The organism is Parendozoicomonas verongulae (assembly GCF_009711465.1).
Classification (GTDB): domain Bacteria; phylum Pseudomonadota; class Gammaproteobacteria; order Pseudomonadales; family Endozoicomonadaceae; genus Sansalvadorimonas; species Sansalvadorimonas verongulae.
In genome coordinates this window covers 1,066-103,119 of sequence record NZ_SMME01000873.1, presented here as the reverse complement: position 1 = coordinate 103,119, position 102,054 = coordinate 1,066, and the positions used below count along the sequence as shown (strand labels likewise).

95 protein-coding genes, 1 tRNA gene and 1 pseudogene are annotated in these 102,054 nt (G+C 50.0%); 42 read left to right on the top strand and 55 right to left on the bottom strand.

Annotated features, from left to right (window positions below):
* Window positions 1-838: hypothetical protein (locus tag E1189_RS21775; RefSeq protein ID WP_196221564.1), on the bottom strand; the 838-nt coding region annotated here is incomplete at its 3' end.
* Window positions 839-1,505: 667 nt separating this feature from the next.
* Here E1189_RS21775 and E1189_RS21770 point away from each other — a divergent pair.
* The 4 genes from E1189_RS21770 (at window position 1,506) to pip (ending at window position 7,274) form a co-directional block, all read left to right on the top strand.
* The gene (locus tag E1189_RS21770; RefSeq protein WP_155163276.1) at window positions 1,506-3,506 is read left to right on the top strand and encodes a death domain-containing protein; all 2,001 of its coding nucleotides are present in this window, start codon (window positions 1,506-1,508) and stop codon (window positions 3,504-3,506) included.
* 133 nt (window positions 3,507-3,639) lie between these two features.
* Window positions 3,640-4,302: a lipopolysaccharide kinase InaA family protein gene (locus tag E1189_RS21765; protein WP_155163275.1), complete on the top strand. Its 663-nt coding sequence runs from the start codon at window positions 3,640-3,642 to the stop codon at window positions 4,300-4,302.
* A 35-nt stretch (window positions 4,303-4,337) separates the two neighbouring features.
* Window positions 4,338-6,164: a translational GTPase TypA gene (gene typA / locus E1189_RS21760; protein WP_329602169.1), complete on the top strand. Its 1,827-nt coding sequence runs from the start codon at window positions 4,338-4,340 to the stop codon at window positions 6,162-6,164.
* 129 nt (window positions 6,165-6,293) lie between these two features.
* A complete protein-coding gene (gene pip, locus E1189_RS21755; protein WP_155163273.1) occupies window positions 6,294-7,274 on the top strand; it encodes a prolyl aminopeptidase in 981 nt (326 codons plus the stop codon).
* A gap of 34 nt (window positions 7,275-7,308) precedes the next feature.
* On the opposite strand, the gene E1189_RS21750 is transcribed toward pip, so the two are convergent.
* Window positions 7,309-7,683, bottom strand: a complete 375-nt coding sequence (locus tag E1189_RS21750) for a Cif family virulence factor (protein ID WP_155163272.1) — start codon at window positions 7,681-7,683, stop codon at window positions 7,309-7,311.
* Between the two features lie 99 nt (window positions 7,684-7,782).
* Here E1189_RS21750 and dtd point away from each other — a divergent pair, with 99 nt between their 5' ends.
* The 4 genes from dtd to E1189_RS21730 all read left to right on the top strand — a co-directional run bounded on the left by dtd (window position 7,783) and on the right by E1189_RS21730 (window position 12,723).
* The gene (gene dtd / locus E1189_RS21745) at window positions 7,783-8,220 is read left to right on the top strand and encodes a D-aminoacyl-tRNA deacylase (protein WP_155163271.1); all 438 of its coding nucleotides are present in this window, start codon (window positions 7,783-7,785) and stop codon (window positions 8,218-8,220) included.
* A gap of 77 nt (window positions 8,221-8,297) precedes the next feature.
* A complete protein-coding gene (locus E1189_RS21740; RefSeq protein WP_155163270.1) occupies window positions 8,298-10,049 on the top strand; it encodes a hypothetical protein in 1,752 nt (583 codons plus the stop codon).
* 140 nt (window positions 10,050-10,189) lie between these two features.
* The gene (locus E1189_RS21735) at window positions 10,190-12,214 is read left to right on the top strand and encodes a transglycosylase SLT domain-containing protein (RefSeq protein WP_196221563.1); all 2,025 of its coding nucleotides are present in this window, start codon (window positions 10,190-10,192) and stop codon (window positions 12,212-12,214) included.
* A gap of 200 nt (window positions 12,215-12,414) precedes the next feature.
* Window positions 12,415-12,723, top strand: a complete 309-nt coding sequence (locus E1189_RS21730; protein WP_155163268.1) for a hypothetical protein — start codon at window positions 12,415-12,417, stop codon at window positions 12,721-12,723.
* Window positions 12,724-12,796: 73 nt separating this feature from the next.
* Here the strand turns inward: E1189_RS21730 and argS are convergent, their stop codons facing one another.
* Complete coding sequence (gene argS / locus E1189_RS21725) at window positions 12,797-14,539, bottom strand: arginine--tRNA ligase (RefSeq protein ID WP_155163267.1); 1,743 nt, start codon at window positions 14,537-14,539, stop codon at window positions 12,797-12,799.
* Between argS and E1189_RS21720 the strand changes: the two genes are divergently transcribed.
* The 3 genes from E1189_RS21720 to def all read left to right on the top strand — a co-directional run bounded on the left by E1189_RS21720 (window position 14,538) and on the right by def (window position 16,266).
* On the top strand, window positions 14,538-14,759 hold the full coding sequence (locus E1189_RS21720; RefSeq protein ID WP_155163266.1) for a hypothetical protein: 222 nt from the start codon (window positions 14,538-14,540) through the stop codon (window positions 14,757-14,759). The genes argS and E1189_RS21720 overlap by 2 nt on opposite strands.
* A gap of 215 nt (window positions 14,760-14,974) precedes the next feature.
* The gene (locus E1189_RS21715; RefSeq protein WP_155163265.1) at window positions 14,975-15,634 is read left to right on the top strand and encodes an SPOR domain-containing protein; all 660 of its coding nucleotides are present in this window, start codon (window positions 14,975-14,977) and stop codon (window positions 15,632-15,634) included.
* Window positions 15,635-15,768: 134 nt separating this feature from the next.
* The gene (def, locus tag E1189_RS21710; RefSeq protein ID WP_155163264.1) at window positions 15,769-16,266 is read left to right on the top strand and encodes a peptide deformylase; all 498 of its coding nucleotides are present in this window, start codon (window positions 15,769-15,771) and stop codon (window positions 16,264-16,266) included.
* 19 nt (window positions 16,267-16,285) lie between these two features.
* On the opposite strand, the gene E1189_RS21705 is transcribed toward def, so the two are convergent.
* Both E1189_RS21705 and E1189_RS21700 read right to left on the bottom strand, forming a co-directional pair.
* On the bottom strand, window positions 16,286-18,358 hold the full coding sequence (locus E1189_RS21705) for a S9 family peptidase (RefSeq protein ID WP_155163263.1): 2,073 nt from the start codon (window positions 18,356-18,358) through the stop codon (window positions 16,286-16,288).
* A 245-nt stretch (window positions 18,359-18,603) separates the two neighbouring features.
* Complete coding sequence (locus E1189_RS21700; protein ID WP_196221562.1) at window positions 18,604-19,389, bottom strand: TatD family hydrolase; 786 nt, start codon at window positions 19,387-19,389, stop codon at window positions 18,604-18,606.
* A 164-nt stretch (window positions 19,390-19,553) separates the two neighbouring features.
* On the opposite strand from E1189_RS21700, the gene E1189_RS21695 reads away from it, so the two are divergent.
* Both E1189_RS21695 and E1189_RS21690 read left to right on the top strand, forming a co-directional pair.
* Complete coding sequence (locus tag E1189_RS21695) at window positions 19,554-20,036, top strand: copper chaperone PCu(A)C (protein WP_155163261.1); 483 nt, start codon at window positions 19,554-19,556, stop codon at window positions 20,034-20,036.
* Between the two features lie 135 nt (window positions 20,037-20,171).
* Entirely contained in the window at window positions 20,172-21,272 is a 1,101-nt protein-coding gene (locus E1189_RS21690; RefSeq protein WP_155163260.1) for a protein kinase family protein, read from the top strand.
* 53 nt (window positions 21,273-21,325) lie between these two features.
* Here the strand turns inward: E1189_RS21690 and E1189_RS21685 are convergent, their stop codons facing one another.
* Both E1189_RS21685 and E1189_RS21680 read right to left on the bottom strand, forming a co-directional pair.
* Window positions 21,326-22,906, bottom strand: coding sequence for a peptide chain release factor 3 (locus tag E1189_RS21685; protein ID WP_155163259.1), 1,581 nt, complete (start codon window positions 22,904-22,906; stop codon window positions 21,326-21,328).
* Between the two features lie 86 nt (window positions 22,907-22,992).
* Window positions 22,993-24,507: an anthrax toxin-like adenylyl cyclase domain-containing protein gene (locus tag E1189_RS21680; protein ID WP_155163258.1), complete on the bottom strand. Its 1,515-nt coding sequence runs from the start codon at window positions 24,505-24,507 to the stop codon at window positions 22,993-22,995.
* A gap of 278 nt (window positions 24,508-24,785) precedes the next feature.
* Between E1189_RS21680 and E1189_RS21675 the strand changes: the two genes are divergently transcribed.
* From E1189_RS21675 to E1189_RS21635, 9 genes are all read left to right on the top strand, one after another.
* Window positions 24,786-25,835: a TRAP transporter substrate-binding protein gene (locus E1189_RS21675; RefSeq protein ID WP_230460589.1), complete on the top strand. Its 1,050-nt coding sequence runs from the start codon at window positions 24,786-24,788 to the stop codon at window positions 25,833-25,835.
* 77 nt (window positions 25,836-25,912) lie between these two features.
* Entirely contained in the window at window positions 25,913-26,431 is a 519-nt protein-coding gene (locus E1189_RS21670) for a TRAP transporter small permease subunit (RefSeq protein WP_329602172.1), read from the top strand.
* Window positions 26,428-27,717, top strand: a complete 1,290-nt coding sequence (locus tag E1189_RS21665; RefSeq protein WP_155163255.1) for a TRAP transporter large permease — start codon at window positions 26,428-26,430, stop codon at window positions 27,715-27,717. Before E1189_RS21670 ends, E1189_RS21665 begins: the two co-directional genes overlap by 4 nt.
* A 118-nt stretch (window positions 27,718-27,835) precedes the next feature.
* The gene (locus tag E1189_RS25985; RefSeq protein ID WP_329602168.1) at window positions 27,836-28,669 is read left to right on the top strand and encodes an HNH endonuclease; all 834 of its coding nucleotides are present in this window, start codon (window positions 27,836-27,838) and stop codon (window positions 28,667-28,669) included.
* Window positions 28,670-28,937: 268 nt separating this feature from the next.
* Window positions 28,938-29,186: a thioredoxin domain-containing protein gene (locus E1189_RS25980; protein ID WP_155163254.1), complete on the top strand. Its 249-nt coding sequence runs from the start codon at window positions 28,938-28,940 to the stop codon at window positions 29,184-29,186.
* Window positions 29,187-29,195: 9 nt separating this feature from the next.
* On the top strand, window positions 29,196-29,591 hold the full coding sequence (locus tag E1189_RS21650; protein ID WP_329602171.1) for a redoxin domain-containing protein: 396 nt from the start codon (window positions 29,196-29,198) through the stop codon (window positions 29,589-29,591).
* 121 nt (window positions 29,592-29,712) lie between these two features.
* The gene (locus E1189_RS21645; protein WP_155163252.1) at window positions 29,713-31,119 is read left to right on the top strand and encodes a cache domain-containing protein; all 1,407 of its coding nucleotides are present in this window, start codon (window positions 29,713-29,715) and stop codon (window positions 31,117-31,119) included.
* Window positions 31,112-31,753: a response regulator transcription factor gene (locus tag E1189_RS21640; RefSeq protein ID WP_155163251.1), complete on the top strand. Its 642-nt coding sequence runs from the start codon at window positions 31,112-31,114 to the stop codon at window positions 31,751-31,753. The genes E1189_RS21645 and E1189_RS21640 overlap by 8 nt, the downstream gene beginning before the upstream one ends.
* Before the next feature lie 170 nt (window positions 31,754-31,923).
* Complete coding sequence (locus tag E1189_RS21635) at window positions 31,924-33,111, top strand: MFS transporter (protein ID WP_329602167.1); 1,188 nt, start codon at window positions 31,924-31,926, stop codon at window positions 33,109-33,111.
* A 26-nt stretch (window positions 33,112-33,137) separates the two neighbouring features.
* On the opposite strand, the gene E1189_RS21630 is transcribed toward E1189_RS21635, so the two are convergent.
* The 14 genes and pseudogenes from E1189_RS21630 to E1189_RS26365 form a co-directional block, all read right to left on the bottom strand.
* Entirely contained in the window at window positions 33,138-34,328 is a 1,191-nt protein-coding gene (locus E1189_RS21630; RefSeq protein ID WP_155163250.1) for a vWA domain-containing protein, read from the bottom strand.
* Between the two features lies 1 nt (window position 34,329).
* Entirely contained in the window at window positions 34,330-34,875 is a 546-nt protein-coding gene (tadF, locus tag E1189_RS21625; protein WP_196221561.1) for a tight adherence pilus pseudopilin TadF, read from the bottom strand.
* On the bottom strand, window positions 34,868-35,356 hold the full coding sequence (locus E1189_RS21620) for a TadE/TadG family type IV pilus assembly protein (RefSeq protein WP_155163248.1): 489 nt from the start codon (window positions 35,354-35,356) through the stop codon (window positions 34,868-34,870). Before E1189_RS21620 ends, tadF begins: the two co-directional genes overlap by 8 nt.
* A gap of 7 nt (window positions 35,357-35,363) precedes the next feature.
* On the bottom strand, window positions 35,364-36,098 hold the full coding sequence (locus tag E1189_RS21615) for a tetratricopeptide repeat protein (protein ID WP_155163247.1): 735 nt from the start codon (window positions 36,096-36,098) through the stop codon (window positions 35,364-35,366).
* Window positions 36,099-36,159: 61 nt separating this feature from the next.
* Window positions 36,160-37,020: a type II secretion system F family protein gene (locus tag E1189_RS21610; protein WP_155163246.1), complete on the bottom strand. Its 861-nt coding sequence runs from the start codon at window positions 37,018-37,020 to the stop codon at window positions 36,160-36,162.
* 4 nt (window positions 37,021-37,024) lie between these two features.
* A complete protein-coding gene (locus E1189_RS21605) occupies window positions 37,025-37,891 on the bottom strand; it encodes a type II secretion system F family protein (protein ID WP_155163245.1) in 867 nt (288 codons plus the stop codon).
* Window positions 37,888-39,204, bottom strand: coding sequence for a TadA family conjugal transfer-associated ATPase (locus tag E1189_RS21600; protein WP_155163244.1), 1,317 nt, complete (start codon window positions 39,202-39,204; stop codon window positions 37,888-37,890). Before E1189_RS21600 ends, E1189_RS21605 begins: the two co-directional genes overlap by 4 nt.
* Window positions 39,201-40,445, bottom strand: coding sequence for a CpaE/TadZ family protein (locus tag E1189_RS21595; RefSeq protein WP_155163243.1), 1,245 nt, complete (start codon window positions 40,443-40,445; stop codon window positions 39,201-39,203). Before E1189_RS21595 ends, E1189_RS21600 begins: the two co-directional genes overlap by 4 nt.
* A 4-nt stretch (window positions 40,446-40,449) precedes the next feature.
* Entirely contained in the window at window positions 40,450-40,665 is a 216-nt protein-coding gene (locus tag E1189_RS21590) for a hypothetical protein (RefSeq protein WP_155163242.1), read from the bottom strand.
* Window positions 40,662-42,038: a type II and III secretion system protein family protein gene (locus tag E1189_RS21585; protein WP_155163241.1), complete on the bottom strand. Its 1,377-nt coding sequence runs from the start codon at window positions 42,036-42,038 to the stop codon at window positions 40,662-40,664. The genes E1189_RS21590 and E1189_RS21585 overlap by 4 nt, the downstream gene beginning before the upstream one ends.
* 32 nt (window positions 42,039-42,070) lie before the next feature.
* Window positions 42,071-42,856 (bottom strand): RcpC/CpaB family pilus assembly protein, encoded by a 786-nt coding sequence (locus E1189_RS21580; protein ID WP_155163240.1) that lies wholly within the window; start codon window positions 42,854-42,856, stop codon window positions 42,071-42,073.
* Window positions 42,857-42,871: 15 nt separating this feature from the next.
* Entirely contained in the window at window positions 42,872-43,330 is a 459-nt protein-coding gene (locus E1189_RS21575; protein ID WP_155163239.1) for an A24 family peptidase, read from the bottom strand.
* The gene (locus tag E1189_RS21570) at window positions 43,331-43,549 is read right to left on the bottom strand and encodes a Flp family type IVb pilin (protein ID WP_155163238.1); all 219 of its coding nucleotides are present in this window, start codon (window positions 43,547-43,549) and stop codon (window positions 43,331-43,333) included.
* Between the two features lie 69 nt (window positions 43,550-43,618).
* A pseudogene (locus E1189_RS26365) lies at window positions 43,619-43,833 on the bottom strand (IS30 family transposase); the annotation flags it as partial.
* A 480-nt stretch (window positions 43,834-44,313) separates the two neighbouring features.
* Here E1189_RS26365 and E1189_RS21565 point away from each other — a divergent pair.
* The 5 genes from E1189_RS21565 (at window position 44,314) to E1189_RS21545 (ending at window position 51,379) form a co-directional block, all read left to right on the top strand.
* Window positions 44,314-45,117 carry a hypothetical protein gene (locus E1189_RS21565; RefSeq protein ID WP_155163237.1) on the top strand — a complete coding sequence of 268 codons (804 nt, stop codon included), beginning with the start codon at window positions 44,314-44,316 and terminating at the stop codon, window positions 45,115-45,117.
* Entirely contained in the window at window positions 45,114-48,359 is a 3,246-nt protein-coding gene (locus E1189_RS21560) for a DEAD/DEAH box helicase (protein ID WP_155163236.1), read from the top strand. Before E1189_RS21565 ends, E1189_RS21560 begins: the two co-directional genes overlap by 4 nt.
* A 74-nt stretch (window positions 48,360-48,433) precedes the next feature.
* Entirely contained in the window at window positions 48,434-48,649 is a 216-nt protein-coding gene (locus tag E1189_RS21555; protein ID WP_155163235.1) for a hypothetical protein, read from the top strand.
* A 97-nt stretch (window positions 48,650-48,746) separates the two neighbouring features.
* Window positions 48,747-51,197, top strand: coding sequence for an inositol phosphate phosphatase SopB (locus E1189_RS25975; protein ID WP_155163234.1), 2,451 nt, complete (start codon window positions 48,747-48,749; stop codon window positions 51,195-51,197).
* Between the two features lie 29 nt (window positions 51,198-51,226).
* Window positions 51,227-51,379: a hypothetical protein gene (locus E1189_RS21545; protein WP_155163233.1), complete on the top strand. Its 153-nt coding sequence runs from the start codon at window positions 51,227-51,229 to the stop codon at window positions 51,377-51,379.
* On the opposite strand, the gene E1189_RS21540 is transcribed toward E1189_RS21545, so the two are convergent.
* The 9 genes from E1189_RS21540 to E1189_RS21500 all read right to left on the bottom strand — a co-directional run bounded on the left by E1189_RS21540 (window position 51,376) and on the right by E1189_RS21500 (window position 61,661).
* Window positions 51,376-52,272, bottom strand: a complete 897-nt coding sequence (locus E1189_RS21540) for a LysR family transcriptional regulator ArgP (protein WP_155163232.1) — start codon at window positions 52,270-52,272, stop codon at window positions 51,376-51,378. The genes E1189_RS21545 and E1189_RS21540 overlap by 4 nt on opposite strands.
* A gap of 159 nt (window positions 52,273-52,431) precedes the next feature.
* Window positions 52,432-52,926, bottom strand: coding sequence for a DUF2947 domain-containing protein (locus tag E1189_RS21535; RefSeq protein WP_155163231.1), 495 nt, complete (start codon window positions 52,924-52,926; stop codon window positions 52,432-52,434).
* 137 nt (window positions 52,927-53,063) lie between these two features.
* On the bottom strand, window positions 53,064-53,666 hold the full coding sequence (locus tag E1189_RS21530; protein ID WP_196221560.1) for a carbonic anhydrase: 603 nt from the start codon (window positions 53,664-53,666) through the stop codon (window positions 53,064-53,066).
* On the bottom strand, window positions 53,659-55,581 hold the full coding sequence (locus tag E1189_RS21525; protein WP_155163229.1) for a bifunctional metallophosphatase/5'-nucleotidase: 1,923 nt from the start codon (window positions 55,579-55,581) through the stop codon (window positions 53,659-53,661). Before E1189_RS21525 ends, E1189_RS21530 begins: the two co-directional genes overlap by 8 nt.
* Window positions 55,582-55,731: 150 nt before the next feature.
* Complete coding sequence (locus E1189_RS21520; RefSeq protein ID WP_155163228.1) at window positions 55,732-57,108, bottom strand: CoA-disulfide reductase; 1,377 nt, start codon at window positions 57,106-57,108, stop codon at window positions 55,732-55,734.
* Window positions 57,108-58,427 (bottom strand): L-cystine transporter, encoded by a 1,320-nt coding sequence (locus tag E1189_RS21515; protein WP_230460584.1) that lies wholly within the window; start codon window positions 58,425-58,427, stop codon window positions 57,108-57,110. Before E1189_RS21515 ends, E1189_RS21520 begins: the two co-directional genes overlap by 1 nt.
* 265 nt (window positions 58,428-58,692) lie before the next feature.
* Window positions 58,693-59,172: a ribosomal protein S18-alanine N-acetyltransferase gene (rimI, locus tag E1189_RS21510; protein WP_155163226.1), complete on the bottom strand. Its 480-nt coding sequence runs from the start codon at window positions 59,170-59,172 to the stop codon at window positions 58,693-58,695.
* Window positions 59,169-60,032: a hypothetical protein gene (locus E1189_RS21505; protein ID WP_155163225.1), complete on the bottom strand. Its 864-nt coding sequence runs from the start codon at window positions 60,030-60,032 to the stop codon at window positions 59,169-59,171. The genes rimI and E1189_RS21505 overlap by 4 nt, the downstream gene beginning before the upstream one ends.
* Window positions 60,033-60,101: 69 nt before the next feature.
* Window positions 60,102-61,661: a 2-isopropylmalate synthase gene (locus tag E1189_RS21500; protein WP_155163224.1), complete on the bottom strand. Its 1,560-nt coding sequence runs from the start codon at window positions 61,659-61,661 to the stop codon at window positions 60,102-60,104.
* 157 nt (window positions 61,662-61,818) lie between these two features.
* On the opposite strand from E1189_RS21500, the gene E1189_RS21495 reads away from it, so the two are divergent.
* Entirely contained in the window at window positions 61,819-62,406 is a 588-nt protein-coding gene (locus tag E1189_RS21495) for a YajG family lipoprotein (RefSeq protein WP_155163223.1), read from the top strand.
* On the opposite strand, the gene hemH is transcribed toward E1189_RS21495, so the two are convergent.
* The 7 genes from hemH to hemA form a co-directional block, all read right to left on the bottom strand.
* The gene (gene hemH, locus E1189_RS21490) at window positions 62,390-63,421 is read right to left on the bottom strand and encodes a ferrochelatase (RefSeq protein ID WP_329602166.1); all 1,032 of its coding nucleotides are present in this window, start codon (window positions 63,419-63,421) and stop codon (window positions 62,390-62,392) included. The genes E1189_RS21495 and hemH overlap by 17 nt on opposite strands.
* 104 nt (window positions 63,422-63,525) lie before the next feature.
* Entirely contained in the window at window positions 63,526-64,713 is a 1,188-nt protein-coding gene (gene nhaA, locus E1189_RS21485; RefSeq protein ID WP_155163222.1) for a Na+/H+ antiporter NhaA, read from the bottom strand.
* A 210-nt stretch (window positions 64,714-64,923) separates the two neighbouring features.
* Window positions 64,924-65,823, bottom strand: a complete 900-nt coding sequence (locus tag E1189_RS21480) for a polysaccharide deacetylase family protein (protein WP_155163221.1) — start codon at window positions 65,821-65,823, stop codon at window positions 64,924-64,926.
* A gap of 90 nt (window positions 65,824-65,913) precedes the next feature.
* Window positions 65,914-66,657 (bottom strand): HesA/MoeB/ThiF family protein, encoded by a 744-nt coding sequence (locus tag E1189_RS21475; RefSeq protein WP_230460583.1) that lies wholly within the window; start codon window positions 66,655-66,657, stop codon window positions 65,914-65,916.
* Between the two features lie 8 nt (window positions 66,658-66,665).
* Window positions 66,666-67,517 (bottom strand): peptide chain release factor N(5)-glutamine methyltransferase, encoded by an 852-nt coding sequence (gene prmC / locus E1189_RS21470; RefSeq protein WP_155163220.1) that lies wholly within the window; start codon window positions 67,515-67,517, stop codon window positions 66,666-66,668.
* Entirely contained in the window at window positions 67,517-68,605 is a 1,089-nt protein-coding gene (prfA, locus tag E1189_RS21465; RefSeq protein ID WP_155163219.1) for a peptide chain release factor 1, read from the bottom strand. The genes prmC and prfA overlap by 1 nt, the downstream gene beginning before the upstream one ends.
* Window positions 68,606-68,628: 23 nt before the next feature.
* A complete protein-coding gene (gene hemA, locus E1189_RS21460; RefSeq protein WP_155163218.1) occupies window positions 68,629-69,885 on the bottom strand; it encodes a glutamyl-tRNA reductase in 1,257 nt (418 codons plus the stop codon).
* 204 nt (window positions 69,886-70,089) lie between these two features.
* Here hemA and E1189_RS21455 point away from each other — a divergent pair, with 204 nt between their 5' ends.
* The 6 genes from E1189_RS21455 to pth all read left to right on the top strand — a co-directional run bounded on the left by E1189_RS21455 (window position 70,090) and on the right by pth (window position 75,521).
* Window positions 70,090-71,907 (top strand): tetratricopeptide repeat protein, encoded by a 1,818-nt coding sequence (locus tag E1189_RS21455; protein ID WP_196221559.1) that lies wholly within the window; start codon window positions 70,090-70,092, stop codon window positions 71,905-71,907.
* A gap of 2 nt (window positions 71,908-71,909) precedes the next feature.
* Window positions 71,910-72,563 carry a lipoprotein insertase outer membrane protein LolB gene (lolB, locus tag E1189_RS21450; protein WP_155163216.1) on the top strand — a complete coding sequence of 218 codons (654 nt, stop codon included), beginning with the start codon at window positions 71,910-71,912 and terminating at the stop codon, window positions 72,561-72,563.
* Window positions 72,564-72,844: 281 nt separating this feature from the next.
* Window positions 72,845-72,919, top strand: a tRNA-Gln gene (locus tag E1189_RS21445).
* 111 nt (window positions 72,920-73,030) lie between these two features.
* The gene (locus E1189_RS21440) at window positions 73,031-73,972 is read left to right on the top strand and encodes a ribose-phosphate pyrophosphokinase (protein ID WP_329602165.1); all 942 of its coding nucleotides are present in this window, start codon (window positions 73,031-73,033) and stop codon (window positions 73,970-73,972) included.
* Between the two features lie 234 nt (window positions 73,973-74,206).
* Window positions 74,207-74,824 (top strand): 50S ribosomal protein L25/general stress protein Ctc, encoded by a 618-nt coding sequence (locus E1189_RS21435; protein ID WP_155163215.1) that lies wholly within the window; start codon window positions 74,207-74,209, stop codon window positions 74,822-74,824.
* A gap of 97 nt (window positions 74,825-74,921) precedes the next feature.
* Window positions 74,922-75,521: an aminoacyl-tRNA hydrolase gene (gene pth / locus E1189_RS21430; protein WP_329602164.1), complete on the top strand. Its 600-nt coding sequence runs from the start codon at window positions 74,922-74,924 to the stop codon at window positions 75,519-75,521.
* Between the two features lie 83 nt (window positions 75,522-75,604).
* Here pth and focA read toward each other — a convergent pair whose 3' ends face one another.
* The 3 genes from focA to E1189_RS21415 all read right to left on the bottom strand — a co-directional run bounded on the left by focA (window position 75,605) and on the right by E1189_RS21415 (window position 79,571).
* A complete protein-coding gene (gene focA / locus E1189_RS21425) occupies window positions 75,605-76,498 on the bottom strand; it encodes a formate transporter FocA (RefSeq protein ID WP_155163214.1) in 894 nt (297 codons plus the stop codon).
* A gap of 391 nt (window positions 76,499-76,889) precedes the next feature.
* Window positions 76,890-78,431, bottom strand: a complete 1,542-nt coding sequence (locus E1189_RS21420; RefSeq protein WP_155163213.1) for a hypothetical protein — start codon at window positions 78,429-78,431, stop codon at window positions 76,890-76,892.
* A gap of 57 nt (window positions 78,432-78,488) precedes the next feature.
* Window positions 78,489-79,571 (bottom strand): hypothetical protein, encoded by a 1,083-nt coding sequence (locus E1189_RS21415; protein ID WP_155163212.1) that lies wholly within the window; start codon window positions 79,569-79,571, stop codon window positions 78,489-78,491.
* Window positions 79,572-79,715: 144 nt separating this feature from the next.
* Here E1189_RS21415 and ychF point away from each other — a divergent pair, with 144 nt between their 5' ends.
* Window positions 79,716-80,807, top strand: coding sequence for a redox-regulated ATPase YchF (ychF, locus tag E1189_RS21410; protein ID WP_155163211.1), 1,092 nt, complete (start codon window positions 79,716-79,718; stop codon window positions 80,805-80,807).
* Window positions 80,808-81,056: 249 nt separating this feature from the next.
* The gene (locus E1189_RS21405) at window positions 81,057-81,512 is read left to right on the top strand and encodes a c-type cytochrome (RefSeq protein WP_196221557.1); all 456 of its coding nucleotides are present in this window, start codon (window positions 81,057-81,059) and stop codon (window positions 81,510-81,512) included.
* A 20-nt stretch (window positions 81,513-81,532) separates the two neighbouring features.
* On the opposite strand, the gene E1189_RS21400 is transcribed toward E1189_RS21405, so the two are convergent.
* The 7 genes from E1189_RS21400 to E1189_RS21370 form a co-directional block, all read right to left on the bottom strand.
* Window positions 81,533-81,928 carry a hypothetical protein gene (locus E1189_RS21400; protein WP_155163209.1) on the bottom strand — a complete coding sequence of 132 codons (396 nt, stop codon included), beginning with the start codon at window positions 81,926-81,928 and terminating at the stop codon, window positions 81,533-81,535.
* A gap of 1 nt (window position 81,929) precedes the next feature.
* On the bottom strand, window positions 81,930-83,591 hold the full coding sequence (locus E1189_RS21395; protein WP_155163208.1) for a hypothetical protein: 1,662 nt from the start codon (window positions 83,589-83,591) through the stop codon (window positions 81,930-81,932).
* Window positions 83,536-83,895 (bottom strand): hypothetical protein, encoded by a 360-nt coding sequence (locus E1189_RS21390; protein WP_155163207.1) that lies wholly within the window; start codon window positions 83,893-83,895, stop codon window positions 83,536-83,538. Before E1189_RS21390 ends, E1189_RS21395 begins: the two co-directional genes overlap by 56 nt.
* A 115-nt stretch (window positions 83,896-84,010) precedes the next feature.
* Window positions 84,011-84,661 carry a cytochrome b/b6 domain-containing protein gene (locus E1189_RS21385; protein ID WP_155163206.1) on the bottom strand — a complete coding sequence of 217 codons (651 nt, stop codon included), beginning with the start codon at window positions 84,659-84,661 and terminating at the stop codon, window positions 84,011-84,013.
* An 88-nt stretch (window positions 84,662-84,749) separates the two neighbouring features.
* A complete protein-coding gene (locus E1189_RS21380; protein ID WP_155163205.1) occupies window positions 84,750-85,742 on the bottom strand; it encodes a nucleoid-associated protein in 993 nt (330 codons plus the stop codon).
* 55 nt (window positions 85,743-85,797) lie between these two features.
* Complete coding sequence (locus E1189_RS21375; RefSeq protein ID WP_155163204.1) at window positions 85,798-86,349, bottom strand: TetR/AcrR family transcriptional regulator; 552 nt, start codon at window positions 86,347-86,349, stop codon at window positions 85,798-85,800.
* A 77-nt stretch (window positions 86,350-86,426) separates the two neighbouring features.
* Window positions 86,427-87,191, bottom strand: a complete 765-nt coding sequence (locus tag E1189_RS21370; protein WP_155163203.1) for an enoyl-CoA hydratase — start codon at window positions 87,189-87,191, stop codon at window positions 86,427-86,429.
* A gap of 85 nt (window positions 87,192-87,276) precedes the next feature.
* Between E1189_RS21370 and E1189_RS21365 the strand changes: the two genes are divergently transcribed.
* Window positions 87,277-88,737, top strand: a complete 1,461-nt coding sequence (locus tag E1189_RS21365; RefSeq protein ID WP_196221554.1) for a PhoPQ-activated protein PqaA family protein — start codon at window positions 87,277-87,279, stop codon at window positions 88,735-88,737.
* Here E1189_RS21365 and E1189_RS21360 read toward each other — a convergent pair.
* The 3 genes from E1189_RS21360 to E1189_RS21350 form a co-directional block, all read right to left on the bottom strand.
* Window positions 88,729-89,655: a 2Fe-2S iron-sulfur cluster-binding protein gene (locus E1189_RS21360; protein WP_155163201.1), complete on the bottom strand. Its 927-nt coding sequence runs from the start codon at window positions 89,653-89,655 to the stop codon at window positions 88,729-88,731. The genes E1189_RS21365 and E1189_RS21360 overlap by 9 nt on opposite strands.
* 72 nt (window positions 89,656-89,727) lie before the next feature.
* Window positions 89,728-90,765: a glycine betaine ABC transporter substrate-binding protein gene (locus tag E1189_RS21355; protein ID WP_155163200.1), complete on the bottom strand. Its 1,038-nt coding sequence runs from the start codon at window positions 90,763-90,765 to the stop codon at window positions 89,728-89,730.
* Between the two features lie 64 nt (window positions 90,766-90,829).
* Complete coding sequence (locus E1189_RS21350) at window positions 90,830-92,191, bottom strand: substrate-binding domain-containing protein (RefSeq protein ID WP_155163199.1); 1,362 nt, start codon at window positions 92,189-92,191, stop codon at window positions 90,830-90,832.
* Window positions 92,192-92,429: 238 nt separating this feature from the next.
* On the opposite strand from E1189_RS21350, the gene E1189_RS21345 reads away from it, so the two are divergent.
* Window positions 92,430-93,956: a fumarate hydratase gene (locus E1189_RS21345; RefSeq protein WP_155163198.1), complete on the top strand. Its 1,527-nt coding sequence runs from the start codon at window positions 92,430-92,432 to the stop codon at window positions 93,954-93,956.
* A 45-nt stretch (window positions 93,957-94,001) separates the two neighbouring features.
* Here the strand turns inward: E1189_RS21345 and E1189_RS21340 are convergent, their stop codons facing one another.
* Both E1189_RS21340 and E1189_RS21335 read right to left on the bottom strand, forming a co-directional pair.
* Window positions 94,002-94,850: a lysophospholipid acyltransferase family protein gene (locus tag E1189_RS21340; RefSeq protein WP_155163197.1), complete on the bottom strand. Its 849-nt coding sequence runs from the start codon at window positions 94,848-94,850 to the stop codon at window positions 94,002-94,004.
* A gap of 12 nt (window positions 94,851-94,862) precedes the next feature.
* A complete protein-coding gene (locus E1189_RS21335) occupies window positions 94,863-95,627 on the bottom strand; it encodes a GNAT family N-acetyltransferase (RefSeq protein ID WP_155163196.1) in 765 nt (254 codons plus the stop codon).
* A gap of 516 nt (window positions 95,628-96,143) precedes the next feature.
* On the opposite strand from E1189_RS21335, the gene E1189_RS21330 reads away from it, so the two are divergent.
* Window positions 96,144-97,112, top strand: coding sequence for a hypothetical protein (locus E1189_RS21330; protein ID WP_155163195.1), 969 nt, complete (start codon window positions 96,144-96,146; stop codon window positions 97,110-97,112).
* Window positions 97,113-97,209: 97 nt separating this feature from the next.
* Window positions 97,210-97,839 carry a hypothetical protein gene (locus E1189_RS21325; protein WP_155163194.1) on the top strand — a complete coding sequence of 210 codons (630 nt, stop codon included), beginning with the start codon at window positions 97,210-97,212 and terminating at the stop codon, window positions 97,837-97,839.
* 5 nt (window positions 97,840-97,844) lie between these two features.
* On the opposite strand, the gene E1189_RS21320 is transcribed toward E1189_RS21325, so the two are convergent.
* Together E1189_RS21320 and E1189_RS21315 are read right to left on the bottom strand one after the other, a co-directional pair.
* On the bottom strand, window positions 97,845-98,687 hold the full coding sequence (locus E1189_RS21320) for a 23S rRNA (adenine(2030)-N(6))-methyltransferase RlmJ (protein WP_155163193.1): 843 nt from the start codon (window positions 98,685-98,687) through the stop codon (window positions 97,845-97,847).
* A 203-nt stretch (window positions 98,688-98,890) separates the two neighbouring features.
* Window positions 98,891-99,451 carry a chalcone isomerase family protein gene (locus tag E1189_RS21315; protein ID WP_155163192.1) on the bottom strand — a complete coding sequence of 187 codons (561 nt, stop codon included), beginning with the start codon at window positions 99,449-99,451 and terminating at the stop codon, window positions 98,891-98,893.
* 217 nt (window positions 99,452-99,668) lie between these two features.
* Here E1189_RS21315 and E1189_RS21310 point away from each other — a divergent pair, with 217 nt between their 5' ends.
* Together E1189_RS21310 and E1189_RS21305 are read left to right on the top strand one after the other, a co-directional pair.
* On the top strand, window positions 99,669-100,649 hold the full coding sequence (locus E1189_RS21310; RefSeq protein WP_155163191.1) for a dienelactone hydrolase family protein: 981 nt from the start codon (window positions 99,669-99,671) through the stop codon (window positions 100,647-100,649).
* Between the two features lie 262 nt (window positions 100,650-100,911).
* The gene (locus E1189_RS21305; protein ID WP_155163190.1) at window positions 100,912-101,424 is read left to right on the top strand and encodes a hypothetical protein; all 513 of its coding nucleotides are present in this window, start codon (window positions 100,912-100,914) and stop codon (window positions 101,422-101,424) included.
* A gap of 23 nt (window positions 101,425-101,447) precedes the next feature.
* Here the strand turns inward: E1189_RS21305 and E1189_RS24050 are convergent.
* Window positions 101,448-102,054 (bottom strand): hypothetical protein (locus tag E1189_RS24050; protein ID WP_230460582.1); only part of this gene is annotated, 607 nt, incomplete at its 5' end.

The window sequence follows — 102,054 nt, the reverse complement described above, 5'->3', positions numbered from 1 at the left end:
CGATGTTGAGGCAGGCTTTATACACATCATAGAGCTGGTTCATCCTACCTGCACGATCAAGCAATACGTAACCATGCATAGTTTCATTTTTTACCCTTTTGGTATCGTCTTCCCCCATCCCAATCTGCAGTGCAAGAGTGGTCGCATATTCATCCAAGTGTTTACCAAGGTAAACCATTTGTTGCTGAAGATCCTGATCGTCAACCGTGATTTCCAGTTGTTTGTTTCTGACTCTTTCCGCAATTTGAGGATGACCGGCCTCCTCGAGTTTTTGGGCTAAAACAGAAGCTTTGTTGCCATCTGTTACTGCATCTGCAACAAGTTTCAGGAGTTCGTAGGATTTGTCTGACGGATTAGGGTGCATGGGATTTGTTGTGACACTGGCTATATCCGGTTCGGATATATTGACATGACGTGCCAGAGCCACGAACGTTTCAGTTGGGGCAAGTCGTATAAGCTGAGATCTTTCCGCTGTGTCCAGTGTATAGTCTTCCCCTTCAGCCCCTGCAACATCAAGACCTTTGACTGTGTGGATAGTCACTCTGGACCGCTTATGGTCGTCTATCAGATGCATGATGACTATCAGGTCATTCGCAGGGCGTGTTTCGAGATCTTTTGTGCTGTTAAACGTATAACCCTGATGATCCAGCATAATTTCCGGGTGTTGCGAGAGAATGAAATCCCAGTGTGAATTCTTGCAGCTAAACGCCACCATGATTTCATGTTCAGGGGCAGTGACTCTGGCTGAGCCATCATCAAGGGATAGAAACGAAGGTGTGTCTTTTCTGGCTGGTAAGGTGACTCCCAGCTTTCCGGGCTGCCATTCAGTAATAGACATATTCTGCATGGCTGACGTTATATCTTCATAGGACGGAGGCGGTAATAATGAAGTGCCTGAAGAATCTGAAGAGTAGGTTATGGAGAGTGAGTTACTACGGCTTTCCTGGTCTCTGGGCCTCAATATTATGACATGAAGGGTACCTTGTGTTGGTGGATCAGAAGGGCTTAACTCAATAAATCCCTGGGGCTTTTTGCCAACAGAAACAATAGAAATACTTGTCCCCTCTCCGTTCCTCTCCCTTTTCTGGGTTAGCCCATTAAAGCCTCTCATCTTCAGTTCTTGCGAATCAAACTCGTACGCAACGTTTGTGGAGATATTGAGTTTTGTCTGCCCTGAATATGACTGAAGTGGGATACAACATAAAGATAAGGCTAATAACGCAATTTTGGGTGCAGCATAAAGTTTGGTGCTTCTAAGAGTCTTCTGCATTTCAATATGGCTCCGTAATCTGAATATGTGCTAAGAGTCCAAGAGCCGAAGGATAGAGTATAAGTTTCAGGCCTGAGTGATTTTTCGTTTTGGGTTACTCCTCCTGCGCTGATGGGGGAAAACTGTCGAAAAAAACACAGTAAATTCTGATTCTCTTTCTAGACTCAGTACCCTTCCACAATAAAAATGCGAGGTTCTGATGTTCATATCGAGAGGATATGCGCCGAGGTTGGGATTGGGAAAAATAGCGCTATTTGCTGTTGCTTTTTTATGGGGAACCTTAGCGACTAAGGCGACTGCAGCGTCTGGAGACATGGTGAATGGTGTTGAGATTGCTCAGCTGAAGACTTATTTGGACAACTTTGGAACAAAGGCCAAATTTGGTGATTGGGTGAGCGGTGTCGTCTTAACGGAAGCAGATTTCGGGAACCTTATTGGAAGTAGTACTGAATTAGAGAAAGCACTCGGTTCAAAAGCCAAAGCTAAAGTGGCTTTAATTGCTAAATCGGGCATGTGGGGATCATTTGATGCGAAAGAAACATTAAATAATATCATGCACACATCCATGAAAGAGGGGGAGGCATGCCTGGGTGAAGTTTTTAGCGCAATGTCCACGTCTTCCACTCCTGGAATGAAAGCATTGGCGGGAGTTATAGCTCAAGATTATCAGGCTTGGGTAAAGACTAAATCTGCTCCACAATCGGCTGGGCATCAATCTCTTTCTGGGAGTAATCAATCTGATGTGAGGGAAACCCATAGCGGGCCTGCCAAAATGTCCGAGAAGGAAACAGCTTCCACTTCAACGCCCAGGGTTCATGTAGAGGAGAGGTCATATGAGAGACAGCCAGGCTCCGAGTACGACGTCCGGAGTAAACTGCCTGCTTCAGAAAACGCCGGAGGGGCTGCCACTGTTAATGTACATATAAGTCATACGACAGTGGCTGCGGCCACTCCTGACGCAGCCCCTGCACCTGCCGCGCCTGCTCCTGGTCTTGGAGGAATGTTTGAGCAGGGAATGACTGCCATGGCGAATATGATAGCCCGTAAGAGAGGATTACAGGCACACCAGCAAAACGCTCTTGATGTCATACAGCAGAATGTTGAAGATGACTTGAGCTCCTACCGTCTCAAACTGAATGGGGTCACAAAAAGCTTTGTTCTCAAAATGGCACCGTCTACCAACTGGGCTCTTGTTGGAATAGCCTGGCGGCATGTCGGAGGGAAATTTGAACAGTTTTACGGATTGATGAAGAGCAAGCCGAATGAGCGCCGTCAATATCTGAAACAAAACAGCTCGGAAGAGATGCAAACCAATATTATGCTCAAGTATGTTGATCTGATGCCCAGGAGGGGAGTCAGTGCGGATGAGAGAGCAGTCGTGGCAGGGATTGAGCAACAGGGGATTGACTTGAACACCTTAAGAGAGATGGTCACAAAGGAGTTTAAAACCCAAACCGCTCTTGTGAGTGTTGATAGTCTTATAAAAAGCTTCTTTATGAAGCACGCCTCCCAGCTTGATGATGTTGCTATTACCGATACGGAAGCCCTGCTGGGCCGCCTTGGCCTTGTGCATAATCCGCGGGTCATCGATTTCAAGTCATTACTTAACTACATGGACTTCTCACAAAATGTTGATGCGACCACCTACGGAAAGCTCGTGGTCGTTTTATCTAACTCTGTCGAAGAACTTGATGAAGATAGTGAAATAACCTTCGATAAGATGCTCAGAAGCTCTGTGCCTTCTGACGATATCTATGAAAACGGTATGAGAGACGCTTTCCTGGATGTTCTTGGGCGCGTTGGAACCGACGAAGAAATGTATGCGGTCATGGTGAAAACAGCAGGTAAGCTGGTTCCTCAACGCCATTCCAGTACAGGGGGGGATATTGCCCTGGGTGGTGCCAGTAATGTGGGTCAGGCCTCCTCCTTTATAGGCTTGTCCAAAGGGTATCAATACGCTGGAATCTTCGATGAATTTAGTGTAAGGGAAAGTGCTGCGGGTAGAATTTATAGTAAATGGGTGACGCTGGCCAGAAGCTGTAACATTGAAGATTGTGAAATAGAGGCGTGGAAGGAGTTGTCAAAAGGAAATGGAAAGGAAGGTGCTCTGCAGTTTTTGACAAGACTCAAGAATAGAGAATCGAATCATGTACAGGCAGAAGACAAGCTCTTCAAGGCTCTGATGGACGCAGGCCAGCTGGGAATAGTTGGTACTATCTGGATAAAGAGTAAGTAAATGAAAAGCCACCGGAGCATGGAGGCTCCGGATTCCTCCCTCTGACGGATGCAAAGTCCCTTTCCCTACAGGGGCTGTACAGGTAGAATGCCCGCCTTTGCCAACCAGCACACACGAAAGCTGAAAATTTTCAATGCAGATTCTTACTGCTACAGACTATAACAGACTGCGGGAAGGCGGCAGAGTTATTGAAGCCGATGGCTTTGGCGATAAGGTAATCATTCTGCAGGACGGAACATTTCTGAAGTTGTTCCGCCGCAAGCGGTTACTGACGTCTGAGCTGATATGGCCTTATGCCATGCGTTTTGCCGAAAATGCCCATGCGCTGATTCAGCGAGGCATACCGACAGTTGAAATAAAGTCTGTTTATAAAATTCCATCCATTGAGCGAACAGGCGTTCATTACCGGCCACTGGCCGGTGACACTCTGCGCACATGGCTGGGAGAGTGTAACGACCTGGAGCGGCAACATCTGGTCCGTGATCTGGGTCGATTTATTGCCTGGCTGCACCGTTCCGGGGTGTATTTCCGTTCTCTGCACATGGGAAATATTCTCCGCATGCCGGATGAACGCTTCGGACTGATCGATATTTCTGATATGCGCTGCCATAACTACAGTCTCAGTGAGACGAGCAGGCTACGAAATTTCAGACATATGACCCGTTATCGGGACGATATCAAGCTGTTGGGTGATTCAACGGCTATTCTGGCAGAAAGCTATAACGATATGGCTGGTTCCTCAAAAGGGTTCCAGCAGAAACTGGACAAACTTCTGGCGGATGCCCTGGCCGAGTAAGGCTTGGGGAGCTGGATGAAAGAGGCAACTTCCTTGTGAGCGAGTCTGTAATTGAAAAACTGCGCAACGTAGCGATCATCGCCCACGTTGACCACGGTAAAACCACGCTGGTCGATAAGCTGTTGCAGCAGTCCGGAACCCTTGGCCGTAAGGATCAGGGCACCGAGCGCATCATGGACTCCAACGACCAGGAGAAAGAGCGCGGCATTACCATTCTGGCCAAGAACACGGCCATTAACTGGAATGATTACCATATCAACATTGTGGATACCCCAGGGCACGCTGACTTCGGTGGTGAAGTGGAACGTGTTCTGTCTATGGTGGATTCCGTGTTACTGCTGGTAGACGCAGTAGACGGCCCAATGCCACAAACCCGCTTCGTCACCTCCAAGGCGTTCGAGCAGGGTTTGCGCCCCATCGTAGTTATCAACAAGGTAGACCGCCCCGGCGCGCGGCCCGACTGGGTTATGGATCAGGTATTTGACCTGTTCGACAACCTGGGTGCTACCGACGAGCAGCTGGACTTCCCGGTGATCTACGCCTCTGCACTGAACGGTGTGGCCGGTCTGGAGCCAGACCAGCTGGCGGAAGACATGACTCCGCTGTTTGAGATGATCACCGAAAACGTACCCAGCCCGGACGTTGACGTAGAAGGCCCGTTCCAGATGCAAATCTCCGCTCTGGACTATAACAGCTACGTAGGCGTAATCGGTATCGGCCGTGTGAAACGTGGCCATATCCAGCCTGGTACGCCAGTGCGCCTGATCAACCGTGAAGGTGAAGAACGCAACGCCAAGATTCAGAAGGTGATGGGTCACCTTGGTCTGGAGCGTGTTGAGACAGAAGATGCCCGCGCTGGCGACATTATCTGTATCACCGGTATTGAAGGTCTGAACATCTCCGATACTCTGTGCGACGTGAACAATGTGGAAGCTCTGCCAGCACTGACTGTCGATGAGCCAACCGTATCCATGACTTTCCAGGTGAACGACTCTCCATTCTGTGGACAGGACGGTAAGTTTGTTACCTCCCGGAACATCAAGGATCGTCTGGAACGTGAACTTATCCATAACGTGGCACTGCGAGTTGAGCAGGGCGATGATGCTGACAAGTTCAAGGTGGCTGGTCGTGGTGAGCTGCACTTGTCTGTTCTGATCGAAACTATGCGTCGTGAAGGCTACGAGCTGGCGGTTTCCCGTCCTGAGGTTGTTGTTCGTGATAACAACGGTGTGAAGGAAGAACCTTACGAGCAGGTTGTTGTTGATGTTGAAGAGGAGCATCAGGGTTCCATCATGGAAGAGCTGGGGCTGCGTAAGGCCGAGCTGAAAAACATGGTTCCTGATGGCAAGGGACGCGTGCGCCTGGACTTTATCATGCCATCCCGTGGCCTGATCGGTTTCCGTTCCCTGTTCCTGACCCTGACCTCCGGCTCCGGCATTCTGACTTCCATCTTCGACCACTATGGTCCTGTGAAGGAAGGTGAAGTTGGCCGTCGTAATAATGGTGTACTGGTGTCCATGGTGAAGGGTAAGGTACTGGGTTACTCCCTGTTCAACCTGCAAAGCCGTGGTCGTATGTTTATCGATCCGAATATTGATGTGTACGAAGGTCAGATCATCGGTCTTCACATTCGTGACAACGATCTGATGGTGAACCCCACCAAGGGTAAGCAGCTGACTAACGTACGTGCTGCCGGTACTGATGAAAACATTATCCTGACTCCGCCTATCCGCCACACTCTGGAGCAGGCTCTGGAATTCATCGATGACGACGAACTGGTTGAAGTAACACCAAACCACATCCGCCTGCGTAAGAAGTACCTCACTGAGGTTGAGCGCAAGCGTATGAACAAGAAGAAGTAATACCCGGCCCCGTTGCAGAAATGCTTCGGGGCTTTTCATTTATAATGGCTTTAAGAAGGCGCGCCATAGGAGTAGTGTGGTAGTAGTCGCAGTGGCGCCCACATGTCAGGAACTTACAGGGATTTCTCAATGCTGACCCTCTACCCGCCCATTAAGCCTTATGCCCGTCATAACCTTCCGGTATCCGGAGGGCATAAAATCTATGTAGATGAGAGTGGTAACCCTGAAGGTATCCCGGTCATATTCCTCCACGGCGGCCCAGGGGGTGCCTGCGATAAGCACAGTCGCCGTTTTTTCGATCCGCAGATGTATCGAATCATCACCTGGGATCAGCGGGGTTGCGGTCGCTCTACACCCCATGCTGAGTTGAAAGACAACACCTCGGACGATCTGGTCTCTGATATGGAAACCATCCGTACTGAGCTCAAAATTGATCGCTGGCTGGTGTTGGGTGGCTCTTGGGGGGCTACACTCGCTCTGCTATACGCGGCCCGTCACACCGATAAGGTGTTGGGGCTGGTGCTCCGAGGTGTTTATCTCGGGCGGGAAAGTGACAGCCGCTGGTTATTTTCCAAAGAGGGGTCAGGACGCATATTTCCGGATTACTGGCAAACTTTTGCGGCACATTTTCCTGAGAATGAACGGGATGACTTGCTGCAGGCCTGCTACAAACGCCTGACGGGTGATGACGAGCTGGCTCGCATGGGAGCGGCAAAAGCGTTTTGCACGTGGGATGCTCACTGTTCCACATTGCGTCCCAGTCAGGAGGTGCTGGACAGTTTTTCTGACCCCCACAAAGCTATAGCGCTGGCGCGTATCTGCACACACTATCTCGCTAACAATATCTTTCTGGAAACCGATGGTGTGCTACCGGAATTATCAGCCATTGAGGATGTCCCCGGCATTATCGTTCATGGTCGCTACGATATAATCTGCCCACTGGAGAATGCCCTGACCCTTCAGGCTGCCTGGCCGAACAGTGAACTGCGTATCGTGAGAGATGCGGGACATTCAGCCAATGAGTCAGGGATTCGTGATGCCATGGTGCGAGCAACAGATGAGATGGCCCGTCGGTTTAAAGCGGAATTTAATCTGGACAGAAGCTCTTAATATTTAAGAACAGGCTATTCAAATAGTGTTCAGGCTACTGGAACTGCTCCTGTATTTCGAAGGCATCCATTGCAAGCTTCCAGGGGCCTGACTCCGTTTTCACCCACTCCTCCAGGGTAATAACCCCCCGCCCGACATTCATGCGCCAGTTGGCGCCCAAATGAACTTTGGTTTCATCAATCTGTTTGAGCCAGATATCGGTATATATCAAATCAGTGGCTCCAGATTGAATAAACGGGCGCCAGAAGTTATTAATCTCCTCACGGCCCGTGTATTCGCCCATGGGTTTGGCCTCCATCAGGGCATCTGGGATGTAAGCTGCGGTGCAGTAATCGCTGTCCCCCTTGTTAAAGTGTTTAATCCAGTTTTTACTGGCGTTCAGTACTGCTGTGAGACTGTCATGGTGCATAGCGGAAGATCTCACGGGGAAGGAACTGAAAGTTTAGTTCGCCCCTCTTTTAATGGAAGCATTGGAAGCTCAGGTTTAGAGAGCGCAGGAGTGTTTTGGATGAAAGGTCTGGTACAGAGGGTGAGTCATGCCAGTATTGTGGTCGATGGGGAGACCATTGGAGAAATTGATAACGGTATTCTGCTGCTGCTAGGTGTGGAGAAAGACGATACACCGGAAAAAGCCAGTAAATTGCTGGATAAGGTGCTCAAGTACCGCATGTTCTCGGACGAAGAGGGCAAGATGAACTGCAGCGTCACCGACATTGAAGGGGGGGTGCTGGTGGTATCCCAGTTCACACTGGTGGCCGAAACCCGTAAAGGACTGCGCCCCAGTTTTAGTTCCGGAGCCTCTCCTGCTCTGGGGAAAGAGCTTTATAACCAGTTTGTGAATATGGCGAAAGCCAGGCACCCTAAAGTGTCTACTGGCCGTTTTGGTGCCGACATGAAAGTCAGTTTGCTTAATGATGGGCCAGTGACGTTTATGCTGGAAGTTTAAAGCTCTATTTAAACGACACGGTACATGTTTTTTGTCTACTCTCTCCCCTTGCACAGAGCCTGAGAGATAGAGACGTTATGTCTGGCAACCTGAAACGTTTTCACGCCCATGCTGTTTATATTGTGGCCTTATTGCTTTCCTCCCTGAGTGCTTACTCGGCTGAAGAACATAGAATTGAAGTGGTTGTTCCCCATTTTCTTTTTAAACTGGAAGAGCAGCGTATAAATACACAACAAAACAGGCTGACCATCACATATCAAAGGAGTCACATACCCTCTATGGAACATGAGGCTTATATGCTTCAAAGTGTACCGGATGCTCACAGACCTGCTGCTGTATCTCAACTTGTATCTGATGGTACTTCTGACATTAGTATGAGCTTGCCAATCCATGAAGAGTTCTATGGATTCAGTATGAACTATCAGGATCAAGAGAGCAGAAGTAATAGAGTTATGCTGATTGTTAATAGTGATTTTGGTGATGGAAACAGTCCGCTCGCAGCAGTTAACCGCAGTTTGCTGCAGCAAGAGTCTGAAGCATCTGAGGGGGTAGTGCTTCCGTTTTCCCAATTGTATTTTGCATATCGGCTGGATGATGCCAGGCCCGGCTCCTCCGCTGATTCAAATGATATGACTGTGGTCGATATGCTGGGTGCGGAAAAACAAGACCTGGAACTGATTAGAAGACATTGGCTAACAAAACTGGTAGTTCATTTTGCTAAGCATTTTGAATTGAAAGAGGGGCTGGCACCGTCTAGTCATGACAGGTCGTTCAGCATTATTGCTACGGGGAAAATTGATAAAAGTAAAAATTGCTTTTTGAGCTTCCAGGCAGTGGAGAGCAGATGTGCACCTGACTCTTCTGATTTAATGCTGATATTTGAACCGAAGGAGGAAACAGTTTATGACAATACTATTGAAAGTTTTGAACCAAAGTTTTTGGTTTTAGGGAGAAACCCGGAAAAAGCTGATCAGGTCATGGTGAAGGTCAGGAAGTGGTCTTCAGGCAAGCTGGTAACTGACGACAGTGATGGGATGTTATCTCTAGATCAAAAAGTTCATGCTACCAGCCCATTTTTCGTAAAGGGGTGGCATGACCCTCACTTTGAAATACAGGATGGGCCTTTTGAGTTTACCTATTCTCCAAGCGACTTACCGTGGACAGTCGTTATAAATGACGCCGAAAGCATGGACATAGAGGCGCATGAGCATAGGAGGTGGCGTTCACCGGAATTGAATCCCAGCAGAGTAGAAAGAAAAAACAGCCCAGCAACACCTCCTTCCATATCTCCACCCTTTTTGCTGAGTTTATCAGGCTATGGAGTACAAGGGCCTGCCAGTGACACGCTATCGTTTCAGGAGACATGGAGTGACAAAAGTACTCCTCAACCACCAGGTTCACCTTTACACGGCCAGAATGTGCAGGTCTTATCTCTGCGTAGCGCTGTTGAGCATATAGTATTCCATACCGAGGAGAACCCTTTTGGTGACTGGACAACCGAGGATGATATCAAAACGGTGTTTAAACATATGGAAAAGGTAGTTGCCCAGAGGGCTGGGGAGCTAAGGCAATACAAGAGTGTGACAGGTGGGAGGATAAAAAGGGGGAACCCTATTCTCAGACTGGAGGAGATTACAGAAGAAGTCCGCAATGATATAAGCCAAAAGAAAGGGCTTCGACCCTTACTTTCGGCATTGAATACGCACCGCGAACAGATTCTGCATCTTGGAATGGTGAGATCTTCGCAGTGTTGCCTTCATTGTACCGGAGAGGCTTCGGGAGAGCTCCTGCCTTATCTGAAGCTTGATGACAAAGGAAGCTTGCGTTGAGCACTGGCTGAGAACTTTGTTTTTTTGTAAAGGGGAAGGGAATTTTATTGAGTACCTGCGCCATCCTGGCATAGGCTTAACGCATAATGAAAAAAAGGCTCGTTCACCGGGCTGCCAAAAGCTCAGGAGCCAAAAGCTCAATGAAAGCACCCTTTTGTTTTATTTCCCGTGTGGTTGGACTGTTTGTTTTAAGTACCAGCTTTTCCAGTGTGGCCAGTATTAACCTTCCCAGTTCTCCTTCCAATATTTCAGAGCAGCGGACGCTGTTTCAGCAAGTGGAACTTTCTCTGGAAAGTGGCAGCAATACGCTTTATCAACAGCATAAAGAAACACTGGACGAGTATCCTCTTGCCGGACATTTGGAATACCTGTTTCTTAAAAATCGCCTCAGCCATATTTCCCAACAGGATATTGATACCTTTGTAGCGGATAACCCCAGGCTGCCTCAATCTTCTCGCATTCAGTACAAATGGTTAGGCTGGCTGGCCCGCAAACAGCGCTGGCAAGCTTATCTGCAGGCTTATAACAGGCTGGAAAAGCAACCTGGAGTGCGGTATCAGTGCCTGCAGGGACGAGCATTGCTGGCAACAGGTAATCAATCTGCCGCCTGGCAACGTGCACAAAATCTATGGCTGGTTGGAAAGTCTCAGAATAAGGCTTGCGACCCCTTGTTTCACCAGTGGAAGAAGGCCGGACAACTCACCCAGAGTCTGGCATCCCAGCGCTTCTGGCTGGCCGTGGCTAACGGGAAAACGTCTCTGGCCCGTTATATCGATCGCAGCATTACCCAGCCGTTTTACAAAGATGATACCCAATTGTTCTGGCGTGTTTATCGCAATCCTGCATTGTTAAAGAAAGCTTCGTTGCTGGATGGAACTCAGGCAAAGCATCGTCAGATTATGGTGTATGGCGTGAAGCGACAGATTCCCCATAACCACGATAAAGCCCTTGATCTGTGGTTGACTCTACGGGACAAACATCCTTTTGCGCCTGACGTCAGAGGCAACCTGGATAAGCGTCTGGCACTGCGTTTTGCCAAACGTTTTACCGAGCATGCAGAGGAGCAGATTGCTCGTATCGACCCAGAGTATAAATATACGGACGTTACCAAGTGGCGTGTGCGTCTGGCATTAGAGCAGCAAGACTGGGAATCCGTTAAGCGCAATATTCAACAGCTCCCAGAGGCTGAACAACAACACGCAAGCTGGAGCTACTGGCAGGAAGTGGCGAATATTAAACTCAGCCCTTCTTCTCTTCTTGTGCCGCCTGAAAAAGAAGTGTCTGGTACGTTGGATCGCTTGCGTCAGGAGCGCAGCTTCTATGGTTTTCTGGTGGCAGATCTAACAGGTAAACCTTTCCAGCTTAATCACCAGTCTGCCCGTCATTCACAAGCAGAATTGAATCAGTTGATGGCACGCCACAATGGTTTTGCGCGCATAAAAGAGTGGCTGGCTCTGGATCGTATGGTTCAGGTGCAATCGGAGCTGAACCGCATAAAGCCTCGCTTAACCGTTCAGGAGCGCAGATTGCTGCCTTATCTGGCTCATCAACTGGGCTGGCATCATCAGGCAATTATGGCTGCAGCCCGTGAGGCGATGTGGAATGATCTGGATGTGCGCTTCCCCTCACCACAGGAACATCTGTTTTCCCACTATGCCCAAAAGCGTGGAATTGATTATTCCTGGGTCGTTTCTATCGCCCGACAGGAGAGTGCGTTCAACCCAGCGGCACACTCCCATGCAGGTGCGCGCGGGTTAATGCAGCTGATTCCCTCTACTGCCAGGCAAGCTGCCCGACAAAAACAGATTCCGTTCAAAAAAGCTTCAGAACTGTATAAACCGGAAACCAATATTGCATTGGGAACAGCTCATTTGGAGTGGCTGACCAGACAGTTTGAAGATAACCGGGTTTTTGCCACTGCTGCCTATAATGCGGGAGGCTCTGCTGTACGGCGATGGCTGCGTGCTCGCGGACATCTGCCACTGGATGTGTGGATTGAAACCATTCCCTACGATGAGACCCGCCGTTATGTGAAGAATGTTCTGGCATTTCGGGTTATCTACAGCCTTCGGGAGCAGGGAGAAGCCACGATGTTTTCACCGGATGAGAGCATGAGGCTGGCTTTAACGCCTGCTGAGAAAACACTGATAGCGTCTTATCCCTGAGGGGCCTTTATCGAGTATTCAATAAGGGCCCTTCGCTCATTTTTGTGTGGATAAGACCTCAACAGACCCTGGCATCGATTGGCTAAACTTCGATCTCGCAAGTCAGCTGATTGATATATTTTGCAAAGTTGACAGGAAGCATCTGGGAGATTGACTACACTACATTGCGTCCTTCATGGGTAAACAACAGGTGTTGTAAAATGAAAGCTGTAGGTGTTGCACTTCTGGCCGGATTATCTTTCTCCGGAATATGTTTTGGTTATGGAAACGCTAACTGCGGCGAAGCGTCAGATATAGACTCTCACTTTCTCTGTTGTGCTGAACCAGGGCATGCAGAAAGCAGTATTTGGGTATCAGGCCCAGCACACAGCTTTCATTGTGACGATGGTTGGCAGGATAGCTGTGGTTCCGACACGCCTCTGTGGAGTGATGAGTACGACAAGCTGACTACCGATACCATGGCTGACTATTGCGAGGAACATAATAAGCCTGCTCCGGTTTTCCAGTAACAACTCAAAACAACAACTAAAAACGCCAGCATAACGCTGGCGTTTTTAGTTTCACAAAGAGGAAACGAGTGATTTACATCTGCTCAACAGTCTCAATACCGATACAACCCAGGCCCAGCTTCAGGGTGCGGGCTGTCAGGGCACACAGCTGCAGACGGCTGGTTTTCACGTCGGCAGGTACGTCGACCTTATTGACTGGGCAGAACTCGTAGAATTTCATAAAACAGCCAGCCAGCTCGAACAGGTAAGCGCACAGAATGTGTGGCATACCTTCACGGGCAACGCCTTCTACGGCTTCACTGAACTGCATCAGCTTGATAGCCAGTTCGCGCTCTGCGTCTTCCTTGATAGCTATGTCGCCGCCCAGTGCTGCAACATCAACGCCAGCCTTGCGGAAGATGCTCTGTACACGGGTGTAGGCGTACATCATGTAAGGCGCGGTGTTGCCTTCGAAGGACAGCATGTTGTCCCACTCGAACACGTAGTCGCTGGTCCGGTTCTTGGAGAGGTCGGAGTACTTCACGGAACCCATGGCGATAGCGTTGATGACTTCCGCCTTCTGTTCTGCAGGCATGTCGCCGCTCTTCTCTTCGATCAGCCTGGTCGCACGGGCAGTGGCTTCGTCCAGCAGGCTGGCCAGTTTTACAACACCGCCAGCACGGGTCTTGAACGGCTTGTTGTCTTTGCCCAGCATCATGCCGAAGGCATGGTGCTCCAGAGTCACGTGCTCAGGTACGTAGCCAGCCTTGCGAACGATGGTCCAGGCCTGCTGCAGATGCTGCGCCTGACGGGCATCGATGTAGTACAGCACACGGTCTGCACCGAGGTTTTCGTAACGGTACCTGGCACAGGCGATGTCTGTGGTGGTGTACAGGAAGCCACCGTCGCGCTTCTGAACGATAACGCCCATTGGGTCGCCATCTTTGTTCTTGTACTCATCCAGGTAAACAACCATGGCGCCGTCGTCTTCTACCGCCAGACCTTTGCCTTTCATATCTTCTACTATGGCAGGCAGCATGTCGTTGTACATGCTCTCACCCATAGTGTCCCTGGCTGTGATGTTCACGCCCAGACGCTTGTAGGTGTTCAGGTTCTGCTCCATGGTCACGTCAACCAGCTTTTTCCACTGGGTCAGACACCACTCGTCGCCGCCCTGCAGCTTCACCACATAGTTACGTGCACGCTTGGCAAACTCTTCGTCACTGTCATAATGCTTTTTAGACTCGCGGTAGAAGTTTTCCAGATCACCCAGTTCTGAGTTCATAACATCCGGGTTATCTTTCTGCAGGTCTTCCAGGTGGGCAATCAACATGCCGAACTGGGTGCCCCAGTCGCCAATGTGGTTAGCGCGCACAACTTTGTGACCCAGAAATTCCAGAGTCTTGGAAACAGCATCACCAATAACTGTGGAACGCAGGTGTGCTACGTGCATTTCCTTAGCAACGTTGGGAGCAGACAGGTCAACGACGATGGTCTGCCTGGTCGCGGCTTCTTCAACGCCTGCACGATCGTCCTGAACATAACCAGACAGCTTCTCAGCCATCCACTCAGGCTTCAGAAAAATGTTAATAAAGCCGGGGCCAGCGATTTCAATTTTGTCAGCAGCTTCAGTCAGGTCCAGGTTGTCGATAACCTTCTGAGCCAGCTCGCGAGGGTTCATGCCCAGCTTCTTGGCCACTGGCATAACGCCATTGGACTGATAGTCGCCGAACTGTACGCGGGCGCTTTGGCGAACCATGGCCGGACTGTCGGCAGGAGCGCCAGCAGCCACGAGGGCGGCGGATATCTTTTGGTCAAGGAACTTGAGCACGTTCATGGAGCAATCCTTAATTCAGGCTGTGCAGATTTCAGTAAGTTTAGGTGTTTGGCCGGTTTTGGTGGCAGCGATGAGAACATCGCGCCAACAACGAATTTATCTGATGAAATCAGTTGTTTCGTCGTCGGAGAAAATTCAGGCGGGTGCTGTTTTCAGCAATAAAATGATCAACTACAGTAACCCCGGCAGGTACAATGCCGGTTCTCTGCGCCGGCGTTGAATACGCGTGTGCAAAAAATATTGTAAAACTGGGGTCTTTGGCTGTCATCATGCCCTGCATGCTAGCGGAATTCCATAACGCTCACAAGACGGTCAGGCCTCATATTCATGACTATTATCCTGAACTGCTCTTCATGAGCTCTTTTGGCTTATGGCTGTTTATGGCACGATGGGTAATCATTTCATCAAGGTTATTATTTGTCCTCTGAGGGAGATATGGCGGGCGCTAAAAGAAGGACTGGTAAACAGGCTGGCAGCGGCAAAAAGCAAAAAAAGGCCGACTCATCCTCATTAAGAGTGCCAGGGTGGCTTTGGCTGATAGCCGGCATTGCCATTGGTGGTTTTAGCATGATGCTGTTGGAACTCTCGCCGAATGTGGGAGTGATGCCAGAGCTTAACCCCTCCTCGACAGCCAAGAGCAAAGAGCCTGAGAACAAAGGGCCGGTATTTGATTTTTATACATTGCTGCCGGAATCCGAAGTGGTTGTTCCTTCCAAGAATACTGCAGCCGGGACCTCTCAGGCAGAGCCTGCCAAGAAGCCTGTAGTAGCAGCCAGGCCTGCAGTAAAAGAGGTTAAACCTGTACCTGAAACGGTAAGCTCCAGGCCATCTGCTGTCACGGCAAACCCTGCCGCTGGAAGTGTCAAGTTCCTGTTGCAGGCCGGTTCATTCCGTAACTCCGGAGATGCTGAGCGTCTGCACGCACAACTGCTGCTGACAGGCTTCCAGTCACGGGTTGAGGCGGTTACTGTTCGCGGCGGTGAGAGATGGTACCGGGTTCAGCTGGGCCCGTTCCATAGTGAGCCAGAGGTGAACAGCACCCGCCAGAAACTTGCTTCCCAAGGTCTGGAAACCATGCTTTTACGGCAGAAGTAAAGCTCTCTGTAAGCTGGGTTACCTTCGCTAACCCAGCTTATAAATACCAACTCCCCGCCTCGGCCTTTTCATCGATGGTCCGGGTACTTAGGTGTCTATGCTTGGGGCGCATCGACGATTCAGCGGGAGAATGTATGGCAATCAGATTCATGGTGTATGAGCCAGATCCGGTATTGCGTACTCGAGCTCAGAGCGTGAATGATTTTGGGGCAGAATTTCAGACTCTTGTGGATGATATGTTTGAGACCATGTACGCCAATAACGGCTGTGGGCTGGCCGCTCCGCAGATTGGTGTGTCTCTGAGGGTTTCGGTAATAGACCTCGCCCAGAACCCTTTTGTGATTGTCAATCCGGACATTGTCGAAAGGGAAGGGCAGCAAAAGATGGATGCGGGTTGCCTGTCTGTTCCTGGTGCTTATGCCTCTGTTCTCCGGTCACAGTGGGTGAAAGTGAGGGCGCAGGATCGTTACGGGACGTTATTTAATGTGGAGGGACGCGGCCTGCTGGCCGAGTGCCTGCAGCACGAAATTGATCATCTGGATGGCAAGCTGTTTATTGATCACCTGCAGCCACTTAAGAAGAAAATGGTGCAGGGAAAATCCCGTAAGTTCCGGAAGAAAAATAAGCTTTGATATTTTTCGCGTAACGCCCCTAATCCTGCAAATGCTTCTGCAAAAAGGCCAGTGTCCGGCGACCGGCTTTCAGCCAGGATTCATGGAGCAGAAACTGGTGGCCTTCATCGGGAAGGGCCAGAGTTTCCACTTCCACGCACTGGCAGCGCAGGGCATGGGCCAGGTACTGGCTTTCTGAAAAACTGACGGTGCGATCATCATCCCCATGAACCAGTAGCACCGGACTCATCCAGTGTTCCAACCAGCCCCAGGGTGAGGAGTCTTCTGCGATTTTTGCACGTGCAATAGCTTCGGTGGCTATTTCTCCCTGATCACTGTTGAACAGGCGGGAGGCCCAGTGGGGTTTGCGCAGCTCTCGAGGGAAACTGTGACAGCCATTAATCACAACGCCAGCTCGGAACAGACTACTGTCTTTCGCCAGCGCCATGGCGCTGAGGTAGCCGCCCCAGGATTCTCCCAGAATGCCGATGCGGGTACGATCCACATCTGGCTGGCGGCTCAACCAGTGGCCGGCAGCCTGTACGTCCTGGTAGTCGCTGGCGCCATCCCATCCCCGTTCCGCAGCCTGACGGAACAGTTTACCGTAACCGCTGGCTCCCCGATAATTGATATCCAGAACCATAAAGCCGCAGTGTGCCAGAAGTTGGCAAAAGGCGTATTGGAAACTCAGATCCAGCTTTGGGTGGAAGCCAGGCAAACTCTGCAACCAGGGGCCACCGTGAATATTCAGCACCGCAGGGAAGGGGCCTTTCCCTCTGGGTTTGAATAGTTGACCGTGACAGGTGTTGCGATCCTGTGAACGAATGACTTCGTTGGTGGCCGGAAGGAACTCTTCGGCCATTACCTGTTTGTAGTCCCCGGTGTCCGGAAGGTGGGTGTACTGGCTGGTTTCCATATTCAGTACACCAACCTGACAGGGCTTACTGGCGTTACCGGTGAGATAAATCAGATAGCGGCCATCTGCTGTTGGGCTGGGTTGCCAGTATTGTTTGTCATCAGCGAGATGCAGCTTTTTGTGCCGAGAGAGGGCGTCCTCTTCTAAAGCTGTGATATCAAGAACATCTAAAGCGTACTGGTGGCGGCGCTTACGGTTGTGGCTGAAGGCAAGAAGAGCTGTGTTCCGGTTGGTTGTCGGGTTAGTGGAATAATCCTGAACCAGCCATGAACCTTCAGTGACTGGCGAACAGTGGTCATCGGAAAGGTTGTGCTGATAGATATGATCCCAGCCTGTGCTGTCATGGGAGAACAGCAGCCGCTGGTTCCCCAGCCAGGCCAGTGAGCGCTGGCCGTACTGCAAAGACAATCCTGCCGGTTTCTCAAGGCTGCTCTCCCATACCGGTTTCACCTTGCCAGTGTCCACGTTCAAGAGCATCACGGAGAAACTATCAGCCTGCTCAGAGAATAACTTCTCGGCGATGTCCATATCCGGCCCCAGAAAACGGATAAAGGCAAGGTGGCGGGAATCTGGCGACCAGCATGGATGCAGATCTCGATCAAAGGCTGGGGATATCCAGCGAATATGTTTTTCTCCACGGGTATAAATGCCGAGCAGGGAGTGTTCATCACGCTGACAGACAAAAGCCAGGTGCCGGCTGTTGGCCGACCAACTGATTTCCTGAATCTGCCCCCGCAGGGAAAACAGTTTAGATATTGCAGGCTGGGTAATAGCGCGAAGATAAACAGTGCCATCAATCACCCAGGTAATGGCCGAATCATCCGGCACCACCCGCGCTTTCATTGCGCCTGCAATAATTTCCGGTTCCCTGTGATTGTCCAGATCCAGCAGTTTGAGCTGACCAGTTGGCGGAATAGTTTGTTGTCTCGGGTTTGGGCAGGGTAAACCATCATCAGAAAATGCACCCTGGGTAAGGAGTAGATAGTGTCCGGATGGTGAGAAGTCGATCAAGCGCAGTGGCTGGCCATCGTCGCCATCACTGCAGAGCACTCTTTGCCGTTTTCCATCGGGAAGATCCTGAATAAATAATTCATGCTGACCTTTGTGGTAATCAATCCAGGCAATCCGGTTGCGCATTACTGCCACACGATATTCCAAAGTGTGACGGAAAGAAAAGTACGCCTTGAGTTCCGGCATTCTTGTACCCGCCTAATTGCAATTGTCATCTCCGGTTTTCACCCGTGTTGTGAGTGCCGGTATTGTGCTAAGTACCCGGGTCATTGTATGTGAAAACAATGCTCTGGGTGCTTAAGCGTTGGTGGTTGGAACAAGGGGTTGGAATAAAGTTTCCCCATTGTCAGAAGAGCAGGCAGGCGCGTTGGTGGTGTTGGTTTTATTAATGCAGAGTTCTTACAAGAATGAAGTCTGGGTAACGGTGAGTGTCAGGTCGTAATATTCAGCACTTGATGTGTGTTTTTCATGAGAGCAGGTGCAAGAGTATGAACCGGTTCTTGTCGCAGCTCTGACATAATGTTCAGAACTGACACCGACGTTAATGGAGTGTTGCGCTCGCCTTTTTCCAAACCAGCAGGTGGAATATCCGGCGCATCAGTTTCCAAAACAAATGCGTTAAGGGGAAGATCGGTCACTTGCCTTCTTAATCGTTTTGCACGCTCGTAAGTCAGGCTGCCACCAATGCCGAGTTTGAAACCGAGATCAAGAAAGGCTTTTGCCTGCTGCTCACTTCCAGACCATGCGTGAACAATTCCCCCTTCCTGAAACCTGAGTTTGCGCAGCAGGCTGGCGGTCTGATCATGAGCTTTGCGTACATGGAGAATCAGCGGCAGGTTGTGGTGTGCGGCGATAATAATCTGAGCAGCGAATAGCTCTTCCTGCCTTGGCAGGTCAGGGTTCTCGATAAACAGGTCGAGGCCGGTTTCTCCTACGGCAACAACAGATTCAGGTTTATTCGACAGCAGCTGATCCAGCTCTTCAAGATAGCTGTCTTTATGGGAATGCAGAAAGAAAGGATGCAACCCTAAAGCACCGTAAAGGGTCACGCCACTTTTATGAGCTCCCAGCATGTTGATCAACCGTGACCAGTGGGGTTGCTCGGTTGCTGGCAGGCAGATATGGGTAATGCCCTGCCTGTAACATTGGGCGAGCAGCTCATCCCGGTCTTTATCAAAGGCTGGAAAGTCGAGGTGGCAGTGGCTGTCGAAAACCATAGGCGGTATAGTTTTGGTGTGTGAAAAAAGTGTCTCGTAGAAGACATTATTACACAGCTCTGGATTGAGCTGCCTACAATAAACACCGGTGTCTAGGGTCTGCCTAGTATTAGAGCCGAATTTGAACTGCATTACAGCAGTATCGGGATAACAGGGGTGAGTCAATGATCAAGAAGTGGTTGTCAGGCGTGTATTTACCATTTATGGCATTCGCCTACGTGATTATTCTTGCGGGAGGAGCTAATGCAGCACCGGTGGATAATATTCTGGTAACGGAGCCTCGTGTGCGTGCCATGCCTCCGGGCAGCCCTAACACTGCTGCATACCTGACTATCAAGAATCTGGGCAGGACCGATATCGCCCTTGAGAAGGTGGTTTCTCCCATCTCCCATCACACCATGCTCCACGATACCGTAAAGAAAGACGGGAAAATGAGCATGGTACACCAGATGTCTATCACCATTCCTGCAGGTAAGCGAGTGAAGTTCAAACCCGGCGGGCTCCATATTATGGTAATGGGGCTGAGCAAGAGCCTGACCATTGGCGATATGGTGCCTTTTGAGCTGCATTTCAGCAATGGAACGGTTTTAAATATTAAGGCTGCGGTCAAAAAGCAGGTGTCCGAGAAAGGAAACCTCTCCGGCTAAAAGCCTCAGGCCTGTGAACTCTCGCAGGCCTGACCGTTCCGTCCTTCCTTAATTAATTCTCAGAGCAACACTGAACTTTTTCTGAAGTTGTAACTCTAAAGTTACAGTGCTCACCTCTTAAAGGAAAGGAATCCTATGGAAGGTATAACGCAAAGTACGCAGCGCCTGAATAGGCCATCTATTGGCGGAATGAAACTGGGTTTGAACGGGCCCCAGAAAAAACTATCACTGTGGGCTCCTGCTACCCCTGTCAAAGAAATCATTACCCGCCCGGGTATGGATGCTTCATTTATAGGGCAAGCTATTACAGGCCGTTTTTGCCGTGATGCCGGTTCCGGTGCTTATGGTACAGTTGAAATTCGTAAAGCGCCTGCAGGTTGTGGGCATGAAACACTGGCCATCAAGAGCAGCTGCACTGAAAGCTATGACAGCGTAAAAGAGGAAGCGGCTGTTGGTATTACACTGGATCATAAACACTTGATGAAGTATTACGGCTATCAGTTGGAAACAGTACCAGCAGGTGCCGGTATCAAGAAAACAGCCTCCATTGTTATGCCGGCTATGGCCAGTACCCTCGAAAAGCGTTTTGAAGATGGTGCAGATAATACTTCTGAAAAAGAGATCGCCGGGCTTCTCTGTGAGTTGGCATCTGCTCTTGAGTACCTTCACGGGCGGGGGATGATTCACAGTGATCTGAAATGGGATAACGCCTTTCTTGATAAAGAGGGGAGAGTGATTCTCGGTGACTTTGGGCGCACCGGAACCAGCACGCGATTCCTTGATTGCTTTAACCCTTCTTACCCTCCTGAAATGGTGCCTTTTGCCAGAGGGGGGGACTGCTTATCGACAGGTTCGGAATCTTCACCATCCTCCTCCCATAATGGTTCAGGGGACTCGGGATATAGTGACCATAACGTTTTAGATGCGAATGAACCTGGTGCTGTGAAAACGGGTATAAACTATTCCAGCGATATCTACTGCCTGGGTGTGATTGCTTCGAAAATGGTGCTGGGGAAAAATGCCCCTTATGCCTGGTCAATGGACAAGGATGCGGAAACCGGATTTAGCTCTAAAGATGAAAGTTATAAGGTGGTGGACGCCATGGGTGCAAAACTGCCAGCGACTCTGGCAAGTAAGCAGCTTATTGAACTGGTGGGGGACTGCCTTAAGTTTGATCCCCAAAGCCGACCTGATATTCGTGAAGTGAGCAGGCGTCTGGAAGATATAACCGGCTAAGCAATCTGTCAGCCCCCTCACAGATAAAGTTGGGGGCTGACAAGCTCGAGTGATCAGTGCTCTCGGGTATTACGGAACTTCACATCCGGCCAGCGTTCCTCTGCCAAAGACAGGTTTACGCGGGTGGGGGCCAGATAGGTGAGGTGACCGCCACCATCAATAGCAAGGTTGTCGCTGTTCTTACGCTTGAAATCATCCAGCATCTTCGGATCGTCGCACTCAACCCAGCGGGCCGTGTTCACGTTTACAGCTTCGTAAATCGCATCCACCTTGTACTCATCCTTCAGACGTTGCAGAACCACGTCAAACTGCAGCACACCCACCGCACCCAGAATCAGATCGTTGTTGCGTTGTGGCATAAAAAGCTGGGTGGCACCTTCTTCAGACAGCTGCTGCAGACCTTTTTGCAGCTGTTTCACCTTCAGAGGATCTTTCAGGCGTACACGCTTGAACAGTTCCGGAGCAAAGTGAGGGATACCGGTGAACTTGAGCTTTTCACCCTGAGTGAAGGTATCACCAATCTGGATGGTGCCATGATTGTGCAGACCGATGATGTCGCCGGACACCGCCTCTTCCACCTGTGAGCGGTCACCGGCGAGGAAAGTTACGGCATCTGCCACTTTCACGTCCTTCCCCAGGCGTACGTGTTTCATCTTCATATTGCGGGTGTATTTGCCGGAGCACACGCGCATGAAGGCGATACGGTCCCGGTGTTTTGGGTCCATGTTTGCCTGAATCTTGAAGATAAAGCCGGAGAACTTCTCTTCTGTGGGTGGCACTTCACGGGCATCAGTGCTTCGGGGCAGAGGCGCTGGTGCCCACTCGGTGAAGTAGTAGAGCATTTCACGCACGCCGAAGTTTGCCAGAGCTGTACCGAAGAACACTGGGGTCTGCTGACCAGCCATGAACTCTTCCATATCGAACTCATGGCTGGCACCGCGCACCAGTTCGATCTCGTCCACAAACTCTTCGTGGATGTCACCCAGCAGCTCTTTAGCCTCGTCGGATTCCAGACCTTTGATTTTCACATCATCGGGAATGGTGTGCCCCATCCCGGGCTGGAACACGTGGATGGTGTCGGTATACAGGTTGTACACGCCCTTGAAGTTCTTACCCATGCTGATGGGCCAGGTGATAGGGGCGCAGTCGATTTTCAGGATAGATTCGATTTCGTCCATCACTTCAATCTGGTCACGCACTTCGCGGTCCATCTTGTTCACGAAGGTGAAGATAGGTGTTTCACGCATGCGGCATACGTTCATCAGTTTGATGGTACGATCTTCAACACCCTTGGCGCCGTCAATGACCATCAGGCAGCTGTCCACGGCTGTCAGGGTGCGGTAGGTGTCTTCGGAGAAATCCTCGTGCCCTGGTGTATCCAGCAGGTTGACCATGCGGTTGTTGTAGGGAAACTGCATCACAGAGGTAGTGATAGATATGCCACGATCCTGTTCCATGGTCATCCAGTCAGATGTTGCCATCCGGCCGGACTTCTTGCCCTTTACGGTTCCCGCCATCTGAATGGCGTTTCCGAACAGCAGCAGCTTTTCGGTAATAGTAGTCTTACCGGCATCCGGGTGAGAGATGATGGCGAAAGTGCGGCGTTTGCTCACTTCCTGAATAAAATCTGACATGGCTCCTCGCGAGCAGGAATGTTCTAACCAAAAATTGTGGCGGATTATACTCTGCTGGGCGTTCAGGGGAATGGGATTCTTCTAAGTTAGATGGGGGCGCTTGGTCTTCTGGATGGATTTGAGCCCTTGACCTTGCTTTCGTATAGGGCAAGCTTGGCGCTGAATGGCTCTTTCACGACTTCTTTCATTTCTTCCCAAAGAGGGTTGGATTCCACCTTCATACCCGCATCACGCATGGTACGGAACAGCCTGACCAACTCATCGTAGGTTTTGATCAGAACAGGTGATTCGTTATATACCCCCATTCTGGAAAACAGACTTTCCGGGATAAAAACGGTAGCCGGGATATTGGCCTTCATGTCAGTGACGGGGTTTTTGGTGTCGTCCCCATGGTGCACCATATTTTTGCCGGGCCCGCGGTCGAATTTGGCATTGAGAGCATCAATCAACGTTTCGTTACGGGTCGAGAGAATACCCAGCTCGGGGTGGAAATCGTGTAGTCTGTCAGCACCGCCAAGATCCACCTGGTCGTAAGGGGAGAAAGCAAAAAGTAAATCGAAATCGGCGGTTTTAGGGATAACCATGAGTTTCTCACGTTCGTCTCCGGAACCAGAGAATATGTCCCACTTTCCTTCAGCATTCCTATGGGCTTCAAAGGTCTGAGGGGGGAGTCCTTTGGGGTTCGACATTAAGGTTACGGCTTTGGTATACCCCTGAGCGGGTGGAATGTCCTGAAAATCATGGAGAATGTTAAGTTCTGTGAGTTCGTCCATGCGGCGCTGAGTGAGACTGAGGTGCTCTACAGTAGCATGTCCATCTTCCACTGATTTCACGTTTTTTGCGTTATATTTGGCAACTTCCGTATCCTGCTTATCAGGATCTTTGATACTGGCCAGTTTGCTGAACTTCTGATCAAAGGGAATAAAGCCTGCCATTGGGCCCCAGTTCGAGCTTTTACCCTTGATATTCAGCCCCTTGGATTCTGCCCCTTCTTCAATCAATGTGCGGCAAATCAGTTCTACGGGACGGTAGGACACGATGGTTTCGGTTTCGTTGGCGACCTGTTGGCTTCTTTCAAGATAGCTCCGGGGAATACCCTGATTCTCGTAGCCTGCCACTTTATCCATACCCATGACCACATGATCCGACATGCGTATGCCATTGGGCGCAAGAGCAACAAATGCACTCGCATTTTTAAGGGCTTTGGCAATACTCTCGAAGCTGCGTCTGTGTTTTGGGCTAGGAGGCTGCTCAAGTGATGTGCGGCGCAGTTGTGAAATTTTTCCATCATTGACTAAAAAAACATTGTCGTCTCTCTCCATTGACAAAGTGGGTGGGGCAGACCATGCCTTCACAGGTACTTCAGAAACCCGGCGAGAGAGGCCGGTTGCTGTTGTAGCGTCTTCTTTACGTTCGCTGAAAAAGGATTGCGGATGGCCCACATCCTGAGAGGGTTGAGGTATCTGCTTTTCGACAGAAACCACTTCAATGGCGCGGCCGAACCCTTGCCCTTGAGTAGGCTGCTCTTTCTGTTGAAGACTCGATGTATTGGGTTGTGTGCTGATATTCCCTGCAGTCTGAATATCATTCGAGCCACGCATTTCGCTGCTCCGTCCTGAAAACCTGTATTCCCTAAATATAGAAGGCAGATAGTTTTGGTAGGAGACTACGTATTAGCACGTAGTGCGGTTTAAGTGTTTTTTGTGATTGGAGCCGAAAATCTGCTAATAGTGATCCTCTCTATCAGCCGTCATTATCAGTAGCGTCATACAAATAACACTGATACCTGACAGCCTGCATTCACAACATCCCACCAGAGGATGAAGAGGTAACAATAATAATGAAACCCCTGCTGAAATTCCCACTCACCAAAGCCCTGATGGCTGCCGCAATGTGCGTAACGGCATTTTCTGGCTCTGCCCAGGCTGCGGATAAGGTGTATCGCCTGAAACTGGCAGAAACCTGGCCGTCTAACTTCCCCATTTTTGGAGAAGCCACCCGTAATATGGCTGAAATGGCGGAAAAGATGTCGAATGGCCGCCTGAAAATCACTATTGATTCCAGGAACAAGCACAAAGCACCCTTTGGGGTTTTCGATATGGTGCGCTCTGGCCAGTACGATATGGGTCACTCTGCATCCTACTACTGGAAAGGCAAGGTACCCAATACTCTGTATTTCACCACCATGCCTTTCGGTATGACAGCCCCTGAGCAGTACGCCTGGTTCTATCAGGGCGGCGGACAGGAGCTGATGGACAAGGTGTACAGCCAGTACAACCTGAAAAGCTTCCCCGGCGGGAACACCGGTAACCAGATGGGCGGCTGGTTCCAGAAAGAGATTAACTCTCTGGAGGACCTGCAGGGCCTGAAGATGCGTATTCCCGGATTCGCCGGTGAGGTTCTCGCCAAGCTGGGTGCCAAACCCACCAATATTCCTGCCGGTGAGCTTTACACCGCTCTGGAGCGTCGAACCATCGACGCACTGGAATGGGTTGGCCCGTCCCTCGATCTGCGCATGGGCTTCCACAAAATCGCTCCTTACTACTACACCGGCTGGCATGAGCCAGGTGCAGAGCTGCAGTTCCTCGTCAATAAGCGTAAGTGGAACAGATTGCCTGCTGATCTGCAGGAAATCCTGCGGGTAGCTATGCGTACCGCAGCTTACGACATGTACATTCAGTCTTACGACGCTTCCGGTGAAAACCTTGAGAAGATGCTGACGGAATACCCGAATATCAAGATCAAGAGCTTCCCCAAGTCGGTGACCACAGCCATGCGAAAGGCCAACGATGAGCTGCTGGCTCAAAAAGCTGCGGAGGATCCGCTGGCGAAAGAAATTCTGGAATCACAGGCGAAGTACATGAAGAAAGTACGTCGCTGGACAGATATTTCCGATCAGGCCTACCTGAATAACCTCTCCACGCAGTAATGCTGTTACTGAGGCTGGCTCCAGTTTATGTGGCCAGTCTCAACTCTATCCACTCATCGCTATCTGAGAGGTAAATGATAATGCTGGTGCAGCTGGAAAATCTGGTTAACCGCTTCTCTGACCTTTTGGGAAAAATAGCCGCCGTGCTGTTTATCCTGTTGTTGTTTAACGTTTTTTACGATGTTGTTGCCCGCTATGTGTTTAACAACGTGTCTATTGGTATGCAGGAGATGGAGTGGCACCTGTATGCCGCTATGTTCCTCCTTGGCGTGCCTTACACCCTGCGAGCCGGTGGCCATGTGCGGGTGGATTTGATTTACGAACGTTTAGAAGAACGCCATAAAGCTGTTATCGATTTTTGTGGTGCACTCTTTCTGCTAATGCCCTTCGCGCTACTGGTGGGCTATTACGGAATCGGCTTCGCCTATGAAGCCTACGAACTGGGGGAAACATCAGGCGACCCCGGTGGTTTACCTTATCGCTGGATTATCAAGGCGGTGATTCCTTTTGCCTTTTTCTCTATTGCCATCAGTGGCTTCGGAATGATGCTGCGCAGCATCAATGTGTTGACCGGACAGCAGGAGCGTAGCCAATGATTGGTATTGTTATGTTTTTTGTGGCGCTGGTGATGCTGTTGTTTGGCTTCCCGGTAGCTTTCACTTTTGGCGGTGTGGCGCTGATTTTTGGCGTATGGGCGGAAGGCGCAGATATGTTCGCGTTTATGCCGTTCCGCATTCAAAGCATTATGGAAAACGTAGTGCTGATGGCGGTGCCACTGTTTATCTTTATGGGCATCGTGCTCCAGAAAACCAAGCTTGCGGAACAGTTGCTGGAATCCATGGGCAAACTGTTTGGTGGCGTTCGTGGTGGTCTGGCGATTTCTACCGTGCTGGTGGGCGCATTGTTGGCGGCGTCTACCGGTGTGGTGGGTGCATCGGTAGTGGCGATGGGGTTGATCTCTCTGCCGGTGATGCTCAAGTACAACTACGACAAATCTTTGGCCTGCGGAACCATATGTGCATCCGGAACCCTCGGGCAGATTATCCCTCCCTCCATCATTCTTATCATTCTCGGTGATGTGCTGGGCATTCCTGTGGGGGATTTGTTTCAGGCTGCGGTTGGCCCCGGCTTTATTCTGATTGGCGTGTATGTGGCTTATATCCTTGGTTATGCCTGGTTAAAGCCAGAGTCTGCCCCTGCTCTGCCAATGGATGCGGATGTTGAGAATAGGCGTGAGCAGTATGTGAAAGCGCTGAAAGCTATTATCCCGCCACTGGCACTGATTCTGATTGTGCTGGGTTCCATCTTTGCGGGTATTGCTACACCGACAGAGTCGTCTGCTTTGGGAGGCATTGGCGCGCTGGTGCTGGCGGCACTTTACAAGCAGTTCAGCTGGAAGATGGTATACGACTCTGCACTGGAAACAGTAAAAGTCACCGCTATGGTATTTGCCATTCTGCTGGGTGCGACAGCTTTCTCCATGGCCTTCACCTACACCGGTGGCGATTATATTGTGGAAGAGGTTCTCTCCCAGCTGCCCGGCGGCGCAACGGGCTTCCTGCTGCTCTCCATGCTGGCCATTCTGGTGCTTGGGTTCTTTATCGACTTTGTGGAAATCAGCTTCATCATCGTACCGATTCTGGCACCGGTGGCAGATGCTTTGGGTATTGCACCTTTGTGGTTTGCCATTTTGATTGCCATGAATCTGCAAACCTCCTTCCTGACACCGCCGTTTGGGTTTAGCTTGTTCTACCTGAAGGGTGTGGCCCCGGACTCTGTGCGGACTGTGGAAATTTATAAGGGTGTAGTGCCGTTTATTTTGATGCAGGTTGCTGTGGTGATTTCTATTTTGTTGTTTCCTGGGTTTTATGGGTTGTTGTGATTGGGTAATATCGGGCCGTGTATGCGGCCTGTTACATGGTTTATTCAGAGTGTTCTCGGTAATCCGAAATACAAACAAGTACGCGCTTGTATTTTAATAATTAATTTAGAGATGGGTCGTGTTTGAAGTAGGAAAAGAATATCATCGGAGAAGTGAAATTCATGGTATTTATCGAGGGCAAGCTCAAGGGGGTATTTCAACACCCAAAGAGCATCCCGTAGTCTTTGTTTTTACATCTGATGAAGGTGCAAAGCATGGCTATAAAGATGAGTATCGTGAAGATGGAATATTCTGGTATACCGGAGAAGGTCAAAAAGGCCCCATGAGAATGGAGTCTGGGAATAAAGCAATTCGAGACCACAAAAAGAATAACAAAACACTTCATATTTTCGAGTATACAAAGAGAGCTTATGTACGGTATGTGGGAGTTGCAGAGTGTATTGGCTTCCACGAAGAGCAACGACCAGACAACGATGGCATGATGCGATCTGTATTTATCTTCCATTTGGATATTGATTCGACTGTTGGAATATCCAAACCAGAAGTGGTTAAAAACTACATCCCTAAATCGGAAAAAGAGCTCAGAAAGAAATCTCTTAGTGATCTTAGAGTATCTGCACTAGAAAAAGCAGATAATGTGCCCTCGGTTAAAGAGAAGTTAGCTCAAACATATTATCGTTCACAAGCAATAAAGCTTTACTCAATAAAGAGGTCAAATGGGTTTTGTGAAGCTTGTAATGACCCGGCACCATTCCTTACCAGATCGGGCCCCTTTTTGGAGTGTCATCACTTACATAGAATTTCTGATGGTGGGCCTGACCATCCAGAGAACGTTATAGCTTTATGCCCCAACTGCCACAGAAAAGCTCACTACTCGATTGACTCAAAAGAATTTAGCAAAAAGTTAAAGTCAATTGTAATGGAGGCAGAGACCAGAGTGTCAGCCATGTAATTTAAGTAAGGACTGACTTTTCTCAGCCCTCCCGGTATTCCTATGAGAAAACCGATAGGGATTGCACGGAGTTGACCCGTCTACAAGTGCAGGGTTGTGACGTAGCAAGGGCGGAAAAATACGCAGTCAGACTATGCGAAAGCAATGGTTTAGGTACTTACATATTTGATACATAAGTCTTTGAGTCTTAAACTGCGTATTCCATGAGTGACTCTCTTTTATTGGGAGTCGTTGTCGATTGTACAGATAGTGAGATGAGTAAAAGATAGTGAAACTGAATGATCAACTTAGCGCAATGAAGGCTAGGTTTGAGAGTAATATGCCTGCCAATATCTTAAAGGTTATGCATAATGCGAACGACCACCTTCGAAACTCTGGCGCTCTCGACAGGGCTTTGTCTGTTGGTGATAAAGCGCCTGAGTTCGAACTGACCGATTCAAAGGGTACTGCTGTAAATGTTGCATCTATTTTGGAAAAAGGTCCTCTAGTCCTCACCTTTTTCCGGGGTCACTGGTGACCATATTGCATTACAGAGCTGGAGGCTCTGAACGAAGTTTTACCTCAACTGCAAGAAATGAATGCAACCGTACTGGCAGTATCTCCGCAAAGGCAGCCATTTAGCCGTCAGGTTGTGCGGGATGCAGGGCTTGGATTCGAGATTCTTACCGACGCTGGCAATAAAGTTGCTGAAAAGTTTGGTATCGCATTTCCCATTACCGGTGAACTCAAAGAGGTTTATCAAGGGTTTAGTCTGGATTTGAAGCGCATTAATGGCGATGACTCCTGGACTCTCGCTATGCCTGCACGGTTTGTTATCGGTCAGGATGGTGTTGTTCACTCTGCGGATGTTGATCCAGATTACACACGTAGAACGGAACCAGAAGAGACTGTAATGGCAGTTAAACGACTGCTGTCGAACTGATATTCAGGTATTCTGTCGACCTCAGAATGCACTGATAAGGCTTCTGGGGTCGATTTGGAATTGCCTTAACCTTTCTGTGTCGTTAGTCTGCCAGCTGAGTCAGCCATAAAACGACACAATAATGACTCTAAAAACAAAAATACTCCTGCTGGCACTGCTACCGCTGATCATCATGTCGGTAGCGATAACCATTGTGAACCACAGCCAGGCACGGAGGCTTTCTGAGCAGGAAATTGCCACCTTCGAGCGTAATCTGGTGGCCTCGAAAAAAGAGCAGCTGCGACACTATGTCGACTTGGCTGAAGCTTCTATTGCCCACAGCTTGAGTTTGCTGGAAAAGGGCATCCCTCGAGAGCAGGTTGAAACCGATGTTAAACGCAAACTGAGCACATTGTCATTTGGTGACGATGGCTATTTTTTTGTGTACACCATGGGCGGTATCAACATTGTGCATCCGGTGCAATCCGAGCTGGTAGGCCGTAACCTGATCGACTTTCAGGATGATGATGGAAAATTCCTGATTCAGGATTTGCTGTACAAGGCCTCTACTGGGGGAGGTTTTGAACGCTATAAGTGGCGTAAGCCTTCAAAAGAGGGAGGTTCTGAAGATAAGCTCAGTTATGTGGTACATATTCCCGAGCTGAACTGGATGATGGGAACCGGGCTTTATGTGGATGATATAACTCAGGAAATCGCCTCTATTCGCTCAGATGTGCGCCATAACATCAACGATACCTTTTTTGTCGTGCTGATGATTATTGTCGTAACGGTCATTCTGATTGTTCTTCTTGGTCTGGCGATCAATATTCACGAATCCCAGCTTGCAGATAAACGGCTGCAGGAGCTGGCTCACAGGTCCTTGAAACTACAGGTCAATCAACGCCGTAACTTTGCTCGTGAACTGCATGATGGCATTAACCAGCTGCTGGTATCCACCAAACTGCGCACCAATCTTGTCGATAAAAAATGGGGGAAGGTGGAAGCCCGTGAGCATTTGAATAAAGCCTCCGATATGCTGGATTTGGCGATACAGGAGGTGCGCCGTGTATCCCATGATCTTCGCCCCATCGTTCTTGATGACCTCGGCCTGGAAGCTGCTCTGCGCAATATGCTTGATGATTTAGCTGAACGAACGGATCTGCAGGTTTTCATTGATATTCAACTGCCAAAGCAGCGGCTTCCTGATCTGGTGGAAATTACCCTTTACCGGGTGATTCAGGAAGCTCTCACCAATATCGAGAAACATGCTCATGCCAGTGAGGTAAAGGTATGTGTACACTTTGAAAACGACGAGGTGAGCCTGAAGGTGGAAGACAATGGCTGCGGTTTTTATGAGCAACAGCAAGAAGGTATTGGCTTAATTAATATGCGGGAACGTGTCGCTATTATCGGTGGGAAGTTCACGATTTACAGTTATCCATTACCGGCGAATGTAAGGCATGCCAGTGTGACCGGCGGCACAATTATAAAAGCCACCTTCTACCTGAATACTTATGATCCTGAAGGGCAGGAGATTCTCTATGGGTAATACTATTCGCATACTGCTGGCAGATGATCACCCCATGGTGCGGGAAGGGCTGAAGGCCAGTCTGGATGGCGAGGACGGTATTGAGGTGGTTGCCGATGTTTGCAATGGCCGTGATGCTCTGGATAAAGCTATGGCATTGAAGCCGGATGTTGTGCTGTTGGATGTGTCCATGCCGGTGATGGGCGGGCTGGAGGCTGCAACAGAATTTCGTAAAACACAGCCAAATATCAAAGTGTTGATTCTCAGCATGCACGAAGACCGGGAGTACATTCTCAAAATGGTACAAAACGGTGTAACCGGTTATGTGCTGAAGGATGTAGCGGCAGAAGAAATTGTGATGGCTATTCAAACCGTACACCGTGGCGGTACCTATTTTAGCTCTGGTGCTTCTCAGCAGTTATTTGGGCAGTTTCACCCGGACGATATCAGACCCCAGGCGAAACTCACTCCGCGAGAAGAACGGGTTCTGCAGCTTTTAGCGGAAGGCTGCTGCAATAAGGATATTGCCAGGAAACTGGATATCTCCGTGCGCACAGCGGAAGCTCACCGACACAACATGAAGCAGAAACTGAAGATTAAGACCTCCGCAGGGTTGATTCGCTACGCTGTGGAGCGACGAATGGTGCACGTATGACAGGAAGCTCGGCACCCTGGACGAACCGTTAAACGGCAGGTAACAGGATATTGCCCTGTAGAATCAGAGTATTTACCAATAGTTGAAAAACAATAATTTCCTCACACTCCTGATAAGTACCGGGACAATGGTCCGGGTACTCACAAACCAATTTAAGTCAGGAAGAATGAGTGACGAAAAGAAGAGAGCTTTCCCCTGAAAGCCTTTTATTGGCTTTTGCCTTTATGATGCCGCTGGTATTTTCCGTATGGCAGGTACTCCTGAATAACTTTGCTGTAGAAATGGCCTCGTTTACCGGTAGGGAAATTGGCATTCTGCAGAGCGTACGAGAAATTCCAGGATTTTTGGCTTTCACAGTTATTTTTGTGTTGATGGTGTTGAGTGAGCAAACGCTGGCCATTCTGTCCCTTGGCATTATGAGTGCTGGCGTAGCTATTACGGGGTTCTGGCCTTCTGCCATGCCGCTTTATCTCACAACTGTTTTGATGTCGGTGGGCTTTCATTATCTGGAAACGGTAAACCAGTCTCTAACCCTCCAATGGCTGGACAAAAAAAAGAGTGCCCAGTTTATGGGTAAGGTGATTTCGGTAAAGGCTGTATCTGCTCTATTGGCCTATGGCGTTGTATGGGTGCTGATGGAAAAGTTCGCTGTTCAATATAAGCAGATGTATTTACTGGCCGGTAGCTTTGGTGTTCTGGCGACACTGGTGATCTGGTTTACTTTCCCCAGATTTAAGAAAGGTGAAACCCAGCATAAGAAAATCGTACTGAAGTCTCGCTACTGGCTCTACTATGCACTGGTATTTTGCAGTGGTGCCCGTCGCCAGATTTTTATGGTGTTCGCAGGCTTTATGATGGTACAGAAGTTTGGCTACTCTGTAGGCGACATTAGCCTTCTGTTTATCGTTAACTATGTGATAAATATGGCATTTGGCAAGAAGATTGGCCATTTTGTCAGCAAGGTAGGTGAGCGTAAGGCGCTTACTGTTGAATATATAGGGCTGATTCTGGTGTTTGGTGGTTATGCAGTTGTGACCAATGCCCATGTGGCGGCAGGGCTTTACGTTGTTGATCATCTGCTCTTTGCAATGGCTATTGCCAGAAAAACCTATTTCCAGAAAATTGCCGACCCTAAAGACCTTGCCGCCAGCTCAGGTATCAGCTTCACTATCGGCCATATAGCTGCCGTATTTATCCCGTTCATCCTGGGCATTGTATGGCTGAAGTCGCCTTTCGCGGTGTTTATGATCGGCGTGGGTTTTGCGGTAACATCCTTAATGCTTGCGCGGTTGATTCCTGATAATCCCGCTCCGGGCCGTGAAACGACACTTGTTGTTCCCCACCTGCAAGTGGCTTAGGCTGCATTCATTGACAGCCCGCTCAATCAGCGGGCTGTGCTGTATATGTGCCCCACCTCTTCTGCAAACAATGCAGAGATGATATCGGATATTGCGTCGGGGTCTTCTGCTGAGAAAACCTTATTTTTCCCTACGCATCCAACAAGGCCAGTGTTGCCTGCTACATCGTAACTGAAACTTATCACAGCCATATCCAGCTTTACGCGTTCTCCGGAAGGTGTCCTTTGTTGTTCCACAGCTGATGTCAGCGTTTTGCAGTAACCATGCTCCACGAGTTGCTGATGTATATCCTTGTAGCTGTCTTCACCGTCTGTAAGAACAATAATGAGCCGTTTGGCATTGTTTGTTTTCAGAGCCAGTTGAGCGGCGCGGATAATGCCTTCAAATGATGCTGTTGCGCCATGGGGCTTCATCGCTTTCAGCTTATCTTCAATTTTCTGTGCACTGGTGGTGGGGTGAATGGTATGAAATGAGCCAGGGTCACTGGTGTCTGGCTCTTTTTCTACGAGAAGGTCGGGAAGCGATCTCAGTGGCCAAAGAGTATGAATATTGTTGACGGCAAACGACTCGTTCATCCCGGGGACGTACTCATATGTTGACAGGGAAAAGGGAATAAGAGCGATGGTATTCTTTTTTTGTGGATCTGTTTCCAATCGGGTGAACCCTTCCAGCTTGTGAGCAGCCTGAGTGAGAATGCCTTTGAGCATGTCTATTTTAATAACGCGCCTCCAAGGGCCTCCCATGGAAGAAGAAAAGTCCGCTACAAAGAACACATCAATCGCTTCGCCATGGTTTTTTCTTGCTGTCGCTTTACTGCCCAGAGTCACTGCAGAATTAAATCCCAGTGGCGTCTCTTGCCCCAGCCAGTTTCTGTGGGCGCCAGACACCTTTAACTGATACTCGGTAAATTTTTTGGAGGAGTCCGTGTGATTGCAGTCAGGGTTATCCGGGCAGGCAACTGTGTGCAGTGATACCGATACATTGTTTAAATCGCTAACCATTGTGTTGATGATGCTTTTTACCAGTTTCCTGTTTTGCTCTGGCGTATCCGGAGGGCGGGCGCTCATGGCCAGTGCTGCCACTTCCACAGCGTCACCCAGGCGGGCTTTGTCTCGTAGTTTGTGTCCCCCTTCAATGCCCAGGACCATCAGTCCGAAAATCACAGGAAGCAAAAGTAGAAATAGAATAATGGCAATACCTTGTTGCGGCTGTCTCATATCAACGACCCACCATGATTGCGTTGCTGGAAAGCCGATGAGCGCTCATCAGGTTTGATAGGAAAGTGTTGTCGCTTTTTATGTAGCAAAGGCTCACACGGTAAAGAGGGGCTGGATTGCCACGTTCCGTAAGAAAAAACAGTGAGACTTCATGAACCAGATGCTTCTGGGATTTAGGGCAGCTCTTCCCCTTTTTATAGAGCGTGAGAACGGGGTTTTTAATATCTTTTTGCAAAAAGGTGACTTGCTCCAGTGTCATGCCAAAAGCGGATTCCTGAAACCCGGCAAAGGAACGAGACATCGACCGTGAAAGCAGCTGATACAGCTCATCGGCCTGTTTGTGGGTGATTTGAGGGCTGCTGTCGTACAGCTGTGTACGTTCTTTAATCAGGCTGGCGCCGGAAAAACTGAGATTTTGCAGTAGCCCGTGAATACACTGCCGCTCGGTCAATTCACAAGTAAAAGTGATAAACGAGAAAATTATCAACGTGACCAGAGCCAGCTCAATGGTGAACACGCCCCTTTGCCTTAGGGTTGAATTACCCACCAAAACTGCTCCTTTCATACTCCTGAATGGAGATAACCTCACGGCTCAGGGTTGTGAAAGCGCCATTGCTGGAAAATAGCGAGGCAAAGAAAGGCTCATAAGAATACTGAATGCGGTACACAGCAATGGCTGCATGTTTTGGACGCTTTTTGGAACTGCAGAAGGCTTCTGCCGTTTTAGGACAGTGCTCCGACGACAGCTCTGTGACCGTATCATAGTAATAGGTTTGCAGGCTGAGTTTGCTTACCTGAATCACCGGTGCCCAAAGGGAGTGGCTATCTCGCAGGGCGCGTCTAAAACTTTCGCGGTAGTCTTTAGCCGGGGCGGTACGTGCCGACCGACTCGTTTCTGCAATGGCATAATCCAGCGTTGCGGAAACAAAACCCATATAACTGATCTCGCACCAGAACAGCACAATAAACAGGAAGAAGAACATTCCGAACGCTGTTTCTATGGCGACAGTGCCTTTCTCCTTAAACATAAGTAAATTATTTACGGAAAGCTGGAGTGGGTTTTTCAATTTTTGCCGACGAGAGCGCCATAAAGAGTGACAGCCGCTCCTGTTCAGACTTTGCTTCGCTATAAACCATTTTAAACTCGTTATAAAGCCCAGCGCGAACAAGAGCGATGGTGAGATTAGCTTTAATGCGTTCATCTGCCTGCCCACTGGTATACAGCGGCATTAACCGATTGATGGCGGCTTCATACTTCTGCTCGAGAATATCCAGCATCGCCAGATTGTTCTTGATCACCAGATCGTCAAACATCGCAGCACGGGCCTGGTTAATAGATGCTCTGGCCTTGTTGTATTGCCCCAAACTGGCATAAGCCAGGCCCTGCTGGTTGAGCATAGTGGCATGCTCCTGAGAGTTGGGAGCTACGAAGAATAAAGCCTTGTCAATATCGTCCAGCGCGTTGTCTGGTTGGCCCATCGCGAGATCGGCACGGGATTTTAGCAGCCATACCCCGGCATCTCTCTGTGCTTCAGTCAGAAGTGGCTCCAGAATAAACAAGGTGGATTCCGGATCTCCTGTAGCAAGATAGGTTTCTCCCAGTTGCAGGCGACAGGTTTTGTTTTCTTCTGGTGTTGTGGCCTGTGTCAGACGGGTTTTATAGAGTTTAATTAAACCTGCATGATTATCCGCTGCTTTGAGCAGGGCTTCATTGGCCGGTGCTTCGTCAGCCTCTTTTGCCGATTGTCTGGATTTTAAACCCGGAGACACACAACCGGTCAGCACGCTTACCAGCAACAGGACACAGAAAAGTGAAAAATGTTTGTTGAAATCAGGAACCACTCATTAACCTCATAATGCCGGGTGCCACCATGAGAATCACAGCAGGCAACATGATGAACGCAATCATGGGCAGCGACATTTTTGATGACAGCTTGCCGATCTCTTCTTCCATGGTGAGCATGCTGATTTGACGGATATGAGCCGCTTGAGTTCCCAACACATCGGCAATTGAACTGCCATACCTCAAACTTTGGGTGAGCGTGTAAACAAAGCCATTCATTTGTTGCGAAGGCACATCTTCTGCTAACTCCTGTAACGCCTGTTTCATGCTGTAAAGGCGGGCTACAGAATCCAGCCGGGACATGATGTAAGCCAGATCCCGATCAAAGGTTTTCAGTTCTTCTCCCAGGTAAGCGGTAGAGGCCTCAATGGTCATGCCGGACTGCATACATACAGACATCAAATCCAGAATATAAGGCAGTTGGGCAGAGATCTTATCTACCCGCCGTCGGGATAAAGAGCGCAGCAAAATTTCAGGTATGACCAGCACAGAAGAGAACAGGGCAGCCGCCGTCAGTAGCTTATTGGAGAATAGAGTGAAGCCCATCGCTTCTCCAAAAATCATGACAACCAACGCCAGAGTGGAAGCCAGAAGCAGCTTCATTGAGGTGTAGATCTTTGGCAATGTGCGGTTATAAATACCTGCACGAATAAAGACCTGTTCAATATCCCGCTGGGCCAGCCCATAGAAGCCTTTAAGCAGGTGTCTCAACCTGTCCTGAACAGATGCAGAACCAAAACTGAGCCCTAACCAGCGACGTGTATTCCTACGAATCAGATAGAGATCTATCAGTAGTGCGGTGGCAAGGGCCAATAGGCAGATAACGATAAGAGAAAGCAGCGCCTGCATAACGTCATCCTCTTACCTTGCGCATCAGGTACCAGATAATCAGCATCCCTAATGCTTCACTGCCAGCCACGTACATCAACAGCATGTGACCACCGGAATCATGGAGTAAAAAGTGAAAGTTCTCCGGCGTGATGTATTTCATAAACAGAAGGAAACTCGGTGGTAATGCGCCGATGATTTTGGCAGACATACGCACCTCTGAAGTGAGGGCGTTCATTTTCTTCTGGAGGGTTTGGTTATTGTTCATAACCTGCTCCAGATTTTTGAAGATATTTTTCAGCTGACCGCCCCGGCTGGTGTTGGCGCGCAGAGCCAGTACAAAAAATACAAACACCTGATAAGGGAAACGCTGGCAGGAAGCCATCAGCACATCTTCCATGGTGTGCCCGAGGGTGAGTTTACGCCCCATATTTTTAAACTCGCGCCCGACGATATTATCAAGGGAGTGCCCGGTAAAAACGATGGAGTGGTGAAGGCTTTCACCTGCTGTCACGGCACCGGTGAGTGTACGCAAGGCATTAGGGAATGCCTCCTCAAACTGCCTCCTTTGAATGTGTTTGATAACCAGAATACTGATAACACCTGTCACCAGAAAGAGTGCCGGTGTCAGAAGAGCAAGGGGGATCAGGGGGAGGAATTTATGACACCAATAGCTGGCACATCCCATCGCAGCGATATACAGAGCCAAAGCTCCGTAAAAGTGCTTGCCGAGGGTTTCTTTCACATTGTTAAAACCTATGCGGATTTTGGTCTGCAGAGGCTGCTCAGTAAGGGAGCGAATATCAAGAGCAGTGCCGGATACCTGTACCTTCTGACGCAGTGGGTCTGTCAGGAACTGCAGGGAGCTTTTGCGCACGAACAGGGATTTCATGGAGCATCCGTAGTGCTTGTAAACGCACTGCGCAGCAGTTCTTCCAGCCCAAAGAAACGAGCCTTGGCAGACAGCACAGAGCGTTTCAACAGTCCGGGAGTATTGAAGTGGCCTTGAATAGCCTCCCCCGGTTGTCGGGAGGCGATATCAAAACGGAACAGCTCTTCCAAAGTGATTTTGTCCCCTTCCACGCCCATCACTTCACTTATGCTCATAATCTTACGACTGCCGTCGTGAAGGCGGGAGACCTGAATCACCAGATCAACGGCACTGGCAATATTTCGGCGAATGGATTCCAGAGGCATATTAGGCACAGCCATCATCACCATACTCTCCATACGGGCCAGGGCATCCCGGGGCGTGTTGGCATGTAACGTGGACATGGAACCATCGTGACCCGTGTTCATGGCCTGGAGCATTTCAAAGGCTTCCGAACCACGGCACTCACCAATAACAATTCTGTCTGGCCGCATACGCAGAGAGTTGATAACCAGATCTCGCTGGCTGATAGCACCGGTGTTTTCGATACCGGCAGGGCGTGTTTCCATACGCACAACGTGGGGTTGCTGCAGGCAGAGTTCCGCCGCATCCTCAATGGTAACAATGCGCTCGGATTCTGAAACATGGTTGGACAAAGCATTCAGCAAAGTCGTTTTACCGGAACCGGTACCGCCGGAAATCAAAATATTCAAACGACACCGTGCTGCAATAGCCAGAGACTTGGCCATATCTGGAGACAGCGCTCCAAAATCCACAAGCTGTTCAAGGCCAATCTTTTTGCTGCTGAACTTCCGGATGGAGAGCGAGGTGCCATCAAGTGCAATAGGCGGGATGGCAATGTTTACACGGCTGCCATCTGGCAGGCGGGCGTCGCATAACGGATTGGCCTCATCAATCCTTCGCCCGGCAAAGGCAGCTATACGGCGGGCGATATTCTGCAGCTGTGCATCGTCCAGAAAGGTGATACTGGTTTTGGTCAAACAGCCACCCTGTTCGATATACACCGACTGAGGGCCATTCACCATAATGTCGGAAATGTCTGGGTCATCCATCAATGGTTGAAGTGGACCAAGGCCTTTAATTTCATTCACCATCTGTTTGGTGAATACACTCCTTAAAGCCACAGGAATCTGAATGTTTTCCTTATCTACCAGCGTATCAATCGCATCCCGCATCTGCTGATGGAGGTCGTTGGATGATGTGGTTTCCACAGTTTCTGCATCCAGCGCATCCATAATGCGGGTACGCAGGGTGAGGTAAGCATCCTGATAGGTGGATGGAATGTCCTGTTCAGAAAAGTGCTGCTCTGTCATTGCAGGCACCATTGCTTCACTGTGTGCCAGAGGCTGGTTTCTGCCTGTGGTTTACCGAGAATACAGCGGGCAAGGTTCTCCAGTGCAAACCCCACTGCCAGCTTGTCGCCGGGGAGACCCCTGCCTTCTGTCAGGTAGTTTTCACAGCCTGGCTGCCAGGGCAGCTCTGCAGACAGAGTGCATTGAAGGTATTCTTCAGCATCCTGGGATTTTACTGTGCTGTTGGGCTGATTGTGATTGATTATGGTTAGCGTACGAACTATTTTTTGTGCTTGTCCATGTACAGAGCCAAGATGCTGAAGCAGGGTTCTTGCCCCATACAGTCCGGATAAAGAGGGAGGCACCACTACGATCAGGCAGTCAACCATTGCCGTCTTTTGTGAAATCAAAAGGTACTTGGCCATGGATGAGTAATCTTCAATGATAAAGCTGTGTTCTTTCGCCTGTGTTTCCAAAATTCCTTGAGTAAACCTCCATATGTCCTCACTGGGAATCTCTGTGTTTTCAAGGCCTAGATAGTGAAAATTGGTTTGCAGGCGAAACAGTTGACTCTGTGCGTGGATGGCATCAACAGTCTGCGCATCTGCAAAACTGGCAAGGGTTTGTGCGTCGACAGGTTTTCTGCCAAGGGACTGTCTGCCTAATAGAATATGATGGTTGCTGTCTTGATAGTTGTGATCGGCAAGAAGTACAGGCTGGGAGGTTTCTTTCAGCAGGTTGCGAGCAAGCTCAACGGCCACCATGGAACTGCCGCACCCCCCTTTCACTCCCACAACGGCGATACGCATGGCATTACGTGCACTTTGCGGGCGATTGTTCAGGGCGTGGTTGTTTTGCAATCCTCTCATTAATTCCACAATGTCCGGGCGGGAGGCTGGCCAGAGCAGGTAATAGAATCCCAGGCTTGCCAGTTTGCGAATCAGACGAATACTGTCGTCAGAGCCAATCAGCACAATGTCGTGTTGTCTTGATACAAGATGGCGAAGAAAGGCAGCAAACTCTTCCGTATCAGTGCTGGTTTCAATAAAAATCAGCGAGGCTTTTGAGCTCTTGATCTGTTCAGGAATCCGTACTCGATTAAAGGGCTCTGGAGCAGGAGTATCCATGCCTTCCAACCTGCAGGCCTCTTCCAGCGCCGTCAGACACGCTTGAGTCTGGTAGAACACTTCAATAGTACTGGCTGCAGGCTGCTCGCTTGTGCTCTGGGTAGACGATTGTGGGTTTTTACTGAAATCCAGCATGGCATTACTCCTTTGTCTTGTTGACGAGTGACTGCCGTCGTGCGCTTTCCACATAGCAGTCCAGCTGAACGGCTTGACGAGGGTTCAGGTCATAAGGCTCGCATACCTGGCCTGGTGGTTGATTGGCGACAGAGGGCTGATAAGCATCAAAGCGAGCCGTGCAGCCCGTTAGCAGTGCCAGGGTAAGCAGGGCAGGTAAGAACAAGGCCGCTATATTCATTCTTTAAAACCTCCTGCCGCCAAAATGGATTTGGCTTGATCGTTAATTGCGCCATTGGCTCTGGCGCTGTCCAGATTGAAATAGCGCAGGAGGATGCTGGAGTGGTTGATCTGGGGCAGTTGAATGGTGCCTGATGCCACAGGCTTCACCAGATTAACGGTAGCCACGATAATCAGCTCGGTTTTCTTACGCTGGTTACCGGTATGGCGGAAGGCAGCGCCAAACAGGGGAATGTCTCCCACAAAAGGCACTTTGGATAAAGCTTCCCGGTCTTCTGTACTGAGCAACCCACCCAGCACAAAACTTTCTCCGTCCGCCAGCTGAATCGTGGTGCGGGTGCGGCGGGTTTTGAAAGCGGGAATATTCAGCTGGTTATTGCTGTTGCTCGGATCTATGGAGCTGACTTCCGGCTCCAGGGAAAGGTTTATGGTATCGTCAGCCTGGGCTTTGGCGGCCAGCGTGAGGCGAATACCAAACTGTTTGTAGGTGATGTTCTGGGAGCCATCTACAAACGTGACGATAGGCATCTCACCACCGGCCAGAAACGAGGCACTTTCACCCGAAAGAACCGAAAGGTTAGGTTGGGCAAGAATCTGGCCCATGGCATCGTCGTCGGCTGCAGAAATGTAGTTGGCAATCGTGTTAGAGCTGATGTGACCAACTTTGTTGTAGAACTGCCCGTTTCCAAGGAAAACAGCGTTCTTATCGCCGCCGATTTCGCTCCCCCATTTAACTCCCAGCTGACGAATAAAGGAATGGGACACTTCCGCAATGGTGAGCTTTACATTGATCTGTTTGACGGTGTTCACCTGAAGGTTGTTTATCAAACCTTCGTAAGTGCGGCGAGTCATAAAGCGGATGTTATTCCCTTGAACCGAACCGTCTTTCCAGCTGATTTTTTCTTCCGTCACTTTACTGCCCAGCAGCTCGCCGGTCAGGTTGTAAATCTCCTGGCGGGATTCTTCCGACGTAACTTTACCGCTGAGAACAGTCTGGTTTCCGCTGCCTGCCAGTTCAATATTTATATCAGGGTAGCGGGCATGAATATATTCTTTGATGGAAGAGAGGTTGCGTTTAACCGTCAGCTGTTTCTTATCAATGGGAATGCCTTTGTCTCCCAGAACGATAAGGGATGAAGAACCAACAGTTTTTCCATAAATAATCAGGCGATTGCCTTCTACAACCTGATAATCAGCGATTTGTGCATCCGCAATAAACACCGTATCTATAGGTGTTTGATAATGAAGAGTTGTGGCCTCACTGATGTGGAGATTGATCTCTTCTGACGTATTTGTTCTCGCCAGAGCAAGCCCTGATAGTGTCAGAAACAGAATCAATGAAATCAGATGATAAGTGTTTTTAATCAAATGCATTTGGTATCGCTAGTGTTATTATCTGGCACAGGTTAGTTGGGTATCTGTTCGACCCGTTTATTCCCTCGAAGTTCTTTCACTAATGAAAAATCAGGAACAATTTCACTGAGGTTAATTTCAGGGAGTGGTTTTCCTGTGGATTTATGAATATCGAGAACCCCAATGCGGCGAGCAACCATAACTTTGGCGGCATTCTCAGGTGTTAATGCCAGCACGATAGTTTGCTCAACTTCCTTGCCGTTATAATCGTCTTCATCTCTCAGGGAGGGAGTTTGTAAAACGGTCTGTTGTCTCAACAGTGGAATGGCGCTGAGACCTTGATATCCAGTAAGTTGTTCACGGTAAGCCAGGCTGTGTTCCGGTGTGGCAATCAGCATGATATCAATCATATCGCCGGGTTTGATGAAAGTGCGAATATCTGAATGGCTTTTCACCGTGAGAGGGTAGGGTGTTTTGTCCATGCTGATGACCAGCTTCTGGCAGGCTTCTGAAGCAAAAGAGCAGAGCGCCTGTGGGCTGAGAATGTCGCCAGACCGGACGTCTCTGGTGGCTACATAGTTTTCCTCTTCCGTCATGGAAATGGAAGCCGTTACACCCAGACGCTGAGCCTCTTCATGGGGAATAATAGCCGGACGAACTTTGGCGAGGTTAACGGTTTCCCCTTTTTGGATCGGTGCATAAGCTATCCAGACATGCACATCATCGGCTTGAACGGGCTCCGTGGATTCCGTATCAGAGGTGTCACCGGAAGGCAGCAGACACCATACGCCCACAGCACCCATAATAAATGTAAATACGAGAAGTAAGCGACGCCTCATAAATCCTGTCTCACCTCACATATAAAAGCTTAACAGCCCGTAATCAACCGCTGTCAGCCACACGCCACACACACCCGCAAGAGCGATAGGAACACCATAGGGAATACCCCGCTGTCGCAGCTGTGGGAGGGTATTGTTGATACAGGCGAACACCAGATATCCAATAGCGAGCAGCCCACCACTTACCGCTGTTATGAAAAAAAATGTGGGCCACCAAACCGCATCAATACCCAGCAGAAGTGCCAGCGCAAGTTTGATATCTCCCCCTGCGACAATCCTGAAAGCAAATAGCATGCAGCCCGCCGCAAAGGCAACAGGCCACGCTATCCAGGATAAAGCTGAACCAGAGGTCGCCATCACACAGCTCACGGCCGTAATTGCGACAGAGTGATTGCTGATTTCACGGAATCGGATGTCTTGGTAACAGACCCAGAGAGCTGTTACCACAATAACGCCAAGGCAGAGAGAAACCACTTATTTGGATTTCAGCTTTTCCGTGATGCTATTGAACTTCTCCCTCAAAGCCCCTTCCATTGCATTGGTGCCATCACCGGCCAATACAGCCGTGATAATACCAATCATGGTGGCAGCCAGGAGCGCGTATTCAATAGTTACCAGGCCTTTATTGTCTTTATGGAGCTTTTCCATAAACAGGGAGATATCAACATATGTCTTCGTGATAAATGTCATCATGCTTGCAGCCTCTTTACTTGATTGTTGGGAGCTGCTGTTTTGATAGTGATATTGCCACTTGGTTCATGAAGAAATGAAAGGGTTTGTGAAAAATTGAATTAATATGTAATGGCTTGGGGCTGGATTCACTGCTTCTGCCACCTTCTCGTGAGCTGCAAATTCACCACTGTTATCCAGTGTAATCGTGTTGGTTGAGGGCTTCCGTTTTAGAGCCGTATCATGGAATTCGCCACAGCATCTGCCTGTTTTGTGTCAGTCTTTCCTATGAGGGTTAAACGGCTCTTGCAGTGCAGCTCTCGGGATAAGGCGCTCTCACTTATGTCGAGCTTTTCAGCAATCTCTTTTGGCCTGAGTGTCCCAACAAGAGCTTCTATCTGGTATCATTGGGCCTGAGTTAGCTGTTTGTATTATCTGGTTTGTTTACTCATTCCTGACTTCCATTTCTGAGTGTGAGATCTACGAAATCTACCAGTAGCTGGCTCACATCTGAAATTTCAGTCGATTGTACTTATTGCTTGAATCCAGCGTGAAGGGCTTGAAAAAATTCGGAAAGCTTCGTCTGGTGGGGCTGGTCGAAATGAAACGCTTGGTCTAAAAAAACTTGAGAAAATAGAAGTTCCAGTGCCAGCTTACGAAAAGCAAATCTGGTTCAATAGTCTACAAAAGAAGGTGACAGCGATTCTGGATGCGCAAAGGACCAATGAAACGGAGCTTGAAGCACTGATGCCCTCTATTCTAGATAAAGCCTTCAAAGGGGAGCTCGTGTGACTGAAGCTGTAGAATTTGAAGAGGTCTACAACACGGATTACGGCGCAGTCAGAGCTCGCGGCATTCGGCTCAATGGCGAATCTCTGCAAGTCATGCTTTCTGGTCCAGTGAGGGATATCATTCAAGATGAGGCTGGAAAGGATGACATTCGTGAGATGCTGGGCTCTATAGCTACAACAGGCTTTGAAACTGAAGGTCTGGAAGTAATGCTTACTGATGAGAGTAATATACCCGATTGGTTGGTAGGGGAGGCTCTTGCTGAAGTATTTGTGGCAGAAGTGAGTAATTGTAAATTTCCCTGGCCGACCGGAAGGGATCTGAAAAACCCAGAAGCCAGCCCTGCAGGAGCTGACTTGGTAGGCTTCCAGAAGACTAATAATGCAGAGTTGCCATACCGTTTTGCCTTTGGAGAAGTCAAAACCTCACAGGAAGAGAAGTGGCCTCCACAAGTAGTATATGGTCGTGGGGGGCTTCAGGATCAGATTAACGGCCTGACTCACTCAGAGAAAGTTAAACGTGGCCTGTTTTGCTATTTGGGGTATCACGCGAAGAATGCTGCATGGCTGGACATGTTCACAAGTGCTGCATCGCGTTACTTACAAAGTGGCCAAACAGATGCTGCTTTGTTTGGGCTGTTAGTCAGAGATGTAAATCCTGATGCTAGGGATTTAAGGCAAAGAGCAATAAATTCTGCGGAAGGAAAGCCTGACCGTACGACCACGTCATTTTATGCGTTATACCTGCCAATTGGTTGTATTCCTTCACTTCCAGAACTGATGGAAGAAGGAGTTATAGCATGAGTCTTCTCCAGAAACATCTTGAGCTAGTTGATCAACACTGGGCAGTCCAGGCTGTTGGTGAAGAAGATCTCAAAAAGGGCTTTGAGCAGGCAGGGCAGTATTTTGTCGAATCAAGTCTGCAAAACATCTTGAAACCTGTTAACTCTGCCAACATCAAGCATGAACTGTTTGAACGCCTGGCTATGGCTTATGAGCTTGCCGCTTACGAAGGACTTGATGCCAATATCAATCCGTCTCCCAGGCAGAAAGAGAATCAGCTTTATGGGCAGGCTGGAGCGCACAGAGCCTTTACGTTCAAGCGACTGGTGACAGTGTATCAGGAGACTGATGAAGCAAGAGTATTCCATATATTGCATCTGGCTGGTTTAGCTTATGGCGGCGACCGTTGGACTGATATGAAGCGCTGGCTAGCAGAAAATGAAACAGTTGCCAGAGTTGCGGATGTTGAAGGGAAACCATGGGATCAAAAGTTACTTCATACTCTTTATGAGGCTTGGCTTAAACTATTGCGCAAAGATGGGTGGTCTGATCTGGACTCCATCAGTCAGCTGATTCTAAGTTTGAGAGAAAACCAGAAAGTTTTTGAGCAGGAATACCTTCGCTCTTCTGCTGGTAAAGAAGCGAAAGTTTTAAGGTTGGTTGCACTTTACCATTGGGCAAAAGCTACTGAATTACTGGCATCTTTCATGTTGCAGGGGCAGCCAGCATCTATTAATACTGAGCTGGATCAGCACTTTGAAGCTTCCTGTAAAGCTGTGCAGGGTGGAGTGGATCATCAGTTCGAAATGATTATTCGTTGGTTGCACCTTGCCAGTAAACAAATGGTTGCAGGTTCTGTGTGGTGGGTTGCCCATAATATTAATTCTCGTGTCACCAGATTTGTAAACCAAGCAACAAAACATCGGGCTATGTTTGAGCTGTTGCCGCCACAGCGGACAGCAATTCAAGAGCAAGGTCTATTAAACCCTGCTGGTCGTGCTGTAGTTGTCGATATGCCAACTTCTGGCGGTAAAACAGCGCTGGCTGTATTTCGCATGCTTCAGGCTCTGAATCAGTTTTCAGATGCAGGGGGATGGATAGCTTATGTGGCTCCAACAAGAGCGCTTGTTTCTCAGATCACTCGCCGTTTGAGGGAAGATTTTTCTCCCTTAGGTATCAATGTTGAACCCTTGACAGGCGCTGTAGAAGTAGACTCTTTTGAAGAAGATATGCTTGAAGCGGATCGAGCTTTTGATGTGCTTGTTGCAACACCTGAAAAATTACAGTTGGTGTTGAGGAACAAAAAAGTCAATCGGCCTCTTGCTCTGGTTGTTATGGATGAGGCTCATAACATTGAAGATGAATATCGCGGACTGAGAATTGAACTGCTACTGGCAACAATCAAGCAAGAGTATGAAACTGCGAACTTCTTGTTGCTCATGCCATTTGTTCCTAATTCGGAAGATCTTGCCCACTGGTTAGGAGATGGCAGAGGAACGGCTATTAGCCTGAGCACTGCTGCCTGGCAACCGAATGAACGGATCATAGGCATATTTGATGCTAAAGAATACAAAGGGAAAGGAGCCAAGCGTGGTGACTGGAAGTTAGAGTATGAAACGCTGACAACGACGCATAACTCAATTCACTTGAAGGGGGCTCACCAGGTTGGAGATATACGACCAATTAAACGCCTGACAGCCTCGCAAGTAAAGAATGGTAGTGGTTTGAGTGCTCAAGCAGGTGCAATGGCAAAGGCTTTCTCTGCAAGGGGAACAAGCATTGCCGTTGCTCAAAAAATTCCAGATGTATGGAGCCTTGCCCGTAAACTTTGTGAAGATATGCCTGTACTACAGGATATTCACGAGGATATACAGCTAGTCCAGCGTTTTTTAGAAACTGAAGTGAGTTCAGATTTTGAGCTTATTGGGATGCTTTCTAAAGGTGTAGCTGTTCACCATGCTGGCTTACCTGCTGAAGTACTGGCACTTATTGAATGGTTGACTGAGAAAGAAAGGATCAAGGTTCTCTGTGCAACAACCACCATTGCTCAAGGGTTGAACTTCCCAATTTCGTCTGTCTTCATGGCGACGTATAAGCACCCCTACGGCATAAAAATGTCTCCAAGAGCATTTTGGAATATTGCTGGTCGTGCCGGTCGTGTCGATCACGGCAGTGTGGGAGTCGTGGGAATTGCAGCAGGGAAGGAACCTAATGAAGTCAGAAAGTTTGTCAGCGAAGCGACTGGTGATCTGGTTTCTCGGCTAGTTGGTATATTGGAAGACATGGAGCAAGCTGGAGAAGAGCTCAATCTATCAGACTTTAGATTCCAGGATCAGTGGGCAGATTTTAGAAGTTATGTTGCTCATTTATGGAACGAGAAAAAAGAGCTTGATGCAGTCATTAATCAGGCTGAACAACTTTTACGCGGAACATATGGCTATTCCAGTTTAAGAAGTAAGGGCGATGAGGCTTCCCGGAAAAAAGCTGATGCAGTGCTTAGGGTGACGAAAGAGTATGTGCACGAGCTTGCGGAGAGTCCAGCATATGCCACCCTGGCTGATGCAACTGGTTTCTCTCCTGAAGGTGTAAAAACTGCATTTAATGAACTTAGCAAGTTAGAAAACAAATTAGATGTCAAAGACTGGCAGGCAGATAGTTTGTTTGGGGAAGGAAAGGCATCAGCTTTGCCTGACCTTGTGGGTATTATGATGAAGTTGCCTCAGCTAAAGAAGTTGGAAGAAATCAGCGGTAAAGGTCCAAAGACTACCAATTTGGCAGATATCACTCAGGCTTGGGTTTCAGGAAAGTCACTTGAAGACATTGCAACTGAATACTTTCAGGGTAAGACTTCAACAGACCAAATATCTAATGCTTGCAAAGCCGTGTACAGAGATCTAGCTAACAATGGTGCTTGGGGACTTTCTGCCTTGAGTAAGATGCCTACATCCGGGCTGGATTATGAAAACATGTCTGATGAAGATAAAAGGCAGATCAATAATCTTCCAGCCATGATTTATCACGGCGTCAGGTCAGAAGAGGCTGTCCTCATGCGGATGAATTCTGTACCTCGTAGCGTTGCTGAAGGCCTGGGCGATCAATTCAAACAAGCAGGTAAAGGGCGGAGTTTGTCTCCTGCTCATGCAGGTGAGTTTTTGCGTTCCTTGACAGATAGTGATTGGGAGCGGGTTAAGCCTAATAACTCTGCTTTGAGTGGGGCTGACTATCAAGCAATATGGCGGCGATTATCAGGCAATACAGAGTAAATATATATAGATGTGAGCCAACACTTTACAAGATATTAGCCTGTACAGATCGAACCTCTGTTTTCGAGGTTTCTATGAGCAAAATTGACGGTCGTAAAATTTCCCACGAGGTAAGAGAAGTTATCCAAGTAGAAGCTACTCAGAAGTGGCTTCTTGCTTTTGCTTTTTCCGGTGCCTTTGGCCTCCCCTTTCTTCTCATCCACAAATTTCCGGCGCACATGGTCAAAGTATCCCAGCTGGGTAATACCTTCCTGCTGACACACGGCGGTATAGCCAGCATAACCATTTGATCGGGGGCTGTAGTTGCTCTGACAGTCTCAGGCCTTGGATTTGAGTCCAGCATGCCGATATGTCCCTTCATAAGCCAACTTTTAAAAGGACATATGTGTGCAGCCTCTCAAACAGGCTTTGGAATCGGGCAAGGCCAATACCTACGAACAGAGCGACCTTATTGCTAGTAAACCGGTCAAAAGCCCTTCTCAACGATGGTTGGTGAAGGTGTTTGGCCCTAAAGATTCCGGGCCGGTGTACACCAGACGTTCCGTGGAAGACAACCTGAGCAGTGACTATGGTGAGTCTGTCAGCAAGAAGGTGATGAGGCAGGTGGGCAATAAACCCCTGACTGCTCACAGAATTGTTAAGCTCCACAATAAAGCTGTAAAGCTTCGCCATGCTATCGACAAACACAACAGCCAGCATGCCCACACCTGGATGAATCTTGATAAGAAGGACTCCCTGGCCAGCCAGTTGTTTACCCGCACTCATGGCTACTCTCCCCAGAATTTGCTGGAGTATGAGAGGAACCGTCTTCAGCAGCACCTGGAGGCCGTTTTTTATCATAAAGGTGAGCATGAGCTCTCTCGCCTTGAGGCCAGCCAGTTGGTTGCAGACACACTGGCCATACATAACACGGCTCTTTCCGGAGCAGCTCCTGAGACAGCCCGCGTACTGGGTTATGCCCACGACAGTGGAGGTCATGGAAAAGGTGCATTCTACCCTCAAGCTATAGAGCAGTGGTTTGAGAGTGTTTCTCTGAATGATTCTGATCGCAGGTTGGTGCGGGCTTTTCAATATAACAGCTCTCACACTGCCCGAATTAATAGTCGATCCCCCTTTAAGTTACTGAAAACCCAGCCTTGGGAAGATCAGATAAGTAGCACAAGAACTCACACAGGACGTTTGCAGGCATCGTTAAAGGCCCTTCAGCGTGGTGCATTGACTGCAGTGCCGGAAGCGGTGCGCCAGGCTATGGTCCGTGACATTAATCACCAGATCAACCAGAGCCGGCAGCACATTTTCTATCTCGAAGGGCTTGAGAAGGCAGACTTCCGTGGGGCGGAGCAACAGAGAAAGGCAGAGGAGCATATGCTCGATACCGCTATTCTTGTGGTTCAGGACAATATTGATAAAGTCAGTAAGAAAGGGAATTTTGAGAAAGTAGGGCAACTGGGACAATTTATGGCTCAGTTGAAAGGGCGTAAGGAAAGGTTGGCTGGAAAGAGCTTTCCACCCGTTATGTCTATGAAGAAGCTGGTGAAGGGAAATACCAGTGCACTCCAGAAAGAGATGCTGGATGCGGGTATACAGCAGCGAGATTTAAAAAAAGTCTGGTCCAGGGCCTCTGCTGCTGTTGCCAATACTGCTAAGTGGGAAATTATTGAGAAGACAGTTCCCCTGAGAGCAGATGGTGTTCTTCATCAATATACATCTCGTTTGGTTCCGGCGGGGCAAATGCGTTTTACACCTTCCGGGCATGTTGAGGGAAATCGTGATCCCTTTCCCTCAAGCTATGCCGGAAGAGGGCGCAGCTCTGCAGATCCCAACGAGCGCATTCATGCTATAAACCTGTACGAGAATGAAGTGCTCTCCAGCGATGGTAAAACCCTCTACAAAGGCCTGCGTAGTGGCACGCTGTTTTCTCACACAACCAAAGATATGGCTAAGCAGCAATCCATACTGGAAAACCGGGCGATGGAAGTATTGCGGGCAGCATTTGTGCAAAAGCTCTCTGACCTGCTTCCGGCAAAGCAACAGGAGGTTTTGGATGGCGCCCCCTTGCCACTTGATCTGATAAGCACATCCCTGCTCTCTCCAGACCAGATCCGCCATGTGACAGGTATTCATGATGATGAACTGACTTTTCAGGAAGCACAGAACAAGATCTTACAGCAGCTTTGCAGTGAGCCGGTGACAATGGACATCCTGGATAGCAATGGCCACTCCCATACAGTAACCGCCGATATTCGGCTCACCACACTCAATATTCCTGTGAATAACATGGGGTTAAATCCGGTGTTATCGGGTGTCGGGCAAACGTGGGGGAAGGCAGACGGTTATAACCAGATTGGTTTTGAAAACCTGTTTGGGAACACCCATCCCGATACAGATATCGGGGGTGCAGTTGGTGAGTGGCTGCGGGGGCCTGGGCAAAGCTCTCCAGATAAGGACAAGGTTTTGCAGCTGGTACAGCAAATCCGAACTCTCTACAGCCGCGGGCTTCATCATCTGGAGGGTCGGGATGCTTATAAGCTGGTAGAGCGGGTTCAGCTGTTAGCATTTAAGATGGGGGCCGCATCCCATTTTAACTGCAAAAGCGGGAAGGATCGCACTGGTGAGGCTGATGCGCGGATTAAGGCCTTTGCTACTGAAGTGGATCGCTACGGTTACGTGCCTGACCCAGAAGCTCCTGCAACTCAGGAGCATCTGGAAGCCATACAGGCTTTTATTTACGGAGCCGGTAATCTGGAAATACAGCAGCAAAATATTGGTGTACCACACTTTAAAACAGGAACAGGCAAGGATGAGCTCGGTGAAGAGTTTTACGAGCTGGTTCATTAAAAGCCACTTCAAATGGCATGGAGAGCTTTATGGACACCGATAAGAGCAAGAAACCAGAAGCGATTCTGATGGGTGACGACGAGATGGAACAGGCCTGGGAAGAGTTACGGGAAGATGAGCAGTTCCAGGCGTGCAATGATCCGGTATTTGACCCGGATCATTATCCTGAGCGGTCAAATTAGGGCAGTAACTGTTGCCGCGCATAATCAATAAGGTGAGTGCTTACTTTCTTCATTGTGTCCGACTCTAGCGCCCAGCGATGCCAGAAGAGTATGCGGTTGTGGCGAATCTCTGGGAGCAGTTCAACCAGTTCACCGGATGCCAGTTCATCCCGAATCATCAGGTCGGGAATCATGCCGTAAGATACCCCCGCTTTTGCCAGATTCACAAAGGCTTCCGACGTACCGACGATGTGGCAGGGCACCTCACCAGGTGGTAGATCAAAGTGCATTTCCAGATAGCGCTGGTGCATGTCATCAAAGTGATCAAAAGCTGTGGAAGGTGCTTTCATCAAGCTCTCGCGGTCGATGCCATCAGGGAAATAACGCTCCACAAACTCAGGTGAAGCAGCACATACATATTCAATGCGCCCCAGTCGGTCGGCAATACACCCTGTTACCGGTGATGGTTCAGTACTGACTGCCCCCAATACTTCCCCTTTTCTCAACATGTCGAGAGTGCGAGATTCGTCGGCAATGCGGAAATCCAGCTCGATCAGCTGTTCTTTCAGGATGGGGGTCAGTGCCGGGATCAACCATGTAGCTACTGTATCGGCATTCACCGCCAGAGCCAGTGGCAGAAAGTGTGTTTCCGTGTCTGACTGAAGCTCAGGCATAGCTTCCTGTTCCAGCAGCTGGACTCGACGGTACAAGGCAAGCAGGCGTTGCCCTGTACTGGTGGGCTGTGGAGGCTGGCTACGCACCAGAAGCGGCTGACCCAGCTGCTTTTCCAGCTGTCGAATACGCTGAGAGACGGCAGACTGGGTGATGCACAATTGGTCTGCAGCCCGTTCAAAGCTGCGTTTGGTGATCACGGCATCCAGGGCGGCAATCAGACGGTAATCCAGATTATTCATTAGTGAAAACGATAGGGGGTTAGAATTCTGAGCTTAACGTTCATTTATTTTCCCGTTAATCTCAGTTGGATAAGTCAGCCGACATTCTAATTAACATTTCCTGAAAAGGTTACACGAGATAGTAGAAATAATGAGTTTTTTACCTGCTCTCCAAGGTGCTCAATCCTTGCTGGCAACAACAACCCCCTTTTTGCCAACAGACACTGTGCCATCCTGATGGAACTGTGCAGCCTGCTTGCGTTTACGGCCAATAAGCACACAGTCGTCATCAAAGAACAGGAAGTTCTTCCAGTGGCGGCTGAATACATCCCAGGTGGTTTCCAGCACTGCTTCACTGTCTACGCAATAGAAGACAGTGGTTTCCGGTGTCCACTGAAGGTGCTTTTCCACAACTTCAGGTAATGCTGGATTATCAGATTCCCACTCTTCCTGCCAGCTACCGGACTCCTCCCAGTTCTCTTCGCCTTTGAGCCAGTCGTTATCGCCGAAATCTTCCGGAGTCAGGCACTGCTTGCTGATATTGTTACGCCATACATCTGTAGCAGCCACCGGTGTGAGGGGCTTTATCTGCTCCAGGTCATCAGCGGGAACTGGCATTTCGGCATGGCGAAAAATCCAGGCGTTTTTGTAGTCTGACAGGGGAATGTATTTCATGTTGAGCGTCACAGCTTAGGAAAGGGTTCAGGGGGAGAGCCATCAAACAAACCAATGAAAAAGCCCCTGATTGGCAGGAACTCTACCAGATAGGGGCTGTTTTTTCAGGTTGTTCTTATTGAGCAGCCTGTATAAGGTTATTCAGCGCTGTTCACTTGGATACCCAGAGAGCGCAGCTCTCCCGTGGAAACATCATAAACACAGCCGTGGACGGACAGTTTCTGACCGCGCTTCCAGGCCTTTTGAACAACGGGGTTCTCCGCCACATTCAAAACCTGTTGTTCGATACTTAGCTCACAGAGGCGTTCTGCCCGCTCGCTGTCATCATTCAGGCTTTCCAGCTGTTCGTTATGGTGTTCACACAATTCGTGCAGAGGGTGCAGCCACTCTTCCAGCTGCCCATCAGCGTCTCTCTTAAGAGCAGCCGTTACCCCACCACAGTTAGTATGGCCAGATACAATGATGTGTTTCACCTTGAGTACATCGACCGCAAATTGAATGGCGGACATGCAGCTGGTATCTGCAGGGTTCACCAGGTTTGCGATGTTTCTGTACACCAGCATGCGGCCAGGCTCCAACCCTGTCAGCCGTTCTGCTGGCATACGGCTGTCGATACAGCCAATCCACAGATATTCCGGGGACTGGCTATTGGCAAGCCGTGCAAAACAACCGGGTTCCTCTTGTTCCCGCTGTTCAGCCCAGGCTCGATTCTGCTTCAGGAGTAGGTTTATTTCATCCATTCTTCTTTGCGCGCCCGAATATCCGTACAAAAATAACAATCGTAAGCAACAGAATCGTAAACAGGAGACCGGCAACCGTCCAGAGAATCCACGTTGCATTACGTAACATATCCTCTGGCTTCAGACTGCGGATAGCCTGCATACGAGTTTCTGTTACATTTTTATTAAGAATAATATCTGCGATTCCGTCGCCATCACTATCAGGAAGGCTGGCGAAAAAGTCTAGTTGAGCTTGCCAGTTTTTGTACTCCTGAAGCCCTTCTTTATCGGGGAATCGGTCTACAATACTTTGCTGCAACTCAGGCAAAGGCCGCCCCTGTTCATCTTTAGGAATAATATTGACCAGCCCATAGCTGAGATCTTTCACCACCCAGGCAAACTCGCCTACATAACTGGTGGCTGAGAAGCTGTAGAGCCGATTGCTGTCCGACATATCCAGCGGTTCAAAGCCGGTAGCATGGGAGCCAATTTCAATGGAGGTAATACGATCAAGCGGCGGGCGCAGAGTGTTATAGGTGAATCGAATGCCGGAGAAACGGGGGAAGTAGTCATTCCCTTTCAGCAGATAGGCGAATGACATAATTTCCATTAGCCCTCGCAGCTCTTTCCCAGTTATCCACACCTTCATCAGGGGGTAACCGGGTTGGTTATCCATACCGACGCCCAGGGGCTGCAGACGGAAAATATCAGAAACAGACTGAATACCGCTATCACCTTTCAACAGGTCATCACGAATCAGACTGTTGGTGGTCATCGACACATCGCTGCCGGTGGCCTGACGAATACCATCTGCCACAAGGTTGCCGAGAATGGGGTCTTCATAGGCTCGAGTGAGGGTTTTGGGTGTTTTGACGATGGGCTGGTCGAAACTGTATTCGCTATCAGCCATCACTTCCTGGTCAATCAGGGCTTTGAAACCCGCAACCTTCTGAGTGACGGAGTCTTTCCCGCGAATGCTGTCATCAATGGTGTGCAGCTTGTAATCTGAAACCGTGAGGTTGCCGTTCTCTTCTCGAATCATAGACAGCTCGCCGAGATAACGAGTATCAGAACCCGCCTGCAATACCGGCGTCCCATTCACAATAATCGGCTCATAGAGAGCGGTGTGGCTGTGGCCACCGACAATGATATCAATCCCCGGAACCTGTCGGGCGTATTCCACCTCTTCGCCACCCCAGCTGCCGTCCGGGTTTTGCACGACACCACTATGGGACATCAGGATCACCACATCAGCTTTCTGCTCTTCACGGAGCAAGCGAACCATGAATTTTGCAGTAGACATCTGATCCTCAAAAATTGCAGGTCTGGCATTGGGGGAGACTTCATCGGCCTCTTTGCCTATCAGCCCGAACAGGCCAAAGCGGATGCCGTTTCTTTCAATGATCTTCCATTTCTGGATGACCCCTGTCTCCTGGAGGTGTTTCTGTTGTGGTGGCAGCTCCAGATTTGAGGTGATAATGGCTGGGATTTCGTCGAGATGATTTTTGGCCGATTCCAGCATGCGGGACAAGCCATCGGGGCGGAAGTCGAACTCATGATTGCCCAGGGTCAGGGCATCGTAGCCCAGCTTTTTCATCAGGCGCAGTTCCGGGGCGTGGTTGCGGTACAAAGTGTGGAACAGCGTACCCTGACTGATGTCCCCTCCGTCCAGCAGAAGAACAGGCTGGCCTTCCAGTGTCTGGCGACGCTCATCTATCAGTGTGGCCAGGCGGGCTACTCCTCCGAGGGTTTTGTCGTCGCCCACAGTGGCAGGGGTGTACTCAAGGTTGGGGCCGAACCCCAACAGGCGGGATTGCCAGTCGTTAGTGTGCAGAATAGTGAAGGGCTGGCTTGCGGCGAAAGCATTCCCAAAACTGACAATCAGGGTCGGAAGGCTTAAACAGACAGCGAGCAGACAACGCTGAAAAACACTCATTTTTGTTATCTTTATTGTTTTATTGACGAGTTGGTGACGGTAGCAAGAGTGTACTGGGCTTGGAGGCTTCAGGTAAACATCTGAGTGGGGGTTTTATTCAGCGCAAGACGAGGGCGTTTTCACGCCCTCTGTTCTATTTTCACAAAACGGTTATTTCGCCACATTGCCTGCAACGTTCAACGCATCCCAGGTTCTGGCAAATGGTGGTGCATAACAGAAATCCATCATGCCCAAATCCGAAGTGGTTAAACCACCTTTGATCGCCATTGCCAGGGCGTTGACACGTAATACCGCGCCACGTCCCCCGGCAATCTGCCCACCAAGAATCTTCCGGGTTTCTGATTCATACACCAGCTTTACAAGAATGTCAGACTGGCCCGGGTAGTAGCTGGTGTGGTCCTTATCTCGAATAATGACAGCCTTATAATCAAGACCTTGCGCTATAGCCTCTTTCTCACTCAAACCAACCCTGCCAGCTTCCAGCCCCAGAACCTGTAAACAGGCTGCGCCATAGGCTCCGGGAAAATGGGTATCGGCTCCCCCCATGACCTCACCGGCAATACGGCCCAACTTATTTGCGTAAGTGGCTAAAGGGATCCACACCGGATTATTGATCTGTGCATGTGGAATCGTCGCACAGTCTCCGGCAGCAAAGATATCAGGCAAGCTGGTGCGGGCCTGGTCATCAACAATAATGGCTCCATTGCTGGCAGTATCCAGCCCCAGATGTTTAATGAAATCAGTGTTCGGACGAACTCCGGTACACAGAATAATCAAGTCGGCCTGGTATTCACCTTTATCCGTGGTCAGTATCAAACGCTGATTGTCAGCAGTTGTTACCTGCTGAAGAGCTTCCTGCCAGTGGCTGGAAATCCCATGCTGATCTAATTCTTCACAAATCAGCTTTGCGATGTCGCTATCGAAACTACCCGATAGTGGATGACTTGCACTGTCAAATATTCGAACTGTTTTGCCTTGGCGGTGAAGGGCTTCGGCCATTTCCAAACCAATATAACCGGCACCAATCACGGCAATATCCTGAATCTGTTCGTTGGCCACAGTTTCTTTCAGGTGAATGCCATCCTGCATCGTTTTCACAAAAGACACACGTCCATTATCAAAACCCTCTTGCAAGCCCGGAACCGGAGGCATTACGGGGGACGCTCCGGTTGCAATCAACAATCGGTTGTATGGATGTTCAAACGTTTCACCGGTTCGAAGATTGGTGACTGCAACGGTCTGGTTAACAGGGTCAACCTCTTTCACATGATGGCCGGTGCGAACATCGACTCCACGCTGAGCAAATAGCTCGGGTGTAAACTCAGCCATCTCTTTGGAGTCTGAAAAAAAGTCTCCAATGTAATAGGGCAGGCCGCAAGCACCAAAGGAAATAACATCTGAGCGCTCGAAAACGGTGATACGAGCATTGCGATTAACGCGCCGTGCCTTGGCTGCGGCGCTCATGCCCGCAGCTTCGGCACCAATAACAACGATATCGAATACGTCATCTGTTGCATGGGGAGTCATTAAGAAACAGCTTCCATGTCCAGTTCAAAAGAATCGTTTTCATTGAATGTGTCCATGTTAACTTCCCCCATGGCTCGAGCACCCACAAAGCCGGTTGCAATAGCTCCACTTACGTTCACCGCAGTACGGCCCATATCAATTAAAGGCTCAATGGAGATCAGCAGGCCTGCCAGCTCTACCGGTAACCCCAGGGCCGAAAGCACAATCAAGGCCGCAAAGGTTGCACCACCACCCACACCGGCAACACCGAAGGAGCTGATAGCAATGGTTATAACCAGAGTACCAATAAAGCTCAGGCTGGTGGGATCAACCCCAACTGTTGGTGCAATCATAACGGCCAGCATTGCGGGATAAATACCGGCACAGCCATTTTGCCCAATTGTTGTCCCAAAAGAAGCGGAGAAGTTTGCTACAGCCTCGGATACACCCAGACGTTTGGTCATGGTCTGAATGGTCAAAGGCATGGTGCCTGCGGAGGAGCGGGAGGTAAACGCGAAGGTCAGTACGGGAAGAACTTTCTTAAGGTAAGTAAGCGGGCTGCCACCTGCAAAAGCAACCATCAGCAAGTGCACCACAAACACTGCAATCAAAGCGAAGTAAGATGCTGCTACAAAGCGGAACAGCTCCATGATGTCGGCGAAGTTAGAGCCTGCAACGACTTTGGTCATCAATGCCAGAATACCAAAAGGCGTTAAGCGCAAAACCAAAGTCACCATGCGCATAACCAGAGCATGTATGGCATTCACGCTATTTTCAATGGTCGCAAAAATCTCAGGCTTCTTGCGATTCAGCCCCAATGCGGAAACCCCAATGAAGGCCGAGAAAATAACCACGCCGATAATCGAGGTGCTCCGTGCCCCAGTCATATCAAGGAACGGATTGGATGGAATCAGGCTGACCAGCATACTTGGAATGGTAAGACTCTGAATCTGGACGGCACGGGATAATAACGCTTCGCCCCGGGCAACTTCACGGGTACCGGATGTGATGGCTTCTGCACTTAAGCCAAAACCCAGGGAGGTGAGTATGCTGATGATGGCTGCAATAGAGACAGTAATCATCAGCAACCCAAGAACCCAACCACTGATTCTACCCAGAGAGCCAACGTCCTTAAGACGAATAATCGAAGAAATAACAGAGACCATGACCAGAGGTACAACGATCATACGAAGCAGGGAGACGTAACCACGACCAACAATATCAAACCAGCTGATAGATTGACTAATAACTGGCGAATCAAGACCATAAACTATTTGTAATCCAGCGCCGAACGCGACCCCCATGCCTAGTGCAATAAATACTCTTCGAGTAAATGGCATATATTTTTTCTGGAAACGAAAAAGGACATAAATAAGCCCTAGCATTATTAAAATATTGGCAATTACAGCAAGTTGCATAGGGTCTCTTCCCTTCAGAGAGTTCAGGAGTTTTCTTAAATGTGTTTATTATTTGATGAGTCCTGGATTAATACAATAAGTGTAATTGGCAGACATTCCTGGTGTGAGCCAGCTGCTGGTAGAGATAGATGCGCCCTATCCGGCCGCCTCAAAAAACATGCAGGGTTTGTATCCATTAAAATTTGTTTTACTCTGCGAAAGAGAGATCTCGCACCATAACGAGGGCGTCTTCACGCCCTCCTTTGGCGCAGGGGTAGTAGTTGTTGCGTCGGCCTACTTCTGTGAAATCATTTTTCAGATACAGTTCAATGGCTTTCCGGTTGGAAACCCGCACTTCCAGAAAAATTACCTCAGCCCCAAGGGCTTTCAAATCATTGGTAATAAAGCTCATCAACTTTTGTCCCAACCCCTGACGCTGAAAGCTCGGTGCAATGGCAATGTTCTGCAAATGGCCTTCTCCCACTGCGAACATGGTGACAGTGTAACCCGCCAGCGCACCACCTTTTTCCAGAATCCAGCAACGGTCACCCGTAGTTAAACAGTTACGGATAATGCCGGGTGTCCATGGATGAGGATTGGTGGAGGTTTCTAATGTGTGAATAGCATCCACATCGGATTCCATCATGGGGCGCAGGGTAAAACCGTCCGCCAGATCGTGCACTGTCATGATGGTTTGCAAAGCCCTTTCAGGTCAGCCCAGGCATCAGCTTTTAACTCTGGGATACCCATCATCTCTCCAAGGCTGCAGGTGATGGCATAGGTGACACCGTCTTTTTCCTGGATACCCCGGAAACTGTCAAAAGGCTTGTCCCAGCTTTCCTGAGAACCCCATAGATAGGTGCCACTGTTGTGACCGAAGAGAAGGACGGTTTTTCTGCGCTGCCAGCCAAACTGGTTGGCGAGAAAACACTGCACGGCTTCCCGGGCATATTTGCGGTCTACAGGAATTGGCTCTTGAATAATGGGCCATGCAAACACGCTGGCCTCAAAAGTCTGGTCACAGGGTTGATTAACCGCTTTGAGAATATTGCGTAATAAACGCTCGTGATACCCGGTGAACTGATTCAAGCCAGACCATGGCAGATCAACAATCGCAAGACAGGTTTCGCTGACATCCACCACTGCCAGTCGGAAAGGTTCCGCTGGGATCACTTCTGCATCGGTTGTTTGAGCTGCGCAGGGTTCATCCCCTTTGGTATCGGGAGTGCTTTGGGGTGTGGTAAAGCCCAGCTCACCCAGAATATCAGAAGACTCTTTCAGTACACCAGCAGCGGGAACGGGCGAAGGCTGGGGAGCCTGTTGAGGAATATAAGCCGGTTGCTGGTATCCCATATTCTGAGGCGGCACTGACAGGGGCTGCTCAGGTGCAGACATGGACGGCGCTGGCTCGGGAAAGGCTTCGACGGGGTAGTCGTCATAATCCCAGTCACAGGTATGAGACGGTTTGGCAGCAGGCAGCACAAAGCGGGGAAACCATGTTTGTATGCCCATGGCTTCCAGATAATCTTGTCGCTGCCTTTCGTTCATGTTGTTCCGTCAATAAATGAACCAGGACGCCATTGTAATGCATGTGGTTGCTTTTTGTCTCAAAGCTAATTAAATCGGTCCTGTCTGTGGATTACGCTTCTTCCCGGACTCTAAAAGATTAAGGGCATGAACATACGCCTTGGCTGAAGCTACAATCACATCAGTATCGGAACCATTACCGTTCACAATCCGCCCTTTACGAGCTAAACGTACAGTGACTTTGCCTTGGGAGTCGGTACCACTGGTGATGGCATTTACGCTGTACAGTTCCAGCTGGGCACCGGAACAGGCAATGCCTTCAATGGCTTTGAAGGCGGCATCTACAGCACCGTCCCCTGTGCTGATAATATCATTCGATTCACCGTTCACTAATAGAGTGATGTGGGCCTCTGGGGTGCCGCCCATCTGGGAGTGGATGGTCATAGCTTCCAGCTTGAACACTTCTTCGATATTGCGGGCTTCTGTCACCAGAGCCTGAAGGTCTGCGTCGTAAATATCCCGTTTTTTGTCAGCGAGTTTTTTGAAACGTTTGAAAGTGTCGTTCAGGTGCTCCGGTGTTTCGAAGCTGATTCCCAACTCCTCCATGCGGGTTTTGAAGGCATTACGGCCGGAGAGTTTGCCCAGCACCATTTTGTTGGTGTTCCAGCCGACGTCTTCCGCGTTCATAATTTCATAGGTTTCCCGGTGTTTGAGCACACCATCTTGATGAATACCGGATTCATGGGCGAAAGCGTTGGCACCTACAATAGCCTTATTCGGTTGAACCGGGAAGCCGGTAATACTGGACACCAGTCGTGAAGTGGGAACGATATGTTCACTGGCAATGCGGGTGTCCAGCTGCAGGGAATCCTTACGAGTGCGCAGCCCCATCACAAACTCTTCCAATGATGCGTTACCAGCTCTTTCCCCTAAACCGTTAACCGTACATTCCACCTGTCGTGCACCATTTACAACGGCCGCTAAAGAGTTCGCCACTGCAAGGCCAAGATCGTTATGACAGTGCACTGAGAAAATAGCTTTGTCTGCGTTAGGAATGCGGGTGAGCAGCTGGTGGATGGTTTCACCGAACTCATGGGGCAGTGCGTAGCCTACAGTGTCGGGAATATTGATAGTGCCTGCACCGGCATCAATGGCCTTTTCAATAATACGACAGAGGAAGTCCAGCTCGGAGCGCCCGGCATCTTCGCAGGAGAACTCCACATCAGCACACTGGTTGCGAGCCCGCTTTACCGCATGGACAGCCTGTTCAATCACCTGCTCCGGTTCCATCTGTAGCTTGTACTTCATATGGATGGGCGAGGTGGCAATAAAAGTGTGAATGCGTCCGCTTTCTGCCGGTTTCAAGGCTTCGGCGGCGCGATCAATATCACTGTCCAGTGCACGGGAAAGGCTGCAGACTGTGCTGTTTTTTATGGTGGAGGCGATAGCATGAACAGAATCAAAGTCTCCGGGGCTGGCCATGGCGAAGCCCGCTTCAATCACGTCCACTTGCAGGCGTTCAAGGTTTTTTGCGATGCGCAGTTTTTCGTCCCGGGTCATGGATGCGCCGGGGCTTTGTTCTCCATCCCTGAGAGTGGTGTCGAAAATGACAACACGATCATTGCTACGGGCATCGCGATGACTGGTCATAGGGTTGTCCTGCGGTTGTGTTTTGTTTATCGAGGGACTGACCTCTGCAGAAAGAACTATATCGTCAGCCTGGCTCTTTTGCCAAACCATTGCGAAGATGCAGGGGAGAAGAGACAATTCGCTGATACTTTTCAATACCCCTTGATGAGCATTTGTTATGGTAAGACGTTTATTTTCTTTGAAGGGACTCACCGCTCTGGTGTTTGTCGGTTTGCTGGGTGGTTGTGCTCTCAGCCCTCAGAATGTGACTATTGCGCCGGATGTCAGGCTAGCTGCAGATACAGTGAAGCTGGATGGTCCGGTTACGGTTACAGCTTTTGATGAACGCGTTACTCCCTGGCTGGGCACCCGTGGTGGTGTATATAAGGAGAGCAATCGCATCGGCATTGCCAACAACCTGCAAGATGCTGTGAAGGCCTCTGTGGAAATGGCTCTGGTTGAGCAGGGCATGACACCAGGCAGCTCAACGGATGCTCCTCAGTTTCAAGTGTATGTGGATACGCTGGAGTACAAAGTGCCTGCCAGCAATTATGTGTCCAGGGTGGATTTGAAGGCGGCGATTCGAGTTACCGTGCGTGCTGGCGAGCAGTTCTATCAGGGGGCTTACTCTGCGACAGACAGCAAACGGGTTCTGAAAGCACCCTCGGATGATGATAACACTCAGATGATTAACGAGATTCTCGCCAAGGCCATTGGCCGGGCCTTTGCAGACCCGGGGTTGATGCGCTTTATGGCTCGTCTCTAGATTCTACCCAGTTGGTGAGGGTCTGTGCCCATTGATCATTGTCGTTCAGGCAGGGAATCAGTTGCAGCTCCTCGCCACCGTGGGCGATAAAATCCTCTTTGGCCTGCATGCCAATCTCTTCCAGTGTTTCGAGGCAGTCCACTGTAAACGCCGGACAGATCACCAGTAATCTCTTGATACCTCTTTGGGCTAAATCTCTTACGGTCTGATCGGTGGCCGGTTCCAGCCATTTGGCTTTCCCGAGACGGGACTGGAACGCAAGGCTCCACTTCTCTTCTGCAATACCCGCTGCTTCCACAAACTTCTCGGTGGTTTTGAACACCTGATGGCGATAGCAGGTTTCGTGGGCTTTAGATGGGCGATTGCAGCAGTTTGGGCTCAGGCAGTGGTTGCCCGTCGGGTCATCTTTGCGCACATGGCGCTCAGGTACACCGTGGTAGCTGAACAGAATATGATCCCATTTGTCATTCTTCAGGTCTTCAAAGTAGGGTTGGGCGCCATTTACCAAATCGCGGATGTAGTCCGGGTGCTGGTAGAAGACCGGGTGCACAGTGAGCTTTTGAGACAGATTGTGAGTCTGTATTATGCGCTCGGCTTCGATCACGCAGGTTTTAACGGACGACATAGCATAGTGCGGGTACAGCGGGAGAAGCAGGATTTCCTCGATACCCTCTTTTTGGGAGAGTTTGAGCAGTTCCTGCTCCATAGATGGATTGCCATAGCGCATAGCCAGAGATACAGGAATATCGGTTTTGGATGCGACCTTATCCGCCAGTTTCTGGCTGATAACTTTCAGCGGTGAGCCTTCATTCAGCCATATGCTTTCATAGGCTTCGGCGGATTTTGCAGGCCGTGTGGGCAGCACAAAAGCGCTGACAATCAGCCTGCGAATGGGCCATGGCAAATCAATTACACACGGGTCCATCAGAAACTGGTTCAGATACTTACGCACATCCGCTACGGATGTGGAGTCTGGTGATCCGAGATTGACTAGAAGTACGGCTCTGTTCTTCACATTCTTCTCATATTTCTGTCTTCATTAAGAAAATGCCCACTCTAAGCCCTTTGTAACAACAGCGCTCAGAGCGGGCATTTATTGCCTGCAATTCTACGAAAGAATTACGTGGCTGACAGCTGCTTTGTGTCTCTCACAGCATATTTCAGTACAAAGTAGCCGAAGACTGCTGACATGAAGGAACCCACCAGAATGCCCGCACGGTCAGCAATCAGGTATTCGGCACCAGTTGTCTCGAAGGCCAGAGAGCCAATAAAGAGACTCATAGTGAAACCAATGCCACAGAGGATGGAAACCCCGTAAATCTGCAGCCAGTTTGTGCCCGTAGGCAGGCGAGCATAGCCCAGTTTGATGACCACGGCACTGAACAGGAATACACCCACCTGTTTACCAATGAACAGGCCAGAAATGACACCCAGAGGGCTCGGCTCCAGCAGTCCCTGAATCTGTGTCCAGTTCAGGGCAACACCGGCGTTAGCAAAGGCGAAGATAGGCAGGATAAAGAAGTTCACCCAGCTGTGTAGCTTGTGTTCCAGCTCAACCAGTGGCGAGCGGCCATCTTCATTCAAGGCACGCAGTGGGATGGTGAAAGCGAGGGCAACACCGGCCAGCGTGGCGTGTACGCCAGACTTAAGCACACACGTCCACATAATCACGCCCACAAACATATAAGGGCCCAGTCGTGTGATGCCCGCCCGGTTAAACAGGAACAGTACCACCAGACACATAGATGCCAGCACAATAGAGAGCGTAGATAAGTCAACGGTATAGAACAGGGCAATAATGATGATAGCCCCAAGGTCATCAATAATGGCCAGCGCCATCAGGAAGATTTTCAGGGCTGGAGGAACCCGGGATCCGATGAGTGCCAGCACACCCAGAGAGAAGGCTATATCTGTTGCAGAGGGAATCGCCCAACCTTTGATGGCCACCGGGTTGTCATAGTTCAGCGCGATGTAGAGCAGTGCCGGTACAACCATACCACCTACAGCGGCAACCGCAGGCAGTACAACCTGACTGGGAGTGGAAAGTTCACCGGAAATAAATTCTCGCTTCACTTCCAGACCAATGAGAAGGAAGAACAGCGCCATCAAACCGTCGTTTATCCACAGCAACATAGGTTTAGAGATATCAAAAGAACCCACCGCAACGGTGATGGGAACCGACAGAAGCATGTCGTATAACTTGTTGAGAGGTGTATTCGCTGCCAGCATGGCAAGCGCTGCGGCACCGATGAGCAAGATGCCTACAGAGGTGTCCTTGTGAAGAAAGCGTTGGATTGCCGGAAGCATAGGGTTATTTAAGCACCTTTGTTGCGAATTGTGCTGATGATGTAAGTAAAATGTATAATTCGGTTGCGTCAGATGCCCAAGAGTATCAACAGGGTTTTAGTTTTTAAAGAGAATTTGGTATGTAAGTTGTTGTCCCAGATCAATTTTTGGGGCAGGTGTGAAGGTAGTGTGTAGTTTGTGAGTGCCTGATAAGCATATTCTTTTTATTTGTTAAATCTGGTTTTGCTGCCGCCAATGCTCAGCGATATCGCTTCTTCGGCAAAACCAGACCCCTTTATGATGAAGTGCGTACTCGAGAAACCTTCGCACGCTGCTGGCTCTGCCAGGATGCCCAGAGAGACGGCTGTGCAGGGCGAGCGTCATCATACGGGGAGCCTCGTGGCCTTCCCGATAAAGAGTATCGAAAGCGGCTTTCAAACTGTGCCAGGCATCCTCAGGGGAGTTCCATCCCGGAGACATGGTGTAACGGCAGTCGTTGGTGATCAGAGAGTAGGGAATGACCAGATGGTTGTGCCCTTCTATAGGAACGTAATAAGGGATGTCATCGTCATAGGCATCGGAATCCCAGCTTAAACCATGGTGAAATGCCAACGCGCGGGTATATTGGCTTTTGCGGCCCGTGTACCAGCCTTTGGCTTTCTGGCCAGTCAGCTGTTCGATAACTTGTAGAGTCCGCGCCATATGGCGACACTCGTCTTCTTCCGAAAAGCTGCTGTAGTCCAGCCAGCGCCAGCCATGCCCCGCGATTTCCCAGCCAGCCTGATGAAAGGCTTTTGTCAGCTCAGGGTTACGTTCCAAAGCCAGACCACAGCCGAAAACAGTGGCGGGCACATGAAACTCCTGCAGAGTTCGGATCAGCCGCCATGCTCCAGCCCGTGCACCGTAGTTGAATACAGATTCACAGGAGATATGGCGGTGATGGCTGGGAACAAGGCCGGGAATGTCTGTCAGCCAGGATTCAGACACGCCATCACCGTCCAGCGGGCAGGACTCTGAACCTTCCTCGTAATTCACCACCACACTCACAGCCAGCTGTTTGTTATGGGGCCAGCGAATATTGGGAGGGTTGGCACCGTAGCCGTGGAAGTTGCGGGGGAAGTAATCGGGCATGGGTGCTTATCTTATCCGTCATCAAATGGCGATGAAGATATAGATGAGAAGCACCACACGCGCAATGAAAGTCTCAGTTTAAGGGGCAGGTTAGCTGCTGCAGGTTCTGCACTCTGGATCTTTCGCAAGCCCCATGGTGCGAACATCCATAGTCAGCCCGTCAAAGACCATCAGCTTGCCATCCAGAGGTTTGCCAATGCCGGCAATAATTTTAATAGTTTCTGTTGCCTGCAGTGTGCCAATTACCCCGGTAATGGGGGAAAGTATGCCAGTTTCACTGCAAGACAGCTGTTGCTCATCCACATCGCTGTAAAGGCAGTTGTAGCAGGGGGCCTCCGGTTTGGCGTTAAACACCGCAACCTGACCGTTAAAGCCAGTGGCTGCACCGGAAACCAATGGCTTGCCGTGCTGAACGCAGAAGCTGTTCAGCAGAAAGCGGGAAGGAAAATTATCGGTACACTCAATAACCACTGTCGCATGCTTTACGTGCTCCGCCAGCTCTTCGCCTTTGAGCTTGCGAGTAATAGCGTTTACGTGGGTGTCCGGGTTCAGGGCATGGATGCTTTCGGTGAGTGAGATTACTTTGTCCTTGCCCAGATCGCGGGTAGTGTGAGCAATCTGACGCTGCAGGTTACTGAGATCCACCTGGTCGTGGTCGCAAATAGTCAGTGAACCAACACCTGCTGCGGCAAGGTACAGGGCAACCGGACAGCCAAGCCCGCCAGCACCGATAATCAGCACATTGGCATCCAGAAGTTTCTCCTGCCCGGTAATATCGAACTCAGGCATCATAATCTGGCGACTGTATCGTAACAGCTGGTCGTCGTTCATCATGGTTTTGTTTATATCTCAGAGGAGCGAATCTGCCCCATGGTAATCCGGTCGTGACCGGCTAAATCCTGTACCGTCCGGATGCTGGTAAAGCCGTTGCTTGCGAGGATCTCCCGCACATCTTCACCCTGATGGTAGCCGTGTTCCATCATCAACCATCCACCGTCCCTCAACCAGTGTGGTGATTCACTGCTGATATGGCGGATATCATCCAGACCATCGGCTCCGGACGTAAGTGCACTCAATGGCTCGAAGCGCACATCACCCTGCTGGAGGTGAGGGTCGTTATCAATAATATACGGCGGGTTGCTGACAATTAGATCGAACGATTGCTCAGGAAGCTGTTGAAACCAGCTGCTTTCAATAAATTGAACGCGTTCCAGATTGTTATGTGCCGCGTTCTTTTTTGCCAGCTCCACAGCGTCAGGAACACGATCGCAGCCGTATACCGCCCAGCCAGGGCGTTCACTGGCTAAAGCGAGAGCAATAGCGCCAGTTCCGGTTCCCAGGTCGAGAACCTGCTTAGGTCGGTGGTCGCACAGCTCCAGAGCTTCTTCAACCAGGCATTCAGTATCAGGGCGAGGGATCAAAGTGCTGGGTTCAATCAACAGTTCCAGACTCCAGAACTCCCGCACTCCCGTGAGGTGAGCAATCGGGTGACCTTCCAGACGTTTGTGAAAAAGCTGTTCAAACTGACTGAGCTGGTCACTGGTGAGCTCATATTCCGGATAAGAAAACAGATAACTTCGTGGCTTGTCCAGCACATGGCACAGCAGCAGTTCGAGATCCAGACGGGCAGTGTCGCTGACCTGAGCCAGCTCTGTGGCTCGGGTCAGCAGTTCATCAATTCGGCAGGCTGGCATTAAGAATCCTGAGAAAGGGCAGCCAGCTGTTCAGCCTGATGCTCTGTCATCAGCGGCTCGAGAACCGGAGCCAGATCACCTTCCATTATATCCGGCAGTTTATAGAGGGTGAGGTTGATGCGGTGATCGGTTACCCGACCCTGTGGGTAGTTGTAGGTACGGATGCGCTCGGAACGGTCACCGCTACCCACCAGACTCTTACGGGTGTCGGAAATTTCTTTGGCCGCGGCATCCTGCTGGGCGGTTTTCAAACGGGCACTCAGCAGAGCCATAGCCTTGGCTTTGTTCTTGTGCTGGGAGCGTTCGTCCTGACACTCCACCACAACGCCGGTTGGCAGGTGGGTAATACGAATCGCGGAATCTGTGGTGTTTACATGCTGACCACCGGCGCCGGAGGAGCGGTATGTGTCGATGCGCAGGTCTTCTTTGCGGATATTGATCTCGGCCTGCTCGTCTGGTTCCGCCATGATGGCGACGGTGCAGGCAGAGGTGTGAATACGGCCCTGAGATTCGGTGGCAGGTACACGCTGTACCCGGTGTGCGCCGGACTCAAACTTCAGCCGTGCATACACATCTTCGCCAACCACTCGGGTTATGATTTCCCGGTAGCCGCCGTGTTCGCCTTCGTTGGCGCTGATCACTTCAATCTTCCAGCGGCTGCTTTCCGCATATTTGGAGTACATGCGGAACAGGTCGCCGGCAAAGATCGCAGCTTCGTCACCACCGGTACCAGCACGGATTTCCAGAAACACATTGTTGGCGTCGTCCGGGTCTTTAGGCAGCAACAGGATTTGCAGTTCCTGACTCTGGGTTTCCAGACGCTCAGTCGCTTCGCTGATCTCTTCTTCAGCCAGCTCTTTCATCTCGGCGTCGCCGTCGTCCAGCATGGATCTGGCTTCTTCGAGATCGTCCTGAGTCTGGCGATATTCGCGGAAGCAAACAATTACCGGCTCCAGTTCGGAGTACTCTTTGGAGAGCTTACGGAAACGATTCTGGTCTCCGATCACTTCCGGGTCGCTGAGCAGTGCGCCCAGTTCTTCAAAACGGTCAACCAGACTGTCGAGTCTGGCCAATAATGATTCTTTCATAAATCTCTGTTCTAAAAGGCCGTTTAGTCGGCCTGATCCAGTTCCAGCAGTTCTCTGGCCCAGTTGAGGTGTTCGGTTTTGCCTTCACTGCCCGCCTTACGCATCTGTACGCTGGGGGCGTGAATCAGTTTGTTGGTCAAGCTTCTGGCCAGCAGTTGCAGCACCTGCTCCGGTGGGCGGCCATTGTCCAGCAGGCGCATGGCTTTGGCCAGCTCCTGAGCCTGAATGTTCTCAGCTCGAGAGCGGTAGCTGCGTACCACTTCCACAGCATCAAGGGAGCGCATGTGAGCGAAATATTCATCAGCGCCGGTGATAACAATTTTTTCTGCCTCTATTGCTGCTTCCTGCCGGCTGCGGACATTGTCTTCAATCACTTCCCGCAGGTCATCGACAGTGTAGAGGTAGATGTCTGCAAGTTTACCAACTTCTGGCTCAATATCTCGAGGTACGGCGATATCCACCATAAACATAGGGTTATGGCGGCGCCTTTTCAGTGCACGTTCCACGGCACCCTTACCCAGAATGGGAAGCTGACTGGCGGTGGACGCTATCAGGATATCCGCTTGATAAAGATGTTCAGGGATATCTGCCAGCAGAATTGCATCGCCGTTATACTTGTCTGCCAGTCTCAGGGCACGCTCTAGCGTACGGTTGGCGATAATGATTTTGCCAATACCCTGCTCTTTCAGATGCTTGGCCACCAGTTCAATGGTTTCACCCGCACCAATAAGCAGGGCCGTGTTTTCCTTGAGGTCGGCAAAAATCTGCCGGGACAGGCTGACAGCAGCAAATGCTACCGAAACCGGATTCTCGCCAATAGTGGTATGGGTACGCACGCGCTTGGCCGTGGTAAACACATGCTGGAACATGCGCCCCAGCGGGCCGTGAATAGCGCCAGCTTCCTGGGCAACGGCGTGGGCAGATTTAGTTTGTCCGAGAATCTGGGGTTCACCAAGTACCAGCGAATCCAGCCCGGAAGCAACGCGCATAATATGCCGTACAGCTTCTACATCGTGATGGCTGTAGGCGTGCTCGGCAATATGCGTTGCGCTGGTATGGTGGAAAGCCCCCAGCCACGCAAGCACAGCCTCAGAGCTGGCATTGCCCTGTATGTAAAGTTCAGTTCGGTTGCAGGTGGAAATTATGGCTGCTTCCTGTACACCAGAAACCTGCTGAATATCCTGCAATGCCGGAATAAGTTGCTCTGGTGTGAACGAAACTGTTTCTCTCAGGCTGACCGGCGCTGTTCGGTGGTTAATGCCGACTGCGAGAAATCCCATAATCTACCATTGTGAATGTTATATCTAAGTGTGGATCTGACTAATGTTCATGGGAGCAGTGTCCTGCTGCCCCTGAATTGTCGGGGTGGTGGATTGTCCTATGGATGTGGGATGACTGCAAATCTGTTCTGCGTTTTCCCTTGGGTTGTGTCATCATGAAGCCATTCACCCCTTCACATGCATGTGAGAACAAAACGCTGCCATATGACTGGTTTTAATAAAGGTTCGACTCGGCCACTGTTCCTCAAAATTTTCCGCCTTTGTGGCGTCGCTGCTGCAGGCGCTGTGCTGACCGGTTGTGCGGGTATGAAGCTTCCCGGCAGCCTGCAAACGAACAGTTCAAAACAACTGGCCCCAAAAACGGAGCAATCTGTGACAGCTGAAGAGAGTAGGGCAGAAGTGCCAGTACTTCCTCCCGCATCTTTTGAGCCCGATACGGTTTACGACTTGCTGGTAGCTGAAATGGCTGCTTACGGGCAGCGTTATGACCTGACTTTAGGAAACTATCTGCAACAGGCTCACAAAACGGAAGATCCTGGTTTGGCAGAGCGAGCCTATCAGGTGGCCACTTATCTCAATGCCCGTCAGGCAGCACGGGATGCGGCTCAGCTCTGGATCAAGGTAGACCCTGACAACCCTGCGGCTATTCGTGCACAGGCTGTTGAACAGATTTGGGATAACAAGCTGATTCTGGCAGTGGCTGGCCTGGAGAAAGTGCAGGCAGCCGGCCAGGAAGCACCCTTTATGTTCCTTGCTATTCAGGCCGGTGGAGCAGACGATGAAACCCGTGAGCAGCTGCTGAGTGAATATGAGCGCCTGCTAAAGATATTCCCCGGTACTGCAACCCTGCAAATCGGACAGGCCATGCTGTTGCATCAGCAGGAGCACCCGAATAAAGCACTGAGCTTAGTTAATAAAACCATTCGTGAGCATGGGGAAGATCCTGCCTCTCTGCTATTAAAAGGGCGCCTTTTGAGCGACCTTGATCGGTTGGATGAATCGATTGCCATGCTGTCGGTGGCTGTAAAGAAGTTTCCCAATGCGCCCCGGATCAGGCTGCTTTACGGTCGGCAGTTGGTAAAAAAAGGGGATTTGACCGGTGCCCAGCGGCAGTTTGAAGTGCTGGTGGAGCAGCAACCCCGAAATCCTGAGCTTCTGTTATCTGTTGCTCTTGTGGCTATGGAAAATGGTATGCCGGGAGAAGCAGGGCTTTACTTTCATCGCCTCAGTAAGATTCCTGATCGTGCCAATATTGCCAATTTCTATCTGGGCCGTTTGGCGGAGCAGATGGATGACTGGCGGGAAGGTCGTGAAAGTTATTTGAAGGTCACACCGGGTAAACAGTTTATCCCCGCTTATTCTTCCCTTGTGCGCATGCTGTCTGACCACGATCAGTGGGGCATGGCTCAGCAGGATTTGGCGAATGCTCGTAAGAAGTACCCAGATTACGCCCCTCAATTCTATATGATGGAAGGTGAAGTGTTGCTTGAACAGCAGGGTTACGACGCGGCGGCCAAGGTTTATGACAAGGCTCTGGAAGAGTTTCCAGATAGTATAAACCTGCTTTACTCTCGGGCCATGCTGGCCGAGAAACTGGATGATCTGGCTCGTCTGGAAGTGGAGCTGAACCGCATTCTCAAAATGGACCCGGATAATGCTGCTGCTCTGAATGCGCTGGGTTACACGTTGGCTGATCGCACAGATCGCATTCAAGACGCCCAAAAGCTGGTGGCGCGAGCATACAAGTTAAAGCCCGATGATCCATCGATTATCGACAGCATGGGTTGGGTGGAATACCGGCTGGGCAATTACCAGGAAGCACTTGGCTATCTGCGTCAAGCCTACGAGCTGTTCAACGACGCGGAGGTGGCTGCTCATCTTGGCGAGGTGCTGTGGATGATGGGTGAGCACCATGAAGCCACATCTATCTGGGAAGAGGCTCTGGAGCGTCAGCCCAATAGTGAGGTGTTGAAAGCCACCATTGAGCGCCTGAAATCATCCAGCAAAGACATAACTGAGTAGCTGTGTTGTTGAAACTTTCTTTCCTTCGGGCAGTAAAGACTGCCCTTGTTCTCTCTGTTATCGTGCTGAGTGGGTGTGTTGCCGGGCCGTCAACACGCCCTCCTGAAACCATTCTTTCTAACGAAGCTTTGCAGCAGGCGTGGCAGAATCACTATGCCCAGGCCCATGCAATGACCGATTGGGAGGTAAGAGGGCGTGCAGGTGTTGTGACATCAGAGCAATCGGGGGCAGTAACCATTCGCTGGGAGCGTTCCCCTGATAGTTTCTCTATCTATATGTCTGGCCCGCTGGGACAAACGCTGGCACGTTTGGAAGGTTCCGGTGAATTGGGCAGCGGGCGGCTGGTGACACTGGATGTGCCCGGGGAAAAGAGTGTAACGGCTTCATCGGCTGAAAAGCTGTTATATCGCCAGACTGGCTGGGTTCTCCCGTTCTCTTCGCTGGATTACTGGATGCGGGGCATTCCGGCTCCCAATACGGACTTTGTACGGGTGCTCAACAGTGAAGGGTATCTGGCCGAGCTGGAGCAGAATGGCTGGCAGGTGGTGTATGGCAGTTACAAGGCTGTCGGAAGTGTGCGCTTGCCGTCTCGCATCAAGGCAACCCGGGGGGGCGTACGGGTGATTTTTTCGATTCGGGAATGGGTTCTGCATTGAGGCTGAAGTGTGTAAAGGCGCAGTCTGGCTTCGGTCTTTCTCGGGCGGTTCTCATTTGACACAAAGCCCTGCTGACAGTAAATTAGCGCCGCTTTCGGGAGACGGAATCTTCTGAATTGCTGCAAGGTCAGCTCTCGTATATTGCTGGTAGTTTTTCAGACTCAAAGCAGGTTGCAGAACTCTTGCGAAATTCGTGGTAGTCAGTGTAACCTTCAGCATTCGGGTGCGACAGAATAATAAGACAGACATGGCTTTGCGAAAGATAGTTTGTGAAAGATAGATGGGGTGTCGCCAAGCGGTAAGGCAACGGGTTTTGATCCCGTCATGCGCAGGTTCGAATCCTGCCACCCCAGCCATACTTAGCTCTATCATTCCGTCAATATGTAATACTCCCGAAGTTACCAGGCCTTTAGCGCCCAGCTTAATTAGCGCCTGACTTCACTCAGCAATGATCCAAGGTATTTGTCGTGTCTAAAATGATGGTGTTCGCCGGTAATTCGAACCCGGAGCTTGTACAGAAAGTTGTCGACCATCTCCATATTCCTCTCGGCAAGGCCTCGGTCGGCCGTTTCAGTGATGGTGAAATCGCAGTAGAGATTCAAGAAAACGTGCGTGGTAAAGACGTTTTCATTATCCAGTCGACCTGTGCCCCGACTAACGATAACCTGATGGAACTGCTGGTTATGGCTGATGCCATGCGCCGCTCTTCTGCTCAGCGTGTAACTGCCGTTGTTCCTTACTTCGGCTACGCTCGTCAGGATCGTCGTCCTCGCTCTTCCCGTGTGCCTATCAGTGCCAAGGTTGTTGCCGACATGATTGCCAGCGTAGGTGTTGATCGTGTTCTGACCGTTGACCTGCACGCAGACCAGATTCAGGGCTTCTTCGATATTCCTGTAGACAACATCTACGGCTCTCCAGTACTGCTGGACGATATCGAGCGCCAAGGCTTTGAGAACACCATGATTGTTTCTCCAGACCACGGCGGTGTGGTACGTGCCCGTGCATTTGCCAAGCACCTGAACACCGATCTGGCCATCATCGACAAGCGTCGCCCTGAAGCCAACCGTGCGGAAATTATGAATATCATCGGTGATGTTGAAGGCCGTACCTGTATTCTGGTTGATGACATGGTTGATACCGCTGGCACCCTGTGCATGGCTGCCAAGGCTTTGAAGGCCAAAGGCGCTATCAAGGTTGTTGCCTATGCCAGCCATCCTGTACTGTCTGGCCGTGCTCTGGAAAACCTGGCGAACGCCGAGCTGGACGAGCTGGTTATCACCAATACCATCCCTCTGAGCCCGGCAGCTCAGGCTGTGGATCAGATCCGCGCTCTGGACATGTCTCCTCTGATTGCTGAATCTGTACGCCGTATCAGCAATGCCGAATCCATCAGTGCAATGTTTCGATAAGCTATGTTTCGATAAGGCATGCTGACAGCACCGGATTCCGGAATCTGAAAGCCCGCTCCTGCTTTAGCAGGGGCGGGCTTTCTATTTTTCGGTACTGGAAAACCGCAGCAATTTCCGCAAAGAAATCTATCCTTAGCGTTTGGCAAATCTGCGGTTAGTCGTTATTATACGCCGCTTGCTTTTTCGGGTGGATCTGGTCGCGGGTCTGCCCATTACTCAAAATTGGAGACAATCATGTCTGAATTTGCTATCGACGCTGTAGCGCGTAAAGACGTAGGGAAAGGTGCGAGCCGCCGCCTGCGCCACGCGGATCTGGTACCTGCCATCATTTACGGTGGTGAAGCTGCTCCTGTACAGGTTACTCTGGAAGGTAAAGCTGTTCGTAAGGCTCTGGAAGCTGAAGGTTTCTACTCTCAGGTTATCAACCTGAACGTAGACGGCACTGTTCAGCAGGCCATCCTGAAGGATGTACAGCGTCATCCTGCTCGTGGCGACGCCATGCACATGGATTTCCTGCGTGTTGATGCGGCTCACGAAGTGACCACAACTGTATCTCTGCACTTCATCAACGAAGAAACTTCTGTTGGTGTAAAGGCTGGTGGTGCTGTTGCTCACAACCTGCAGGAAGTAGAAGTACGTTGTCTGCCTTCTGCTCTGCCTGAGTTCATCGAAGTCGATATGGCTGCTGTTGAGATGGGCGCTTCCCTGCACCTGTCCGACCTGGTTGTACCTGCTGGCGTTGTTCTGACTCAGCTGGCTCACGGTGAAGATCACGATCTGCCAGTAGTGAGCATTAATGCTCCTCGCGGTGCAGAAGAAGCTGAAAGCGAAGAAGCCGAAGGCGAAGAGTAAAAGTACCCGGCCACACATAAGCGTATATTATCAGAAATAAACGTTTACATGTGACCGTGCACTGAAAACCAATAACTGGCATTGAGGCAGGATACTCGTGGCTAAGGCAGCAGATGCTTCCATAGAATTGATTGTTGGTCTGGGTAACCCCGGCCGGGAATACGACGATACACGCCACAATGCCGGCGTCTGGTTTATTGAAGAACTGGCTCGCTCCGGCGGTGCCACTCTTCAGCCCGAGAAGAAATTTCACGGGCTGACAGCACGGATTTCTCTGCAAGGCAGGGAAGTCCGTCTGCTCTTTCCGACCACCTTTATGAACAAGAGTGGTCAGGCGGTCGCTGCCATGGCGAATTTTTACCGCATCCCTCCCGAAAATATTCTTGTTGCCCATGATGAGCTGGACATTCCAGTGGGGACTGCCCGTTTGAAACAGGGCGGTGGTCATGGTGGTCACAACGGCCTGCGAGACATCATCAGCAGTCTCGGCAATAACAAGAACTTCTACCGTTTACGTATTGGTATCGGGCACCCGGGCGACAGCAGCAAGGTTGTTGGCTACGTACTGAATAAACCATCTCGTGAAGACGATCGTAAAATCCGTGAAGCTATTGATGAGTCCGCTCGCGTGATGCCAGAAGCCATGGGTGGCTCCTGGGCGAAGGCTGTACAGCAGCTGCATACCTTTTCTGCCTGATTTTCTTATGCGCCTGAGTGCGGGATAAAAGAAAAGCCGCAACTCAGTGAGTGCGACTTTCTAAAAGCAAGCTAATCAGCAGATCAGGCAGTACGTACCTTTCCGTTAGCAACCGCTTCTTTCTTGTTATCGTTGCGCAGGAAGACAAACCAGTTGCCCAGGCCAACAAACACGGCACCGCCAACAATGTTGCCCAGAGTAACAGGCAGTTCGTTCTTCAGCAGGAAGTTGCTGACAGTCAGTTCTGCAAAGTCCGCAGGAACGTGGCCTATGCCTGCCCAGAATTCTGGCGTGGCAAAGTGCTGGATAGCGATCCCCATTGGGATCATAAACATGTTGGCGATGCTGTGCTCAAAGCCGGTGGCAACGAACATGGCAACGGGGAACAGCATGGCCAGAATCTTGTCACCGGTGCTGCGGCAGGAGAACGTCATCCATACAGCCAGACATACCAGCAGATTACACATAACACCAAGGATGAATGCTTCAAAGAAGGTGTGGTGAAGTTTGTGGCTGGCAATCTTCAGTGCTGTCAAACCCCACTGGCCACTGTCGCCCATATACACCTTGCCTTGCCAGATCATCCATACAAAGAACACGCCCCCCACGAAGTTACCCAGGTAAACGCGGACCCAGGTGCGCAGCATTTGCGGTGTGGTGATGCGACGGGATGCCCAGGCAGTGGAGGTGAGTACAGTGGAAGTGAAGAGTTCAGCTCCCATAATCACACAAAGAATTAAACCAAGGCTGAAGCACAGTGCGCCTACAAGTTTGGCCATGCCCCAGGGCATGCTGCTGGAACCGGTTACAACAGTGATATAGAAGACAAATGCGATAGCGATGAAAACGCCACCAAAGATTGCCAGAGTGAAAGACGACACAGGGTCTTTAGAAGCTTTGTAAACGCCAACATCAACAGCTTTCTTCGCCATGGCGGCGGGGCTGAGATCGTTAAAGTTGTTGGTTTCAGAGCTCATACGCAAGAAAGTCCTCGCAATGGGTTGTTGACTCGAATCCGAAGATCGAGAAGTGTGTGAAATAGGGGTATTGAAAGGTGATTAGGCTATGACACTCATTAAACAATCAGGAATGAGATAGGCTAAATACCCTTGGTGCTATAAAAGTAGTTATATATGGGTGGGTAAAAAATACTGGGTTTCCCTGATGCATGAAACACAAAACCTACGAGGAGATGATATCTGTCAAGGAATCCGTCGCTTTAAGTGGTGACTGCTGATGTTCTACTTTTTTAGCAGTCCTGGAGTTCATTTACCGTGTCGATTTTCGTAAGTTTTTATATTCATGTTTTACGCAATCTTTATAAATAGTGATTGTGACTGTCCGTGAAAGTGTGAATACGTACTTGGGTTAAAATTGGCGGATAACCTGCCGCCCCTTCACCTTAACCTTATATTCATAAATACCTTCATAGCGGGTTCCGGGCTCATGGACGCTGAACGTGAGAGTGATCTCCTGCCCGGCCATCTGAGCGGGGAGCCGAATGGAAGAGCGATAGTCTTCTGTACGGCTGTCAAAGTTCAGGGGGAAGTCTTTCAGCCAGGGTTCTGCCATTACGTCTATAGAAATGGAGAGGTTGACGCGAATATTCCTGTGGGGACGACCACCCCGTTTAATCTCCACCACCGGCACCAGGGGCAGGGCTGTGGTCAGGTTATTGCCCATATATCCCAAAGACATAATCATACCATTGAGAAAGGTGGGGCTTTTCAACCAGGTTGGCTGATCTGTGTCACTCTCTTCCATCTTTTCACCAGCACCACCTGTCATGGTTACGGGGGGCATCATGGGAAGAGCGGAGGACGCTTCTAAAGACATAGGTTCCTGAGTTGTGGCTGGCATGTTTGCCCACTGGCCACGCTCGTTTACTCCATTGCGGCTGAAGGCAATATATATACCGTTGGGAGGAAGGCTGGAAAAACCATTAGCAGGGTTTGGTCCGGTCACAATAACCTGCCAGAGGCCCGCCTCGTCGCTGAGGTTGAGAAGCAGACTTTCCGGCCTATCCTGATCCGAGGAAGGTAAGTCCCCCGCCCAGGAGAACATTAAGAGAGTGTCTTCCTTTTCAGGTATTAAAGAAGGGCTGCCAAGATGGCTTTTCAGCATCGTCAACAGTTGGTTGAGCAGGAAACGTCCTTTGGTATTGATACTTGCGGCTGATGTCTGAGCTTCGGGCTTTATCTCGTTCAACATGGACAAGGTGCACTGGCGCTCGGAAACAGGCTCTCCAGCACAGGTACGCTTTCTGACATTGTCAGGGAGAGCAGTTAAAGCCTGAATCAACGGGAGGGTGGTTTGTCCCAGAGCCATCTCTCCGACGGACTCTCGCCAGCGAACAAAGGGGTAATGAACGTTCGGTGTACTGAGGTCGGGCTTCGGAGCAGGAGGAACCTGGCTGGGCCATTGAGCCATAGTCAGCTGGTTAATCATCCATTGATTCCCGGCCGCGATAAGTTCAAGGGAAAAGGTTGGCCCCTGAATCCGGAACATACGACTGCCCTCAACATCCTGAATCATCAGCCTTACAGGCATAATGGCGTCGGGGCTTTGCATTTCCTCCTGCACTTTTTGCAGGCGTATCAAATGGCTGAAGCGAAGATATCCGAGAGGACTCAGGGCTGTAGATGCGAAGCTGTGAACGGCCATGAGTTGTTGCGGGTTGAGGGAGCTGAGCATCAGGCCATCAGGCATCTGGCTGAGCTCCGCCGGGGAGAACCATGCGGCCAGCTGATCAAACTGCTCGCTCAGCCTTGAGTGCCACATTTGCAGACTTTGGCGCTTTAGCTCAACCACCAGGTCATCCTGACCTTTGGCAGCCATTGCCCCTGTCAGGACAAACACCGCTATAGCTGCAGAGAGGTATCGTGTGTAATGCAATAACCAGTGTTTCATGTCAAACCTGCACAAACGTGACCAATGAACAGGTTATCGGCATGGCACTATGGGGGCTTAGTTCAACATATCCCACTCATCTCTGGCTTTGACTGTGTACTCTTTTAGGACCTCCATTGTGATTTCACCATCGAAGGCCTGAAAGCCGATAACACCATCTCTTTCTCTGGCCCAGCTCTCAAAGGCTTCAACGGAGTCATCTTCGCTCTCCTCCATAAACTCTATAACCAGCTTCTGGATGTTTGTTTCGATAGTGGCTGTTTTATCCAGTTCAGGGTCCTTAAAGTCAGGGCCAATGTTTTCCATATCAATACCAAGCATTACGGTATTAAAGGCTGTTTGTGCGTGAGCTATCTGTGCTTCATGGCAAGGGTGCTTACTGGAGAGTAAAGCCAGCAACCCTTCCCGGGCTTTTTCTGCATTTTCCGGCTTGTTAATTTCCCCCAGCATATAGGCAACGCTGTCCAGAGCGGTGCTGGCCAGGTCCGGAGTGGTGGGATCATCTTTCCGGGTGAAGTGGAAGAACAATCCGTATTTCTGGTTCAAAACTTTCTGCTTTTGAGTCAGGGTCAGATCAGGGTTATGGAGTGTTTCCTTGCAGTCATCAAGGTGCCTGAGAGCTGTTTCATAGGTAGCAAGACGTGAGTGAAGAACCTCATTATCTCCCTCGTTTTCAGGCATAAGGCGCCAGAGGGTATCAAAATCAATATCCGAATCGTTGCGAGCTGTGTTGAAAGAGGTCTCTGCCATTTCGACACTATCGTCCACGACCAGAGGGGCGCTACCCATGGGTGATGAGCTGGGCACCAGGTTATGAATGGCTATTTTTTCTGCTGACCGGAGAAAGGGAAAGACGTCTTTGTCAACGAGGGCCACAACCCGCTCTCTGAGAGGCGTATCGGTATTTGATGTTTGCAGGTAGTCGTGGGCTTGTCTGTAAAGCATATGACAGCTGTTCCTGTGGAAAAGAGAGTTGATCAGGAACCGCTTCAAAGACCATTGTTGCGTGGCTTCGACAACAACTCTCCCGTTCACCTCGGAGAATTGTAACTTGCCAATATTTCCTTCTGCCTGATCCAGTTGGTTGAGATTGAGCACAAGAGCCTGTGCTCTCGACAGTGGAGTATCAGTGGCTGGCATTGCTATTCCTCCCTGAATTTGCAGTTTATGAAGAAAGTGTATATGCAATCCGGCATCCTGCGGGTGAGTGCTGCATTTTGCGCTATCCCAAACCTCTGTATAATCTGCGCCTTTGATTTTTCGAATTCCAGACAGGACAACATCATGGGTTTTAATTGCGGCATCGTCGGTTTGCCTAATGTGGGTAAATCCACTCTGTTCAACGCCCTGACCAAAGCGGGCATTGATGCCGAGAACTTCCCTTTCTGTACCATTGAACCCAACGCTGGCATTGTGCCAATGCCTGACCCTCGCCTGACCAAGCTGGCTGAGATTGTCAGCCCAGAGCGTGTTCTGCCCACAACTATGGAATTTGTGGATATTGCAGGACTGGTGGAAGGGGCTTCCAAAGGTGAAGGTCTGGGTAACCAGTTTCTGGCCAACATCCGTGAGACCGATGCCATCGCCCACGTAGTGCGCTGTTTCGAGAACGACAACGTGATTCACGTTGCTAACCGCATCGACCCCATTGCTGATATTGAAATCATCAACACCGAGCTGGCTCTGGCAGACCTGGACAGCTGCGAAAAGCAGCTTAAGCGTGTTGTGCGTGTTGCCAAGAGTGGTGACAAGGATGCCAAGGCTCAGGTGGCACTGCTGGAGAAAATCATTCCGGCTCTGGAAGAAGGTCGCCCGGCCCGGGCACTCGAGCTGAACGATGCCGAACAGGCACTGATGAAGCAACTGTTCCTGCTGACCTCCAAGCCCACCATGTACATCGCTAACGTGGATGAAGACGGCTTCGAAGATAATCCATATCTGGACAAGGTATGTGAACTGGCTGCTGCGGAAGGATCTGTGGTTGTGCCCGTGTGCAACAAGCTGGAAGCAGAAATTGCCGAGCTGGACGACGAAGAGAAGGGCGAATTTCTGGCAGACCTGGGCATGGAAGAGCCCGGTCTGGATCGAGTGATCCGTGCTGGTTACGAGCTGTTGAATCTGCAAACCTATTTTACTGCAGGCGTTAAGGAAGTACGTGCCTGGACAGTGAAAGTAGGGGCTACCGCTCCTGAAGCTGCGGGGGTTATTCACACCGACTTTATGCGTGGTTTTATCCGCGCGGAAGTGACTTCTTACGATGACTTCGTAAAATTCAATGGTGAAAAGGGTGCGAAAGAGGCTGGCTGCCTGCGACTGGAGGGTAAGGAATACATCGTGAAAGATGGCGATGTCATGCACTTCCGCTTCAACGTTTAATTATTTTTCCATGGCCTCCTGTTTCAGGAGGCCATTCTTAAGTACCCGGATCATTGCTTTCGCATAGTCTGGCGGCGTCTTTTTCCGCCCTTGCTGCGTCACAACTCTGGTTACGTAGCGGGCTACGCTCCCGACGTTATTCGCCGTCTTCCCGTGTCACCCTTTGAACCTTTTCCATAAAGGGCTATGCTGAGTTTGCCTGAAAAATAAAACCACAATAACACTGCAATACTGCCAATGAGACGCTCTATGACATTCAAGAAACTTATTCCTTATGCTGCAGCTGCTGCATTCGTGAGTGTGTCTGCTCACGCCATGGATTTTGCTAAGGATGAAGACGCCGTTAACCTGCGCAAAGCGCATATGGATCTTGTAGGTACTTACTTTGGTGATATGGGGGCGATGATTAAAGGCAAAAAGCCCTTTGATGCTGCTCAGTTCCAAAGTAATGCAGACAGGCTGGCTGTTGTCACCCAATGGTCCGGCGAAGGATTTGAAGGCAAGCACCTGACATCTGACTCAAAAGCAAAGCCAGAAATCTGGGAAAATAAAGCCGAATTCGACAAGTTGATGAAAGCGTTTTCTGAAAAGGCCGGTAAGCTCAAAATCGCTTCTGCCAGCGGTGTTATGAAAGACAGTATTCCAGCGTTCAAAGAAGTGGCAGACAGTTGTGGCTCTTGCCATAAAAAATTCAAGAACAAGTAACTTTTGCTACTGCAAGAGGGTTAGAACTTCTTGGTTCTGACCCTCTTGTTTTTCGGCGAGCTTTTCTTAAGCGGTTTGGGTGCGTGTGCCTTGATCGTCTGAATCGCAGAAAACAGTGTGTCCAAATCCTGTCTGTAATTGACCAGCGCCTTGCATAGCTCCGGTTTGTTGTTTTGCAGATCTTTGGAATCGATTTGACTCAGTTCATCCACTGAGTTTGTATGCTGCTGAAGTTCTTTCAGGCTTTGATCCGCTTTTAGCTGCAGGGCGATTAAGTCATCAGGAAGGGAGTTATTCACCGAGGTTGAGGAAGGGGGCAGGCCAGATATTTCAAACAGGGCATTGATATCGTCAAAATGCTTTTTGTAGTACTTGAAAACCCGCTGGGCAGAACGCCCGATATCTGCAGCCGCCATGTTAATCCCTTAATTGCTTCAGTTGTGTTTCAAGACCCTGAATCTGCCCTTTCAATATATCTGCGGCCGGCCTGTGAAAAACAGCTATGAATGGGTTTCTTTTCATCATGCCTTCAAGGTTTAATAGCTTTTCCTTTAAATTTCCAAGCTGATCGAGCAGTTTGATCTCCTGTGCACGTTGTGGGCTGGGTGCATGACCGGCTTCCTGAATTCTGTTCAGTTCTGCTCTGATATTGTGTTCATGGTTCTGAAGCTTGGTAAGACGATCTCTGGCTTGCGGGTGAGTGATCTGAAAGAACGGGTTGCGCATCGCCTCATCCAGCTTTTTAATTTCACCCTGTGCATGACGTAACTCGTCGAAGAGCTTTACAAAGCGTACTTCGTTTTTGGTTTTTGCGGCAGCTTCTGCCCTGGCTGCTTCATCGGCTTTTGAGGTGTCTGGTGGTGGCATTATGCCTCCAACCTTACCAAGAAAGTCAAAAGGCCCCCTTAAAGGTGGCTTGAAGGGGGCTGGCGTGGTGGTTGGCCAATCTACGGGTTTACTCTGCAGACCCAGCTCCCGTGCCAGAACACGTTGCTCGACAATTTCCGGAAAGTTGTTGGTTGCCAGACTTAATGCATTTGTGCCCTGACGTGTTTCTATTTCTTCGAGCTTATTGAGCAGTTTGCTGGCATTTTTGCCCAGCCCATACTCCTCTGCCAGTTTGACGTAGCCGGAGAGGTCGGTGTCCACATAGGCGGCAGCCAGCTTAAGGCTTTGGGGTTGAGTCAGACCATACTCTTTGCCTGCTGCAAAAATCTGGTTTTGTATGGACGTATCTTTAGTGAAGCGCCGGAGCTTCTCCAGGGAAATCACCGGACTTTTGCCAATTTCAGTGAGAGATCGGCTTACTTCGGGGAGAACCTCTTTCAGTTGCGCCTTGCTCAGCCCTTCTTTCTCGCCAATAGCGGCAAAGGCTGCTGAATCTTTGGTGACCACAGCATTGGCCAGATCATTAAACAGTGGCGGTGAGAGGTTAAGGGTTTTGGCGGCTTTATTCATCTCGACAGAGAGCTCAGTGTTAACTGTGCGAGCCGCATCCCCAAGAAGTGCATCAAGCTCAGAGGTGGAGAGGTCGTACCGTTTTCCCACCGCCTCTAAGCCTCGCAGCAGGTGTTCTGCTTTTTTTTGAGGGACTCCGGTAGCCTCAGCCAAAGCTATAAATCGATCCACTTCATTATGTGTGAGTGCGCCCAGATCGACGACCAGTGAAGCGGGCAGGTTGATAGCTTTGGAGGTGGCCAGTCGACTGACATCGTCCAATACAAGAGTGGGCTGGATCTCTTTGGCAATCAGTGAATGATCACCTTGTATCTGGGCAAATAGCTCAGCCAACCCTGTTTTTAGCTGCTCAGCAACTGAACTGTCCGGTGGAATATCCAGTTTTCCCAACTGATAAAAGTAGTGAGCATCGTTTCCGGAGGCTTTAGCATGAGCCAGCTTTGCTATATCTGCTTTACCAAGGCTGAGTGTACGGCCCAATGTATCCAGGCCTTCTTTCAGGGCCGTTTTTTGATCTGCACTCAGTGGTAAAGGTGCTGGTGGTGGTTCAGTGCCTTCCTCAAGGTTAGGTTTCTCCGTGGGAGGTTGGGGAGCGAGTGGTGTTGTATCGGGCTCCACCACGGTTTGTCTTCTTGATCTGCGCCATCTGCAGATCTGAGCCAGGCTTTTGCACCGGTGCTTGTTGAGAAGTGGCAGGGCCGCCTTTGAGTTTATTCAGCCACTGTTGAAGCTGTTGGAGGTCATTGCTGACAGGCTGGCTGTTAAAGCTGTTGATGTTGCGCAGGATACGCCCGGCCTGCCCCAGTTTTCCCTGGGGAGGCTGCTGACTATTACCAACCGCAGGTTGTTTGACCCGAGGCTGTTGAGGTTGAGTCTGTGGGCCAAGAGGGCGAACACCGCCACCTCCACCGACGTTCATGGACATTCCTGTCTCCCGAGTATTTGTCGCCCAACACATTGAGCGACATCAGGGGCTTAAGTACCCGGATCATTGACAGGAGGTATCGGCATTGAAGTTTTATCCTGAACCAGTCTTGGCTCTAAGCCAGGTCAGCCAGCCAGGTGAGCAGCATGGTAGCGAACAAGACGATCACGGTGAACAGTTCCCAGGAGCCGACCTCTGGCTGTGAGTATCGTGTATGCACTTTTCTGCGGCCAGTGATCATGCCGGGAAGAATGTCTTCTTTGTAAATTAATGTGTGGAAGAGTACGGCCGCTACGTGCAGGCCGACAATGCCCAGAAGAATGTCGAAGCTGTCGGAGTGCAGGCTGGTCAGCTCATCGCTGAGGCTACCACTGATAAATTGCGCGAGTGGTCCTTCCGTTAATATGCTGTCGTTGGAGAACAGCCCGGTGCCTACCTGAAAGAACAAGCCCGCAAGAATCAAGACAACGCCCCAGCTGCCCAGTGGGTTATGTCCGGGGTAATCAGTTTTCATACCCTGGCGCAGGTAGTTGATAGCAACTTTCGGGGAAAGCTGCAGCGCCTTGAAGCGGCTAAAGCGTCCACCCACAAAGCCCCAGCACACCCGGAACAGCAACAGCCCCGCTACGGTGTAACCCAACAGAACATGAATATCCATTATTCCCTCTTCACCGGTGTACCAGAGCCCGCCAAAGCAGGCGACCAGCAGCCAGTGAAAAAGACGGGTGGGAAGATCCCATACACGAATTGGACGATGTGTGCTCATGTTTTGCTCCCGTTTTTATTAGCGTTGGAGGATAGGGATTGCTGAGTATGATAACAAGATCTCAACAGACCCTGCATCAGGCAGGCTGTCAGACTTCTTCCAGCTGTTTTTTCAGACTGTCGGGAATGCCGATAATCGTGATGGTATCCCGGTCAGAATCATAATGTACCCGGCTACCAAGAACATCTGAGTCAAAGGCAATATTAATACCCTTGTCCCGGCCTGCGAAGCGTACCAGTTTTTTAAGCTGGCTGCGGCTGGGTTGAATGTCTGGGTTTACGTCGTAGTCCCGGGTATTTACGAAACGTTCGAAACCTTCTGGTGCGTCTTCGTTCAAGTGAGCAGAGAGTTCACCCATGGAGACGGTTTTGTACTCCTGCAGCTGGCCATCGCAGTACTCGAATACTTTTTTCTTAACATCGCTGCGTTCAGTGTCGGATTCGATGGTTTTGCAATAATCCGATACGGCGCTCATCAGCTTCTTTGTATCGTTCTTGGTATCGCCGGTTTCTTCACAGCCTACGAAAGTCGTCAGGCAGTCACTCAGACGACGGCCTGCTTTCGGCTTGATCCAGGAGATATAACGGGAGCTGTTTTCGTTGTTCTGCCACTCGCTCAAGTTGATGCGGGCCGCAAGGCTCAGGCGGGCCAGATCAAGATGAGTGGTGTCTGACAGTTCCAGCTGCTCGGTAATCGTTGTGCTGGTAGCGGGAGGCAGTGTGGCCACCATCAGGTATTTGGTAAGGCCGCTCACGTAGTGCGCCACCAGAATAAAACCACCGGGGAACATGCCAGCTTCATCCAGTTTGTCTTTCAAACCTTCCGCAATGGTGAGGCTGAAGTCGGTGAACGCCATGCGCTCTTCAAGATAGTCTTCCAGCTGGGTACGGAATACAGTGGCTTCACCGCCGAAAGCACCATGGCCCTTGTCGCCTTTTTTGTTGTAAGACGCAATCAGGTCTTCCAGAAAGCTTTCACAGATATTATTGCTGGCAAGAGGGGTGGCCCGGGTGCGCAGTTCGGAGCTTTCGGCATCCGGGCGGCGTTCGATCCGGTGAACGATCAGATTGGTAATACTCATAACGGAAACAAACTCATTATTTGCTTTGGCGAGCAATTATACTCATCTGAGCCTGTTAAGCAGGGAGTAATTCAAAGATTTTACGAACGTGTGCGTCCAGTGTCTTACGATTGCCCAGCAAGTTACCTGAGAGTTGCAGGGCAAGATAGCTTCCCAGTAGCGTTCGCCCACATTCCACAGGTCGGCCAGCTGTTATCAACGTGCTGGCAAAACCGGATTCAAGACGATCCATTGCCTTTTGCAGAATAGGCTGAAGGCTTTCCCTGTGACCCTCAACCATTGCCATCACAAACAGACAGCCGCAACGGTACTCATTAATATCATTCCTGCGATAACTGGTGGTGAAAAACAGACGCAGGCTTTCCATGGGCGGATGGTGATTTAAATGGTGGGCAAGGCGGGAGAGAAGATGATTCTCAATGTAGTGATTGAGCACATCACAGAATAGCGCTTCCTTGCTGTGGAAGTGATGGTAAAGGCTGCCAGGATGCAGGCCAGTGGCCTCCTCCAGGTGGCGTAAGGATGTACCTTCAAAGCCGTTGCGCCAGAAAGTGTCCATGGCTCGTTCGAGAATATCTTCCCGTGCAAAGCTGGCTGATCGCGTCATGGCAGAACCTTCCTTGATTCTTATATGACATTAGAAATATCAGCTGAGGTTTTGTGCGTCCAGTACTGAGTGCTTAATTACTCAAATTGGCTGAAGTCCGGTTGGCGTTTTTCAAGGAAGGCTGCAAAGGCTTCTCTGGCTTCACCGGAATTGAGCCGTTCTGCGAACCAGGTCATTTCCAGCTTTATCTGTTTAATCACTTGCTTCCGGGTTTCTGAATGCATCAGCTTTTTGCCAAGACGTACGGAAGCCGGGGGCAGGGCAGCAATCTGCCTGGCTTTCTCCAGTGCCAGCTCCAGATACTTCTCACTTACCTCATTGACCAGCCCGAGAGCTTGCGCCTGCTCTGCGTTCACCACGTCCCCCAAAATCAGCATTTCAAAGGCTTTTTGATGGCCAATCAACTTTGGCAATACAAGGCTGGAGGCAAATTCCGGGCATAAGCCAAGGCGGGTAAACGGTGTCTGGAGTTTGGTGTTGGGCCCTGCGTACACAAGATCGCTGTGAAGAAGCAGGGTGGTGCCAATACCCACTGCAACGCCATTCAGGGCAGTGATGACAGGTTTGGGGCACTCCAGCAGAGCCAGCATAAACCGAAGAACAGGTGCATCATCACCAATGGGTGGTGTGTCCAGAAAGTCTCCCAGATCATTACCTGCTGTGAAGCAGTCCTGCGTTCCTGTGAGAACAATCGCCCTGATGGGACTCTCCCGGGTAGCCTGCTCAACCTCCTCAGCCAGTGCGGAGTACATAGCGTGGCTGAGGGCATTTTTGCGCTCGGGACGATTGATAGACAGCACAAGAGTGGAACCTCTGCGCTCGCTGATGATCTGATCAGTCATGGTATGCCTCTAATTCTTATTTGAGCGGCGCCAGTATCGCACCCTATGGGCTAAACTTCCCGCTAAAATGCAGGTATGGACAAGAATGAAAATAATTTGGGCGTCGTTCAATCCCTTCACACTTCCAAGGCTTTTATCCATTTTGTTACTGGCATGGTGCACCGTGGCGGGAGCTGTTTCTGTGGATAACCGTTCTGTTGCAGGCACCGGTGCGTTGGTTGAGTTTATCCAGAAACCGGACGACAGCTTTCAGTGGGAAATTGTGCATGCTCGTGAGGAAAGAGGGCTGCAGGTCTTTGAGTTGTCTATGACTTCCCAGCACTGGAGCCCGAAGATTCTCGAAAGCAATCATCCGCTCTGGCAGCATCGGCTTGCTCTCTATGTGCCCAGGGGAGGGCAAGATATATCCGCTATTTTGCATGTTAACGGCGGAACCCGTTACGCGCGGGACAACAGTCCAGGGCCAGAAGTTACGGACGAGCTGGATTTTGCAAAGCTGGCTCGTGCAACAGGCAGTGTGGTCGTCAATCTGCGGGATGTTCCTCAGCAGTTTCTTTCTCTTAATGGTGAACTTCCCCGTAAAGAAGATGATTTGATCGCCAGAACATGGGTTGCTGCTTTGGATTATCCAGAGTGTCCTGACTGTCCGTTACAGTTCCCTATGGTCAAAGCCGTTGTCAGAGCTATGGATGCGGTACAACAGCTTTTAGCATCGCGGAACCTTACAGGAGCAGAACGGTTCGTTATCACTGGTGCTTCCAAAAGAGGCTGGGCTGCATGGTTGACGGCAGCTGTGGATAAACGCGTACAGGCAATTGTGCCCATAGTGATTGATGTGCTGAATGTGCAGGATAGCCTTGATCACTCTTTTGATGTTAATGGTGGATGGATTCTTCCTCTTCACTCTTATCTTGCTCAGGGGCAAAGTGTTTTACCGAGGCTCCATACGCCTGCAATGGGGCTGTTGATGAGTAAGGTTGATCCGTGGTCTTACAGGCAGAATCTGACGCTGCCCAAGTTCATTATCACAGCCGCGGGGGACGATTTCTTTGCGCCGGATGGGAGCCGGACCTACTGGTCGGGACTGCAGGGACACAAATGGATGCGAACCTTTCCAAACTCTCGCCACTATATAACCCGTGAAACGAAACAGAGAGAGGCTCTGACTGGCGCTATTGCTCGCTTTGTCGGTTATCTGACGAAAGGGGAAACACCTCCAGAGCTTCTTAAACAAAAGTTGGAGAAATCTGCGGGAAAGGGGCTGATGCTGTCAGTGACTCTCAGCCAAAAGCCAGACAGTGTTCAGCTGTGGCAGGTGACCAACCCTGATCGCAGGGACTTTCGCATGACGACTTTGGCTCCTATGGGCTTAGAGTATGTAGCCACGCCAGTAGAACCCGCTGCCAATATGCAGGTGAACATTGAACCTCCCGCAAAAGGCTGGAAAGCCTGGTTTTTAGCCTTTACCTATAAGAAAGACGGAGAGCCGGACTTTGTAATCAATACACCGGTGGATGTGGTATCTGGTGCTGATCTCTCAAGGTGAGAGTGAATGGCCAGTGTGGTAAGCCAGTGGAAGAATATTATGAGCAGCAATATTCTGCTCTCCCAGCCAGGATGTCAGCCTGAACACAGGCTTGGCCTTTCCGAGAAGAATCCAGCGTGCATCGCGGTAGAGGGATGATGAGAGATATGTCTCGGCAGTTGCTTCAAGTTCGCTGTCCTTCACTTGCAGAACAGACTTTTCTGAAAGTGTGTGTTTGTGCCCTTCTATATCCCCTGTCAAGAGAACCTGTGCTGCAGACCTGTGATGATGCCACTCGGCATCTTCCGCAATAGCCAGAGCTGCACTGATGCCGGAACCCGCGCCGAAAATAATAAGCGGTTGTTGATTTTCTGGTTGATAGCAACATTCACCCCCAATATTGCTGATCCAGATTATCTGTCCTGTTTTTGCTTCATCAAAAAGCCAGGAAGAGAACCTGCCTCCCACTTTTCTGGATACAAAAATGCGCAAGTCAGCTTCTTTCCATGGCCGGGAGATGAGTGTGAAGCGCGTTCCCTGCTCATGCTTATTGAGAGAAAGAGATAAAAACTGGCCGGGCCGATAATTCACCGGCAGTCGTGGTGAAAAGGTTAATTCCAGTAATGTGGGTGTGACTGTGCGAGTACCTGTAATAATGGCCTGCATAGGCTGAAGGGCGCGGCGCAGAGTTTGTAGTTTCAGTGTGGATTTGGGAATACACTGGCAGGCCAGTAATAAACCATCGGAACGCTGTTCTTCATTTAAGCCGCGTTGAGATTCGGGAGGAATATCACCATCAGTGGCTTGTAAGAGACAGGAATGGCAAAGCCCAGCCCGGCAGGACCAGGGCACCTGCACATTGTGCTTCAAGAGTGTATCAAGGGCTGTATCGCCGGAATCACAGTTAAGAACATGTTCACCAAAGTGGATCTCGGCCATGGCTTAATTAACCTTTTTCTCGACCTCAATGAGCCACAGTGTATTCAGCATGAGTGTATACGTAAATGAAAATCAAAATTCATCCAGGGCTTTGCGAACGGATCTCACCGTTTTTCCATCGACCCATCTCACCCAGATGGATTGGTAGTTTCTCAGGAAGTGTTCCATGGCTGCCAATCCGTCGGCCTGATTATCATCCATCCAGGCCAGTATTTCGTTCATCTGATCGTTAGTCCAGCCACGGCGGGATAAGTACTGGAAAGCTTTTGGGGCCCGTTCTGCAAACTCACTGGCCACAATGGTTTGCACCATGGGGGCAGGAAACATTGTTACTTTGGGATTTGGGCAATCTGCACGCAGGGAGCAGTTTTTGAATTCCTGTTCATCGACCCCAACACCAAAATCCACCTTCACCATTTTATAGCGCCCCATAATAGCGGTGGGGGACCAGTAATAACCAAACCATGGCGCTTTACTGTCGTATGCCTCTTGCAGAGATGCGTCCAGGTCTGCTCCTGTGGGGGGCGTTGTAAATTCAAAGTTGGCCTTATCGAGTTCCAGTGCCTTAAAGATGTTTCTGGACGAGGTATGGCAGATCCAGCCTTTTGGGCAACCATAAAACGGGAATGGTTTCTCGCTGGTGGAAGGGAACAGGTGAGCATTTTTCTTGATACCGGCGATGGTTGCTAACTCAGGTGTTGATTCCACCATATAAGCAGGTACCCAGAACGCTTCAATAGCGCCATCGATGAAAGGTGAACGGCCATAACGGATTTTTTGTTCTTGCACCGCCTCGGCCAGTTCTTCCCTTACCGCATTGCCCCAAAACTCGGGAACAACTTCAGGCTTGCTCTCCGACAGCAAAGAGGCTCCGGTGATTTTTGTATTGCCAAGTACCAGAGTGGCCTCGCAGCCAAAACCGTGCTCAAGAATAAATTGATCTACGTGGGCTACAAAACTGGCTGAGTTCCAGTTCATATCGGCGACTTCAAGAGAGCCGCAGCTGCCATCGTCCCGGGAAGAGGGCTGATGTTTATGGTCAGCGTAAAGGGATGCACTGATAAATAAGGAGAATAAAGTTGCAAGGGTGAATGTCGTAAAACGTTTCATAAAGCTTCCATGCTCCCAGTATGAACAACAAAATTCTGTATTTAATGAGTGATCACAGTATAGGTTACTCAACAATCAGCCAGGGTTTGAACCAAACTTCGACCCGGATGTTCTGGGTGTTGTCCTTAGCTCTACGTCCTGTTGATAAAAGCCGTTCATCTCCCAGCCCCCGCACTATGATGCGGCTTTTGCGCACCCCCGTATTTATCAGAGCTGTACTTACCTTAGCTGCAGCCTGTGCAGAAAACTGGCGATCATTTTTTCCTTCTGATAATCCATAGAACCCCAGCAACAGGAGAGTGCCATCATTCTCCCCCATAAACCTGGCAAGGCGCTTAATGCTCTGTTGACCAAGGCTATCTATCACTTTGCCTTCCTTAGAGAATCGGATGTTCACACTCAGCCGTTCGTATCCCCTTGTGGCTCTGGAGTAACGGCTTGAGGTGGTGTGGCTAACAGCCTTGAGCTTTTTAACGGTCAGGGGGATAAAGCCGGATCGGGCAACAATAGCTTGTGCGGCCTCTGTTTTAACATACTTCAGAAAAGCACGGGCATCAGGGTTAGTTATCTTGGCAGGCATATAGAAATACAGCCTGCGAGCCAGAGGGTAATCCTCGGTAGAAATGTTGGCAGGTGTCGGGGAGATGCCTGCCCCGCCTGCCATAGATACGGTCAGAGCCTTGTTGTTGCCAATGGTGCTGAAGCTGGTAAAGCCAATGGCATTTTTATCGGCAGCCACCCCATCCGATAACTCTTCATTGGATACAAAGGCAGTATGGCGGTTGTAGATTTTTACTCCCTTCCCCAAAACCAGACTATCGAATGTATCCCGGGTTCCAGAGGCTTTGTCCCTGGCAAGCAGGCGGATAGAGCCTTTTCCCTCGCCAACCCGTGACCAGTTTCCAATCTGCCCCTGGAAGATTCTGGCGATGCTGTTAATGGATAGCGCTTCTACAGGGTTGAGGGAGTTCACGATGATGGCGACAGCATCGAGGGCCACCACGGTTTCTGCATCATGGGCTTTCATATTGCCGAAGCGTGCCAGCTGTTTGATTTCCTTTTCTTTCACCTGGCGAGAGGATGCGACAATATCCGCTTCACCGCGATTCATGGCTTTAAATCCGGTACTGGAACCTTTAGAGGCAATTCTCACGGCCAGCGACTTGCCATCACTGACACATTGCAGGGCAATATCTTCTTCACCTTCAAGGAACCGAGTATCAATTCTTTCGCAGCCACGGGTTTTGAGAAAGGTTTTGACGAGTTCAGGCCCTAACCTGGCACCAATGGTATTGGAACCATGAATTTGAAACAGGAACGAAGGAGTAGCGGAGGAGGGTTTTGATGGCGAATCAGCAGCCAGAATGTCTGTAAACATCCATGAACTGATCAATAAAAGTGCCAAGCCAAAACTCTGATGTTTCATAAGAGCTTCCGTGCATTTCAAGCCTAACCGGATAAATATAGACGATTCTTTGATTTAGGGATGCCTTTTGGCTTTACAAGGCGCAGACACAAGCATTACCGGTGATATAATGCCCCCGTAGGAATGCCGTTCAGGAATAGCACTCACTTTAAATATGAACAATGTGTCTTATTCCTTCCACCGCATGTCATAACCGAAAAAATATTGCAAAGCACTGCCTGACAATGGGGTTGTTTGTATGACAGTTATCCGTGAAAAAGATGTGGTACAGAGTGTTGCCGATGCCCTGCAATTCATCTCCTATTATCATCCCGTGGATTTTATCCAGGGCATTCATGAAGCCTGGGAGCGGGAAGAATCCCCCGCAGCCAAAGATGCGATGGCGCAGATTCTAATTAATTCCCGTATGTGCGCGATGGGTAAACGGCCGCTTTGTCAGGATACGGGTATCGTTACCATTTTTGTAAAAGTGGGCATGAATGTTCGCTTTGAAACAGAAAAAGGTCTGGAAGATCTGATTAACGAAGGTGTTCGCCAAGCCTACACCCACCCAGATAACGTTTTGCGTGCTTCCATTCTGGCAGACCCGGCTGGTAAGCGTCAGAACACCCGGGACAACACTCCGGCTGTTATCCACGTTCAACTGGTACCCGGCGATACTGTGAGCTTTCAGGTTGCTGCCAAAGGTGGTGGCTCCGAGAACAAAGCCAAAATGGCGATGCTGAACCCATCAGACAGCATTGTGGACTGGGTTCTTAAAACCGTTCCAACTATGGGAGCCGGCTGGTGTCCTCCTGGTATGCTCGGCATTGGTATTGGTGGTACCGCAGAAAAAGCCGTTCTGATGGCGAAAGAATCCCTGATGGATCCTGTTGATATCCATGAACTGCAGGAGCGTGGCCCACAGGACCGTGCTGAAGAGTTGCGCCTTGAGCTGTTTGAAGCAGTTAACAAGCTGGGCATTGGTGCACAGGGGCTGGGCGGTTTAACCACCGTTCTGGATGTAAAGATCAAGGATTATCCAACCCACGCAGCGTCTCTGCCAGTGGCCCTGATTCCAAACTGTGCAGCCACCCGTCACGCACACTTTGAGCTGGATGGTTCTGGCGCAGCAGAACTGACGCCTCCAGGCCTTGATGATTATCCTGACATCAGTTGGGAAGTTGGTGAGAACGTACATCGCGTGAATTTGAATACCGTGACCAAGGAAGAGATGCAGGACTGGAAGCCCGGCGATACTGTTTTACTGAGTGGTAAGATGCTCACTGGCCGGGATGCGGCCCATAAGAAGATGGCCGATATGCTGGCCAAAGGCGAAGAGCTGCCGGTTGATCTGAAGAATCGTTTTATCTACTACGTAGGCCCTGTCGATCCTGTTCGTGATGAAGTGGTTGGTCCGGCAGGCCCAACAACCTCTACCCGCATGGACAAGTTCACCCGTACCATGCTGGAGGAAACTGGCTTGATTGGCATGATCGGTAAAGCTGAGCGAGGCCCTGTGGCAATTGACGCGATCAAGGACAACAAAGCGATTTACCTGATGGCTGTTGGTGGTTCGGCTTATCTTGTGGCCCAGGCTGTTAAGAAAGCCGAAGTGGTAGCCTTCCCTGAATTGGGAATGGAAGCCATTTATGAGTTTGATGTGGAAGATATGCCGGTAACCGTGGCTGTGGATACTCGCGGCAGTTCTGTTCATGAAACCGGCCCTGCTGAGTGGAAGGCAAAGATCGCTGAGTTTGACCCTGTCACGCTTATTGAAAGCTAATACCCTCTGCTTTACCCCTCCCCTGACAGGGGAGGGCTCCTGTTGTTATGGGGCAACTGTTGTGTTGCTATCTACATAACGGATAACTGTTCGTCCCTCGCTGTTCTGAGTGGCGGCTGGTGATAGTGGGAAAATCCCCTCTAAGCCTTGTCGGATGGTTGCCTCAGTTTGGGTTGCCAGCTCTTTGGCTGTCATATCACAGGCTTTCACCGGTGGGTGATAGTGCAGGTGCACATGAATCTGCTTTTCCCCCAGAATTCGCCAGATATGGGGTACCAGGCTGTCATCACCAATAAATGGTGCAATCGTGTGAGGGCGGCCAGAGTCACAATAAGCCAGAGTGATGGGCTGAATGACCACCTGACTGCTGATAGCGCTTTCAAATAAACGGCTATGGAATGGCAAAGTCTGAGTGCCATCGGAAGTCGTCCCTTCCGGAAAAAAAAGAATACTGTTGCCCTGACTCAGATGATTCGACAGCTGTCGGGTAATGCTGCGGCTATCCCCTGAGCCCCGACGAATAAACAGCGTGCCCGCTACTGCTGTCAACCAGCCAATCACTGGCCACTTGCGAATCTCCGACTTGGCGAGAAAGTGAAATGGTACATTGGTGGCCAGAATAGGAATATCCATCCAGCTGATATGGTTGCAGGCCATTAACACCGGGCCCGTCCAGGGGCCACCTTTGCGGTGCAATTTGAGGCCTAGAATCTTGCATAGTACACCCAGCCACCACTGTTTGAGAGCCAACCGGATTTCGTCGGTTCTGATTGAAGTCGGGCGGGTTTTATCTGCCCAGATCAACAACTGTATCCAGCATGCCAGCGCAATGCCCAGGGTAATCAAAAGAATGATTGCGATTGTGCGAAATATCCTGCGTAAGAAAGTACTCATCAGACCTCCGGTTCAGGCTTTCCAGTTTTCCAGATGAAAACGACGGGCATAGCGGGGGCAAAGATTGTGCATATCCAGCAGGATAAATACATCGGCACAGCCAAACTCCTGATCCCAGCTTGGTTCTCCGCACACGCGGGCACCGAGACGCAGGTAGGTTTTCAACAGAGCCGGTGGGCGGGCAACGACATTCTCTGCCAGTGAAATTTGGGGAACCTGCACCTTTGGGCGTGCCTGAATGCGAGAGTTGTCCAGATATTTTTCGCGGATGTCCTTCATGATGGCTTCTGTCTGAATACCGCCATCATCCATGCTGATGCTGGCACAGCCAATCAGGAATCGGTATTTGTTGTCAGCCAGAAAACGAGCGAGAGTCTGCCAGAGAGTAAATATGGCAGCGCCATCCCGGTATTGCTCATTAATGCAGGTTCTTCCCAGCTCCAGCACCTTACCGGGAAGCTCAGTAATGCCGGGCAGGTAGAATTCGTTTTGACTGTAGAAATGTCCGATCAGGCTGGCATTCTCATCACCCAGCAGGCGAGTCGTGGCCACGGTTTCTCCGGTACGGATATCCCGGACGATCAGGTGTTGGCAGTGGTTGTCGAACGGATCTGTATCCAGACTGTGTTCGCACTGGCTGTCAAAGTTTCCGTTGAATGTACTGGAAAAGACCTCGAAGCGCAGACGGAAGATATCTTCCATGTCCTGCGCGCTGGTCGCGAAGCCGGCCATCAGGCCAGATTCCGACTGGGCCACAGAACGCTTTGCTGATTCCATACGGGTTACCTGAGTTTTAGGGTTTCAGGGACAGGCTATGAATCTGCTATGACGGTGGTATGACGAAGATATTACGAATCTATGACCTTACCTGAGGTCGTTCGGGATGGAAGGCGGGCTGAAGAATGTCAAATACCATTGTGGACTCCTGGCAAGAGAACGTTTGAACAAGCTTTCTATGATAGCTGCCGGGCTGACCGGGTTGCCTGAGCATTTTTCGGCGGTTTCCAGTGAGCCATACGCAGCCTGCTTTCCTCATATATAGATAATTCTTCCGTTCTTGCACCCTGTATTACCGAATCAGATGGCGAAGACTTCCGGCCCTGATGCCGAAATAAAAGCCTCTCTGTCATAAATATTCAGCGGACTTGTCTGGCAGGCTTAAATTCTCCCGACTAGTCTTGCCCCTCGCTTTGTAGTTTCTCACTGCACGAGGGCTGTTGAATGAGGGCACTGGCCTGCCTTTTCTTTTTTGCACGAGCAGGGTTGCTCTACGGGCTGTGGCTGGGGGTGTCTTTGTCTTATGCAGAGCCTGCTCGTTTTGATCTGCCGTGTACAATTCCCAGCGGACTGTACAGCATCCACCACCTGGGTGCGGGGCATGACACGCTTCATCTGGCTATCACGACTCAAGGTGATGTGCGTGGTGCTTATCGTGTGTTGGAGAGTTCAAGCGGCGCACATTACCCTGCCATTTATGAAGTGTGGCTGGATAATCGTTCTGCACGCATCAGCTGCCATGGTGACTCACTTGAAATCTCTTCCGGGGCTTTGGGGCGATCTGTAAGCCTTGCTCTGGTATGGAATCGGGAGCTCTCTAAGCTGTATGCCACTGGCACCTACACAGGAAGGTTAGAGTTTAAGAAAGCACTATTTCGTGGTGTCCATATAGGCGCCACACTTCTGACCTTGGGATACAGCGCACTGTATGTGATGGCGTCATGGGATGATTTTGCCTACCGATACCGCAATCGCGTAGGGCTATATCTGTTGAATGAGGCACTTTTCCGTCTGACTATCCCCGCACTTGCGGGTGGAGTTGGTATGGCGACATTGCCGTTTATGAAATTTAGTTCGTCTTACTCTTTGTATGGCTTTGGAGTGAAAGATGTTGCCGCCAGTAAAAAGCGTGTTTGTGAAATTCCTCCAGGTTACTACCATGGAAGCTTAAATATTCCTGACAAAGGGATTGTTGAGGTGACTATCCCAGTTGGTGTTGATCGTTATAAAGACCCGCCCAAAGTTGTTGTGACGGCGGATAGCTTCGTAGAAACCTATACCCTCGCCCCTTCTGTTTATTCTTGCCAGGGGAATGAGTTGATAGTGGAGTGGGATAGTTCATTACCGGATTCCAAAGGGTATATAGCGACATATTATCAAGAGGGGAAAGGTTTAACTGGCATAGGTTACTTCTCCGGTAGTGTGTGGTTAAGTCGTCTTCATGGGGTTATGTTACCCATGATAAATCTTCTAAAAGACAGCTGATTATTGGCATTTCTTTTTGAATAATTCCAAGTTTTTCAGGCTGCTATAGTGTTACTCGTTCGCTTGCATCATTGAGAACTTTTGCCGAGGGGCATAAATGACACCGGTTCAGAAATATCTTGTGTGGCTGGCTCTATTTTCTGCTGCTTCTATCGCCTGCCAATATGGTGCACAGGTGCCTTTTTCGCTGGGTACGTGGTTTGGAATTGATATCTGGGTTCCATTCTCCGCTTTAACAGTTATCCCCTTACTTGATGTCTCCCGGTCATTTGTACAGCACTATGCTGAGCAAGCGAGGGTTGAATTCCGTAAATCTCTCTGGCATATGCTGTTGATTCCGACAAGTATTGCTTTTGTTTGCTCATTGATAGCCGGGCTTCCCTTTACCATCTTCCTTGGGGCGCTGGTGGCTGTGAATGTTGGGGGATATATAGATATTCGAGTATTCCGGTGGGCACGGGTATTGAGTTCCAAACCCCATGTAAGAATGCGTTTTTCGAATGCCGCAGCAACTACGTGTGGAACCTATGCCTTCTTCTTAATCTCTTTCACCGACTGGCCAGACCAGATGGGGCTGTTCACCAATGAGATTGCCAAGCCTTTTGATGTACTGGTGGTGGGTGGATTCGCTCAAATTGTGGTTGTCTGGTGCGCTGGCATTGCCATGGCCCATGTGATGGCTGCGATTCTTGAGAAGCTGGAGGGGGAGCCAGTAACCCCCTCCTAGCCTCTTTAATCCAGACCGTGGGTTTTGATGGTGAAACCTGCGTCTGGGTTCTGTCCCAAAGCATTGATAAGAGCAGGTAGAGAATCCCGTAACTGCTTTTCCAATAACCAGGGCGGATTGATCACAAACATCCCGCTGCCAAACATCCCTTCCGTATTGTTGCCTCGCACCCGCATGGTCACATGCAACCAGCGATCTGCGCCACAGCGTTCCAGTTTATGGGGAAACATGCGGGAGTGCTCGCTGTTGATTTCAGGGTACCACACGGCATAAACGCCTGTTGCAAAACGCTGTAAAGCGCCTTTGAGGGCTTTTATGACAGTGTTGTAGTCATCTTTCACTTCATAGGGCGGGTCAATCAGCACAAGTGCTCGGCGCTCGATAGGGGGTAGCAGTGCTTTCAAACCAGCAAAGCCGTCTCCCTGAGTCACATTCACTCGGCGATCTCTCTGAAAATTACGATCCAGCTCACGGCTATCGGCAGGGTGGAGCTCAAACAGTTGCAGCTTGTCCTGCTCACGGAACAGCTCTGCTGCAACTGCCGGTGAGCCGGGGTAGAGTTTGAGAGTCTTGTTGTCACCGTTAAAGGCTTTGACCACGTCTACGTACTGCTGAACAGGTTCGGGCAGGTTGTCCTGATGCCAGAGCTGGGCGATACCCTCTTCCCATTCGCAGGTTTTCTGAGAGAAGGTGTCACTCAGGGAGTAGCCGCCGGTGGCAGAGTGGGTATCGATATAGCGGACGGGTTTGTCCTTCTTGGTCAGGTGTTGAATCACAAGAGTCTGGACGAGGTGTTTGAGAACATCGGCATGGTTGCCAGCGTGAAAGCCGTGTCGGTAACTGAGCATATTCGAGAAAGGTTCTGCAAATGGAGTGGGCGGGGACTATACATCAATAGCTTGCGGATGCGGAGTCTGGCATTCTTGAAGCCATAGAAATAATGGGCTGACCATGATGCCTGATAGTGGGTGGAGCAACGAACAGTACAGACCCTGGCCTGAGATGTCAGTGAACAGCTGCAGGCTTCTGCAGCTGTTCACCATAAATATGACTATTGACCCAGCATAGCCGCTTTCAGCTTTCTGTCCGCAGGCTTGTCACCCAGCCAGATGCCAAACAGCGCTTTACGGAAGTCATCGCCTTTTACCTCTGCGGCTTTCTTGCCGTTACGGTAGGCAATTACGCCAACACCAGGCTTACCCACTAGAGTGAATACTTCGCCTTTCTTGATTTCAGACTGTGTGAAAACAGCCAGAAACTCATCAATACGTTCCTGCAGGGGCGCAACATTATTGGCCGTTGAAGCCATAAAGCCTTCCTCTACGGTGGAGACCATACGGTCGGAAGTAATCATGCCGGAAATAATATCCAGACGAACCGCAGCCAGCACTTTGCCGTCCAGAATCACTTCAGAGGTTTTGGCTGGGGCTGAAGTGTACAGCGAGCCGACATACAGATTCATGAAAAACTTGGAGCGAACGCCTGCACCGTTCAATTGCAGGCTATGGTCAGCGTCCTTGATACTTGGAGCGAGGGTCACACCAGCCAGCTCTTTGGCCTGTACAGAAAACGTAAAAAACAGAGAACACAGCAGAACAGCCAGTCGTTTCATCGGAGGCTCCGGTATGGAAAATTCATTCGGCGGCAATCTTAGCACTGAAGCTTTCTTTCAATAACGACTCTCAGGCCTGATATACAGTGTTTTTTCAGTCTGGTAACAAAATTTTACGACTTTTGAGTACAGCGGCCCTGCTGATGGTGACTTCTCAGACAGGCTGAGAAAATTCAGCTAGTTTAAGTGACTGAATTTTTAATACAGTCTGTTGGCTATGTCTCCATTGGAATACCTCCAGTACCTGCTGCTTGTTGCTATGAGCTGGGTTACTCCGTCGGGAGATTTGTATGAGGCAGCCTGCCTGGGAACACATTTTTTCTTTCGGGAGTATCACGAAGGTCTTTGTCCTGCTCGAAAAAGCTGGGACGAGGTAGGTGCCGAGCTGGATTACGAATTCTTTTACCCGCCCAGAAATATCTCCGAACCTTACCCGCTGGTTATTTTGGTACACGGTACTTCATCGGCTCATACCCTCACGATGAAAAAGCGTAGAGATTTTTTCCTGCAGCAGGGCTATGCCGTTTTAATCCCGGACAGTTTCACAGAAGCACGGGTGAAAGCCGGTTTACCCCTGTCTTTGCGTAAAGAGAAAATCTATGCTCCGGGAGTCAGTGCGCCAGAGGCATTCACCGGAGCGAGGGTTTCTCAGACTCAGATGCAGCTTTTTCAGCAGCGTGTAACTGAAGGGTATGCGTTTTTACCAGCGGTCAGGGCGGCGGATGTGTTTTTATCTTTAGAGGTCGCCCGGAGCAACTCCATGATCAATCCGGATACAATCTCTATTATTGGCTACTCCCATGGAGCTTCTGCAGTCCTTGAAGCGCTGACTCTGGCGAAACTGGGAATGCCTGTTCCGGGTGTTGGGGATATACCGGATGCAAGCCTGCCAGAGAGCATTCGCTCTATTGTTCTGTATTACCCCAGTTGTCGTCCGGGACATTACTTCTCGTGGTATAAATCCTGGCCACAAGTGCCAACCCTTATGATTCTGGGGAGTGAGGATTCTCAATGTCGTGCTAAGAATTGTCAGCATGTGAATCGGATAATCAATCAGCAGGCAGGATTCTCTTTGATTAAGGAGGTTGTTTATAAGGCACACCACAACTTTGATATGAGTGAATATCCGCTCGACTACCGAAAAAACCTGGAGGAAAAGGCTCTCACAGAAAGCCTTCATTTTCTGAGGAACCATTAATCTGGTAGTGGGCGAACGGTGTGTCTTGAGATTACAATCAGCAATGGTTTAGGGACTTATCTCTTTTGGTGCTGAAATCTTCAGGTACGACATGGATTGCCGCTCTCTTATTTACTCGCTGTGTTTGTTTTTTACCCTCATTGCGGGTTCAAATTCCTATGCCAGTGAGCCTGTTGAGTGGCCATTACAGCATCCAGATAACTGGCAGCAACTTAAATACTCGAGTCTTCCAGCTAATGAGGTTTCTTTTGCTGATGGGCGCATGAGCATTCATGTCAACCAGTCTGCAAGTCCTCTGATTTACCCATTTTCTCAACCTGTAGCATTGCAGGAGATTGCCCTCACTCTCCATATTCAAGGGGAAATTAATCTGTCGGGGCGAAAACAGGGGGAGGAGGGGGCAGATGACTTTCTTTTCCGTCTTGGGGTTGTTTACGAAGGTGATCGCCGTATGGGCCGATTCCAGCGGCTTATGGCCCCTCAGTGGATAAAAACATTATTTGCCCTGGCACCTGAGGGAACAGGAATTGATTATATCTCCTTTTATAACGTGTACTCGGATCACCGATTGGCAGGGCAGGAGAGGGTTCATCCAGCATCGCAGCTGCTAAAAGAGCATTTTGTTGAGCCGCAAACCGATGATGGCCATGTGACAATGAAGGTTTCCCCCGAGTCTGGTAAACGGGTGCTGGGCTTGTGGCTCAGTTCTGATGGCGATGACACGGCTTCAGAATATTCTGTCCAAATAAACAGTTTGGTTTTGAGCCCGGAATAGCCAGTTACTAATGAGGAGAAGGGTTACCTTAAGTATGGGGGGCATGCTTGGGCAGTTATATGAGTCAATAGCTCTCGTTCCTTTAGCCTCCAGGGGTCATCTTTCATAAGTTTATATCGATGGGGATCAAGATCGTTGGCTATAGCAAAGAGGAAGTCTGATGTATGTTTGAACTCTTGCTCCTTTCTCTCTTTGATACCCAAAGTTTGCAGTTTGAATTTCGGCCAGACTGATAAAAGGCGAAAGCAATGAGCCAGTTGACTGAGAGAGGATGCACTTAGGCCTCCACTGTTCTCCACTGCAAGAGCAGCCCAATGAAATGCTTTCCCCAGAAGAATCGAATGTTTGGGCAAAATGTCCTTAACTTCCGTTAATTCCCGGAAGTGACGGATACTCAAACATAAGCAGGCTTCGAACCCTGAAAACAACTGCTTTTCGAGTTGCAGTTCATCAAACTTCTCCCAATCTCCCGTATCAACGAAAATAGCTGCCAGACCCAGTTCGATCTCCTTGTCCTTAGAGCGGGTGTTTACTTGTCCTCCGGCCGCGCGGGTACGCAGTCGGGTATAGATATCCAGGGCTGTTTTCATGTTCTCCGGGCCCTCCATAAGTTGGACATGCCTGCCCAGG

Excerpts from the sequence above, each read along its gene's own strand:
- E1189_RS21525 (WP_155163229.1), bottom strand. The coding sequence starts at position 55,581 with ATGAGTGTTTTTCAGCGTTGTCTGCTCGCTGTCTGTTTAAGCCTTCCG.
- E1189_RS21600 (WP_155163244.1), bottom strand. The coding sequence starts at position 39,204 with ATGACAGAGCAGCACTTTTCTGAACAGGACATTCCATCCACCTATCAG.
- prmC (WP_155163220.1), bottom strand. The coding sequence starts at position 67,517 with ATGCCAGCCTGCCGAATTGATGAACTGCTGACCCGAGCCACAGAGCTG.
- E1189_RS21360 (WP_155163201.1), bottom strand. The coding sequence starts at position 89,655 with ATGGCCGAGATCCACTTTGGTGAACATGTTCTTAACTGTGATTCCGGC.
- def (WP_155163264.1), top strand. The coding sequence starts at position 15,769 with ATGGCAATCAGATTCATGGTGTATGAGCCAGATCCGGTATTGCGTACT.
- E1189_RS21570 (WP_155163238.1), bottom strand. The coding sequence starts at position 43,549 with ATGATGACATTTATCACGAAGACATATGTTGATATCTCCCTGTTTATG.
- E1189_RS21595 (WP_155163243.1), bottom strand. The coding sequence starts at position 40,445 with ATGCTGGATTTCAGTAAAAACCCACAATCGTCTACCCAGAGCACAAGC.
- E1189_RS21645 (WP_155163252.1), top strand. The coding sequence starts at position 29,713 with ATGACTCTAAAAACAAAAATACTCCTGCTGGCACTGCTACCGCTGATC.
- E1189_RS21620 (WP_155163248.1), bottom strand. The coding sequence starts at position 35,356 with ATGTTTAAGGAGAAAGGCACTGTCGCCATAGAAACAGCGTTCGGAATG.
- E1189_RS21610 (WP_155163246.1), bottom strand. The coding sequence starts at position 37,020 with ATGCAGGCGCTGCTTTCTCTTATCGTTATCTGCCTATTGGCCCTTGCC.
- E1189_RS21580 (WP_155163240.1), bottom strand. The coding sequence starts at position 42,856 with ATGAGGCGTCGCTTACTTCTCGTATTTACATTTATTATGGGTGCTGTG.
- ychF (WP_155163211.1), top strand. The coding sequence starts at position 79,716 with ATGGGTTTTAATTGCGGCATCGTCGGTTTGCCTAATGTGGGTAAATCC.
- E1189_RS21355 (WP_155163200.1), bottom strand. The coding sequence starts at position 90,765 with ATGAAACGTTTTACGACATTCACCCTTGCAACTTTATTCTCCTTATTT.
- E1189_RS21730 (WP_155163268.1), top strand. The coding sequence starts at position 12,415 with ATGAAAGCTGTAGGTGTTGCACTTCTGGCCGGATTATCTTTCTCCGGA.
- E1189_RS21590 (WP_155163242.1), bottom strand. The coding sequence starts at position 40,665 with ATGAATATAGCGGCCTTGTTCTTACCTGCCCTGCTTACCCTGGCACTG.
- E1189_RS21475 (WP_230460583.1), bottom strand. The coding sequence starts at position 66,657 with ATGATGAACGACGACCAGCTGTTACGATACAGTCGCCAGATTATGATG.
- E1189_RS21605 (WP_155163245.1), bottom strand. The coding sequence starts at position 37,891 with ATGAAATCCCTGTTCGTGCGCAAAAGCTCCCTGCAGTTCCTGACAGAC.
- E1189_RS21305 (WP_155163190.1), top strand. The coding sequence starts at position 100,912 with ATGAGCATTCATGTCAACCAGTCTGCAAGTCCTCTGATTTACCCATTT.
- hemA (WP_155163218.1), bottom strand. The coding sequence starts at position 69,885 with ATGGGATTTCTCGCAGTCGGCATTAACCACCGAACAGCGCCGGTCAGC.
- E1189_RS21350 (WP_155163199.1), bottom strand. The coding sequence starts at position 92,191 with ATGAAACATCAGAGTTTTGGCTTGGCACTTTTATTGATCAGTTCATGG.
- E1189_RS21630 (WP_155163250.1), bottom strand. The coding sequence starts at position 34,328 with ATGAGACAGCCGCAACAAGGTATTGCCATTATTCTATTTCTACTTTTG.
- E1189_RS21585 (WP_155163241.1), bottom strand. The coding sequence starts at position 42,038 with ATGCATTTGATTAAAAACACTTATCATCTGATTTCATTGATTCTGTTT.
- E1189_RS21480 (WP_155163221.1), bottom strand. The coding sequence starts at position 65,823 with ATGCCCGATTACTTCCCCCGCAACTTCCACGGCTACGGTGCCAACCCT.
- E1189_RS21540 (WP_155163232.1), bottom strand. The coding sequence starts at position 52,272 with ATGAATAATCTGGATTACCGTCTGATTGCCGCCCTGGATGCCGTGATC.
- E1189_RS21740 (WP_155163270.1), top strand. The coding sequence starts at position 8,298 with ATGTCTGGCAACCTGAAACGTTTTCACGCCCATGCTGTTTATATTGTG.
- E1189_RS21665 (WP_155163255.1), top strand. The coding sequence starts at position 26,428 with ATGATTGGTATTGTTATGTTTTTTGTGGCGCTGGTGATGCTGTTGTTT.
- E1189_RS21500 (WP_155163224.1), bottom strand. The coding sequence starts at position 61,661 with ATGACCAGTCATCGCGATGCCCGTAGCAATGATCGTGTTGTCATTTTC.
- rimI (WP_155163226.1), bottom strand. The coding sequence starts at position 59,172 with ATGACAGTGCACGATCTGGCGGACGGTTTTACCCTGCGCCCCATGATG.
- E1189_RS21675 (WP_230460589.1), top strand. The coding sequence starts at position 24,786 with ATGGCTGCCGCAATGTGCGTAACGGCATTTTCTGGCTCTGCCCAGGCT.
- E1189_RS21545 (WP_155163233.1), top strand. The coding sequence starts at position 51,227 with ATGGACACCGATAAGAGCAAGAAACCAGAAGCGATTCTGATGGGTGAC.
- E1189_RS21685 (WP_155163259.1), bottom strand. The coding sequence starts at position 22,906 with ATGTCAGATTTTATTCAGGAAGTGAGCAAACGCCGCACTTTCGCCATC.
- E1189_RS21520 (WP_155163228.1), bottom strand. The coding sequence starts at position 57,108 with ATGACTCCCCATGCAACAGATGACGTATTCGATATCGTTGTTATTGGT.
- E1189_RS21765 (WP_155163275.1), top strand. The coding sequence starts at position 3,640 with ATGCAGATTCTTACTGCTACAGACTATAACAGACTGCGGGAAGGCGGC.
- E1189_RS21375 (WP_155163204.1), bottom strand. The coding sequence starts at position 86,349 with ATGACGCGATCAGCCAGCTTTGCACGGGAAGATATTCTCGAACGAGCC.
- E1189_RS21365 (WP_196221554.1), top strand. The coding sequence starts at position 87,277 with ATGAAAATAATTTGGGCGTCGTTCAATCCCTTCACACTTCCAAGGCTT.
- E1189_RS21495 (WP_155163223.1), top strand. The coding sequence starts at position 61,819 with ATGGTAAGACGTTTATTTTCTTTGAAGGGACTCACCGCTCTGGTGTTT.
- E1189_RS21720 (WP_155163266.1), top strand. The coding sequence starts at position 14,538 with ATGGAGCAATCCTTAATTCAGGCTGTGCAGATTTCAGTAAGTTTAGGT.
- E1189_RS21695 (WP_155163261.1), top strand. The coding sequence starts at position 19,554 with ATGATCAAGAAGTGGTTGTCAGGCGTGTATTTACCATTTATGGCATTC.
- E1189_RS21640 (WP_155163251.1), top strand. The coding sequence starts at position 31,112 with ATGGGTAATACTATTCGCATACTGCTGGCAGATGATCACCCCATGGTG.
- E1189_RS21715 (WP_155163265.1), top strand. The coding sequence starts at position 14,975 with ATGGCGGGCGCTAAAAGAAGGACTGGTAAACAGGCTGGCAGCGGCAAA.
- argS (WP_155163267.1), bottom strand. The coding sequence starts at position 14,539 with ATGAACGTGCTCAAGTTCCTTGACCAAAAGATATCCGCCGCCCTCGTG.
- E1189_RS21555 (WP_155163235.1), top strand. The coding sequence starts at position 48,434 with ATGAGCAAAATTGACGGTCGTAAAATTTCCCACGAGGTAAGAGAAGTT.
- E1189_RS21390 (WP_155163207.1), bottom strand. The coding sequence starts at position 83,895 with ATGTCCATGAACGTCGGTGGAGGTGGCGGTGTTCGCCCTCTTGGCCCA.
- E1189_RS21455 (WP_196221559.1), top strand. The coding sequence starts at position 70,090 with ATGACTGGTTTTAATAAAGGTTCGACTCGGCCACTGTTCCTCAAAATT.
- E1189_RS21340 (WP_155163197.1), bottom strand. The coding sequence starts at position 94,850 with ATGAGTACTTTCTTACGCAGGATATTTCGCACAATCGCAATCATTCTT.
- E1189_RS21420 (WP_155163213.1), bottom strand. The coding sequence starts at position 78,431 with ATGAAACACTGGTTATTGCATTACACACGATACCTCTCTGCAGCTATA.
- E1189_RS21320 (WP_155163193.1), bottom strand. The coding sequence starts at position 98,687 with ATGCTCAGTTACCGACACGGCTTTCACGCTGGCAACCATGCCGATGTT.
- E1189_RS21515 (WP_230460584.1), bottom strand. The coding sequence starts at position 58,427 with ATGCCATTTACTCGAAGAGTATTTATTGCACTAGGCATGGGGGTCGCG.
- E1189_RS21415 (WP_155163212.1), bottom strand. The coding sequence starts at position 79,571 with ATGCCAGCCACTGATACTCCACTGTCGAGAGCACAGGCTCTTGTGCTC.
- E1189_RS21335 (WP_155163196.1), bottom strand. The coding sequence starts at position 95,627 with ATGGAATCAGCAAAGCGTTCTGTGGCCCAGTCGGAATCTGGCCTGATG.
- E1189_RS21690 (WP_155163260.1), top strand. The coding sequence starts at position 20,172 with ATGGAAGGTATAACGCAAAGTACGCAGCGCCTGAATAGGCCATCTATT.
- E1189_RS21700 (WP_196221562.1), bottom strand. The coding sequence starts at position 19,389 with ATGGTTTTCGACAGCCACTGCCACCTCGACTTTCCAGCCTTTGATAAA.
- E1189_RS21370 (WP_155163203.1), bottom strand. The coding sequence starts at position 87,191 with ATGACTGATCAGATCATCAGCGAGCGCAGAGGTTCCACTCTTGTGCTG.
- E1189_RS21680 (WP_155163258.1), bottom strand. The coding sequence starts at position 24,507 with ATGCGTGGCTCGAATGATATTCAGACTGCAGGGAATATCAGCACACAA.
- focA (WP_155163214.1), bottom strand. The coding sequence starts at position 76,498 with ATGAGCTCTGAAACCAACAACTTTAACGATCTCAGCCCCGCCGCCATG.
- E1189_RS21325 (WP_155163194.1), top strand. The coding sequence starts at position 97,210 with ATGACACCGGTTCAGAAATATCTTGTGTGGCTGGCTCTATTTTCTGCT.
- E1189_RS21345 (WP_155163198.1), top strand. The coding sequence starts at position 92,430 with ATGACAGTTATCCGTGAAAAAGATGTGGTACAGAGTGTTGCCGATGCC.
- E1189_RS21535 (WP_155163231.1), bottom strand. The coding sequence starts at position 52,926 with ATGAAATACATTCCCCTGTCAGACTACAAAAACGCCTGGATTTTTCGC.
- E1189_RS21505 (WP_155163225.1), bottom strand. The coding sequence starts at position 60,032 with ATGAACGAAAGGCAGCGACAAGATTATCTGGAAGCCATGGGCATACAA.
- E1189_RS21750 (WP_155163272.1), bottom strand. The coding sequence starts at position 7,683 with ATGCACCATGACAGTCTCACAGCAGTACTGAACGCCAGTAAAAACTGG.
- E1189_RS21705 (WP_155163263.1), bottom strand. The coding sequence starts at position 18,358 with ATGCCGGAACTCAAGGCGTACTTTTCTTTCCGTCACACTTTGGAATAT.
- E1189_RS21400 (WP_155163209.1), bottom strand. The coding sequence starts at position 81,928 with ATGGCGGCTGCAGATATCGGGCGTTCTGCCCAGCGGGTTTTCAAGTAC.
- E1189_RS21310 (WP_155163191.1), top strand. The coding sequence starts at position 99,669 with ATGTCTCCATTGGAATACCTCCAGTACCTGCTGCTTGTTGCTATGAGC.
- nhaA (WP_155163222.1), bottom strand. The coding sequence starts at position 64,713 with ATGCTTCCGGCAATCCAACGCTTTCTTCACAAGGACACCTCTGTAGGC.
- E1189_RS21560 (WP_155163236.1), top strand. The coding sequence starts at position 45,114 with ATGAGTCTTCTCCAGAAACATCTTGAGCTAGTTGATCAACACTGGGCA.
- dtd (WP_155163271.1), top strand. The coding sequence starts at position 7,783 with ATGAAAGGTCTGGTACAGAGGGTGAGTCATGCCAGTATTGTGGTCGAT.
- E1189_RS21735 (WP_196221563.1), top strand. The coding sequence starts at position 10,190 with ATGAAAGCACCCTTTTGTTTTATTTCCCGTGTGGTTGGACTGTTTGTT.
- prfA (WP_155163219.1), bottom strand. The coding sequence starts at position 68,605 with ATGAAAGAATCATTATTGGCCAGACTCGACAGTCTGGTTGACCGTTTT.
- E1189_RS21530 (WP_196221560.1), bottom strand. The coding sequence starts at position 53,666 with ATGGATGAAATAAACCTACTCCTGAAGCAGAATCGAGCCTGGGCTGAA.
- E1189_RS21435 (WP_155163215.1), top strand. The coding sequence starts at position 74,207 with ATGTCTGAATTTGCTATCGACGCTGTAGCGCGTAAAGACGTAGGGAAA.
- E1189_RS21405 (WP_196221557.1), top strand. The coding sequence starts at position 81,057 with ATGACATTCAAGAAACTTATTCCTTATGCTGCAGCTGCTGCATTCGTG.
- E1189_RS21385 (WP_155163206.1), bottom strand. The coding sequence starts at position 84,661 with ATGAGCACACATCGTCCAATTCGTGTATGGGATCTTCCCACCCGTCTT.
- E1189_RS21315 (WP_155163192.1), bottom strand. The coding sequence starts at position 99,451 with ATGAAACGACTGGCTGTTCTGCTGTGTTCTCTGTTTTTTACGTTTTCT.
- E1189_RS21380 (WP_155163205.1), bottom strand. The coding sequence starts at position 85,742 with ATGAGTATTACCAATCTGATCGTTCACCGGATCGAACGCCGCCCGGAT.
- pip (WP_155163273.1), top strand. The coding sequence starts at position 6,294 with ATGCTGACCCTCTACCCGCCCATTAAGCCTTATGCCCGTCATAACCTT.